This window comes from Rhodococcus sp. 11-3 (assembly GCF_023704055.1).
Lineage (GTDB): Bacteria > Actinomycetota > Actinomycetes > Mycobacteriales > Mycobacteriaceae > Rhodococcus > Rhodococcus aetherivorans.
Window position 1 is genome coordinate 2722212 of record NZ_CP080406.1, and the last position, 113447, is coordinate 2835658.

The window sequence follows — 113447 nt, forward strand, 5'->3', positions numbered from 1 at the left end:
CCGAACTCGAGGGTGCCCGCGGCGCCGACGTGGAGGGGGTGCGGGTGCACTCCGTGCGTCTGGCCGGGCTCGTCGCACACCAGGAGGTGCTGCTCGGCACCCAGGGCGAGACCCTGACCATCCGCCACGACTCGATCGACCGGTCCTCCTTCGCGCCCGGCGTGCTGCTCGGCGTGCGCGAGATCGGGGGCCGGCCCGGCCTCACCGTCGGCATCGACCCCCTCCTCGACCTGTGAGGGGCGACCTGGTCAAGGTCCTCGCGCCGATCGCCTTCATCGTCGTCGCGCTGGGGTTCTACTTCGTGCTGCTCGGCGGGCGCGGGCTCGAACTGGTGCGCTCCGGCAACGCCGCGGCCGTCGGGCTCGGCATCGGCGTGCTGCTGCTGCCGTTGGTGGGCGTGTGGATCGTCTACGCCACCGTGCGGGCCGGTTTCCAGCACCAGCACCTGTCCCGGCGGATCCACGAGGAGGGCCTCGAACTCGACGTGCGCGACCTGCCGCGCCGGCCGTCGGGCCGGATCGACCGCGACGCCGCCGACACCCTGTTCGAGCGGGTCAAGAAGGAGTGGGAGGCCGACCCGGACAACTGGCGCAACTCCTACCGTCTCGCCCGCGCGTACGACTACGCCGGCGACCGCGGCCGGGCCCGGGAGACCATGCGCCGGGCCGTCGCGCTCGAGAAGCTCGAGCGCCCGCAGTCCGCCGATTGATCATGCGCCCCGGCGTCGAGCGAATGTATCGTTCATCTCCTCAGCGGTAGCGGGCGATACATTCGCTCGGTCCACGCCCCGGCCGAAGCCTGATCGCGGTTGCGGTTGTCGTTGCGGGGCAGGGACACCGATCGGTCGGCGACGTACCCTGCAGGGTGTGACCGAGGCCCCCGCCGACGGTGAGCGCACTCTGCTCGTCGTCCACCACACTCCGTCCCCGTCGACCCGCGAACTGCTCGAGGCGGTGCTGGCCGGGGCGCGTGACCCCGACATCGTGGGCGTGCGGGTGCGGACGGTGCCGGCGCTGGGCGCGACCGTGCCGGACGTGCTCGCCGCCGACGGTTACGTGTTCGGCACCACCGCGAACTTCGGATACATGTCGGGGGCACTCAAGCACTTCTTCGACACCGTCTACTACCCGTGCCTCGACGCCGTCGCGGGCCGGCCGTACGGGTTGTGGGTACACGGCAACAACGACACCGCGGGCGCCGTCGCCTCGGTGCGCAAACTCGTCACCGGACTCGCCTTGGCGCAGGTCACGGAGGATCTCGAGATCACCGGGCCGATCGACGCAAAGGTCCGTGAACGCTGCTACGAACTCGGGGCGACCGTCGCGGTGTCCGTGTCGGAGGAGTGCTGACCGACCGGGACGTCGCAGGCACCGGACACCGCGCGGTGCGTCAGAGCTGCTGCTCGACGAACTTCGTCAGGCCCCGCTCGGCGGTCTCCATCGCCATCTTCTGCGCCTTCTTGACCATGAAGCCGGGCAGCGGGATCTTCGGATCGATCGTGAGGGTGAAGTCGACGCGGGTGCCGCTCTCGGTGGCGGTGAGGGTGTAGGTGCCGTCCTGCTGGTGCTGCTGGTGGCTCTCGACCAGGGTCCAGGACATCGATTCGTCGCCGTTCCAGTAGTAGTCCACCACCTGCTCGTCGTGGAGACCGATGATGGAGACGGTCATGCGCACGCGGTGCGGGCGGCCGTCCGGGTGGGTGGTCTCGACGACGACGGTCTTGTGGGGCCCGGACCACTCCGGCAGCCGGTCGACCGCGGCGATTCCCGCCATCACGCGACCCGGGTCGGCCTTGATCTCGAAACTGCTGGAACTGCTGACGGCCATGGGCTCACTTCCTCGTCTTTCGGGTGACGTGCGTCGGCAATGTACCGCACGGCCTCCCGCTCAACCGTCCTCGCGCTCGGACGGTTCCGACGTAGCGGACGGGCCGGGCCCGGTCTCCTCGGCGCGACGCGTCGCGGCGCGCTCGTCGGCGCGGCGCTGATACCGCATCTGCTCGCGCAGCGCCCCCTGGACGGCCTGCGACACCCACGAGTTCAGTGACACGCCGTTCTGGGCCGCCGCCTCCTCGGCGCGTGCCTTGATCTGCTCGACGAGGCGCAGCGTCACCCGGCTGATGTCCCCGGTGACGTCCTCGAAAGTCGTTGCGGTGCCTGTGGTTTCGGTGGGCGCATCCGTGTGCACCTCGAGCACCGCCGCGCTGCCGTCGAGACGCACGGTGACCACCCGGTCGCCGAGCTCCTTCGAGACCTCCGCCGCCATGTCCGACAGTGCCCGCAGCACGGCCAGGCGGGCGGGCGCGGCGACCGCTGTGGCGAGGGCTGCCGCGGTCCGGCGGGTCTGTTCGTCGCCGAGCTCCGCGGCGGCGACGAGGGACTCGGTGATCGCGTCCAGGTACGGGTCCAGGTTCATGACGCCATACTGATGTCAACGATGATGTCAGTCAAGACGTCAACACGCGGCCCGCGTCCGGTGCCGCCCGCGGCGGCGCTACGGTTCGACTGGATCGACAACCTGGAGGAGAACCGATGGCGCCCGAGCCCGTCACGCTGAAGGTCAGGCTGGTGGCCAAGACCGAGTTCGTCCCGCCCGCCGACGTGCCCTGGGAGACCGACGCCGACGGCGGGGAGGCACTCGCCGAGTTCGCCGGCCGGGCCTGCTATCAGAGCTGGTCCAAGCCCAACCCGCGCACGGCCACGAACGCCGGGTACCTACGCCACCTGCTCACCGTCGGGCACCTGTCCGTGCTCGAGCACGGTTCGGTGAGCTTCTACATCACCGGCATCTCCCGGTCGTGCACCCACGAACTCATCCGGCACCGGCACTTCTCCTATTCCCAGCTGTCCCAGCGGTTCGTCCGCGGCAGCGACGCGCCGGTCGTGGTCCCGCCGGCCGTGGCGGGGGATCCGCGGCTCGAGGAACTGTTCCTCGCCGCCGCCGAGTCCAGCCGGGCCGCGTACATCGAACTGCTCGACGCGCTCGACGCGAAACTGTCCCACCTGCCCGAGGGGCCGATCCGCGCGAAACAGGCCCGCGAGGCCGCGCGATCGGTGCTGCCCAACGCCACCGAGACCCGCGTCGTCGTCACCGGCAACTACCGGTCCTGGCGGCACTTCGTGGCCATGCGCGCGACCGAGCACGCCGACGTCGAGATCCGCCGCCTCGCCGTCGAGTGCCTGCGTCAGCTGCAGGACGCCGCGCCGAACATCTTCGGCGACTTCACCATCACCCGCCTGCCCGACGGCTCCGAGGTCGCCGCCAGCGCCTTCGCCGCCGACACCTGACCGGCAGGTGTGTGTGGAACAGCCCCCGTCACGCGGTAGCCTTCTGACCATGACCAACGGTGATTCCGCTTCTGCTGTCGAGCTTCCGTTCGGCACCATCGCCACAGCGATGGTGACCCCGTTCACCGCCGACGGCAAGCTCGACGTGGACGCGGGTGTGCGTCTTGCCGCCTACCTGGTCGACGGCGGCTGCGATGCGCTGGTTCTCGCGGGCACCACCGGCGAATCGCCGACCACCACCGAGAACGAGAAGCTCGAGCTGATGCGCGCCGTGCTCGCCGCGGTGGGGGACCGCGCGAAGATCATCGCCGGCGCCGGCAGCAACGACACCGCCCACAGCGTCGAACTCGCCCGCGACGCCGCGCGGGCCGGCGCCCACGGCCTGCTCGTCGTCACTCCGTACTACTCGCGGCCGCCGCAGGCCGGGCTCTACGCCCACTTCACGGCCGTCGCAAACGCCACCGACCTGCCGGTCATGCTCTACGACATCCCACCGCGCTCGGTCGTGCCGATCGAAACGGAGACGCTGCGCCGGCTCGCGGAGCATCCGCGCATCGTGGCGGTCAAGGACGCCAAGGGCGACCTCAACGCCGGTGCCGAGCTCATCGGCACCACCGACCTGAAGTTCTACTCCGGCGACGACCCGCTGAACCTGCCGTGGCTGTCCGTCGGCGCCGTCGGATTCGTCAGTGTCATCGGGCATCTCGTTCCCGGCCGGCTGCGCGAGCTGTACGACGCCTTCCAGGCCGGCGACCTCGTCCGCGCCCGCGCGGTCAACCTGAGCCTCATGCCGATCCTGCGCGCCGTCTCCCGCCTCGGCGGGGTGAGCGCGTCGAAGGCAGGTCTGCGGTTGATGGGTCTCGACGTCGGCGAGCCGCGCCTGCCCCAGGTGGCGCCGACCTCTGCGCAGATCGACGCGCTCGCCGCGGATCTGCACGCCGCGGGGGTGCTCGCGTGAGCCGCCCGTCGCGCGGCCGGGGCCGCGCCACCCGCAACGCCGGACCGCCCAGCGGCCGGCCCGCGCGCCGGACCGTGCAGACCTCGGCCAACACCCAGCGGCCCGATCCGCGCAAGGTGGCGGACATGTCGGGGCGCCTCGGCACCCCGCCGAAGGCGCCGCCGAAGGGCCTGCGCGTCGTCGCGCTCGGCGGCATCGGCGAGATCGGCCGCAACATGACGGTCTTCGAGCATCAGGGCCGGCTCCTCGTCATCGACTGCGGCGTGCTCTTCCCCGAGGACCAGCAGCCCGGCGTCGACCTGATCCTGCCGGACTTCCGGCACATCGAGGACCGCATGGACGACGTCGAAGCCGTCGTCCTCACCCACGGCCACGAGGATCACATCGGGGCGGTGCCGTTCCTGCTGCGCCTGCGTCCCGACATCCCGGTCGTGGGCTCGAAGTTCACCCTCGCGCTCGTCGCCGCGAAATGCCGCGAGCACCGGCTGCGGCCCAACCTCGTCGAAGTCGTCGAGGGGGACAAGACCACGCACGGCCCGTTCGAGTGCGAGTACTTCGCCGTCAACCACTCGATCCCGGACGCGCTCGCCGTCGCCGTCCGCACCGAGGCCGGGCTCGTGCTGCACACCGGCGACATCAAGCTCGACCAGTTGCCGCTCGACGGCCGCCTCACCGACCTCGCCGGATTCTCCCGGCTCGGCGACGAGGGCGTCGACCTGTTCCTCGTCGACTCCACCAACGCCGAGGTGCCGGGCTTCGTGATGCCCGAACGCGAGATCGGCGGCGTCCTGGACAACGTCATCGGCAAGGCCACCCAGCGCGTGATCGTCGCGTCCTTCGCCAGCCACGTGCACCGCATCCAGCAGGTCGTCGACGTCGCCGGGCGGTACAACCGCCGCATCGCCTTCGTCGGACGGTCGATGGTGCGCAACATGCAGATCGCGCAGGACCTCGGCTACCTGCGGGTGCCGGACGGGCTCGTCGTCGATCTCGACACCGCCGCGACATTGCCCGACAACCGGCTCGTGCTGATCTCCACCGGCTCGCAGGGTGAACCGCTGTCCGCGCTGTCGCGCATGGCGCGCGGCGAGCACCGCCAGATCAACATCAAGGCCGACGATCTCGTCATCCTGGCTTCCTCCCTGATCCCGGGCAACGAGAATTCGGTGTTCGCGGTCGTCAACGGCCTCGCCAAGCGAGGCGCCACCGTCGTCACCCAGCAGAACGCGAAGGTGCACGTCTCCGGCCACGCCTCCGCGGGCGAGCTGCTGTACCTGTACAACGCGGTGCGCCCGACGAATGCGATGCCGGTGCACGGCGAATGGCGGCACCTGCGGGCCAACGCGGCGCTGGCCGAAGCGACCGGGGTGCCGCGGGACCGGATCGTGCTCGCCGAGGACGGCGTGGTCGTCGACCTCGTCGACGGGCTCGCGGAGATCGTCGGACAGGTACCCGTCGGCCACGTCTACGTCGACGGCCTGTCCGTCGGTGACGTCGGCGAATCGACCCTGTCGGACCGGTTGATCCTCGGCGAGGGCGGCTTCATCTCCATCTCCGTCGCCGTGGACGAGAACGGTCGCGCCGTGAGCACCCCGGGGGTGTCCGGCCGCGGCTTCTCCGACGACCCGGGAGCGCTCTCCGAGGCCGCGCAACTCGTGGACAAGGTCCTCAACGAGCTCGCCGCCGAGGGTATCGACGACGCCCACCGCATCGCCCAGGCGATCCGCCGTGTCGTCGGGCGCTGGGTGTCCGACACCTACCGTCGCCGGCCGATGATCGTGCCGACGGTGATCACCGTCCCGGGCCCGGCGTAGCCGCGCCGGCGCAACCGCACCCTGCCGTGCCGGACGGTCCGGCGCTACCGGACCGGTCCGGCACTACAGTGGGCCGCGTGAGCCTCGCCCGTGACGAACGACACGCACTCGTCCGCACCATGACACAGACCGGTCCCGACGCCCCCACCCTGTGCGGGGACTGGACCGCCCGGGACCTCGCCGCCCACCTCGTGGTCCGCGAACGCCGGATCGACACGATGCCGGGCATCGTCCTGCCACCCCTGGCCGGGCACACCGAGCGGGTGCGCGCCGAGGCGGCGGGAGGGTCGTGGGAGCAACTGCTCGCCGACATCGAGTCCGGACCGCCGATCTGGTCGCCGCTGTACCTCGTCGACGGACTCGCCAATGCCGCGGAGATGTTCGTCCACCACGAGGACGTGCGGCGCGCCGCGCCCGGGTGGGAGCCGCGACCGCTCGACCCGTCGACCCAGGACCGCCTGTGGCAGATGGCCCGGCAGGTCGGCCGGCGCGGCTATCGCGGCACCGACGTCACGGTGGTGTTCGAACGCCCCGACGGCACCCGCGCGACGGTCCGGCGTCGCGGGCCGCGCACCGTGGTCCTGCGCGGCGAACCCGCCGAGCTGCTCCTGCATGCGTTCGGCCGCGACGAGGTGCGCGTCGAGACGTCCGGGGAGGCGGCCGACGTCGCGGAGGTCGCCGCATCCGGTCGCGGCATCTGATCCGTCCCGGCGCCGGTGTGACCACCGCGTGCGGCTGATGCCGGTGTTGCGGATGGTTCGGTTGTGGACATTGCGACTAACCTGACGGGTATGGCAGGAAAGTCGGGTGCCCGCGGATCGTCGTCAACGACCTCACGGTCGAGGTCGGGCGCGCGCGGCTCGTCCGCCGCCGCGGGCTCGTCGTCGCGGACGAAGAGCAGCACCCGCAAGCCCGCCCCGACGACCCGCCGGCAACCGGCCGCGCGGCGCCCGGCCCGCGCCACCACCCCCCGGCGCAAGGCGCCCGCCCGCTCGTCGCGGGGCAGCGTCCTGCACACGCTCGGTCGCGGGATCGGGAGCGGCTGGACGATGATCGCCCGCGGTGTGGGCGCCACCACCCGCACGATGGGCAGGGTGACGGAGGTCGAGCACGGCCACCGCCGCGACGGCATCGCCCTCGGGCTCATCGCCGCGAGCGTCGTCGTCGCCGGCACCGTCTGGTTCGCGGTCGGTGGCCCGCTCGGGGGCTGGCTCGAGACCGCAGTCCGCGCGGTCGTCGGCGGCGCCAGCGCGGTGCTGCCGCTGGCCGGCCTCGTGATCGCCGTCGTCCTCATGCGCACCGAGCCGCGGCCGGAGATCCGGCCCCGGCTCGTCCTCGGGTCGATGCTCGTCGCGCTTCCCGCACTCGGCCTGTGGCACATCGCCTCGGGTATGCCGGACGACGGCCCGGGCCGCGAGGGCGGCGCCGGGTTCGTCGGCTACCTGGTGGGCGGACCCCTCACCGACGGTCTGACGGTGTGGCTGTCGGTTCCGTTGCTGCTGATGGCGGCCGGCTTCGGGATCCTGCTGCTCACCGGCACGACGATCCGGGAACTGCCCGGCATGTTCCGCGACTACTTCGGTTTGCACTACCGAGCCGACGACGAGTACGGCGAGTACGACCCGGACCCTGCCGGCGGCTACGACCCGGAGCGCGACCCGACCCTGTTCGACGCCGACGGCTATCCCGTCGAGCGGCGCACCCGGACCCGGCGGCGCACCCCGGTCGAGAACTACCCCACGGACGAGTTCGACGGCGACGCCCGCACCGAGGTGCTGCCCCTGTGGGAGCCGGATCCGGCGCCCGCCACGTCGCCGGCACCCGAACCCGAACCGGCGCCGGAACCGCCGCGGGCCCGCACCCGGCCCAAGGCGGCCCCCGCACCGGTCCCGCCGGCGGAGGAGCCACCCGCCGACGACAAGCTCGAGCCGCTCGTGCCCGATCGGGTGGTCGAGGGCGACTACACCCTGCCGTCGCTCGGGCTGCTGCTCGAGGGCGACCCACCCAAGCAGCACAGTTCGGCGAACGATCAGATGATCGAGGCCATCACCGAGGTGCTCGAGCAGTTCAAGATCGACGCCGCCGTCACCGGCTTCACCCGCGGCCCGACGGTCACGCGGTACGAGGTGGAACTCGGCCCGGGTGTGAAGGTCGAGAAGATCACCGCACTCGCCCGCAACATCGCCTACGCCGTGGCCACCGACAACGTGCGACTGCTCGCGCCGATCCCCGGCAAGTCCGCGGTCGGCATCGAGGTCCCGAACTCGGATCGTGAGCTGGTGCGTCTCGCCGATGTGCTCGCCGCACCGTCGACCCGCAAGGACCACCACCCGCTGGTGATCGGGCTCGGCAAGGACATCGAGGGCGACTTCGTCTGCGCGAACCTGGCGAAGATGCCGCACCTGCTGGTCGCCGGCTCCACCGGCTCCGGCAAGTCGAGCTTCGTCAACTCGATGCTGGTGTCGCTGCTCGTGCGCGCCACGCCGGACGAGGTCCGGATGATCCTCATCGACCCGAAGATGGTCGAGCTCACGCCCTACGAGGGCATCCCGCACCTGATCACGCCCATCATCACCCAGCCGAAGAAGGCGGCCGCCGCCCTCGCGTGGCTGGTGGAGGAGATGGAACAGCGCTACCAGGACATGCAGGCCAACCGGGTGCGGCACATCGACGACTTCAACACCAAGGTCAGGTCCGGCGAGATCACCGCGCCGCTCGGCAGCGAGCGCGTCTACCGGCCCTACCCGTACATCCTGGCGATCGTCGACGAGCTCGCCGACCTGATGATGACGGCCCCGCGCGACGTGGAGGACGCGATCGTGCGGATCACCCAGAAGGCCCGCGCCGCCGGCATCCATCTGGTGCTCGCCACGCAGCGGCCCTCGGTGGACGTCGTGACCGGCCTGATCAAGACGAACGTGCCGTCGCGGCTCGCGTTCGCCACGTCGTCGCTGACCGACTCCCGGGTCATCCTCGACCAGCCCGGTGCCGAGAAGCTCATCGGCATGGGTGACGGCCTGTTCCTGCCGATGGGCGCCGGAAAGCCGATCCGGATGCAGGGCGCGTTCATCACCGACGAGGAGATCGCGGCCGTCGTCGACTTCGCCAAGAACCAGAAGGAACCGGAGTACACCGAGGGCGTCACGACGGCGAAGGCGGGCGAGAAGAAGGACGTCGACCCCGACATCGGCGACGACCTCGACGTTCTCCTGCAGGCGGTCGAGCTGGTGGTGTCGAGCCAGTTCGGTTCGACGTCGATGCTGCAGCGCAAGCTGCGCGTCGGCTTCGCGAAGGCGGGTCGGCTGATGGATCTGATGGAGACCCGCGGCGTCGTCGGTCCCAGCGAGGGGTCCAAGGCGCGGGATGTCCTGGTCAAACCGGAGGAACTCGACGGCCTGCTGTTCTCGATCCGCGGCGGCGGGGACGGGGAGGCGCCGGCGCCGGCGGAGTAGGGCCGGCGGCACGGTTCGATGCCGCGACCCGCGTGTGGTTGAATGGGAGACGTGGAGGGGAGTATCCCCTAACCCGCGGCAGTTCCGTCAACACGTGCGACACCGATGTCGTTCCGGGGCTGCCGACCTCGAAGCCGCACCGTCGAGCTGCGATCCGAGGTGGGAGAGACCTCCGGTGGTTAGCTGTACCTACCGGAGGAATATCTGCCGATGCATGTCACCCCGCTCACCTGGATCGTCACCATCCTGGTGATTCTCGGGCTCTTCGTCTTCGACTTCTACGCCCACGTCCGCAAACCGCACGCGCCGTCGCTGCGCGAGTCAGGCTTCTGGTCGGCGGTGTTCATCGGCCTCGCCGTGGTGTTCGGCGTCGTGGTGTTCGCGATCTGGGGGCCGACGTACGGCGGTGAGTACTTCGCCGGTTACGTCACCGAGAAGGCCCTCAGCGTCGACAACCTGTTCGTGTTCGTCATCATCATGTCGACCTTCGCGGTGCCGCGCGAGTACCAGCAGAAGGTGCTCACGATCGGCATCGTCCTGGCGCTCGTGATGCGCGGGGCGTTCATCGCCGTGGGTGCCGCGGCCATCAACGCCTACAGCTGGGTGTTCTACCTGTTCGGGGCGTTCCTCATCTACACCGCGATCAAGCTGATCCGCGAGCACGGAGACGAGGTCGAGCACGAGAAGGAGCGGGAGAATCGCATCGTCTCGCTGGTCCGCAAGGTGTACCCGACCACCGACGAGTACCACGGCGACAAGCTGTTCACCCGGATCGACGGCAAGCGCTTCGCCACCCCGATGCTGCTCGCCCTCGCCGCCATCGGCTTCACCGACATCCTGTTCGCGCTCGACTCGATCCCGGCGATCTACGGCCTCACCAGCGAGCCCTACCTGGTGTTCACCGCCAACGCGTTCGCCCTGATGGGCCTGCGGCAGCTGTTCTTCCTCATCGGCGGTCTGCTCGAGCGGTTGGTCTACCTGTCCTACGGCCTGTCCGTGATCCTCGCGTTCATCGGCGTCAAGCTGGTGCTGCACGCGCTGCACGAGAACACCCTGTCGTTCGTCAACGGCGGTGAGCACGTCGCGGTGCCGGAGATCTCGACCTGGCTGTCGCTGGGCGTGATCGTCGGCGTGCTGGTGGTGACGACCGTCGCGAGCCTGCTCAAGACGCGCAGCGAGAAGGCCGACCTCACCTGACCTTCCCGCCGCGCCGGTGACGGGCGTCAGTCGTTGAAGACGCCCATCACCGGGAGCCACTGCGTGATCCGGACCTCGTCGAGCAGCCCCTGACGGGCGAACGGATCCTGAGCCATGACCTCCCGCACCGCGGGCTCGTCCGCGGCCTCGACGAGGATCAGTGCGCCGGACCCGTCGGCCCACGGGCCGGTCGCGCGCACCGTCCCGGCCTCGACGAGTTCGCCGAGCCAGCCGCGGTGGGCGGGCCGGTGCTCGTCGCGGCCGCTCGCGGTGGCCTCGGAGTAGGTGTACTCGACGGCGAACATGGGCATGGGTCCTCGCATTCGTGACAGGTGGGCGGAAGGGGGCGGCTCAGAGCGTGAGCAGCATCCGGGTGTTTCCGAGGGTGTTCGGTTTGACGTAGCTCAGATCCAGGAACTCGGCGACACCGGTGTCGTACGAGCGGCACATCTCCGCGTACACCTCGGCGGTGACGGGTGTGCCGTCGATCTCGGTGAATCCGTGCCGGCCGAAGAACTCGACCTCGAACGTGAGCACGAACAGCCGTTCGAGTTCGAGTTCGCGGGCGACGTCGATCAGGCGGGACACCACGAGGTGACCGACCCCGCGACCCTTGACCCGGGGATCCACCGCGACGGTCCGGATCTCGCCCAGGTCGGACCACAGCACGTGCAGGGCCCCGCAGCCGACCACGGTGCCCGCCGTCTCGGCCACCCAGAACTCCTGCACGGCCTCGTACAGCGTGACGAGGTTCTTCTCCAGGAGGATCTTGCCCGAGTAGATGTCGACCAGCCGCTTGATCTCCGGAATGTCGCCGGTTCGCGCACGTCGTACGAGGATGCGGTCGTGAGTCTCCTGGTCCGTCGTCCGCGAAGTCATAGTGGTGAACAGTAGCCGGTCGCTCTACCGATATTGTGTCCGTGTGCCGGTCGGATCCCCATGCTCACGTGTCGCCCCGGCGGACCCGGGTCCGCCTCGTCCTGCGGCGACGTCCGTGGCGCGGAGGCCGGCGTGAGCGCGCCGCATCCGGAGGTGGCCGGAACCGGCGGTGCGGCGGCGGCTCCCGGGCCGCATGCCCCCGCGGCCGCGGAGCCGGTCCCGCTGTGGAACATCGCCAACATCCTCACCATGCTGCGGATCGTTCTGGTGCCGGTCTTCCTTCTGGTGCTGTTCGTCGGCGACGGTCACGACGTCGCGTGGCGCATCGCCGCAACGGGTGTGTTCGCCGTCGCGGCGATCACGGACCGCATCGACGGACAGCTCGCCCGCAAGTACGGACTCGTGACCGATTTCGGCAAGCTCGCCGATCCGATCGCCGACAAGGCGCTCATCGGCGCCGCCCTCGTGGGCCTGTCGCTGCTCGGTGACCTGTCGTGGTGGGTGACCGGCATCATCGCGGCCCGCGAGCTCGGCGTCACGGCGCTGCGCTTCTTCGTGCTGCGGCACGCGGTGATCCCCGCCAGCCGCGGCGGGAAGGCCAAGACCCTGGTCCAGACGCTCGCGATCGTGCTGTACCTGCTGCCGCTGCCGGAGGCGGCGATGCCCTTCGCCGTCGCGCTCATGGGACTCGCCGTGATCCTGACGGTGGGCACCGGCATCGACTACGTGGTCCAGGCGGCGCGACTGCGCGCCGGGGTGCACCGCGTCGAGCAACAGCACGGGGAGTGAGGCGGTGCCCGACCCGCTCGTTCCCGGCACCGCGGCCGCGGAACTGGTCGCGACCCTGGCCGCGCGGCGGCAGACGGTGGCCACGGCCGAATCACTCACGGCCGGGCTGATTGCGGCGACGATCGCCGGGGTACCCGGCGCCAGCGTGGTGCTGCGCGGGGGGCTGATCGTCTACGCCACCGACCTCAAGTCCACCCTGGGCGGCGTGGACCCGGAACGGCTCGTGGCGGACGGGCCGGTCTCCGAGTCCACCGCCGCGGCCCTGGCCGAGGGCGCAGCGGCTCGCTGCGGAGCGACGTGGGGCGTGGGCATCACCGGCGTGGCCGGACCGGACCCGCAGGACGGGCACCCGCCGGGCACGCTGTATCTCGGGATCGCCGGGCCGGGCGGCACGGTGGTCACCCGCCCGCCGGTGCGCGGGGACCGGTGGGACATCCGGGCCGGGGCTGCCCGTGCCGCCGTGTCGGGCCTACTCACCCGCGTGCGCGGCGCCGCGGGGATGTAGTGTCTTGACACCGCGGTACCGGTGGCAGCCGGACCCGTGCGGAGCCGCGCCCGGCAGGGTTTTCGTGCCCGGGCGGGGAGCCGGGAACCCGGCGACGTGCGTCGTGCGTTGACGGGTTGAGCGACGACGGACGAAGGAGGATGGGATGGCGCTGTTGTTGCGTGAGGCAATCGGTGACAGTCTTCGGCGCACCCGCGTTTCGCAGAGCCGCACCCTGCGTGAGGTCTCCAGCAGCGCCCGGGTCAGCCTCGGCTACCTCTCCGAGATCGAACGCGGGCGCAAGGAGGCGTCGAGCGAACTGCTCGCCGCGATCTGCGACGCCCTCGACGTCCCCTTGTCCGACGTGCTCTTCGACGTCAGCGAGTCGCTTGCCGATGCGGTTCCCGCCCGCGGCCGGACCCCGGTCGGGGCGGCGGCAGGTCTCGGGGCCGAGCCGAAGTCCCGGGACTCGGACGCCCGCGCCGCCGAGCACGCGGCGCTCGTGGCGCAGGACACGCGTGTGGTGATCCCGCCGCCGGCGGCACGCGCGCTGGCCGCCGCATAACATGGAGGACGGACCGCGCCGGCCTGGCCGGACGCGGCCGAAAGCGACACAATTCGGGTCACCACCGGGGGGTGGCTCGGGACACACGGCGGCCGGGTACGCGGGGATCACACGGCCGACCGGAAACGGTGCGCGAGGGCCGCGCACCGGGTCGCGTTCGCCGCGGCGTACCAGATGGAGGCAGGATCACTCCCATGGCTAATCCGTTCGTCAAGGGTTGGAAGTACCTGATGGCGCTCTTCAACTCGAAGATCGATGAGAAGGCCGATCCGAAGGTCCAGATTCAGCAGGCGATCGAGGACGCGCAGCGCCAGCACCAGGCACTGTCCCAGCAGGCCGCGTCCGTCATCGGCAATCAGCGTCAGCTCGAGATGAAACTCAACCGTCAGCTCGACGAGGTCGAGAAGCTCAACGCGAGCGCGCGGCAGGCCGTGCTCATGGCGGATCAGGCCAACGCCGCCGGCGACACCGAGAAGGCCATCCAGTACACGAACGCCGCGGAGGCGTTCGCGGCCCAGCTGGTGACCGCCGAGCAGTCCGTCGAGGATCTGAAGGTGCTGCACGATCAGTCCCTGCAGGCCGCGGCGCAGGCGAAGAAGGCCGTCGAGCAGAACGCGATGGCTCTCCAGCAGAAGGTGGCCGAGCGCACCAAGCTGCTCAGCCAGCTCGAGCAGGCCAAGATGCAGGAGCGCGTGAGCGAGTCCCTGCGCTCGATGGACTCGACGCTCGCCGCGCCCGGCACCACGCCGAGTCTCGACGCGGTCCGCGAGAAGATCGAGCGTCGTTACGCCACCGCGCTCGGATCCGCCGAGCTCGCGCAGAACTCGGTGCACGGCCGGATGCTCGAGGTCCAGCAGGCCACCGTCCAGATGGCCGGCCACAGCCGTCTCGAGCAGATCCGGGCCTCCATGAAGGGCGAGGCGCTGCCCGGCGCGGCGGCACCCGCGACCCCCGCGGTCAACCCCACCAAGGAACCGCCGTCGGCGGCGGGAAGCGCCGGCTCGCAGTAGCGCCGGGGTCGATGGCAGACGGCAGAAACGCGGCAACGCAATGAACACACCCGCACGCGGCCGGACCGGACAGTTCCCCGGTCCGGCCGCGGCTGCGCTCCGGGACATGACCGGCAGCGTGGTCGAGGCGGCGCGCCGCTGGAACGACCCCGCGGCCCGGGTGCGCCGCAAGAAGCGCCGCGCCCGCCGGCGTGCCCGCCTGTTCGGCGCAGCCTCCGGAATGAGCGGTGTCGGCACCGCGACGCTGGTGGCCGCGTCGGCCCCCGACTGGACCATCGTCGCCACCGGCGGGACGACCGCCGCGCTCGTCGTGCCCGCCGTGCTGGCGGTGCGTACCTTCCGGCGCCTCGACGCCGTGCCGCTGCCGCCGCCGGCACCCGCCCGCCGGGCCCTGCCGCCGTCGGGTTCCGTCGCGCGGGCCCCGATGGCCCGGCTGGCGAGCGACGAACAGAGCCTCGCCCAGCTGCTGTCGGTGCTGGCTCGTTCCCGCACCGTCGCCGCCGACGACCTCGAGGAGATCGCCGCGGCCGCCCGGGAGGCCTCCGACGCGCTCGAGGCCGTCGCGGTGGATGTGGTCGCGCTCGAATCCGCCGCCCGGGACAGCGCCGCCGCCGGGGCGCACCTCGGGGCGGCCGTCGCGGCCGCCGGACAGCGACTCGACACGGGCGTCGACCAATTCGAGGAACTCGTCGCCGCCGCGGCCCGGCTCGCGTCGGCCCCCGACGGAACCCGTTCGATGGCCCTGCTCGACCGGCAGCGCGCCGAGCTGATCTCGGCCTCGGACCGGCTCGAGAGCTGGGCCCAGTCGTGGCGGGAGATCCGGCAGATCGAGGGCCGCTACCGGTACTGACGTCGCCCCGGTGGCTCAGTCGTCCAGGCCGCGGGCGACGAGGGCCTCGCCCATCGCCTCCGCGGTCAGCAACGCCCCCACGACGACGGGCACCGCCAGGGCCCGCAGCGAGAAGCCGAGCCCGCGGGCCTTGCGTGCCTCGGTCACCTGCGCGACGATCCCGCCGAGCATCGGGACGGCCCGGACGGTCATCACCAGCACGAGGCCGACCCGCTCCGGATCCACGCCGACCCGCCGGAACGGGCCCAGCCCCGCCACGATCGCATCGAGCATGTCGCTCACCCGGGTGGTCAGCGTCACCAGCGCGGCGAGGGCCACGGCAACCAGCAGCTGACCGGACACCACCACCGCCCGCTCCCAGCCGGCGAGCAGCACCTGGAACGCCGCGATCACCACGAGCATCCACAACAGCGGCCGGAGCTGTCGCAGCGCGGGCCGGGGCGGGATCCGCGCCAGCAGGTAGAGCCCGAGCACGACCGCCCCGGCCACCGGCACCTGCCACGGTTGCCGCATCCACACCGTGAGCGCGACGATGAGCACCGCGGTGACCAGCAGCTTCGGGCCCGCGGGCGCCCGGTGCAACGGCGACGCCGCGCGATGGTACAAGCCCAGGGTGCTCACGCGACCAGCCTGCGGTAGTAGTCGATCGCCGGGCCGGGTGTGTCGTCGGCGACGACGCGCCCACCGTCGACGACGAGCACCCGGTCGAAGCCGGTCAGCAGGTCCAGATGGTGGGTGACCACCACCAGTTGCTGCTCGAGGGCGGCGAAGGTCCGCGCGATCAGCCGGGCGTTGCGCAGATCCAGCAGCGTGGTGGGCTCGTCCGCCACCAGCACCTGCGGATCGGTGACCATGATCGCCGCGAGGGCCAGGAGCTGCTTCTGCCCGCCGGAGAGCAGGTGACTCGGGTGGTCGTGGTGCCCGGCCAGCCCGAAGTCGGCGAGTACCCGCCGTACCCGCTCCGCGCGCTCGGCCTTGCTCAGTCCGCTGCGGCGCAGGGAGAAGGCGACGTCTTCCGCGACCGTGGGCATCACGATCTGATGGTCGGGATCGGTGAAGACGAATCCCACGCGCCGGCGCACCTCGCGGGCCTTGCGGGCGGTGTCCAGGCCGTCCACCGTGACCGTGCCGGAGGTCGGGATCACCAGACCGTTGATCATCCGGGCCAGGGTGGACTTGCCGCTGCCGTTGGCGCCGACGATCCCGACGCGGCGCTCGGTGAGGGTCACGTCGATGCCGTCGAGGACGGTGCGCTCACCGTAGGCGTGGCCCACCTGCCGGAAGCGGATCTCGCTCATGCGGTCGTGCCCGGCCCGGCGCTCAGCGCGCGGGGTCGGTGGCCGGGCGTGCCGGTGCGCTCGGGCTGAGCAGGGCCGGGTAGGCGCGGTGCACCTGGGCGGCGACGACCGCCGCGACGACGGCCTTGAGCAGGTCACCGGGCAGGAAGGTGGCGTTCGCGCTCAGCGCCGCCCACAGCGTGAGATCGGTGCGTGCGAGCATGCCGGCGATACCGAAGACGTAGAGCACGACGATGCCACCGAGGACGTTGACGGCGATGCCCGGCAGCACCCGGTAGCGGGGCAGCATGCGCGCCGAGAGCCAGCCGATCACCGCGACGGCGGGAAGCCAGCCGAGCAGGAAGCCGACCGTCGGGCCGGCCAGCGCCGTGAGGGTCGTGCGTCCCCCGGCGAGCACCGGCAGCGCCAGGCCCAGCACGATCACCGTGGCCACCGACAGCACGCCCTTGCGGACGCCGAGCAGCGCCCCGGCGAGCATCACGCCCAGCGTCTGCAGCGTGATCGGCACGCCCGACGAGCCGACGGTGATCTGCCCGGGCAGACCCAGAGCGATGATCAGGGCGGCGAACACGGCGATCTGCGCCAGGTCGCGGGCGGGCGTGCGGCGGGTCGAGGACACGATTCTCAGCCTTCTGACGAGGGGACCGAACCTGTCGAGGGTATGTCGCCGCGGCGTGCTCCTTCTCACCACCCCGCTCCGGGCCGGCCCCCGAACAGGGCCGCACCGGCCTCCGGGTAACCACCCATCTTTCCCTGATCTCTGCGTTGACCTGGTGTTTTTCCGACCGTGGGGTGTCACGATCGACAACGAACGGCAACGACGCAAGGAGAAGACGATGTTCTGGAAGATCGTGGGTGTGGTGGCGCTGGTGTGGATCGCCCTCGTGGTGGTCGGGGCGCTCGCGGAGCACCTGTTCGGGATTCTCGTGGTGAGCGCGCTGATCTTCGGCGGCTACATGCTGTACAAGGCCGTGGCCGGCAGCAAGGACGACCACATCACCCACGTGTGATGTGGTCGCGGCGGCTCAGCGCCGCAGCAACTGTGCGAGCAGCCGGCGACCCTGCCCGAGCGACACGTCGGGCAGATACGCATGACCGACGGCGATGCCGATCGTGGGCAGGGCCGCGGCGTCCGGGAACACCATGTACATGGGCCGGTGCTGCGGCTGGAACTTCGCCTTGAAGGCGAGCAGCGACCGGAAGCCGTAGACCGGCTCGAGGGTGCGGCCCAGCAGGTCGAGCAGCGCGTCGAGCGCGCCGCGGTCGAGCGCGCCGCGGTCGAGGGCGCCGCGGTCGAGGGCGCCGGCCGACGGGTCGGCGCCGGCGAGCGGCGCGCCGGACAGGCTGAGGAACTCGAGGCCCTGTTCCTGCGCGGACATGGCGGCCGAGGCGATGAGGAACTCCATCGCGGGACGGAAGCCGTCGGAGCGGCGGCGCATGAAGTCGAGGGTCAGGCCGACCAGGGCGCCGTCCCGGTAGACCGGCATCCACGACGTCACGGCGTGCACGTGGTCGTCCGCGTCGATCGCCAGGAGCAGCCGCACCTCGGGGTCGCGCAGTTCCTCGAGCCCACCGAGGGTGAAGCCCATCTCGGGGAGGCCCTTGTCGGCGACCCATTCCTCGGAGATCTCGACGATCTGCTCCGTCATCGGCAACGGCGCCTCGGTGAACGTCGTCCACCGCGCCTCCACGCCGTCCTTGGCGGCGCGGTTGAGGGCGGTGCGGACGTCCTGGAACTTCTTGCCCTTGAACGCGAGGCCGGGAAGCGCGACGACCGTCTCCTCGGCCACCCGCAGACAGCTCCAGCCGTGGTCCCGGGCGATCGCGGCGGTGTCCTCCCCGACGGAGTAGAAGCACGGGGTCCAGCCGTTGCCGAGGCAGTACGCGGCGAACTCGTCGATCGCGTTCTCCAGGCCGGCCGGATCACCCACCGGGTCGCCCGTGGTCAGGGCGACACCCGAGTGCACGCGGTAGGCCACGGCGTGCCGGCCGTCCTCGCCGAACCAGTAGTGGTTGCCGGGCCACGTCGTCATCCACGACAGCGAGGTGCCGCCGGGGGAGTGCAGCAGTGCACGCACCCGGTGTTCGTCGCCGGGATCGTGTCCGAGAGCGGGGACCAGGAAGCTCCGGACCATCAACAGGCAGAACGCGGCCCACACCAGCACCCCCACCCACTCGAACAGCAGCGTGGCGGCCGGGGTCAGCGGCAGTACCGGCGGCTCGAACAGCTGCAGATACACGGGTGGGACGAGACGTCGCGGCGCGTCGCGCACCAGCGTGGCGGCGCCGGGGTCGCGGTCGAAGCCGTCGGCGAGCAGCGCCCCCACCACCACGTAGGTGACGAGCGCGGCACCCGCCGCGGCGGCGGTGCCCAGCCACACCCGCGGATACGTCCCGCGCGGGGCGCGCACCCCGAACAGCCGGCGGGTCATCAGCAGCAGCACGAGCACCGCGACGAGGGCCAGCAGCGGAGCGAGTTCCATGTACACCGAGCTGGTGCGGCGGGTGCCGTACAGCAGCGACCGGGTCTCCTCCTGCTCGGTGATCTGCACGACCGCGCTGACGGCGGCCACCGCGATCAGGGCGACGTGCCCCCACACCGAGAGCAGCCACGCGGCGCGGCGGCCCCGGCGCAGTCCCTCCGCTCCCACGAGCAGCACCGCCGACGGCATCAGGTTCATCACCAGCGGTCCGATCCCGGACAGGCGCAGCGCCTGCCGCCCCTTGCGGCACTCGTCGCGCAGGGCCGGGTCGGCGCAGATGTCGACCAGTTCCCGTGCGCTGTACGGGACCTGGTCGAACAACTCCCGCAGCGCCGAGAGCGGCCCGATGGCGTGGGGGGAGAACGCCGCCAGGATCGGGCCGAGGACGCTGGCGGCGACCACCAGCGCCACGAGGGTGCGACGCTCCCGCACGGTGCCGCCGAGCGCCGGGCCCCGGGCCGCGCGGCCGAACAGCACGGGTCCGAGGAACAGGCCTGCCAGCGCCGCGCAGAGCCGCACCACGTCCTGCAGGTGCCCCGCGAACAGGGCGCTCGTCACGAGGAACACCAGCACCAGGGTGCGGATGCGGCGCCGCCACAGCGTGCCCATCGCCGCGGTGGCGGCGAGCAGGGTGCCGAGCACCCACGGCAGGGGATCCTCGGTCAGGTGCCCGTGCAGCTCGAAGCCCCACGAGTTCGGCACGGTCGACGCCAGCAGCGCCACCAGCAGGGCGAGCGCGGCACCCGCACCCTGCGAGAGCGCCGCGGCGAGTGCGAATCTGCGGCTGCCGAGGCGGTTCTCCACCGGCACCGCGACGGCGAGGATCGCCACGCTCGACAGGACGTACTCGCCCAGGCCGGACGCGAAGAGCCCGGACGTCCAGAGCACCCACGGATGCCCCTCGCCGAAGCTACGGGTGCCGAGGGAGACGTCGAGGGCCAGGTCGTGGGACGGCCCGCGCCACACGGACCCGGTGGCGATCGCGAGCACCCACATCGCCGCGAGCAGGGTCAGAGCGACGGGGGCCCGGCGCAGCGCCGCGCCGCTGCGCGCGATCACGGGGCGACGAGGCCGAGTCGGCGGCTGAGCCACGGCAGCTCCTTCTCGAGTCCGGCGGACCACACCGCGAAGCTGTGCGCTCCCGGCAGTTCCGTGAGGTGGACGTCCATGCCGGCGGCCCGGGCCGCCGTCGTGAGTTGTTCGATTCCCGAACGGTATTCGCTGTCGTCGAGGCCCACGACGAACGCCCCTGCCGAGCCGGGGTAGCGGTTGCGGGCCAGCAGGTCGGCAGGGTTGTTCCGCGCGAACGCCTCCGTGTCGCCGCCGAACACCTCGCGGATCGTGCGGTCCCGATCGCCGAGGGTCGGCTCGGCCTGGCCGGAGAAGTCGAGGAACGTGGGGTACACCTCGGGGCGGGCGGTCGCGAGCTGCAACGCGCACGTGCCTCCGTACGAGAGCCCGCCGATCGCCCAGCCCGCCGGATCGTCGTCGACCTGCAGGTGCTCGCGGACCCAGGCGGGCACGTCGAGCGCCAGGTAGGTCGCGGCGTTGCCGAGGCGGGAATCGGCGCACAGCGGGTTGTCGAACTGGCCGCCGGTGCCGTCGGCGAGCACGACGACCGGTGCCAGCCCCTCGTGCCCGGCCGCGAACGCGTCCATGATCTGCGGCAGCCGGCCCCCGATCAGCCAGTCGTCGGTGCTGCCGGGCTGGCCGGCGAGCAGCACCAGCACCGGGAGTTCGGGGCGCGGGTCGGCGAAGTAGGCGGGTGGCAGGTAGATCCGCGCGTCGCGGGCGCGGAATCCCGAGACTGCGCCGGGGATCGGGGTGGTCGTCACCGCGCCGGTCGCGGGCAGATCGGCCGGGGGCGACCAGGTCTCGGACAGCGGCCGCCGAGCGACCGTCGCCGTGGCCGGTGCCAGGGCCGCGTCGAGCGGCACGGTGCGGTAGTCGGTCATGCCGAGGGCGGAACGCACGGTGGGGTAGGCGTCGAACACCGCGTTGATCCGCCCCGCGCCCGCCACCACCACCGCCAGTGCGGCGACGACGAGGCCGGCCGCGACGAGCGGACGCGCCCGGTCCCGGCGGCGGACGAGCCACCGGCCGGCCAGGAGCGCGACGGCGAGGACGGCGACGGCGGTCCACGCGTACACATCCCGAGGCAACCGATCCGGGAACGGTCGCCACACCTGCTCGACGAGCACGGCGGCGAGCACCACCAGCACCAGGGTCAGCGCGACGGCCGTCGGAATCCCCGTCAGGAGCCAGCGGCGGTGCCGTCGCGCGGCCAGGGCGGCCAGGCCCGCGACGGTGAGGACGGTGAACACCACGGCCGCCGCCGTCGTCGTCAACCGCACGTCGAGCGCTGCTTCGACGAGCCCGGACCACGACACGCCGTCCAGTATGCGCGAGGCCCCCACCCCCGCATCGTGATCGGCGATAGTGGACGAATGGAACCGGTACCGGAGGACTGGCAGCGGGCGCTCGTGATCGCCGCGCACCCCGACGACATCGAGTACGGCGCGGCGTCCGCGGTGGCGCGGTGGACCCGACAGGGCAAGGAGGTGCGCTACGTCCTGGCGACCAGCGGCGAGGCCGGCATCGCGGGCCTGCCGCCGGCGGCGTGCGGGCCGCTGCGCGAGCAGGAGGAGCGGGCATCCGCCCGGGTCGTCGGGGTCGAGGTGGTCGAGTTCCTCGGGCATCCCGACGGCCGCCTGGTGGCGGGGCCGGACCTGCGCCGCGATCTTGCGGCGGCGATCCGGCGGCACCGACCCGAGATGGTGGTGACCGGCAATTTCGGGCTCACGTGGTTCCCCGGCGTCCTCAACAGCGCCGACCACCGTGCCCTGGGGCTGAGCGTGCTCGACGCGGTCACCGACGCGGCGAACGAGTGGATCTTCCCGGACCTGGCCGAGCAGGGTCTGCCGCCGTGGCCGGGGGTGCGGTGGGTGGCGGTGAGCACCACGTCTCCCACTCACGGAGTGGACGTCACCGACACCGTCGAGGACGGCGTCGCGTCCCTCGCCGAGCACCGCCGCTATCTCGAGGCACTCGCGCCCACCCCCGTGCTCGACCAGGCCCGGGCGCAGGTGGAGTCGGCCACGGCCGCTCTGCCCGGGTTCGCGGCGGAACGGGCCGCCGGGTTCGAGCTCTACACGTTCGGGGGCTGACCGCCGGGTACGAGGACGACTCCGGCACCGGGCACGGCCTCGACGTCCACGGGCAGCGGTCCGAGCGGTTCGCCGTCCGCGTAGGCGGAGATGCCGGGACACTCGAGCCGCACCCGCCGGGCGCGGTGCACCCTCACCTCGTCCAGGTCGACGTGGGTGCCGCGGTAGACGGTGGGGAACAGGCGCAGCAGGCGGGTCCGGTTGGCCGAGGTCACGATCACGACGTCGAGGAGGCCGTCGTCGAGACGCGCGTCCGGCGCGATGCGCATGCCGCCCCCGTAGGTGGAGGCATTGCCCACGGCCACCATCGTCGCCGCCACGTCGAGGTCGTCGCCGTCCAGCGTGATGCGATACGGCAGCAGGCGGAGATTCGCCAGTTCCGCGACCATCGCGACGTTGTAGCGCAGCCGGCCGCGCGGCCGGCGCATCCGGTTGGCGCGGTCGGTGACCAGGGAGTCGAATCCGCTGGCGAGCACGGTGCCGAACCAGTGGTCCGGCCGCCCGGGCGCCCGGACCCTTCCGAGGTCGATCGTCCGCGTGGCCCCGTCGGCGATCACGTCGGCCGCCGCCACCGGATCCGACGGCACGTGCAGGACGCGGGCGAGGTCGTTGCCGGTCCCGGCCGGGACGATGCCGAGCGGAATCCCGGTCTGCGCGAGCGCCTGCCAGGCGAGCCAGACGAGCCCGTCCCCGCCGACCGCGACGAGTGCCCCGGTTCCCTCGCCGACGGCGTGGCGCACCAGTTCGAGGGAGTGTTCCGGGGTGTCGCCGGCGATCTCGGTGACGCGCAGGCCCCGTTCGCGCAGCCGGGCCGTGGCGGACCTCGTCGCGCGCGCGGTGTGCGGGCCCGCGGCCGGGTTCGTCAGGACGGTGACGGATTCGATCACGGCAGCAGCTTTCCAGGGTTGAGGATGCCGAGCGGGTCGAGTGCGTCCTTGACCGCGCGGAGCAGGCCGGTGCCCAGAGTCCCGATCTCGTCGGCCATCCACGGCCGATGGTCGCGCCCGACCGCGTGGTGGTGGGTGACGGTGCCGCCGGCCGTCATGATCGCGTCCGTGGCGGCGCGCTTGGCCGCCGACCACTGCGTGAGGGGATCGTCCGTCTGCGCGCACACGACGGTGAAGTACAGGGACGCGCCGGTGGGGTAGGTGTGCGAGATGTGGCACAGCACCAGTGGCGGGGTGCCCTGTTCCTGCAGGGAGGCGGTGAGCGCATCGGTCACCGCCGTCCGCAGCCGCGCCAGATTGCTCCACGTGGTGGCGGTTTCGAGGGTCTCGGCGAGTGCCCCGACCCGCAGCAGGGCGTCGCGCAGGTGCGGCGCGTCGAACCGTCCCTGCTCCCAGGCGCGGGCCGGCTCTTCTCCGAGGTCGGTGCCGCCCAGGGTCGAGAGCAGGGCGTCGACCTCCGCGGCGCGGGCTCGTACGTGTTCGGCGGTGCCCTCGACGGTGGTCACGGCCAGGCATCCGGTGGGGGCGGTCGCACCGATGTGTTCGTGCAACGCGAGGTTCGTCGCGGTCTCGGTCTCGTCCGACAGGCGCAGCACGGTGGGGACGGCGCCGGTCTGCACGAGGGTGCGCAGGGCGTCCGCACCCGTGGCGAAGTCGGGAAACGACCAGGCGCGGTGGGCGGTCGCGGCGGGAATCGGGTGAATTCGCACGCCGACCTCGGTGACGATGCCGAACAGGCCCTCGGACCCGAGGAACAGTTGCCGCAGGTCCGGGCCCGCGGCCGAGGCCGGGGCGCGGCCCGCCCGGACGGTACCGCGCGGGGTGGCGACGACGAGGTGCTCGACCATCTCGTCGAACCGGCCGTGGCCCGCGGAGGCCTGGCCGGAGGATCGGGTGACGGCGAACCCGCCCACGGTCGCGTGGCGGAAGCTCTGCGGGAAGTGCCCGAGCGAGAAGCCGTGGGCACCGAGCAGCTCCTCGGCCTGCGGTCCGGTCGCGCCGGCCTGCAGCGTCGCCAGACCGGAGACCGGATCGAGATCGGTGAGCGCGTTCATCCGTTGCAGGTCCACTGCGACGACGGCCTCGAAGCCGTCGCGCACCGGATCCAGCCCGCCGACGACGCTGGTGCCGCCGCCGAACGGCACGACGGCGATCCCCTCGCCCGTGCAGTAGTCGAGTACGGCGAGCACCTCGTCGTGGCTGCCGGGCCGCAGCACCGCGTCGGGACCGTCCTGCGGGCCGGGGTTCTGTCGCCGCAGCAGGTCGAGGGTGCTCTTGCCGCCGGCGTGACGGAGCCGGGCCGCGTCGTCGTCGGCGACGTGTTCCGGACCGACGATGCGCCGCAGGCCCTGGTGGTGCCGGGTGCCCAGCCGGGACGGGGTGAGCCGCACGGCGGTCTCGGGCAGCGAACGGGCGCGCTCGGTGTCCACGCCGAGAGCCTGTCGAAGCAGTGTGCGGACGCCCTCGCCGAGTTCCTTCCGGCGGTCCGCCGTGCCCCACGCGTCCCACTCCATCTCGGCTGCGGCGGTGGGGTGTTGCGGTGTGAACCTCACAGTCATGCGTTACAGTGTTACATACAATGTCTATTCGTAACGATGAGATCCGGTCTTCCGGCCCGCCGGCGGCAACCGTCGAGAACCAGATCCTCGACGCCACCCGCTCGTGCCTGCTCGACTTCGGACTGCGGCGCACCACCCTCGCCGAGGTGGCGCGGCGCGCCGGTGTCAGCCGCCCCACGGTCTATCGTCGCTGGCCCGACACCCGTGCCCTGGTCGCGGACCTTCTCACCCGTGAGATCCGCGCCGTCCTGCCCGATCTCCGCGAAGAGGGGCCCGTCCGGCCGCGCGTCGTGCGGGCCGTCGTGACGGCCGTCGACGAGATCGGCACACATCCGCTGTTCGAGAAGATCCTGCGGTCGGACCCGGACCTGCTCATGACGTACATCGTGGACCGGCTCGGGACCAGCCAGCACGCAGTGCTCGAGGTGCTGACCGGGGCGCTCGTCCTCGGCCAGCGCGACGGCACCGTCCGCGCCGGCGACGTCCGCGCGCTCGCCGCGTTCGTGCTGCTCACCGCCCAGTCCGTGGTGCAGTCCGCCGGGATGGTCACCGAGGTGGTCGACCGGGCGGCCCTGCTGGCCGAGCTGGCGCACGCCGTCGACACCTATCTCGCACCCTCCGGGGAGGATCGCCCGTGACCGGACCCGCCTCCAGTGCCCTCGACGCCGCCCGCCGCCGCCGGGAACTCGACGACCTCGCCGCCCGGCCCACCGTCGACGTGCTCGTCGTCGGCGGCGGTGTCACCGGCGCCGGCGCCGCGCTCGACGCCGCGTCGCGCGGCCTGAGCGTCGTCCTCGTCGAACGGCACGATCTCGCCTTCGGCACCAGCCGGTGGAGTTCGAAGCTCGTCCACGGCGGCCTGCGCTATCTCGCCACCGGGAACATCGGTATCGCCCGCGAAAGTGCCGTCGAGCGGGGAATTCTCATGACCCACACGGCGCCGCACCTGGTGCGCGCGATGCCGCAGCTGGTGCCGCTGCTGCCGTCGGTCGGCCGCGGCGAGGCCGCGCTCGTGCGCACCGGGTTCCTCGCCGGCGACGCCCTGCGGGTCTCCGCGCACACGCCGTCCGCGGTGCTGCCGCGCTCGCGCCGCATCGGCGCGGGGCGCGCCGCCGACCTGGTCCCCGCCGTCCGGCGCGACGGGCTGCGCGGGGGACTGCTCGCCTACGACGGCCAGCTCGTCGACGACGCCCGGCTCGTCGTCGCCCTCGCCCGCACCGCCGCCTCCTACGGCGCCCGCATCCTCACCCGCGTCGACGCCCACTCCGTCACGGCCGACGGCGCCGCCCTGCGCGACACCCTCACAGGCACCGAGGTGCGGGTGACGGCCCGCGCCGTGATCAACGCGGCGGGCGTGTGGGCGGGACAGGTGGATCCGTCGATCCGGCTGCGACCGAGCCGCGGCACCCACCTCGTGCTCGCCGCCGCCGCCCTCGGCAACCCCACGGCCGCGCTCACCGTGCCGATTCCCGGCGCCACCAACCGGTTCGTCTTCGCGCTGCCCGCCCAGCTGGGCCGCATCTATCTGGGACTGACCGACGAGGAGGCGCCCGGCGCGCTGCCCGACGTCCCGCAGGCCACCGACGGTGAGATCGACTTCCTCCTCGACACCGCCAACACCGCCCTCGCCGTGCCCCTGACCCGCAACGACGTCCTCGGCACCTTCGCGGGACTGCGGCCGCTGCTCGACTCCTCCGCGCCGGGTACCGACACCGGCGGCGGCACCGCGGACCTGTCGCGCCGGCACGCGGTCGTGCGCTCCGAGTCCGGTCCGATCGGCATCGTCGGCGGCAAGCTCACCACCTACCGGCGGATGGCGCAGGACGCCGTCGACGCGGCCGTCGAGACGGCCGGACTGCGTGTCGGGCCGTGCCGCACCCAGCGGCTCCCCCTCGTCGGCGCCGCGACTCCTGCCGTGCTGCGCACCGTCGCCGCCCCGGCGAACCTGGTGCGGCGCTACGGCACCGAGGCGGCCCTGCTCGCCGCGGACCCGCGCCGGCTGGAACCGATCGTCCCCGGGCTCGACATTAGCCGCGCCGAACTGGAATTCGCCGTCACCCACGAGGGCGCCCTCGACGTCGACGACATCCTCGACCGCCGCACCCGGATCGGGCTCGTGCCCGGCGACCGGGCCCGGGCGCTCGACGCCGCCGGGGATGTGTCGGCCTGACCGCCCGAGCGTCCGGCCCGGCACTCTTCACGTGCGCGATATTCTGAGACGGCTGTCGGGCGGGCGCCGCGACGGACTCGGGAGTGGACGACACCGTGGGAGAACTGCAGACCGGCTCCGTGTTCGCCGGGTACCGTATCGAACGCCGCCTCGGCACGGGAGGGATGGGCAGCGTCTACCTGGCGCGGCATCCGAACCTGCCGCGTTTCATCGCGCTGAAGCTGCTCGACCCGTCGGCGACCGCGAACCCGGGAAACCGCAGCCGGTTCCTCCGGGAGGCCGACCACGTGGCGCGGCTCGAACATCCCAACATCGTCACCGTGTACGACCGCGGCAATGTCGGCGACCAGTTGTGGATTGCGATGCAGTACGTGGACGGCACCGACGCGGTGGGTGCACTGCGCAGGGGACCGATGCCTCCGGGGCGCGCCGTGCATATCGTGTCCGAGACCGCCCGCGCGCTCGATTACGCGCATGCACACGGGATACTGCACCGCGACGTCAAGCCCGCGAACATCCTGCTCACGCCGAGCGGGGCGAGCGAACCCGAGCGCGTCCTGCTCGCGGACTTCGGGATCGCGAAGAGCCTCGACAGCACGGCGGTCACCGAGACCGGCATGCTCGTCGCCAGCCTGCAGTACGCGTCCCCCGAACAGATCGAGGGGCGGCCCCTCGGCCCCCGGACCGACGTCTACGCCCTCGGGTGCACGCTCTATCAGCTGCTCACGACGCGGCCACCGTATCCGGGGTCCGAGCCGGCCCATCTGGTCCACGCGCATCTGCATCTGCCCCCGCCGCGCCCCACCGCGGCGCGGCCGGACCTGCCGTCCGCGTTCGACGATGTGATCGCCCGCGCGATGGCCAAGCGCCCCGAGGACCGCTTCCCCACGTGCGGTGCGCTGGCCGCGGCCGCGCGTGCCGCTCTCACCGAGCCGGTCACCGAGCCCGTCACCGCGCCGACCCGGGCGTTCACCGCCGCCGAACCCGCCCCCGTGTCCGCCGGTCCGACCGCCCCGCCCGGACACCCGACGTCGCGTTCCCGTCGGCCGCTGCTCGTGCTGCTGGGCGCCGCGATCGTGGGCCTCGCGCTCGTCGGATCGCTGACGTGGATCCTGCCCGGCCGCGGCGAGGCGCCGGAGCCGGATGTGCGGGCCGACACCTCGGCCACCGGGCAGATCGACAGCCCCGGTCCGGTGGTGCCGCCCCCCGCGACGGTCACGGCGGAGGTCACCGACCTCCTCACCACTTCGTCCGCACCGACGACCACGGCCCCGCCGCAGAGCCGCCCGGACCGCATCCCGGTCGCGCAGGCGGACACCCGGGGCTTCGACGACGACATCGGGCCGCGCTGCAACTCGACCGACGAGGCCGTCGCGGTGGCGCGCACGTCGGAGTCGCGGGTCCTGGTGTGCCGCAACGACTTCGATCGCCTCTACTACAAGGGCCTGCGGCTCAGCGACGGTGCCGACATCGAACTGGCCGACGCCGCCCCGGCCGCCGCCGGATTCACCGTCGTGGCCGGACCTGTTCGCTACACGTTCGACGAGGACGAACTGCTGATCATCGACAACGGAACGGTCACCACCCGCGAGCAGGTGCTCCAGTTCTGGTCGGCGTATCCGTGACCGCCGGCGCCGCGGAACGGCCACGCCGTGGGACTGTTGCCGCCGATCTCCGCGCCGATCGGTGGCCGTCCCCGGATTCGGGCCCGTCGCCGCGGCCGTGCCCGCCCCTCCCTGCGATCACCAGTAGCGACTGCCGGGCCCGCCTTTGAAGGGGCCGACCACCCGATCGGTGATCCAGCCGCCGTAGAAGCCCCCCGCCTGGGGACGCACCCGCTCGCCGTCGACGAAACAGCCGTCCATCGGACCCGGCATGACTGCCACATGCCCGACGAGTGCCTCGTATCCGGCAACCGGCCGGGGATAGTGCCACGCCGCACGCTCGGCGACGTGTCCGCCTGCCACGACGTCGAAATAGTCGGCCCGTCCCTTCCACTCGCACACCGTGCTCCCGGGAACCGGCCGCAGGACCCCTTCGGCGAAGCATGTCCGAGCCACACCTCGACCAGCTCGTCGCTCCGTCGGACCACGGGCGGCCGTGGGTAGTCCCACACCGACTCCTGCCCCGGACCGACGGGGTCCGGCACCGGATGGCCGCTCCTCACGGGACACCTGCCGACATCGTCATGCTTCCAGGCTCGCACGTACGACGCGGTGGGCACAGCCCGGGCGAGCCCCACCGCCGAGGCGCTGCAGCGGCGGCCGGTACTCCCGGCGTCGCCTCCACAACCGGGCAGCGCGGAGCGGGTGTGGCAGTCTGAGCCGATGCGAGTGGCGGTGGTGGCCGGGCCCGACGCCGGGCATGCGATCCCGGCGATAGCCCTGAGCCTGCGTCTGGCCGAGGCGGGCGACGAGCCCGTCCTCTTCACCGGCGAGCGGTGGCTCGGCCTCGACCTGGACGGGGTGACGCTCGCGCCACTCGCCGGGCTGGCCCCGCGTCCGGAGGACGACGATGCCGATGCCGGTGCCCGCATCCATGCCCGCGCCGCCCACATCGCGTCCGAGATGCTGCCCGGGCTCAGCGCCTTGCTGCCCGACCTCGTCGTCTCCGACGTGCTCACCGCGGGCGGCGGCATGGCCGCCGAACGCCTCGGTATCCCCTGGGTGGAGCTGTCGCCCCATCCGCTGTATCTGCCCTCGCGGGGGCTGCCCCCCATCGGCAGCGGTCTCGCCGCAGGCACCGGGCTGCGCGGGCGCGCGCGGGACACGGTGCTGCGCGCGGCGACCGCCCGGTCGATCCGGCAGGGGGAACGCGAACGGTCCGCGGCGCGCGTCGGGATCGGCCTGGCCGCCCGGGATCCGGGGCCGGCGGCCCGGCTCGTCGCCACCCTGCCCGCCCTCGAGGTGCCGCGACCGGACTGGCCCGCCGGGGCGCACGTCGTCGGGCCGCTGCTGTGGGAGCCCACCGGCGACGTCCTGGCGCCGCCCTCCGGCGACGGACCGCTGGTGATGGTGGCCCCGTCCACCGCGGCTACCGGCGTGCCCGGCCTGCTCGACGCCGTGTGCACGGGCCTCGGCGGATCCGGGATGCGGATCGTCGTCGCGATGCTCGAGCCGCCCGAGCGGGACTGGCCGGACGGCGTCGTGGCCGGGCACGGCCGGCAGGACCTGCTGCTCGAGCAGGCCGACGTGGTGGTGTGCGGCGGCGGCCACGGGATGCTCGCCAAGGCCCTGCGCGCCGGGGTGCCCGCGGTCGTGGTGCCCGGCGGCGGCGACCAGTGGGAGCTGGCCAATCGGGCCGCCCGGCAGGGCAGCGCGGTGGTCGTGCGGCCACTCGACTCCGACGCGCTGCGGGCGGCCGTGGACACCGTGCTGACCGAGCCACGCTTCACGCGCGCGGCCCGCCTGGCCGCCGCGACGGCAACGCAGGTCGAGGACCCGGTGACCGTCTGCCGCAGCGTCGTGGCGCCGATGCGGTGACGTGCCCCGCGTCCGCGCCACCGGCCGCTGTCGGGGGTCCGGGAAGCGACTACCGTGGCGCAGGTGCGACTGACGGAATTTCACGAGTGTGTCCGCAACGAGTTCGGGCAGCTGCGCGGCGACGCCCTGCTACGTGACCACGTGCTGCTCTCGCTCGGCGGGCGGACCGCCGCCGCGGCCATCGAGGCCGGCCGGGAACCCCGTGAGGTGTGGCGGGCCCTGTGCGAGGAGTTCGACGTCCCGCCCGCGCGCCGGTGAAACCGCCGCGCCCGTTCCGTTCGAACAGTTGTTCGCCTATGCTGGTCCGCGGGTGGTGAAGAAGTAGTCCACAGGCGTCCGATTCATCCACAGATCCGGCCGCTCGCCGGTCGGGACGGCGAACTTGTCGGTGCCGGACTCTAACGTCATCGGCAAGCAAGACGAGACTCGAAAAGGGGACCACGATGGCACCACAGGCACACGATCGCGACAAGGCGCTCGAGCTGGCGCTCGCGCAGATCGACAAGAGCTTCGGCAAGGGCTCGGTGATGCGCCTGGGGGAGGAGTCCCGCCAGCCCATCGCCGTGATCCCGACGGGCTCGATCGCGCTCGACGTCGCGCTCGGCATCGGCGGCCTCCCGCGCGGCCGGGTCGTCGAGATCTACGGCCCGGAATCCTCCGGTAAGACGACGGTCGCGCTGCACGCCGTGGCCAACGCCCAGGCCGCCGGCGGCATCGCCGCCTTCATCGACGCCGAGCACGCGCTCGATCCCGAGTACGCGCGCAAGCTCGGTGTCGACACCGACGCCCTGCTCGTGTCGCAGCCGGATACCGGTGAGCAGGCGCTCGAGATCGCGGACATGCTGATCCGTTCCGGCGCGCTCGACATCATCGTGGTCGACTCGGTGGCGGCCCTGGTGCCGCGCGCCGAGATCGAGGGCGAGATGGGTGACAGCCACGTCGGCCTGCAGGCCCGCCTGATGAGCCAGGCGCTGCGCAAGATGACCGGTGCGCTCAACAACTCGGGCACCACCGCGATCTTCATCAACCAGCTGCGCGAGAAGATCGGTGTGATGTTCGGCTCGCCCGAAACGACCACCGGCGGCAAGGCTTTGAAGTTCTACGCCTCGGTGCGCCTGGACGTGCGCCGTATCGAGACCCTCAAGGACGGCTCCGACGCGGTGGGCAACCGCACCCGCGTCAAGGTCGTCAAGAACAAGGTGTCGCCGCCCTTCAAGCAGGCCGAGTTCGACATCCTCTACGGCCACGGCATCAGCAAGGAGGGCTCGCTCATCGACATGGGGGTCGAGCAGGGCTTCATCCGCAAGTCCGGCTCCTGGTACACCTACGAGGGCGACCAGCTCGGTCAGGGCAAGGAGAACGCCCGCAAGTTCCTGCTGGAGAACACCGACGTCCGGGACGAGATCGAGAAGAAGATCAAGGAGAAGCTCGGCATCGGGGCGGACGTCACCGCCGAGCCCGCCGACGAGCCCGCCGACTTCTGAGTCGAGCGTTGGGCAGCGACTCCCGTCGCGGTGACCGGCGCGGCGGCGACCTGCCCGGCGGCGGAACGGAGGCACAGGCCAAGGACCTGTGCCTCCGTCTGCTGACCGACCGGGCTCGCAGCCGCGCCGAACTCGCCGCGAAACTCGAACAGAAGGGCTTCGCCGCGGACGTCGCCGAGCGGACCCTCGACCGGCTCACCGAGGTGGGCCTCGTCGACGACGCCGAGTTCGCCCAGCAGTGGGTGCGCTCCCGTCATCGGCATGCCGGCCGGGGCAAACGTGCTCTGGCAATGGAACTGCGCCGCAAGGGGATCGGGCAGCACGAGGCGGCTGAGGCGCTGGAGCAGATCGACGGCGACGACGAACGCGCCCGCGCCGCCGAACTGGTGCGCAAGAAGCTGCGCACCCAGCCCCCGCTGCCCACGGAGGGGGATCGGCGCGAGATCGCCGCGGAACGGGACAAGGTGGTGCGACGGCTGGTCGGCATGCTCGCCCGCCGTGGTTACCCGCAGGGCGTGGCCTTCGACGTGGTCCGCGGCGAACTCGCCGGGCTCGATCCCGAGCCCGGCGACGTCGCCACCGACTGACGGGTTACCGGCGCTTGTCGTGATCGCTGGTGATGTCCACCCCCGGGACGGTCATGCCGGAAAGCACGTTGTCGGGGGCGTTCTCGTCGGCCTCCGGCATCGCGGCACGGTTCTTGCGTCCGGTCCGCAGACGCCGCTCGAGCCGCGTCGCGACGACCGTCAACGCGCCGTTGAGCACGATCATGATCGCGGCCACCACGAGCAGCGACGGCAGGTAGTTGCCGAAGAACGCGCCGAGCTGCTGACCGGCGCGCACGACTTCGACGTACCCGATGAGATAGCCGAGCGCGGAGTCCTTCAGGGCCACCACCATCTGCGAGACGATCGCCGGCAACATCGCCGTGGCGGCCTGTGGCAACAGGATCAGACGCATGATCTGGCCCTTGCGCATGCCCAGCGCCGCGGCGGCCTCGGTCTGCCCGCGGGGCAGCGACCGGATGCCGGCGCGGACGATCTCGGCGATCACCGAGCCGTTGTAGAGGGTCAGGCCGGTGACCACCGCCGCCAGCGCCAGGTACTTCGACCGGAAGACCTGGTATTCGGCGAACAGCTGGTAGGCGAAGATCATCAGGATCAGTACCGGGATGGCCCGGAACAGTTCGACGATGAAGCCGCACACCGCGCGCACGGGCCGGTGATCGGAGAGCCGGCCGATGCCCAGCGCGGCCCCGAGGATCAGGGCGAGCACGATGGATACCGCGGCCGCGATGAGGGTGCCCCGGATGCCGGGGATCAGATACGTGGTCCACGAGCTCGATTCCAGGAACGGCTCCCACTTCGCGGTGGTGAGCTGCCCCTTGTCGTCGAGAGCCCGGTAGACGAAATAGCCGACGGCGACGAGCAGCACGGCCACCGCCGCCGAGGCGACGTGGTAGATCGTTCGCGCCCGGGGGCCGGGGGCGTCGTAGAGGACGGTTGCGCGGCCGGTGCTCACCGGGACACCTCGAATCGCGTGCTCAGCCAGCCGAACAGCAGGCCCGTGGGCAGGGTCAGGATCACGAAGCCGAGGGCGAAGATGCCGCCGATGACGAAGATCTGCGCCTCGTTCTCGATCATGGTCTTCATCAGCAGGGAGGCCTCCGAGACGCCGATGACGGACGCGATCGTCGAATTCTTGGTCAGGGCGATCAGCACGCTGCCGAGGGGTGCGATCACCGCGCGGAACGCCTGCGGCAGCACGATCAGGCGCAGATTCTGGCCGAAGGTCAGCCCGAGGGAGCGGCCCGCCTCGGCCTGCCCGACGTTGACGGTGTTGATGCCCGAGCGCAGCGACTCGCAGACGAACGCCGCGGTATAGACGCTCAGGCCCAGCACCGCGAGCCGGAAGTTGTTGTCCACCAGGAACGTCGGCGACGACTGGGGGGCAAGGCTGATGCCCAGCGTCTGTGACAGGCCGAACAGGCAGAAGATGATGATCAGCGTCAGGGGGGTGTTGCGGAAGATCCCCACGTACACGGTGCCGACCGCCCGTGCCACCGGCACCGGGGACACGCGCATGCCGGCGAGGATCGTTCCGAGGATCAGCGCGCCGATCGCCGAGAACACCGTCAACTGCACGGTGGTCCAGAAGGCGTCGATCAACTGATCGCCGTACTTGCTCAACAGATCCACAGGTCAACTCCACCGATCGGGGACTGGGATCCGGCCGGCCCGTGACGAGTCGTCGAACGGGCCGGCCGGACGGCGGGGACGGTCAGTAGCGGTCGACCTGCGGCGGTTCCGGCAGGGGGTATCCGGACGGGCCGACAGTGGATTCGAGGGCGGCCTGCCAGGCCCCGCTCGAGATCATCTCTTCGATCGCGTCGTTGATCTGGTTGCGGGACTCGGTGTCGCCCTTGGCCAGACCGATACCGTAGCGCTCTTCCGTGAACGGCTCGCCCACGACCTTCAACTGGCCCGGGTACTGGGCCGCGTAACCGGCGAGAATGATGTCGTCGGTGGTCACGGCGTCGACCGCACCGTTGCGCAGCGCCTCGACGCAGGCGGAGTAGGTGTCGAACTCCTGCAGCTGCACGTCCTGCGCGTAGGTGTCCTTGACCTTCTGTGCGGGGGTGGAGCCGGCCACCGAGCACAGCCGCTTGCCGCCGTTGAGCGACTCCGGTCCGGTGATGTCGGTGTTGTCGGCACGCACGAGCAACGACTGGCCGGCGACGAAGTACGGCCCGGCGAAGTCGACCTTCTCCTTGCGCGTGTCGGTGATCGAGTAGGTGGCGACGATGTAGTCCACCTCACCGTTCTCGATGAGGGTCTCGCGCTGCGGGGACGGGGCTTCCTTGAACTCGATGTTCTCCGGCGCCACTCCCAGCTGCTGCCCGACGTACTTCGCGACCTCGACGTCGAACCCGCTGAAGGTACCGTCGGGGTTGCGCAACCCGAGCCCGGGCTGGTCGAACTTGATGCCGACGACGAGGGAGCCGCTCTCGGCGGACTGCGACACGCTGCGCTGCTCGTCTCCGCCACACGCGGTGGCGAGCACGGCGACGGCGATCGCGCCGATGCCCAGGCGAACCGAGCGGGTGATTCTCATCGAGTACCTCCGTGTTGTGGGTGATGCCGCCCCGGTTCCGGTGCGGCAGCGACGCCGGATCAGTGACTGAGGATCTTGCCGAGGAAGTCCTGGGCGCGGGCGGACTTGGGTGCGGTGAAGAACGTGTCGGGGTCGGTGTCCTCGATGATCTGCCCGTCCGCCATGAACAGCACGCGGTTGCCGGCCTTGCGGGCGAAGCCCATCTCGTGGGTGACGACGAGCATCGTCATGCCCTCCCGGGCCAGCGACGTCATGACGTCGAGCACCTCCTGGACCATCTCGGGGTCCAGCGCCGAGGTCGGCTCGTCGAACAGCATGACCTTCGGGTTCATCGCCAGTGCCCGCGCGATCGCGACGCGCTGCTGCTGGCCGCCCGAGAGCTGCGCGGGATACTTTTCCGCCTGATTGGCGATGCCGACGCGGTCGAGAAGTTGCAGCGCCTGCTCCTTGGCCTCGGTCCTGCCCTTGCGACGGACCTTTACCGGGGCGAGCATGACGTTCTCGAGGATGGTCTTGTGCGCGAACAGGTTGAACGACTGGAACACCATTCCCACGTCGGCTCGCAGCGCCGCGAGCGCCTTACCTTCTGCGGGAAGCAGCTTGCCGTCCACCCGGATCTCGCCCGAGTCGATCGGCTCGAGCCGGTTGATGGTCCGGCACAGGGTGGACTTGCCGGACCCGGACGGCCCCACCACGATCACGACCTGACCCGCCGATACTTCGAGGTTGATGTCCTGCAGCACGTGCAGGGCTCCGAAGTGCTTCTCCACCGCCGACATCGAGATCATCGGGGGTGCGCCGCCTGCCGAGCCGGAGGGCTTCTCGAATTCGACCGCCGCTGGTGTCATGGACAGAACCCTATGCTGCCCGCGCCGCCGTGCCGCAATTTTCGCAAGCCGAGTTCGGACTGCGTAATGGAAAATTTACGGTCGGCCCCGAAAGGCCGGTTCCGGTTCGCCCCGCCGGGTCGCGCGATGGACTAGTTTGTCTCTCTCGGCCCACTTCAGGAGCGGTCCGGCCCCGTGAGCTAGGCTGGGACGTGTCATCGATGGACCATGAACCCCCCAGCGCCCCGGCCGCCCTCGACGCGACCGCCGAGGTCGGCGCCCGCACCTACGAGGTGCGCACCTATGGCTGCCAGATGAACGTGCACGACTCGGAGCGCCTGTCCGGGCTGCTCGAGGACTCCGGGTTCACCAAGGCAGGGCCGGGTGCGCCCGCCGATCTCGTGGTCTTCAACACCTGCGCGGTGCGGGAGAATGCCGACAACAAGCTCTACGGCAACCTGAGCCATCTGCGGCCCGTCAAGGACGCCAACCCGAACATGCAGATCGCCGTCGGTGGGTGCCTTGCCCAGAAGGACCGCGAGGTCGTCGTGAAGAAGGCGCCGTGGGTCGACGTCGTGTTCGGGACGCACAACATCGGCAACCTGCCGGCGCTGCTCGATCGTGCCCGGCACAACCGCCGCGCCGAGGTCGAGATCCTCGAATCGCTCGAGGCGTTCCCCTCGACCCTGCCCGCCCGGCGCGAGTCCAGCTACGCCGGCTGGGTGTCGATCTCCGTGGGCTGCAACAACACCTGCACCTTCTGCATCGTGCCGTCGCTGCGTGGCAAGGAGGTGGACCGCCGGCCCGGTGACATCCTCGCCGAGGTCCGCGCGCTCGTCGACGAGGGCGTCCTCGAGGTGACCCTGCTCGGGCAGAACGTCAACTCCTACGGCCGCTCCTTCGCCGATCCGGAGCAGCCCCGCGACCGCGGCGCGTTCGCCGCGCTGCTGCGCGCCTGCGGCGGTATCGAGGGTCTCGAACGGGTCCGCTTCACCTCCCCGCACCCCGCGGAGTTCACCGACGACGTCATCGAGGCGATGGCGCAGACCCCGAACGTGTGCCCGCAGCTGCATATGCCGCTGCAGTCCGGCTCGGACCGCGTCCTGCGCGCGATGCGCCGCTCGTACCGCAAGGAGCGGTTCCTCGGGATCATCGAGAAGGTGCGCGCGGCCATGCCGCACGCGGCGATCACCACCGATATCATCGTCGGGTTCCCCGGCGAGACCGAGGAGGACTTCCAGGAGACCCTCGACGTCGTCGAGAAGGCCCGGTTCACCAGCGCCTTCACCTTCCAGTACTCCAGGCGACCCGGCACGCCGGCCGCGGAGATGGACGGCCAGCTGCCCAAGGCGGTGGTGCAGGAACGGTACGAACGGCTCATCGCGCTGCAGGAGCGGATCACCCTCGAGGAGAACCTCGCGCTCGTCGGCAGGGAGGTCGAGTTGCTCGTCGCCGCGGGGGAGGGCCGCAAGGACTCCGAGACCGCCCGGATGAGCGGCCGCGCCCGTGACGGCCGGCTCGTGCACTTCCGGCCCGAGGGCAACATCGACCGTGCGGTTCGCCCGGGCGACGTCGTCACGATCGTGATCAGCGAGGCCGCCCCGCACCATCTGGTCGCGGACACCCCGATCCTGACTCATCGGCGCACCCGCGCCGGCGACCGGTTCGAGCAGGGCCGCACCCCCAAGACGCCCCCCATCGGGGTGGGGCTCGGTCTCCCGCAGATCGGTGTGCCCGAGCCACTTCCGGCACAGACGGGATGTGACGCATGACCGCGAGCGGCCCCGACGAGGGCAGGACGCCCGGCGACGACGCCGGGGACGACGGAAGGGATCCGATGGACGAAGTCCGCGCCGACCTCGAGGCAGCCGAACGCAAGATCGCCGGCGAGATCGACCCCGGAGCCCGCGCGCTCGTCGTCGCGGTCGCGGTGCTCGTGCTGCTCGGCTCGTTCAGCCTGCCCCATGCCGGGGCGGCCAACGGGTGGGAGGTGCTGTCCTTCGCCCCCGACGCGACCGCCGAGTCCATCGCGCTGCCCTCCCGCATCTTCGTGTGGCTCGCTCTGGTGTTCGGCGCGATCTTCTCCATCCTGGCGCTCGTCACCCGCCGGTGGGTGCTGGCGTGGCTGGCGCTGGCCGGCTCCGCGGTGTCGATCGTGTTCGGCATGCTCTCGATCTGGTCGAGGCAGACCCTGCCGGTCGGCGACCCGGGCGCGGGACCGGGCATCGGCCTGATCCTGGGCTGGATCACCGTCATGGTGCTCACCTTCCACTGGGCGAAGGTGGTGTGGACGCGCACCGCGCTTCAGCTCGCCGCCGAGGAGGAACTCCGCAACGCGGCCGCCCAGCAGGAGAACAAGGGCCTGCTCGACGACTGACCGCCCGGGACCGGACGAACGACGGTGCCCCCGGCTCGAACGAGCCGGGGGCACCGTCGTGTCCGGAGGGGCGCTCAGCGCTCCCCGACGGCTCCTTCCGCGGCGTCGGCCCATTCCCGCCACTGCTGCGCCTGCGCGAGCGCACTCTCGGCGTCCTTCGGGCGGCCCGCGGCGGTGGCCTTGGCGGCCTGCTCCTCGAACTGGCGCACGCGCTCCCGGAACTGGGCGGCACGGGCGAGCGCCTCCGGGTCGGTGCGCCGCCATTCGGACTCGGCAGCCTCGCGGACCCGCTTCTCGATCGCCCGCAGACGGCTCTCGAGGTCGTGCATCCGCTCCCGCGGGACCTTGCCGATCTCCTCCCACCTGTCCTGCAGCTCGCGCAGCCGGGCCCGGGCGGCGTCGATGTCCGCCGCCGGATCGATCGACGCCGCCGACTGCAGCAGCGCCTCCTTCGCCTGCGCGTTCTCCTCGAACTCCGCGTCCCGCTCCGAGGCGGCCGCGTTGCGGGCGGCGAAGAACACGTCCTGGGCGCCCTTGAACCGCTTCCACAGCTGATCGTCGGCCTCGCGCGGCGCCCGACCGGCCGCCTTCCACTCGGCGAGAAGTTCCCGGAACGCGGCCGCCGTCGCACCCCAGTCGGTCGAGTCCTGCAGTTCCTCGGCCTGCGCCACGAGATCCTCCTTGCGGGCCCGGGCGGCGGCGCGCTCGCGGTCCAGTTCGGCGAAGTGCGCGCCGCGCCGGCGGTTGAACGCCTCGCGGGCCTTCGAATAGCGCCGCCACAGGGCGTCGTCGACCTTACGGTCCACGCCGCGGATCGTCTTCCACTCCTCGAGGATCTCCCGCAACCGGTCGCCGGCAGCCTTCCACTGGGTCGACTCGGCGCCGATCTGCTCGGCCTCGGCCGCGAGGGCCTCCTTGCGGGCGGTGGCCGCCGCCCGCTGGTGCTCCTTCTCCTGTTTCGCGGCGACCGCCGCCTTCTCCGAGTCCGCGACGATCGCCGCGAGCCGCTCGGCGAGGGTGTCGAGGTCACCGATCACGGCGGCGGTGGGCAAGGACTCCGCGAGCGCCTGGGCGGCCGCCCGGGTCTTCTTCGCGTCCCCGGTGCCCGAGCTCAGCCGCGACTCGAGGATCGCCACCTCGGTCGCGAGGTCGTCGTACCGGCGGCCGAAGTGGGCAAGCCCCTCGGCGGCGTCGCCCGCCTGCCAGGACCCGATGCACCGCTCGCCCTCGGCGGTCTTCACCCACGCCGTGCCGTCCTCGTCGACGCGGCCCCACCGGCTCGGATCGCTGGCCGGGACCGTGGGCTGCGGATGGGGATGGGCGGCCGGGTGCGGCTTGGGTGCCGACGACTCGGGGGCCGGCCGCTGCCGACCCGGTTTGGGAGCGCCCGGCTTCGGAGCGCGGGATTCCTGCGTTGCGTTCGGGTCGGTCATCGGTCCTCATCTCTGCCGCGCGGCACGGCTGCCTGGTCACACTGGTTCGCGTGGTCGGGCCGCGGAGGTCGCTCCGAGACCACGCCCGCCCACTATTGAAACAGGTCGCACGGCCGGGAGGCGGCGGGTCGGGTCGACTACGGTGGCCCGTGTGTTGATCGCCGCGGCGTTCGTGCCGTCCCCACCCCTGCTCGTTCCCGAGTTGACCGGCTCCGCGGCCGCCGAGACCGCCGACCTGCGCGCCGCCGTGCTCGACGTCGGGGCGGAACTGCGCGCCGCGGCGCAGTGGGTCGTCGTCGGTACGGGCACGGAGGCTGCGCACCTCCCGGACACGGCCGTCGGAACGTTCCGCGGCTTCGGTGTCGACCTGGCCGTATCGCTCGGGCCGGCGACCGCGGGGACGCCCGATCCGCAGCTGCCGCTGCCGGCCCTGATCGCGGGCTGGTTGCGCGACCGGACGGCGCCGGTCGTGCGCGCCACCACGCACGTCGTGCCGGCCGACACGACCCCGCAGGACTGCGCCCGCTTCGGGCGGCGGCTGCGCGGCGCCCTGGACGCGGACCGCACCCCGACGGCCCTGCTCGTGGTCGCGGATGGCCCGGCCACGCTCACCGCGAAGGCACCCGGGGCCTACCACCCCGGGGCGCAGGAGGTGGACGAGGCGCTCGGCGCCGCCCTCGCGGTCGGCGACGCCGCCGCGCTCGCCGCGCTCGACCCGGCGCTCTGCACCGAACTGGTCCTCGACGGCCGCGCCGCATGGCAGGTGCTGGCCGCGGTGTTCGGCTCCGACGGACCGGCGGCGGCCGCCACGACCCACAGCAGCGCGCCGTACGGCGTGGGATACCACGTCGGGATGTGGCGACCGTGACCCGTGAGCCCCTCCCTCCGGTGGCCGTCGTCGGCCCGACGGCCACCGGCAAGTCCGATCTGGGTCTCGATCTCGCCGAGGAGCTCGGCGGGGAGATCGTCAACATCGATGCGATGCAGCAGTACCGCGGCATGGACATCGGCACCGCCAAGCTGCCCGTCGACGAGCGGCGCGGCATCACCCACCATCAGCTCGACGTCCTCGATGTCACCGAGACCGCCACGGTCGCCCGCTACCAGCAGGCCGCGACCGCCGACGTCGAGGCGATCCGGGACCGCGGCGCCGTGCCGATCATCGTCGGCGGCTCGATGATGTACGTGCAGGCCCTCCTCGACGAGTGGCAGTTCCCCGCGACGGATCCGCAGGTACGGGCCAAGTGGGAGGCGCTGCTCGCCGACGAGGGGGTGGCCGCGGTGCACGCGGCGCTGCAGCGGGCCGACCCGGTCGCCGCGGCGACGATCCTCCCCACCGACGGCCGCCGCATGGTCCGCGCCCTCGAAGTGGTCGAGCTCACCGGGGCGCCGTTCGCGGCGTCGCAGCCGCAGATCGGCGATCCCAGATGGGGGACCGTCGTGCTGGGGGTGGACCGGGACACCGTGGCCCTCGACGACCGGATCGCTCGGCGCACGGACCTGATGTTCGAGCGCGGACTGGTCGACGAGGTGGCGGCGCTGTGCGAGCAGGGGCTGCACGAGGGGGTAACCGCCCGTCGGGCGATCGGGTACGCGCAGGTGCTCGAGTACCTGGCCGGTGAGTGCGACCTCGCCCACGCCCGCGAGCGCACCTTCATCGGGACGCGGCGCTACGTGCGCCGGCAACGCTCGTGGTTCCGCCGGGATCCGCGGGTGCACTGGCTCGACGGTGCCGATCCGGCGCTGCGGGACACGGCGCTGCGGGTTCTCGCCGATGCGAACCGTCGTTAAGGTGACGGGCATGGACTTCAGCAAGGGCCACGGCACCGAGAACGACTTCGTGATCCTCCCGGATCCCGACGTGCGGATCTCCCTCGAGCCGAAGCGGGTGGCGGCGCTGTGCGACCGCCGTCGCGGCCTCGGGGCGGACGGGGTCCTGCGCGTCGCGCGCGCCGGGGCGCTGGTCGACGCCGGGGTTCTGCCGGCACTGCCCGAGGGGACGGACGCCGACGACTGGTTCATGGACTACCGCAACGCCGACGGCTCGATCGCGGAGATGTGCGGCAACGGGGTGCGGGTGTTCGCGCACTTCGTCACCGCCAGCGGGCTCGAGTCGCGCGGCGAGTTCGTCGTCGGCAGCCGTGCCGGCGGCAAGCCGGTGCAGGTGCACAGCGCCGACGCCACCCACGGCGAGGTCACCGTCGACATGGGTGTGGTGCGGGAGCTGGGGGAGTCGACGGCCACCATCGAGGGCCGGGTGTACCGCGGGCTGGGCATCGACGTCGGCAACCCGCACCTGGCCTGTGTCGATCCGCACCTGACCGCGGCGACCCTGGCCGCCCTCGACCTTTCCGGTCCGGGTTTCGACCCCGGCTTCTTCCCGCAGGGGGTCAACATCGAGTTCCTCACGCCCATCTCCGCGGGCGCGGTGGACATGCGGGTGTACGAGCGGGGCGTGGGGGAGACCCGGTCCTGCGGCACCGGCACGGTCGCGGCCGCCGCCGCGGCGTTGCGTTTCGACGGGTCCGGCTCCGGTACGGTCCAGGTGCACGTCCCCGGCGGGACCGTGCAGGTGCGCCTCGAGGACGGCCGGGCCGCGTTGCGCGGCCCGTCGGTGCTGGTGGCGTCGGGCACGATCGGCGACGACTGGTGGGGCGGCCTGGACTGACTCCCGGCCCGGCGGCGCCGGTGCGCCGCGCGGGTTTCGCCCTGCGCGGACACCCGGAAAGTCGCATGCGTCGGCGCGTCCGACGTGGGACGATGGTCGTGTATGACGAACACACGACGAAACGAATCGGCCACCGACGACGCGGACCGCGTCGCGGGCTGGGCCCCCGCCGACCCGTCGGTCGGCGAGATGCAGCTCGAGGACCGCAGCGCCCTGCGCCGCGTCGCCGGGCTGTCCACCGAACTCGAGGACATCACCGAGGTCGAATACCGGCAGCTCCGCCTCGAGCGGGTCGTGCTGGTCGGGGTGTGGACCGGCGGCACCGCGGCCCAGGCCGAGGCCAGCCTCGCCGAGCTCGCCGCACTGGCCGAGACCGCGGGCTCCGAGGTACTCGAGGGCCTGATCCAGCGCCGGGACCGTCCCGACGCCGCGACCTACATCGGCTCCGGCAAGGCCGAGGAACTGCGCCAGGTGGTGCTGGCCACCGGTGCCGACACCGTCATCTGCGACGGCGAGCTGACCCCCGCGCAGCTGACCGCCCTGGAGAAGATCGTCAAGGTCAAGGTCATCGACCGCACCGCACTGATCCTCGACATCTTCGCCCAGCACGCCACCTCCCGTGAAGGCAAGGCGCAGGTATCGCTCGCGCAGATGGAGTACATGCTGCCGCGACTGCGCGGCTGGGGCGAGTCGATGTCGCGGCAGGCCGGCGGCCGTGCCGGCAGCAACGGCGGCGTGGGCCTGCGCGGTCCCGGCGAGACGAAGATCGAGACGGACCGTCGCCGCATCCGCGAACGGATGGCCAAGCTGCGCCGCGAGATCAAGGCGATGAAGTCCGTTCGCGACACCAAGCGCACCCGGCGCATGCGCAACCGCATCCCGTCGGTCGCGATCGTCGGCTACACCAACGCCGGCAAGTCCAGCCTGCTCAACAAGCTCACCGGTTCCGGTGTGCTGGTGCAGAACGCGTTGTTCGCGACGCTCGACCCGACCACCCGCCGGGCCGAACTGCCGGACGGACGGGAGTACGTGCTCACCGACACCGTCGGCTTCGTGCGGCACCTGCCGACCCAGCTCGTCGAGGCGTTCCGCTCCACCCTCGAGGAGGTCACGGACGCGGACCTGCTGCTGCACGTGGTGGACGGGTCCGATCCGTTGCCGACGGACCAGATCAAGGCCGTGCGCGAGGTGATCACCGACGTGCTGCGCGAGTCCGACGCTCCGCCGCCGCCCGAGCTGATCGTGGTGAACAAGGTCGACGCCGCCGACCCGCTGACCCTCACCGAGCTGCGCGCCCTGCTGCCCGACGCGGTGTTCGTCTCGGCGCGCAGCGGCGAGGGACTCGACGAACTGCGCGAGCACCTCGCCGCGCTGCTCGAGCACCCGGACGTCGAGGTGAAGGTGCTGCTGCCGTACACGCGGGGCGACCTGCTCGCGCGGATCCACTCGGACGGGCAGGTCCTGAACTCCGCGCACGAGGTGGACGGTACGCGCGTGCATGCCCGCGTGCCGCAGGCGCTCGCGTCGGCCCTGGTCGAGTACGCCGCCTAGTGCGCGGGGCCCTCGTCGGCCTGGTGGCCTCGGCGGCCGTCGTGTCGGCGCCGGCCGCCGCGGCGCAGACCTCCACGGTCCCGATCGCCGAGGTCGACGGTGGCGTGCTGTGCACCCCCACCGATCCCGCCCTCGCGGAGCTGTCGGGCCTCGTCGCCTCCGGTGATCGCGTGTTCGCGGTGCCGGACGCCGGGGCCGACGAGGCGGTGTTCGAGCTCGGGGCCGACTGCGCGGTGGTGCGCCGCATCCCGCCGCCCGTCGACCCGTACGACGTGGAGGACCTCGCCGCCGGTCCGGACGGCCGGCTGTGGCTCGGCGACGTCGGCGACAATCGCGCCGCGCGCGACACCGTCGCGCTGATCTCGGTCGACCCGCAGACCGGCGCGGGCAGCCTGCACCGGCTCACCTATCCCGACGGCCCACGCGACGCGGAGACGCTGCTCGTCCCGCGCGACGGGGTGCCGCTGATCGTCTCCAAGCCGCTGTTCGGCAGTGCCGGGATCTACCGGCCGGCGGGCGGGCGGAGCGTGGACGACCTGCCCGACCCGGGGCCGGTCCCGCTCGAACGCGTCGGATCCCTGACCCTCGGCCCCACGGACACCCCCGGCGGACCCGTCGGCGGGGCCTCCTCCGCGCTGGTCACCGGTGGCGCGGTCAGCGCCGACGGCACCGTCGCCGCAGTGCGCACGTACACCGATGTCTACCTCTTCCACGCCCCCGACGGCGACGTCGCGGCGGCGCTCGCGGCGGGCCCGGCCCTGCGGGTGCCGGTGCCCCACGAACCCCAGGGCGAGGCGGTGGCCTTCACCGCGAGCGGGGACCTGCTGACCGCTTCCGAATCCGCCGGCGGCGCCCTGCCGGGAGTGCGGGTGTGGCGCGACGTGGTGGGCCTGTTCCGGCCCACGCCTGCGGAGGAGCCGGCGCAGACCCCGGACGGAGCGATGCCCGCGGCGATCGCCGCGGGCATCGTGGTGATCGCAGCCGCCGCAGGCGGGCTGTGGCGACGGGCCGCGCGCCGCCGCCGGGGCTGACGTCAGGCGTCGAGGTCGGCGGCCACCAGCTCGGCGACCCGGGCGAGCACGTCGGTGTCGTCGCTGGTCACGGTGACCTCGGTGCCCTGGGTGGCGCCGAGCGTCATGATGAGCAGCGCCGAGCCCGCGTCGACGGGTTCGCCGCCGTCCACGGCCAGGGTCACCGGGACTCCGGAGGCGACCACGGCTTCGGCGATGATGCCGGCCGGCCGGGCATGCAGGCCGATGGACGAGCCGACGGTGACGGTGGTGCTGGGCATGGGAACTCCTTCGGGGTAGGGACGGTCGTCGGATCCGATCAGGCGACGGCGGGCTGGGCCGCGGTGTCGCTGCTGCGCAGGTGGGCGGGCCGGTGCACCTCCTTGGCGAGGGTCACGCACAGCGCACCCACGACGGTGCCGGCGGCGAGGGCGACCAGGAACCACAGCAGGTTGCCGATGGCGAAGAACACGAAGATGCCGCCGTGCGGGGCGCTGAGGGTCGTCCCGGTGGCCATCACGATCGCGCCGGTGACGGCGCCGCCGGCCATCATCGACGGGATCACCCGCAGCGGGTCCGCCGCCGCGAACGGGATCGCTCCCTCGGAGATGAACGAGGCACCGAGCAGCCATGCGGCCTTGCCGTTCTCGCGTTCGGCGGTGCTGTAGATGCCCGGCCGCAGCGTCGACGACAGTGCCATCGCCAGCGGCGGCACCATGCCGGCGGCCATCACGGCCGCCATGATCTGCAGCGAGGCGTTGTTCGAGACGTCGAGCCCGGCGACGGCGAAGGCGTAGGCGGCCTTGTTGACCGGGCCGCCGAGGTCGAAGCACATCATCAGGCCGAGGATCACGCCGAGGATGACGACCGAACTCCCGGACAGGCCGTTGAGCCAGTTCGTCAGGCCCGTGGTGATCGCGGCGAGGGGCTTGCCGAGGACGAGGAACATGAGGGCGCCGACGATGAGGGTGGCGAACAGCGGGATGATCACCACCGGCATCAGCCCGCGGGCCCACACCGGGACCGGGATGCGACCCACCCACAGCGCTGCGAAGCCTGCGATGAGGCCGCCGACGAGGCCACCGATGAAGCCGGCCCCGACGAACACGGCCACCGCGCCGGCGGTGAAGCCGGGCGCCAGGCCGGGCCGGTCCGCGATCGCGAAGGCGATGAAGCCCGCCAGGGCGGGCACCAGGAAGGAGAACGCCAGCGAGCCGAGCTGGAACAGAACCGCGCCGAGATAGGTGGTCAGGCCGCCGTCCGGGAGGTCGGTCAGCGAGTTGCCGACCACGATGTCGGCGGCGGGCTCGGTGATCTCGTACCCGCCGAGCAGGAATCCGAGGGCGATGAGCAGGCCGCCCGCGGCGACGAACGGGATCATGTAGCTCACGCCGGTCAGCAGGATCTGACGCAGCCGGGTGCCCCAGCCGACCTCGCCCGCCGAGGGTTCGTCGGCGGCCGCAGCCACGGCGGCCGCGTCGACGGTGCCCGCGGACGGGTCCTTCGCCGCGCGCATCGCCTCGGCGACCATCACGTCGGGCTCGTTGATCGCCCGCTTGACGCCCGAGGCGACCACCGGTTTGCCGGCGAACCGTTCGCGGTTCTTCACGCCGACGTCGGTGGCGAAGATGACGGCGTCGGCGCCGGCGATCACGGACGCCGGCAGGGGGGTGCTGCCGCTCGAACCCTGGGTCTCGACCCGCACCGTGACTCCGGCGCGTTCGCCCGCGGCCTTGAGGGCATCGGCGGCCATGTAGGTGTGGGCGATTCCCGTCGGGCAGGCGGTGACAGCGACGATGGTGCGCTCGGCGGCCGGGGTGGGTTCGGGCGCCGGGGTGGCCGGCGCGGACTCGGCGGCCGGGGCCGCGGTGGTGGCCGGGGCCGGTTTCGGCAGAACCCCCTCGACCAGCGCGATCACGTCCGCGGGTGTGGCCGCGTCGCGCAGTGACCCGACGAAGTCCGGCCGCACGAGTGCCCGGGCGAGCGACGAGAGCAGCTTCATGTGCTCGGCTCCGGCCCCCTCCGGGGCGGCGATGAGGAACACGAGGTCGGCGGGTCCGTCGGGGGCCCCGAAGTCCACCTTGGGGGACAGTCGCGCGAAGCCGAGCGACGCGGTGGCGACGGCGTCGGCGCGGCAGTGCGGGATGGCGATCCCACCGGGCAGGCCGGTGGCCGACTTGGCCTCCCGGTCCAGGGCGGCGGCGGTCAGTGCCGCCGCGTCGGTGGCGCGGCCGGCGGCGGCCAGCCGCGAGGCCAGCGCGGCGATGACCGACTCCTTGTCGGCGCCGAGGTCTGCGTCGAGCGCGATCAGGCCGTCGTCGATGATCGCGGGCCCGGAGGTGGCGCCGGAAGCGATGTCTGGCATGGCGTGTCCTTACTGGTGGTGAGGGAGGGCCGGGGACGGGGTGTCCAGGGGAACGGGGCGGAGCGGAGCGACCTCGACGGCGCCGGTGTCGACGTCGTCGGGTCCGGGAAGCGTGGTGCCGGGAAGTGCCACGGCCGCCGAGCCGTACGCGACGGCGTGGCGGAGGCGCTCGGCGGGGCCGAGCCCGGCCAGCTCCGCGACGAGATAGCCGGCGAGGGAGGAGTCGCCGGCGCCGACGGTGCTGCGCGCGGTCACGGGTCCGGGCACCGCGTGCCAGGCACCCTCGGCGGTGATCAGCACCGCGCCGGCCGCGCCGAGCGTGGCCAGCACCGCCCCGACGCCGCGCTCGACGAGCCGGCGTCCGGCGGCGACGACGGGTCCGGTGTCGCCGGCCGCCGCCGCGGATTCCAGGGCGGCGGCGTCCGCGCCGGTGAGCTGGGCGAGCTCGTCCGAGTTCGGTTTGAGCAGGTCGGGGGCGGCGTCGGGGAACCGGGCCGCGAGCGACAGCAGGGGAGACTCGGAGGTGTCCACCGCGATGCGGCACGCGACGGACCCGTCGACGGCGGCCGCGCGGACGGAGCGGACGAGATCGGCGTACCAGTCGGCGGGCACGCCGGGCGGCAGCGATCCGGACATCACCACCCAGCGGGCGTCGGCGGCGGCATCGACGACGGTCCGGCGCAGCGCATCGAGTGTCCCTTCGGTATACGCCGGGCCGGGCTCGTTGAGCTTGGTGGTGGTGCCGTCGGGCTCGGCGACGGTGATGTTGCTGCGCGCGAAGCCCCCGGTCGGAACGGCGCGGTAGCCGATGCCGTGGTCGTCGAGCGCGGCGAGCAACGGGTCGCCGGTGTTTCCCGGCAGGACGGCCAGGACCGGCCGGCCGGCCGCGCGGAGCACGCGGGCGACGTTGACGCCCTTGCCGCCCGGGTCCACGCGGGTGGCGGCGGCGCGGTGCACGGCGCCGCGGACGAGCGGGCCCGTCAGTGCGACCGTCCGGTCCAGGCTGGGGTTGGCGGTCAGCGTGACGATCATGCCGTCACCACCTCGATTCCGTTGTCGGTGAGCTCTTTGCAGTCGGTGTCGTCGATCTCGGTGTCCGTGACGAGCACGTCCACGGCGTCGACGGGGGCGAAGCTGATCAGGTGCTGTCGGCCGATCTTGGAGGAGTCGGCGACGACGACCACCCGGTCGGCGCATCGGACCATCGCGCGCTTGACGGCGGCCTCGTCCGGGTCGGGAGTGGACAGGCCGTGGCCGACGCTGAGCGCGTTGGTGCCGATGAAGGCGACGTCGACGTGCAGAGCCCGGAGGAATCGCAGCGCGTCCTCGCCCACGCTGGCCTGCGTGATCCCGCGGACCCGGCCGCCGAGCATGTGCAGGCGCACCGATCCGAGGCCGGCGAGCCGCGCGGCGATCGGAACCGAGTTGGTGACCACCTCGAGGTCCACGTCAGCGGGCAGCGCCGCCACCAGCCGGCCGGTGGTGGTGCCGGCGTCGAACACCACACTGCCGCCGGCGGGGGGAAGGTACCGGGCCGCCGCGGCGGCGATCCGGTCTTTCTGTGCGGCGTGGGTGTGCTCGCGCTCGCTCAGCGCGGGTTCGGTCACCGTGAGCGCTGCGGTGGGGATCGCGCCGCCGTGCACCCGGCGCACATGGCCGAGCCGCTCGAGCAGGGCGAGGTCCCGGCGGACGGTCTCGGTGGTGACGCGGAAACGGGTGGCCAGATCGGCGACGGACATCCGTCCCCGTCGGCCGATCAGCTCGGCGATCGCCTGCTGCCGTTCCTCTGCGTACACGCCGGGCTCCTCACCGCCGAAATGTTGGTTTATGTTGTTTTACGCCCGTATGTGTTGACATGTCAATGGTTCGGAGTAATCTCGATCACAGAATTACCCCGGAGGCCCATCCCGACACACCGGGCGGCGAGGAGGAGACATGGAGAAGGTGATTCCCGCAGCGGCGGAGATGTCGATCGTTCGGGGCACGCCCGTCGTGCCCGGGGTTGCCTACGGCCCAGTCGTGCGCCCCGCGCCGCGGCCGCAGATACCCGCCACGTTCGAGAGCATCCCGGACACCGCGCGCGACGCCGAGGCGGAGCGTTTCCGGGCGGCCGCCACCACCGTCGCGGACCGGCTGCGCAGCCGCGCCGGCCAGGCCTCGGGCGCCGCCGCCGAGGTCCTGCTCGCCAACGCCCAGCTCGCCGAGGACCGCGGCTGGCTCGGCGCCGTCGCCGCGAAGATCCGCAGCGGAGCCGGCGCGGTCGAGGCCGCCGTCGGCGCCACCGACCAGTTCGCCGACATGTTCACCAAGCTCGGCGGGCTGATGGCCGAGCGCGTCACCGACCTCCTCGACATCCGCGACCGCGTGCTCGCCGAGCTCAGCGGCCACCCCGAACCCGGTCTCGACCTGCCCGAGGAACCGTCGATTCTCTTCGCGGAGGACCTCGCCCCCGCCGACACCGCCGGCCTCGATCCGACCCGCGTGATCGGGCTCGCCACCACCCTCGGCGGGCCCACCAGCCACACCGCGATCATCGCCCGGCAGCTCGGCATCCCCTGCGTGGTCGCGGCGGCCGACCTGGACACCGTTCCCGCCGGCACCCGCGTCCTCCTCGACGGGGCCGCCGGTGAGATCCGTCTCGACCCCGACCCCGAAGGCGCGGCCGCTGCGGTCGCAACCGACCGCAGCGAGCGTGCGCGCATCGCGTCCTGGGCCGGCCCCGGCACCACCGCGGACGGTCATCGTGTCGAGATCCTCGCGAACGTGCAGGACGGCGCCGGTGCCCGTGCCGCCCGCGAGACCCCGGCCGAGGGGGTCGGCCTGTTTCGGACCGAGCTGTGCTTCCTGGACCGGGAAACCGAGCCGACCGTCGAGGAACAGGCCGCGATCTACGCGGAGGTCTTCACCGCCTTCGCCGGCCGGAAGGTCGTCCTGCGGACCCTCGACGCGGGCTCCGACAAGCCGCTGCGCTTCGTCAACCACCCCGACGAGCACAACCCCGCACTCGGGTTGCGCGGCATCCGGATCGCGACCGCCACCGAAGGACTGCTCGACCGGCAGCTCGACGCCGTCGCCGCCGCGGCCGCCCGCACAGGCGCCGCGCCGTGGGTGATGGCGCCGATGATCGCGACCGTCGCGGAGGCCGCGCACTTCGCCGCCGCCGTCCGCGCCCGCGACCTCGTGCCGGGGGTGATGGTGGAGGTGCCGGCTGCCGCGCTGCTCGCCGAACGCCTCCTCGAACACGTCGACTTCCTGTCGATCGGCACCAACGACCTCGCGCAGTACACGATGGCCGCGGACCGCATGTCGCCGCACCTCGCGGCCCTCACCGACCCGTGGCAGCCGGCCGTGCTGGCCCTGGTCGCCCGCACCGCCGCCGCCGGGCGCGCGGCCGGCAAGCGGGTCGGGGTGTGCGGGGAGGCGGCAGCCGACCCGTTGCTCGGCTGTGTCCTGACCGGCATGGGGGTCACCTCGTTGTCCTGTGCGGCAGCAGCCGTCGCCGGCGTCGGCTCCCGCCTGGCCACGGTCACCCTCGACCGGTGCCGCGAGGCCGCGGACGAAGTGCTCCGCACCGTCGACCCCGGCGAGGCGCGCGAGGCGGCGGCCCGCGTGCTCGCCTGACCGAGGTGATCCGCGTCGGGAGCGACCCCCGCGACCTGCTCCCGGAGCCGGCCGGCGCCTACCATTCCCCGTTGTGAACGAACAACTGAGGACGCGGACGGCCGGGTTCGGCTGGACCCTGCACGGCGACGGACGTCGCGTTGCCGACGGCGAGGTCGTCGCCCCGGACGAACGACTGTCCTGGCCCCGCACCGTGGGCATCGGCATGCAGCACGTGATCGCGATGTTCGGCGCCACGCTGCTCGTGCCGACGATCACAGGCTTCCCGGTCACCACGACGCTGCTCTTCTCCGGTGTCGGCACCGCCCTGTTCCTGCTGATCACCCGCGGCCGGGTGCCCAGCTATCTCGGCTCGTCGTTCGCGTTCATCGCGCCGCTGGCGGCCTCGGCCGGCGAGGGCCCCGCCGCCCAGCTCGGCGGCATCGTCGCCGTAGGAGTCGCCCTCGCGCTCGTCGGTCTCGTCGTCAAGGCGCTGGGGTCCCGCGTCGTCGACGCGCTGATGCCGCCCGTCGTGACCGGCGCGATCGTCGCCCTCATCGGCCTGAACCTCGCGCCGGTCGCGGTCGGATCCTTCGAGGCCCAGCCGCTCGTCGCGGCGATCACGCTGGCCGCGATCCTGCTCGTCACGGTGCTCGGCCCCGGCCTCGTCGGCCGCCTCGGCATTCTCGTCGGCGTGATCGTCGGCTGGCTCTTCGCCGCCGTCTCCGGCGGCCTCGCCGAGGAACGCGTCGCGGCCCTGCGCGACGCCGCGTGGTTCGGCCTGCCCGAACTGCGCGCCCCCGCGTTCGAGCTGTCCGTGGTGCTGATCGCCCTGCCCGTCGTGGTGGTTCTCGTCGCCGAGAACGTCGGCCACGTCAAGGCCGTGGCGGCCATGACCGGCCGCAATCTCGACGACGTCGCCGGCGACGCGCTGCTCGCCGACGGCCTGGCCACGACGCTCGCCGGGGTCGGTGGCGGCTCGGGCACCACCACCTACGCCGAGAACATCGGCGTGATGGCCGCGACGCGGGTGTACTCGACCGCGGCGTACTGGGTGGCCGCCGCGACGGCCGTGGTCCTCGCCTTCTCCCCGAAGTTCGGTGCCCTCGTCTTCACCGTCCCGGACGGCGTGCTCGGCGGCGCCACCCTGGTCCTGTACGGCTTGATCGGCATCCTCGGCGTGCGGATCTGGATGGAGGCGAAGGTCGACTTCACCGATCCGGTCAACCTCACGGTGGCCGCCGCCGCGCTCGTGGCCGGGATCGGCGACCTCACCCTCACTGTGGGTTCCGTCGAACTCGGTGGCATCGCGTGGGGCTCGATCGGCATCCTGATCGCCTACCCGCTCCTGCGGCGATTGGCGGACCTGCGCCGCCGGCCGCCCGGCGTGTCCGGTCACAAATAACGCTCGTTCCTGTCAGCGTCAGACCCGTCCTCCGATGTCTACCGTGAGCGTGACGTACGTCATCGGATACAGGAGCGCACATGGAACGCACCCTCTTCGAGCCCGAGCACGAACTTTTCCGCGAGTCGTACCGGAAGTTCCTCGAGCAGGAGGTGGCTCCCTTCCACGAGCAGTGGGAGCAGGACAAGATCGTCGACCGTGAGGTCTGGAAGAAGGCAGGCGCGCAGGGCTTCCTGGGCATGGCCGTGCCCGAGGAGTACGGCGGCGGCGGTGTCGAGGACTTCCGCTACAACACGATCGTCACCGAGGAGACCACGCGCGGAGGTTTCAGCGGCATCGGTTTCATGCTGCACAACGACGTCGTGGCGCCGTACCTGCTGAAGCTGGCGAACGAGGAGCAGAAGCGGCGCTGGCTGCCGGGATTCTGTTCCGGCGAGATCATCACCGCGATCGCGATGACCGAGCCCGGCACGGGCAGCGACCTGCAGGGCATCAAGACCCGCGCGGTGCGGGACGGCGAGGAGTGGATCCTCAACGGTTCCAAGACCTTCATCACCAACGGCATCAACGCGGACCTGGTGATCGTCGTCGCCTGCACCGACCCGGACAAGGGGGCGCAGGGCTTCTCGCTCCTCGTCGTCGAGCGCGGGATGGCCGGCTTCGAGCGCGGCCGCAATCTCGACAAGATCGGCCTCGCGGCGCAGGACACCGCCGAGCTGCACTTCACCGACGTGCGGGTGCCCGCCGCCAACCTCCTCGGTGAGGAGGGCCTGGGCTTCATCTACCTGATGCAGAACCTGCCGCAGGAGCGCCTGTCGATCGCCGTGGTGGCGGCGGCGGCGATGGAGGCCGTGCTCGAGGACACGATGCAGTACTGCCGCGACCGCAAGGCGTTCGGCAAGTCGATCGGCAGCTTCCAGAACACCCGGTTCGAGCTGGCGGAGCTGGCCACCGAGACCACCCTCGCGCGCGTGTTCGTCGACAGGTGCATCGAGCAGCTCAACGCCGGAACCCTGAGCGTGCAGGAGGCGGCGATGGCCAAGTACTGGACCACCGACAAGCAGGTCGAGCTGATCGACCGGTGCCTGCAGTTGCACGGCGGTTACGGCTACATGCGCGAATACCCGGTCGCGAAGGCGTATCTCGACGCCCGCGTGCAGAAGATCTACGGCGGCACCAACGAGATCATGAAGGACATCATCGGCCGCGGCCTGAATCTCTGACCGGCCCCGGGGCACCGGTCCCGGCCCGGAACGAGCACGGGCGGCGCCGCGATCCGCGGCGCCGCCCGCGCGCGTTCGCGGGGGAGGAGCGAGGTCAGAGCTTGCGGATCACGGTGACGACCTTGCCCAGGATGACGGCGTCGTTGCCCGGAATCGGTTCGAACATCGGGTTGTGCGGCATCAGCCACACGTCCTTCTTCACGCGCTTGAACGTCTTCACGGTCGCTTCGCCGTCGAGCATCGCGGCGACGATATCGCCGTTGTCCGCGACGTTCTGCTGGCGCACCACCACCCAGTCACCGTCGCAGATGGCCGCATCGACCATCGATTCGCCGACCACCTTGAGCAGGAACAGCGAACCCTGCCCCACCAGTTCTCTCGGGAGCGGGAACACGTCCTCGACGGACTCCTCCGCCAGGATCGGACCGCCCGCCGCGATCCTGCCCAGCACGGGAACCATGGCGGCCGGCGTGGCGGACTCGGCGGCGGTGTCGACCCCCTCCGCCGGCTGCGCCTGCGGGGCCGCAGGCTGCGGATCGTCGAGGCCGCGCACGTCCACTGCCCGGGGGCGGTTCGGATCGCGCCGGAGGAAGCCCTTGCGTTCGAGGGTGCGCAACTGGTGCGCCACCGACGAGGTGGAGTTGAGGCCCACCGCGTCGCCGATCTCGCGGATGCTCGGAGGGTAGCCCCGTTCGGTGACCGATTCGCGGATCACCTCGAGGACGCGGCGCTGGCGTTCGGTCAGGCCGGCGGCCGGATCGGCGGTGGTCGTCCGGCTCCGCCCGGCCCGGGGATGGCCGTCCGTCATGATCGTGACCTCCGTGCGTCGTGTGTCGGATGTGCTGGATGTGATGGATCGAATCTAGCTCTCCGATGGCCGGTTATCAAACATCTGTTCGAGATTTTCGGCCGGTAGTGCTGACTTTGTCGGAGCGGCGTGGTACACATCGAACACACGTTCTTTCGAACAGGTGATCGAATTACTCTCGCCGTCGATCGAGCGGTGACCGAAGTTCCGCCGCGGGCCCCGTCCCGCGGACGAGCGACACGGAGGCCTCGATGAGGACATCAGCAGTTCGCCGCACCGAATGGAACGACACCCGGCACCACCCAGACCAGTGCGACGACACCGGGCAGTACGACACGGGACACTACGACGACACCGGGCAGTGCGACACAGGGCCGTGCAACGACACCGGGCAGTTCGAGGACACAGGGCAGTACGACACCGGACGGGACGGCGAGGGCCGGGCACGACGCTCCGCGGCGACGCACCTCGCCCGGCGGCCGCACGAGGCGCCGGACCGGCGGCTGCCGGTCCGCCCGGATCCGGGGGTGGTGGACTACCGGCGCGCTCCGGTCCGGGTCTCGCGCGTCCCGCACCGGCCCGCCGGGACCGCGCAGCCCGGCCTGCGCACCGTACTGGCGACGGCCCTGCTGACCGCGGTCGCGACCGCGGGACTGCTCGGGATTGCCCACCTGCGCACCAGCCAGGTTGCGGCCGGGGCCGCACGTACCGACGTCACCGTCGTGCAGGCGGGGGAGTCGCTCGGCGACGTCGCGGCGCGGGTGACTCCGGGTTTGCCCCGCCCCGAGGCGATCGAGCGGATCCTCGAACTCAATGCCATGTCGGACGGCCGTCTGCGGGACGGCCAGACCCTGCTCGTTCCGGCCTCCGCGCCGCGGTGAACCGGCATGGACGGGCGGGTACCGGATCCGGCCGACGATCCGGGTATGCAGGTATTGTCGACTCTTGTCAGTCACACCACCTCGTGTGGTCGCGCCGAGAGCGATTCGCCTGCCGGTGAGTCCGGTCTCGGGAGGACGGCATCGGTTCGACGCCGACGTCGCGGCCAGCACGGCTACGACGAAGGAATCGACATGTACTGCCCGTATTGCCGGCACCCCGATTCCCGCGTCGTCGATTCCCGCGAAGCCGACGAGGGGGCCGCGATCCGTCGCCGAAGGGCATGCCCCCAGTGCGGCAGGCGTTTCACCACCGTCGAGACGGCGGTGCTGTCGGTCGTCAAGCGCAGCGGCGTCACCGAACCGTTCAGCCGGGAGAAGGTGGTGCGCGGGGTGGCCCGTGCCTGCCAGGGCCGCGACGTCGACAACGACGCCCTCAACCTCCTCGCCCAGCAGGTCGAGGACGCGGTGCGGGCCAAGGGTTCCCCGGAGATTCCGAGCAACGAGGTCGGTCTGGCCATCCTCGGCCCGCTGCGGGACCTGGACGAGGTGGCGTATCTGCGATTCGCCTCCGTCTACCGGTCCTTCAGCTCCGCAGAGGATTTCGAGCGCGAGATCAAGGAACTGCGCGAGCACCAGCACCGACGCGAGACCGAGTCCCCGGACTGAGCGCCGCGCCGTTCGGCGCGCGCCGGGATCCTCGTCGCCGGATCAGCGAATCGCCGCGACGGCCTTGAGGATTCGCGTCTCCGAGATCGGCCCGCGGGTGCCGAGGTGCTGCGCGAACAGGCTGACCCGCAACTCCTCCATCATCCACGAGACCTCCACCACGTCGGCAGCCGTGGCCCGCTCCTCCGGCAGCCGGGCGAGCAGTCGGTCGTACTCGGCGTAGACCCGGTCCAGCACGTCCATGCCCTGCCGGTCGCGAAGCGCGCTCGCCGGCAGCGATTCGAGCCGGTGTGCCGCCGCCGCCAGGTAGCGGGGCAGGTCGGCCAGCCGGGCACTGCCGAGTTCGGCGACGAAACCCCGGAACAGCAGCGAGGTCAGCTGTTCACGCACGTCCTCGGCGGCCTCGCCGCGCACCCGTTCGAGCAGCACCTCCACCTCGTGTGCCCTGGCCAGGGCGGGGACGACGAGCTTCAGCAGCGCCGCCACCCGGCCCGGCAGCTGGGCCCGCACCACCTTCGCCAGCGCGGTGAACTCGTCCGGTGTGCGCACCGGCTTGCCGTGCCGGGCGATCAGCTCGTCCACGGCGCACGCCCGGCAGTCCTCGAGCAGATCCTCGAACGAGCCGTCCGGATTGCGGCCGAGCGCCAGCCGTTCGCCGTTGCTCAGGCCCGACGTCGCGGCGCGCGCCTGCATCGGGACCGCCTCGAGCAGCAGAGCCCGCAGCCCGGTGCGCATCGCGGCCTGCTGCGCGTGCGGGGTGCTGAGCACCCGCACGGCCACGCCACCATCCTCGGCGACCAGCGTCGGATATCCGGTCACCTGCTGGCCGGCGACGGTGCGTGTGACCGTGGGCTCGAGGGTGCCGAGCGTCTCGGCTGTCCATACCAGTGCCGGCGCGCGCTCGGTGCTCGACGCCGCCCGGGAGACCTCGGCCTCGACACGGTTCGCCAGCTGCCTGCGCAGCGCGGTCAGGCTCTTGCTGCGCGCGAGTACGGCGCCGCGTTCGTCGACGGCCGCGAACGTCATCCGCAGGTGGTCCGGCAGGGCGGTCGGGTCGAAGTCGCTCGGCTCGATCCGCGCCGCGCCGAGCCGCGACAGCTCCCGCGCCATCGCGTTGACGAGCGGCTCGGAGCGCGGCTGCACGGACGCGAGGGCTGCCGCAGCGAAGTCCGGTGCCGGAACGACTTGGCGGCGAAGATGCTTGGGAAGCGTCTTGATCAGGGCGGTGACCAGCTCGACCCGCATACCGGGTACCGACCAGTCGAAGCCGACCGGCCGGACCCCGGCCAGCAGCGCGACGGGAATGCGGACGGTGACGCCGTCCTCCTCGGTGCCGGGCTCGAACTGGTAGGTGAGGGGGAACTGCAGATCGCCCTGCCGCCACGCGTCGGGGTAGTCGCCGCCGAGGACGGTGGGCGCCTCCTGGTTGACCACCGTTTCCGGGGTGAAGGTCAACAGGTCGGGATTCTTCTGCCGCTCCTTCTTCCACCACGCGTCGAAGTGCCGCGCCGAGACGACCTCCGGTCCGACGCGCTGGTCGTAGAACTCGAACAGGGTCTCGTCGTCGACGAGGATGTCGCGCCTGCGGGCCCGGTGCTCGAGCGCCTCCACGTCCTCGAGCAACTCACGGTTGGCGTGGAAGAACCTGTGGCGCGTCCGCCATTCGCCCTGGACGAGGGCATGCCGGATGAACAGCTCGCGTGAGGCCTCGCGGTCGATCGGGCCGTACTGCACGGGCCGTTGCGCGACCAGGGGAATGCCGTAGAGCGTGACCCGCTCGTAGGCCATGGCGGCCTCGCGCCTGGTGGACCAGTGCGGTTCGGAGTAGGTGCGCTTGACCAGGTGCGGGGCGAGCTTCTCGGCCCATTCGGGTTCGATCCGCGCGGTGACCCGAGCCCACAGCCGCGACGTCTCGACCAGCTCGGCGGCCATCACCCAGCGCGGCGGCTTCTTGGACAGCGACGAGCCGGGGAAGATCGCGAACCGGGTCCCGCGCGCGCCGAGGAAGTCCCGCTTCTCGCCCTCACGCACGCCGACGTGCGAGAGCAGCCCGGCCAGCAGCGACTGGTGGATCGCGTCGTGGCCGACGTCCTGATGCCGCGTCTCCCACCCGAGGTTGAGGGTGATCTGGCGCAGCTGGCCCTGCAGATCCTGCCATTCCCGGATCCGCAGCCAGTGCAGGAACTCGTCGCGGCACATCTTGCGGAACCGGCTGGACGACAGTTCCTTCCGTTGCTCCTTCAGGTAGTCCCACAGCTTCAGGTACGCAAGGAAGTCCGAGCCCTCGACGGCGAACCGGGCGTGCTTCTCGTCCGCCGCCTGCTGGAACTCGGCCGGCCGTTCGCGCACGTCCTGGATCGACAGCGCCGCAACGATGATCAGGACCTCGCGCAGGCACCCGTTGCGGTGACCCTCCACGATCATCCGCGCCATGCGCGGATCGACCGGCAACAGCGCGAGTTCGCGTCCGGTGCCGGTCAGTTTCGGTGGTTCGTCCTTCGACGGCGGTTCGAGCGCACCGAGTTCCTCGAGCAGCGCGACACCGTCGCGGACGGCCCGCGGGTCGGGGGCCTCGACGAATGGGAACGAGGCGAGGTCGCCGAGCCCGAGCGCCGTCATCTGCAGCACGACCGAGGCGAGGTTGGTGCGCAGGATCTCCGGTTCGGTGAACTCGGGGCGGGCCTCGAAGTCCTCCTCGGAGTACAGCCGGATACAGATGCCGTCGGCGACGCGGCCGCAGCGGCCGGACCGCTGCCGGGCGGAGGCCTGCGAGATCTCCTCGATGGGCAGTCGCTGGACCTTGGTGCGCACCGAGTAGCGGGAGATCCGCGCGGTGCCGGGGTCGACGACGTAGCGGATACCGGGCACGGTGAGCGAGGTTTCGGCGACGTTGGTGGACAGCACCACTCGCCGGCCGGTGTGTGGGGTGAACACCCGGTGCTGCTCGGCGGCGGACAGCCGCGCGTACAGCGGCAGGATCTCGGTGCCCCGTAGCTTGCGGTCGCGCAGCGCGTCGGCGGTGTCGCGGATCTCGCGTTCACCGGAGAGGAACACGAGGATGTCCCCGTCTCCCTCGGCGCAGAGTTCCTCGACCGCCTCACAGACGGCATCCACCGGGTCGCGGTCGACGAGCGCGTCGCCCACCTCGACCGTCAGGGGACGGTACCGGATCTCGACCGGATAGGTGCGGCCGGAGACCTCGACGATGGGCGCGGGCGTGCCGTCGGCCGCTGCGAAGTGGTTCGCGAACCGTTCCGGGTCGATGGTCGCCGAGGTGATGATCACCTTCAGGTCCGGCCGCCGGGGCAGCAGTTCCTTGAGGTAGCCGAGGATGAAGTCGATGTTGAGGCTGCGTTCGTGGGCCTCGTCGATGACGAGGGTGTCGTAACGGCGCAGCAGCCGATCGCGCTGGATCTCGGCGAGGAGGATGCCGTCGGTCATCAGCTTGATCAGCGTCGAGTCCGACACCCGGTCGGTGAACCGGACGGTGTAGCCGACGGTGTCGCCGAGTTCGGAGTCGAGTTCCTCGGCGATGCGCTCGGCGACCGCCCGGGCCGCGATGCGGCGCGGCTGCGTGTGCCCGATCAGGCCGCGGACGCCGCGGCCGAGTTCGAGGCAGATCTTCGGGATCTGCGTGGTCTTGCCGGAGCCGGTCTCGCCGGCGACGATCACCACCTGGTGGTCGCGGATCGCGGCGGCGATGTCGTCCCTGCGCTGCGAGACCGGGAGGTTGTCGGGGTAGGTGACCGTCGGCACGCCGGCCGCCCGCGCCGCGAGCCGCAACCGCGCCTGCTCGATCTCGTCGGCGATCTTCGCCAGCGCCTCGGGTCCGCGGGCGCGGTCGAGCCGCCGGCGGATGCGGTGCTCATCGCGCAGCGATACCTCGGTGAGGCCTGCCTTCAGGTCGCGACGGGTCGCCCCGGGCGGGGCGGGGGAGCGCGGGGTCTCGGGTGAGGTGGACATGCTGAATCAACAGCCTAGCGAAGCGCGGACCGTCGCCGCGCGGCACCCGCGGACCGTCGCCGCATAGGATGGCAATTTCATCGCCGTTCGTGGAACAGGAGCAGATCGTGGGCGCGTTGTGGCACGGGTTCGCAGACATGGGTGTCGTCGAGCGGGACGGTGCGTTCGTCGTCGCGCGCGGAGAGGGCGCCTACATCTGGGATTCCGCCGGCACCCGCTATCTCGACGCGACCGCCGGCCTGTGGTTCGCGAACGTCGGCCACGGCCGCTCCGAGATCGGTGACGCGGTGGCGGCGCAGCTGGCGAAGGTGGCGCACTACTCCAACTTCGGTGACCTCGCCGCGGAGCCGACCGTCGAGCTGGCCGAGCGGCTCGCGACGATCGCTCCCGTTCCCGGCAGCAAGATCTTCTTCACCTCGGGCGGTTCCGATTCGATCGACACCGCGGCCAAGCTGACGCGCCGCTACTGGCAGGAGATGGGCCGGCCGGAGAAGACCCTCGTCGTCAGTCGCGAGAAGGCTTACCACGGCATGCACGTCGGAGGCACGTCGCTCGCCGGGATCCCCGTCAACGCCGAGGGGTACGGGAACCTGTGGGACGACGCCGCGAAGGTGGCCTGGGACGACGCGAAGTCGTTGCTCGCCCTCATCGAGCGGGTCGGCGCGGACCGGATCGCGGCGTTCTTCTGTGAGCCGATCATCGGCGCGGGTGGGGTGTACCTGCCGCCGGAGGGCTATCTCGCCGAGGTCCGCGACATCTGCCGCGAGCACGACGTGCTCTTCGTGGTCGACGAGGTGGTCACCGGCTTCGGCCGCATCGGCGGGTCGTGGTTCGCCTCTGGCCGGTTCGGACTCGAACCCGACCTGATCACCACGGCGAAGGGCCTCACCTCGGGGTACGTGCCGATGGGCGCGGTGTTCGTGGCGCCGAAGGTGGCCGAGCCGTTCTTTGCCGGCGGGGTGTGGTGGCGGCACGGCTACACCTACGGCGGGCACGCCGGTGCCGCCGCGGCTGCCCTGGCGAACCTGGACATCATCGAGCGCGAGAACCTGCTCGACGAGTCGGCGCGGTTGGAGCGGACCCTGCACGAGAAGCTGTCCCCGCTGGCCGAGCACCCGCGCGTCGCGGAGGTCCGCAGTGGTCTCGGCGCCGTCGCCGCAGTGCAGCTCGCCGACCCGGGTGAGGCGCTGGAGTTCGTGAAGGCGCTTCGGCGGCACGGGGTTTCGAGCCGGGCGGCGGGACAGGGTGCGCTGCAGATCTCGCCGTCGTTCGTGATGACGGACGAGCAGGTGCAGGGCCTCGTGGACGGGTTCTCCTCGGCCCTGGGTTGATCGACGATCGAGCGGCGCCGACCGTTCGGCACCGGCACCGCGGGTCGCGTCAGCGGCGGGGGCGGAGCCGTTGCAGCACAGTGCAGATCCGCTCGCGCAGTCCCGTGGGCACGTCGTCCAGCGGTACCGCGCCCTGCGTGTCGTGCGCGGCGGCGACGCGGGCGTAGCGGTCGTGGAGCACCGTGCGTACCTCGTCGGGCGTGTGGGCGCGTCGTCTGCGCTCGTCGCGCGCGACGACTGCGCCCGTCGCCGCGACGCCGACCACACCGGCGAGTCCGACGAGCTTCCACCACTGCCTGCCCTTCAATGCCATGGGCGCGAGCCTAGACGGTAGGGATTGGGCTGGGGCCGCGCTCACCTGGGACCGATGCTCGCCACCGTCGATCGGCGCGATCGCCCGGACGCTCCGGCCGAACAGTGTGCCTCAGGGCCTGTCCGGTACTCCGTTGCGTCCCTGCGCGGCCGTATCCGGCTGCGGGCTTGTCCGGAATTCGAATCGGCTGCCGACGGCATTGGGGTGGAAGGCGTCCGGGAGGGCGGTGAACAGCGCGTGCTGCGCCTTCCACGACGTGCAGTGGGCGGGCACGACCACGGCCGGATCCGCCGCGGCGAGGGCGGTCACCGTCCGGGGGACGATCGGGCCGTCGCGGAGATGGAACCCGCCGAGGACGGCATGGAGCCGGCCGACCCCGGTGAGCCGCTCGGCGTGCTCGAGGATGTTGATCAGCCCGGCGTGCCCGCATCCGGTGAGCACGACGAGTCCCCGGTCGCGTAGGTGCAGGACGACGGCCTGGTCGTCGTGGATGAGCGGGTCGGGCCGCCAGCGGCCGTGCCGGTGGGCTTGATGGCCCGGCATGCCGGTCTCGTACTCGGTGGTCCGGGCGATCCGGCCGGTCACCAGGAGCATTCCGTCCAGCAGGAAGGAGGGGCGCCGGTTGTCGACGACGACGAATCCCGCGCCCTCGATCGCCGCGCGGCTCGGCGTCGGTAACTCGAAGGCGCCGTCGGGACCGACGATGCGCCGCCTCGTCCAGAAGTCGGGGTGCACGAGGATCGGCAGGTGCCGGGAACCGAGCCGGCGGGCGAGGCCCTGCAGACCTATGACGTGGTCGAAGTGGCCGTGGCTGAACACGATCGCCTCGATGCCGTCCGGGGAGATCGCCAGCCGATCGAGATTCGCCATCAGGCCGTCCGGCGTGGCCCCCGCGTCGTAGAGCACGCGGTGCGTGGTTTCGCCGACCCGGACCTCGATCAGTACGGAGAACCCGTGCTCCGCTCGGAGGAGGTCGACAGTCCGGAATCCGACCGCCAGATCGCTGGGGACGATCGGGAGCGGACCTGCCGATCCGGCCGGCCCCCAGCGGCGGACGGGCCCCACGTCGGGCAGCAGCACGTCGGAGGAGTTGTCCACCAGCGTCGTCACATCGACCGCGTCGACCGGCCGGAGCTCCACCCGTACGGGGTCCCGCTCCGGCAGCTGTCCGGCGGATCGTCGATCGCGGGTCTCCGCTCCCGTCCTCACGCCCTCCTCCTTCCGGTGGATACGGTGAAACAGCCTTCGGCCGGCCGGGCCGTCAGTGCTCGGGGCCGAGGTCGGTGAAATCGGGACGGAAGGGCGCCTCGCTGCCCGTCCGCAGATCGAACGTGCTGCGGTTCTGCGTGAGAATGTCCGTGCCGTAGACGTGGATCGAGATCGCATCGGTCCCGTCGAGTGCCTCCACCGAGTGGATCGTTCCGTCGGGAACGACGGTCACCGTGCCCCGCGGGTTCACGAAGGTGTCGGCAACCTGGAGCCGGGCCCTGCCCGGCACACTCCCGTCGTCGAGCCGGCGATACCACGTCTCCCGTTCCCGGCCCCGATACACGCCGACCACGGCCCACGCGCCGTGATTGTGCGCCGGAGTGCTCACTCCGGCCTTGAACACCGCCACCAGGATCGACAGGTGCCCGTCCGAGGCCCGGTAGAGGGGGTACAGCACCCAGTCCCGCGTCTCGGGACGCTCCTGGTACTGCGGGTCCAGCCAGTCGCTGTCGTCGGCGACTGCTGCGGCCAGAACCGCACGGACCGCCTCCGGTCCGTCGCGCAGTGCGGACGCCTGTCGGAGGCGGGGGATCAGATCGTGGATCGACTGCCGGTGGCCGACTTCGGTGTGCCTGTTCATGATGCACCTCCTGCAACCGCTCTCGAAGAGAACGGTATGCGCACAACAGTGATGAATGCATCGGTACCAGTACGGACGTCGCGCGCCGTCCCGGTGGTGCCGGGCGCCGGCTCACAGACCGAATTCGACCGCCCGCCGCACCAACTCCACCCTCGAGTTGATGCCGAGCTTCGCGTAGATGTTGGCGAGGTGGGTCTCCACGGTTCGCTCGCTGATGAACAGGCGCCGGCCGATCTCGGGGGAGCTGAGTCCGGCGACCGCCAGCGCGCCCACCTCCCGTTCGCGGGTGCTCAGGGCCTCCGGCCCCCAGGCCGGGCGGTCCCGGCGGCCCCGCCGTACCCCCGTCAGGAAGGCCTCGATCTCGATCAGCACCGCGTCCATGTCGCCGATCCAGGGCCAGTGATCGATCCCGGGCAGTTCGACGAGTGTCGCGCCCGGAACGCGCGCCGCGACGTAGCGGGAATGCTCGACCGACAGCCACGGATCGTCGACGTGGTGGAGCAGGAGCGTCGGCACCCGAATCTCGTGCAGCCTCGGACGAAGATCGGTCGCGGCGCAGAGCCGGAACAGGTCCCGTGCCTGCGCCGGGCCCGCCGCCGCCCGGGCGTGACGCGCGAACCAGGATCGATACCGCTCGTCCCCGGCCAGGGTCGGATTCATCGACGCGATGCCGGAGCCCGTCGCCCACCCCTCGTCGATGCCGGCCAGGACCGACGAGAAGAACTCCTCGCTCCACCCCGCCGCATACCCGTCGTCCTCCAGGAGCCGGGCATGGGCGTCCCACAGGATCATCGAACGTGTGCGGCCGGGGTACTTCAACGCGAACGAGGTGCAGATCCCGGCGCCGACGGCGACCCCGAACAGGGTCGCCCGCCGGGACCCGGCGGCGTCCATCACGGCGCGGATGTCCTCGACGCAGGCGTCCATGGACACCTCCTCCCGCGGCACGTCCGACAGGCCGGTGCCCCGCTTGTCGAACCAGATCAACCGGGCGAACGACGCCAGGCCGCGCAGGAAACGCGCGAAGAACCGCTCCTCCCAGGCGAGGTCGAGGTGCGAGACGAATCCCGGAACGAAGACGAGGTCGGGTCCCGCCTTGCCCAGCACCTGGTACGCGATGCTGACATCCCCGCTGGCGGCGTACCGGACCTCGTGGTCCATCCCTGCACCGTAGCGCCGTCTGCCGCGCTGTCAACCTCGGGTGAGGCGCAGCGAGGCGGGGCAGCGACGGCGGGCCGGCCACCACCTCCCGTGCTCGGCGGCCGGATCCCGTTACCTCCCCGCGTGAGAGGCTGTCGGTCATGCAGCAGCGGAGCTCAGCGCAGTCCCGGATCACCCTCGACGAGGCGGTGGAACTGACCCGCACCGGCGACCTCTGGATCTTCCGCGGCAGCAGCCACGCCGACCGGGCGATCCAGACGCTGACCAACGCCCCCGTCAACCACGTCGGCATGGCGGTGGTCCTCGCTGATCTGCCACCGCTGATGTGGCATGCCGAGCTGGGCAGGAGCCTGCCGGACATGTGGACCGGCCGGCACCACCGCGGTGTGCAGCTGCACGACCTGCGCGAGGCGGTGCAGGTGTGGAGTGCCCGGTACGGGCAGCGCGGCTGGCTGCGCCAGCTCGGCGTCGAGGTGACGCCGGAGCAGGAGGATCAGCTGCTGCGCACCGTCGCCCGGCTGGACGGCACGCCGTTCCCCTCGACGGGCCGGCTGGCGGGGCGCTGGTTCGCGGGCCGGCTGCCGTGGCGGAAACGCACGTCGGATGCGGGTCTCGAGCGCGCGTACTGCGCCGAGGTGGTGGGCGCGACCCTGGAGGCGATGGGGCTGCTCGAGCAACGCGGGCGCGGCAGCAACTGGTACGACCCCGGACGGTTCTGGAGCGGGGACCGGTTGCCGGCCGCGCCCGGGGTCGCATGGGGGCGCGAGATCGAGGTCGTGCCTCCCGAAAACGGGTGAGGGGCTGGTGCGCTCGGTCGCCCCGCCGGAGGTCCACGCCGCCGGATAGGCCCGTTTGCCGGGCCCGCGCGACGACTTCGCGGGATCATGAGCCCATGTCGCGTCCCGCCATCGCACTGCAGGTCTACGTCCTCGACACGCCGGACCCGTCCGGGCTGGCCTCGTTCTACGCCGTGCTGCTCGGCTGGGACATCGACGACGCCGCCACCGACGACGACTGGGTCCAGTTGCGCGCCCCGGCCGGCGGGGGCCTGGCGTTCCAGCTGGCCCCCGAGTTCACCCCGTCGACGTGGCCGGACGACCGGGTCGGGCTGCAGGCACACCTGGACCTCGAGGTCGACGACCTCGACGCCGCGGAGGAGTGGGTGCTGCGGCACGGCGCAACCCGCGTCGTCGGGCCCAACCCCAGCCCGACCTTCCGCACCTACCGGGATCCGAGCGGCCACCTCTTCTGCCTGGTGCGGTCCGCGTGAGCGGTCCGTGTTCCGGCCCGGGGCCTCCCGGGCGGCTACCGGCGCCGGCGCGCCCGTCCGGCGCTCTTCGGCCGGCCCGCGTTTCCGCGGCGGGTCTTCGGCTTCTTGTCGCCGACCACCTTCTTCGGCTGCGATCCCTGCCGCTCCCCGCGCCGTTTCTGCTTCGGCTGGGACTCGTCCTGCCGGCCGCGGGAGCTGTTGGCGGTGCGGCCGCGCACGATCCCGACGAACTCCTCGACCAGATCGGTGGTCCGCGCCGAAAGCCACACCAGGCCCACCTGCGACTGCGGGGCATCGGTCACCGGCCGGTACGTCAGATCCTTGCGGTGGTACAGCCGGGCCAGCGACTGCGGCACGACCAGCACCCCCACCTCGGAGGCGACGTACGACACGGCCGTCTCCGTCGTGGCCGGGCGCTCGAACGCCGCCTCTCCCGGCAGGCGCGCCCAGTCCAGCACGTCGTCGCGCGGATGCAGCACCGTTTCCTCCGCGAGATCGGCGACGCTCAGTTCGTCGACGGCCGCGACGGCATGCTCCTCGGGTACCACCACCACCGATACCTCGGTGTAGAGATTGATCACCGACAGCCCCTCGCGCGGCAGCGGCAGCCGCAGCACCGCCGCGTCGACCGTGCCGTCGCGCACCGCGGCCTCGCCGTCGGCGGCGTCCACGGGCACCAGCTCGAGGGGGACGTCGGGTATCCGCTCCGCCCACACCCGCACCCATTTCGCGGGGGTGACCCCGGGGACGTAGGCCAGCCGGAACACCGGGGCGGACTCTTCGCTCACCCGCTCAGGCTAGCGGCCCGTGCGTCCAGCGTCCGCCGAGCATCGTGCCCCACACCGGCATCGCGGCCAGCTCCGCACCGGAGCGGGGCAGCGTGTCCGCGTCGAGCACCACCAAATCGGCGACGTCGCCGACGGCGACGCGGGCACGACCACCGGTGGACGCGGCCAGCGCCACCTGCAGGTCCAGTTCGTGCTCGCGGTGCCAGACCCGGCCGTCGGGCAGCGTGCGGTCGATCGCGGCGGCCAGCGTCCGCCACGGATTCAGGGGCGCGACCGGCGCGTCGGAGCCCAGTACCAGCCGCGCCCCGGCCGCGTGCAGCGTCCCGTACGGGAAGGCGCGGTGCGTGCGGCCGGGCCAGTACCGTTCGGCCAGGTCCACGTCGTCGTACACGTGCGCCGGCTGGATGCTCGCCGTCACACCCGACCGGGCGAACCGCGGGAAGTCGCGCTCGGCCACGAACTGGGCGTGCTCGACGCTGCCGCGCGCCCCGGTGGCGGCGAACGCGTCGAGCACGTGCTCGCAGGCGTGGTCACCGATCGCGTGGATCGCGCTCTCGACCCCGTGTTCGTGGGCGTGGCGCATCAGCGGCTCGAGCCGTTCCGGCGGCACCGACAACATCCCGTGCCCGCCGTCGGGATACGGGTCGTGACAGTAGGCGGTGCGGGTGCCGAGCGATCCGTCGACGATCACCTTCAGCGGACCCACCGTCGCCAGCCCCGCGGTGCCGGGTACCACGTCGCCGGTGCGCATGCCCGCCGCGATCGCCGCGTCCAGCCACCGGGGCCAGATCCCGCACCGCACACGCAGGTGCCGCGTCCCGGCGCCGATGCGGCGCCTCCACGCGGCGAGAGTGTCCGCGATCTCGAAGTCGACGACGCCCACCACGCCGCGGGCGGCGGCCGCCCGGGCCGCGGAGTCCACGAGGCGATCGCGCACCTCGTGGTTGACGCGCTGGATCTCGTTCATCAGCGGCATGAACTCGGTTTCCCGCAGCAGCCCCGTGGGGTGTGGATGCAGCGAAAAGCGCTGTAGCGCAGCAGTATTGAACCAGGCGCTGTGCAGGTCTGCGCTGAACGCGACGACCGGCCGGGCGGGGGCGATCGCATCGAGCGCCGCAGCGGTGGGCGTGTCCGGCCACAGCCCGTCGCGGAAACCGTGCGCGACCACGACGGGGGCGTGGTCACCGGCCAGGCGGGCGGCCACCAGCGCGACCGCGTGCGCGGCCGACGTCGCGCCCGACAGGTCGAGCGCGGCCTGCGCGAGGGTCCACTGGTCGAAGTGCACGTGCGCGTCCCACAGGCCCGGCAGCACCAGTCGCCCGCCGGCGTCGACGACCTCGGTGCTGCCCGCGATGTCACCGCCGATGCGGTCGCCGGTGATCGGCAGGTCGACCGGGCCGGCACCGGGCGCCGTGCGGGCGCCACGCAGGACGAGGGACGGCGGCACCGCTCAGCCCTCGACGATCTCGAACTCGTCGAACACCACCTCGCCGGCCGCGTCGGACTCGGCGAGGTTCACCTCGCCGAGCAGCGCCCAGCCGTGGTCCCCGGCGGGGTCGGCGAGGGTCTGCCGGACCCGCCACAGATCCTTCTCCTCGACCACGGTGAACAGCTGCGGGCCCCGCGCGTCGGGGCCGGTGCCGATCTCGTCGTACTCCTCGAAGTACAACTCGAGCAGGTCGGCCCAGTCCTGGGCCTCGAGCCCGTCGCCCAGCTCGGCGAGCTCGTTCCACCGTCGCCGCGACGCCAGTTCCACCCGCTTGAACATCGCATTGCGCACCATCACCTTGAACGCCCGCGTGTTCGCCGAGATCGGTTTGGGCACATCCGCGCCGAATGCCACCTGCTGATCGTCGGATTCGACGCCGGGGTTGGTGAGCGACTCCCACTCGTCGAGCAGGCTCGAATCGACCTGGCGGATCAGCTCGCCCAGCCACTCGGTGAGGTCTTCGAGTTCCTCGGTGCGGGCCGCGTCCGGAACCGTCTGGCGCAGCGCCCGGTAGGCGTCCGCGAGGTAGCGCAGCACCAGTCCCTCCGAACGGGTCAGGCCGTAGTGACCGACCAGTTCGGCGAACGTCATGGCCTTCTCGACCATGTCCCGCACCACCGACTTGGGGGACAGCGGGAACTCCGAGACCCACGGATGCCCGGCGCGGTACGTCTCGAACGCCGGCTCGAGGAGTTCCGCCAGCGGCTTCGGCCAGGTGATCTCCTCGAGCAGCTCCATGCGCTCCTCGTACTCGATGCCGTCGGCCTTCATCTGCTGCACGGCCTCACCGCGCGCGGCGTGCTGCTGCGCCATGAGGATCTGCCGCGGATCGTCGAGCGTGGACTCGATCACCGACACCACGTCCAGCGCATAGGTGGGGGAGTCGATGTCGAGCAGCTCGATCGCGGCGAGCGCGAACGGCGACAGCGGCTGGTTCAGCGCGAAGTCGCGCTGCAGGTCCACGGTCAGCCGCGCCGTCCGGCCGAACTCGTCGGGCTCGTCGAGCTGCTGCACCACCCCGGCCTGCACCAGCCCCCGGTACAGCGAGATCGCCTTGAGGATGTGCCGGCGCTGGGCGGGGCGCGCTTCGTGGTTGTCCTCGAGCAGATGGCGCATCGCCTCGAAACAGCTGCCGGGGCGGGCGATCACGTTCAGCAGCATCGAATTGCTCACGGAGAAGCGCGAAGTGAGCGGCTCGGGGGATGCGGCGACGAGCTTGTCGAACGTGCCCTCGCCCCACGAGACGAATCCCTCGGGCGGCTTCTTGCGCTGCACCTTGCGGCGCTTCTTCGGGTCGTCACCGGCCTTGGCGAGGGCCCGCACGTTCTCGATCTCGTGCTCGGGCGCCTGCACCACGACGGTGCCCATCGTGTCGAATCCGGCACGGCCGGCGCGGCCGGCGATCTGATGGAACTCGCGGGCCTTGAGCTGCCGGGTCCGGGTGCCGTCGAACTTCGTCAGGCCGGTCAGCAGCACCGTCCGGATGGGCACGTTGATGCCCACCCCGAGGGTGTCGGTCCCGCAGATGACCTTCAGCAGCCCGTCCTGGGCCAGCCGCTCGACGAGCCGCCGGTACTTCGGCAGCATCCCGGCGTGGTGCACGCCGATGCCGTGCCGCACCAGCCGCGACAGCGTCTTGCCGAAGCCGGTGGAGAACCGGAACGCGCCGATCGCCTCGGCGATCGCGTCCTTCTCCTCGCGCGAGCACATGCTCACGCTGGTCAGGGCCTGCGCCCGCTCCAGGGCGGCGGCCTGGGTGAAGTGCACGACGTAGACGGGGGCCTGGTGCGTGGTGACCAGTTCCTCGATCTCTTCGCCGATCGGCTTCTGGGAGTAGGTGAACGACAGCGGCACCGGCCGCTCGGAGCCGGACACCTCGGTGGTGGTGCGGCCGGTGCGCCGGGTCAGGTCCTTCTTCAGGAAGGTGACGTCGCCGAGGGTCGCCGACATCAACAGGAACTGCGCGCGGGGCAGTTCCACGAGGGGCACCTGCCAGGCCCACCCGCGGTCCGGCTCCGAGTAGAAGTGGAACTCGTCCATCACCACCTGGCCGATGTCCGAGCCGGCGCCCTCCCGCAGCGCCAGATTGGCGACGATCTCGGCGGTGGCGCAGATGATCGGGGCACCGGGGTTCACCGAGGCGTCGCCGGTCATCATCCCGACCCGATCGGCGCCGAACACCTCGCACAACGCGAAGAACTTCTCGCTGACCAGCGCCTTGATCGGGGCCGTGTAGAAGGTGCGCGTACCGGTGGCCAGGGCGAAGAAGTGCGCGCCGAGCGCCACCATCGACTTGCCCGACCCGGTGGGCGTCGCGAGGATCACGTTCGACCCGGAGACCAGCTCCAGCAGCGCCTCCTCCTGCGCCGGATACAGCGAGAGGCCGCGCCCGGTCGTGAAGGTGGTGAAGGCGTCGAACAGCGAGTCCTCGTCGACGATGTCGGGGGTCAGATCCGGAAGCAGCACCGCTCCAGGCTAGTTGTTGCCGCCGTGACCGCGCCGACGCGCCGTGTGCGGCAGGCCGGCGCGCGGTGGCCGACGGGTCCTGCCGCCCGCGCCGGTCTCGACGGCTGCACCTGCCGGAGCGGGCCGACGGCGACGTGCGACGGCGTTCGAGGACTCGGCGCGGGGCGTCGTGGGCGGCGGGTCGCTCAGGTGGCGCTGCGTTCGTCGGCGCCCATCGCGCCGAGCACGGCCCTGCGGGTGGCCGGACCGCCCGTGATCTGGTTCTCGCTGACGCCGTTGATCAGCAACTCGCGCCAGCGTTGCTCGTCGAACACGAGGGGTGCGGTCGAGTCGAGGAACTCCTCGACGACCCGCAGGAACCGGATGGGGTCGTCCCGGAACGGGAAATGGCCGGCGCCGCGGAAGACGTCGAGCCGGGAGTTGGGCATCGCCGAATGCGCCAGGTAACCGTGACTGACCGGGATCACGCTGTCGTGATCTCCCCAGATCAGCTGCACGGGCAGGTTCTCGGTCAGGTAACAGCGGTCGAGCATCGTCACCACCTGGCCGCGCCAGTCCACGACGGCCCGCAGCGTGCGCAGGAACGCCTCGTACGCGGTGGGATCGGGCAATCCGCTCAGGACCCGGATCAGATCCGAGGTGTCGTGCAGGAAGGGGCCGGGCCGCAGCGGCGTGTCGTGCAACTGTCCGAGCAGGCCGCCGGCGATGCGTACCGCGGGCAGGGCGCCGGGCAGCCGCAGCAGCTTGAGGACCTCGCTCAGGCCGGGCATGGACAGCAGGCGCAGCGCCGGGTGGACGTCCTTGGTGACGCCGCCGGCCGAGACCAGGATGAGCCGGTCGACCATCTGCGGGAACTGGTACGCGAACTGCATCGCGACGCCGCCGCCGAGGGAGTGCCCGACCACGGTGACGTGCTCGATGTCCAGGACCGAGAGCAGGTCGCGGACGCCGTTGGCGTACGCGGCGACCGAGTAGTCGGCGCGCGGCTTGTCGGAGCGGCCGTGGCCGAGCAGGTCCGGTGCGATGACCGTGTACTTGCGGGCCAGGTGCGGGATGACCTCCTGCCAGGTCGAGGAGTTGTCGCCGATCCCGTGGATCAGCAGCAGCGCGGGGCCCTCGCCGGCGAGTCGGAAGGCGCGACGGTAGCCGTGGATGGTGCGGAAGACCATCCGCGTCTCCGCGTCCGGCACCGGCCGGAGCGTGCGTGTGCGCGGTGTACCCATGTGCGTCTCCTGACCGCCGGTTCCTCGTCTACCTGTGGTGTCCGAGGCGCCGGACCGTCTCCGGCCCGACCCTTCAGCTCAACTCGTCGAACTGAGCGTACTGACTGTATGTGACCTGCACAACGCGAAGTGTAACGAGAGAGTAATGATCCGGGGTCGGACAGGCGGCGATTCGAACCCGGTCAGGCGGAGGGGTCCGCGTCGCCGGGCTGTCCGTTCCCGCCGCGATCCTCGTATTCGGCGAGGAACCGCTCGAACTCGGCACCGATCTCCTCGCCGGTCGGCAGGTTCTCGTCCGTCGGCAGCTGGGCGGCCTGCTGCTCCTGGGCCGCCACATAGCTGTCGTACTGCCGCTCGAGTCCGCGGACCACCGCCTGCACCTCCTCGTTCTGGGCGATGTGCTCGTCGATCTGCTCACGCACCCGTGCGGCGGCCTCGCCGAGCGCGGCCAGCGGCAACCCGAGGCCCCCGGCTTCGGCGACGTTCTCGAGCAAGGTCTCGGCAGCGCCCGGGTACTCGGTCTGCGCCAGGTAGTGGGGCACGTGGACCGAGAACCCCACCGACTCGTGCCCGTGCTGCGCCATCCGCAGCTCGAGCAGCGACGACACCCCCGCCGGCACCTGCAGCTCGCCCGTCCAGCGGTGGTGGTCGGCGATCAGGTCCTTGTTCGTCGAGTGCGCCGTCACGCCCAGCGGACGGGTGTGGGGGATCGCCATCGGGATCGCGCTGATCCCGATCGTGCGCCGGACCCCGAACTGCTCGGCGAGCAGGCGCACCGCCGTGATGAACCGCTCCCATTTCAGGTCCGGTTCCGCGCCGGCCAGTAACAGGAAGGGGGTTCCGGCCGTGTCGATCAGGGCGTACAGGTTGAGTTCGGGGGCGGCGTAGTCGGAGAAGTGATCCGCCTTGAACGTCATGGTCGGCCGCCGGGACCGGTAGTCGATCAGCTCGTCCACGGCGAACGACGCCACGAGTTCGCTTTCGAGGCTCTCGCGCAGGTGCGTGGTGGCGAGCCGCACCGCATGCCCGGCGTCGGCGAACCCCTCGAGACCGTGCACCAGCACGGGACCCTCGCCGTCGGCAGACGTCAGCTGCGGAGCGGGGAACTCGAGCTCGTACATGCGGGACTGGTCGTCCATGCGAACATCCTCCGTTCGATCCGGGGCGCCGTGATACCGCCGGGTCACCGGCGTGGCATGGTGGAGTTCGAGTCTAGTTGAACTGGTGATCAGCTTCCGCCGGGGCACGACCCCGGCGGGACGCGACAGCGGAGGTCCGGTGGCAACCCACAGCGCAGGAGACGACGTCCGGACGCCGCGCCGCCCCCGGACCCCGCCGGTGCCCTTCCGCCGGCTGGGCGCGACCGTGATCGGGGGCGCGTTGCTGCTCGCCGCCGGGTGCTCGTCGACCGTCGACGGCACGCCACAGCCCGAGCCGGCCGCACTGGCCACGACGGACGAGGCCGGCACCGCGGGCCGGCCCCTCGCCGAACTGCTGCTGCCGCCCGAGCAGTTCCCCGAGCCGTACGACGCGGTGGTGCTACCGCCGCAGGCGGTCGCCCAGGCCGCTCCCGACCTCACCGGAGTCCCGGAGGGGGCCAAGGTGGATCCACCCGGATGCCTGCCGCCGCCGCAGAACTACGGCCCGGACGGGACTGCGATGGTGGTCGGCACGGACAACGACAGCCGGGCCACGATCTCGGTCGAACTCGTCGCTGTCACCGACGACCTGGCCGCCTACCGCGACCGTCTCGTCGAATGTCCCGTCGTCGCGGCGACCCGCCGGGGCGTCACCGCCACGGTGACGACCACGGTCGACCCGTCGGCGCCGCCGGCCGCCGCGGGGGTGGCGACCCTCGCGTTCACCCGCACCGTCCGCTCGGGCGAGGGCCGGGAGGTGGTCACCCAGTCGATGACCAGCCGGATCGCCCAGGTCGACGACGTGCGGGTGCTGGTGACGTACATGTCCTTCGGTGCGGGGCCCGCCGACACCGCCACCCTGGGCCGGGTGTTCGAGGCGAGCGTGGAGCGCGTGCGCGTCGGCTGACGCGGCACGCTACCAGCCGGAACCGACATCGGGCGGCCGGAACTCCTGCGGCCGCAGTACTTGTCCACAACCGGAGCGCTCGTCCCCAGATTCCGCGGATCCGGGTCGCGCGGCCCCCGAGGGCACCGGTCGTCGGGGACAGTCGGCGCATGACCACATCGACTTCCTCGCCCCGGCCGCTGCGACTCGCCGATCCGGGGGATCTGATCGCCGCCGTGCCGGCCATGCTCGGCTTCCTGCCCGCACGGTCGCTGATCGTGCTGAGCCTCGCGTCCGATGCCGGCGGCGGGCGCGACGGTGCCCGGTCCGCGACCGTCGGCGCCGTCATGCGCCACGACCTGATCCTGCCGCCCGGCGAGGACGATCCGGTGCCGGCTGCGATGCGCGACGTCTTCGACCGATTCGGTGCGCTCTGCGATCGGGAGGGCGCCGACGCCGTGCTCGTCGTCCTCGTCGACGACCGTCTCGACCACCCCGACGCCCCCGCCGTCGCCGCGGCCTGCCGACTGCTCGACGACTTCGCCGTCCGCCTCGACCGGCGCGGGGTTCGCATCGCCGGAGCACACGCCGTTTCCGAGGTCGCTTGCGGCAGAACATGGTTTGCGCTCGTCGGCGGTGCGCGCGGGACGGTCCCGGACCCGCAGGCCTCGCCCGTCGCCGCCGCCCGCGTCTTCGAGGGCGGGGCGATCCGGCGGTCCCGCGCCGAACTCGCCGATCTGCTCACCCCGCTGCCGATGCCCGGGCGCATGCAGGTTGCCGACCACATCGACGAGGCGATCGACGCGCGTGACCTCGCCTACGAACTCGCCGTCCGCGCCGGCGGCCGCGACCGCGCCGACCGTCAGGAACTCGAGGCCGTGCTGGCCCACATCGCCCGGCACGACGACGGCGCCGAGCTGCTCGCCCCCGAGCTTGCCGAACTCGCCGTCCTGCTGTCCAATTCGACCGTGCGCGACGCCGTGATGGCCCTCGCGGCGGGCGCCGAGGCCGACACCGCCGAACGGTTGTGGGTCACGCTCACCCGGCGTCTCCCGGACCCGGAACGAGCCGAGGCCGCCGCCCTCGTCGGCTACAGCGCGTACGTTCGGGGCGACGGACCGCTCGCCGGGGTGGCCCTGGGGGTCGCACTCGAGTCCAACCCGCGGCACCGGCTCGCCGACCTCCTCGACCAGGCCCTGCAGGCCGGGCTGCGGCCGCACACCGTGCGCGGCCTCGCCGACACCGGCTACGAGATCGCCGCGCGGCTCGGGGTGCGAATGCCCCCGCCCGCACCGGCGGCGTGACCGCCGGGACGGCGCCGGCTCAGCGCCGTGCCGCGTGCGACCGGTCGCCGAGTTCCTGCAGGTAGACCCACGCGTCGGCGACGATCTCGTCGAGGCTCGTGTGCTGCGGCTTCCAGCCCAGTTCCTCGACGGCGCGGCGGCTCGACGCGATCAGCACGGCCGGATCCCCGGCGCGCCGGGGTGCATCGACCACCGTGATCGGCAGGCCCGTCACTCGGCGGCACGCCTCGATGACCTCCCGGACGGTGAAACCCTCGCCGCTCCCGAGGTTGTAGACGGCGTGCTCGCCGGGCCGGGCGGCCGCCAGTGCCAGCAGGTGGGCGTCGGCGAGGTCCTTGACATGGATGTAGTCCCGCACCGCCGTGCCGTCCTTGGTCGGCCAGTCGGTGCCGAACACCGAGATGTGCTCGCGCTGGCCGAGAGCCACCTGCAGCACGAGCGGAATCAGGTGCGTCTCGACCACGCGGTTCTCGCCGGCACCGTGGTATGCGCCCGCGACGTTGAAGTAGCGCAGGCTCGTCGCGGCCAGACCGTACGCCTGCGTGTACGACGAGATCGCATGGTCGATGGCGAGTTTCGTGGCGCCGTACGGGTTGGTGGGCCGGGCGGGTGCATCCTCGGTGATCGGTACCCGGTCCGGCTCGCCGTACGTCGCCGCCGTCGACGAGAACACCAGCCGCGGTGTTCCCGAGGCGCGGATCGCGTCCAGCAGGGCGAGGGTCGCGACGACGTTGCCGTGCCAGTACTTGTCCGGATGCTCGACGGACTCGCCGACCAGGGACTGGGCCGCGAAGTGCAGCACCCCGTCGAACCGGGGCTGTGCACCGCCGCCGAGCACCTCCGCGGCCGCGGTCGCGATGTCGCCCTCGACGAACTCCGCGCCGGCCGGGACGGCGTCGGCGTTGCCGGTGGACAGATCGTCGAGGATCACCACCTCGTGACCCTGCTCGAGCAGCACCGTGCTGCAGACGCTGCCCACATAGCCGGCACCGCCGGTAACCAGAAGCCTCACGCTGGGACCCTTCTTCGCCGGCCCGCGCGGGGCCGGCGAAGAAGGGGCCTGTCTCAGACCTGCTTCACCTGCACCGCGTGGGCCATCTCGTCGGAAAGTTCGAAGCCGTCGTGGCCGGGCACGTTGATGACCACCGACCCCGGCTTCGTCTCGACTGTAACGCGTGCGTCGGGGACGATCCCCGCCTCACGCAGCCGCCCGATCACCTCGTGATCGGACTGCACGTACTCCGCCAGCCGGCGCACGACCACGGCGGTCGGCTTGCCCGGCGGGATCTCGGTGAGCCGCACCAGCCGCTCGTCCGCCGCGGCCGGGCGGTCCAGGCCGAGCTGGTCCAGTCCCGGAATCGGATTGCCGTACGGCGAGGTCGTGGGGTTGTGCAGCACCTCGACGAGGCGGCGCTCGACCTCCTCGCTCATCACGTGCTCCCAGCGGCATGCCTCGGCGTGCACGTTCTCCCAGTCGAGACCGATCACATCCACGAGCAGCCGCTCGGCGAGCCGATGCTTGCGCATGACCGACACCGCCAGGTCGCGGCCCTTCTCGGTCAGCTCGAGGTGCCGGTCGCCTGCCACGCGCAGCAGCCCGTCCCGCTCCATCCGGGCGACGGTCTGGCTCACGGTCGGTCCGCTCTGTTCCAGGCGTTCGGCAATGCGCGCACGCAGCGGCACGACGCCCTCTTCCTCCAAGTCGTAGATCGTCCGGAGGTACATCTCCGTGGTATCGACCAGGTCCTTCACTCTCACACCCCTTCGTCTGCGGCCGATTCTAACCGGGCGAAACCCCCGGCGGGCGCACCTCGCGCGGCGCCGCCCGGCGGGGCCTGCGGCAGGCGCGCCGGGGCCCTGCGGCACTCGCATCGCCCCGGACGGCGCAGTAGCTTTGTGGCCATGACCACGACCTCCGCCGCGACGGGCGATCCGACACATCCGAGCGGCGACCGAGTGGTGGTGTGGAGCCCGGACTTCCTCGACTACCGGTGGGGCCCGACTCATCCCATGAATCCCACCCGGCTCGATCTCACGATGGCACTGTCCCGCGGCCTCGGCCTGCTCGAGGGGGTGGAGACCCTGCGTCCGCCGGCCGCGACCGACGCCGAGCTGCTGCGCATCCACACCCCTGCCTACGTCGAGGCCGTCAAGCACGCCGGCAGCCTGCCGCCAGGTTCGACCGCCGGGGCGGAGGCCCCGCACGGTCTCGGCACCGAGGACAATCCGATCTTCCCGCGCATGCACGAGGCCAGTGCCGTCCTCGCAGGCGGCACCCTCGCCGCCGCCCGGGAGATCGCCGCCGGCCGCACCCGGCGGGCGGTGAGCATCGGCGGTGGGATGCACCATGCGATGGCGGACTGGGCCGCCGGATTCTGCGTGTACAACGACGCCGCCATCGCCATCTCGTGGCTCCTGGACAACGGCTTCGACCGGATCGCCTACATCGACGTCGACGCCCACCACGGCGACGGGGTGCAGCACGCCTTCCTGAGCGATCCCCGGGTGCTCACCGTCTCCATCCACCAGCACCCCGCGACGCTGTGGCCGAACACCGGCTGGTCCAGCGAGGTCGGCACCGGCGCCGCCGAGGGGACCGCGATCAACCTGCCGGTCCTGCCCGGCACCGTCGACGCGCTGTGGCTGCGCGCATTCCACGCCGTCGTCCCCGCCGCGGTCGCGACGTTCCGGCCGCAGATCATCATCAGCCAGTGCGGTGCCGACAGCCACCGGGAGGATCCGCTGGCCGACCTCTCGTTGACCGTCGACGGCCAGCGCGCGGCGTATCTCGCCATGCGCGAGCTCGCGGACCGGCACTGCGAGGGCCGGTGGCTCGCGGTGGGCGGAGGCGGCTACGGGCTGGTGCGGGTGGTGCCGAGATCCTGGACCCACCTGATCGCAGCCGTACTCGACCGCGAGATCGACCCCGCCACCCCGATCCCCGACGAGTGGCGCGAGCGGGTCGCCGCGATGGCGCCGGGGGTCGATCTGCCGACCGTGATGGGGGAGGGCGGCGACGTGGCGTATCTGCCGTGGGACGGCCCCGGCGGTACCCCCGAGACCGGCGTCGCATCGTTCGATCGTGCCCTCAGCCGCGTCGACTCGGCCATCGTCGCCACCCGCCGGGCCTGCTTCCCGCTGCTCGGCCTGGACCCGGAGGACCCGCGTGACTGAATCCGAGAACACGGCCCACGGCCCCGCGGTCACCGCGGGGCAGACCCCCGACGGCGACGCCGCCGGCGAGCCGGTCGATGCCGCCGCCGGCGAGCCGGTCGATGCCGCCGCCGGCGAGCCGGTCGATGCCGCCGCCCGCGCACAGGCGGAGAAGGAGGCCGCCCGCGAGCGCGCACTCGCCGTCGCCCGCAACTACCCCAAGCACTGGGTGGCGGACGTCCTCGCCGCCGACGGCAAGGCCGTGCACCTGCGTCCCATCGTCCCCGAGGACGCGGACCTGCTCGTGGACTTCCACAGCAAACTCTCCGAGCGCACCCGCTATCTCCGCTACTTCGGCCCCTACCCGACGATGTCGAAACGGGACCTGTTCAACTTCACCGTCGTCGACCACCACCGGCGGGTCGCGTTCGTGGCCCTGCTCGGCGGGGAGATCATCGCGGTCGGCCGCTACGAGGGTCTGCCCGAGGGCGACGGCCTGTCCGCCGAGGTCGCATTCACCGTCGCCGACGCGCACCAGGGCCGCGGCCTCGGTCCGATCCTGCTCGAGCACCTCGCCGGGGCCGCCGCCGAGAACGGCCTCCACACCTTCGTCGCGGAGGTGCTGGCCGAGAACCGCAACATGGTGACCGTGTTCCGGGAGGCCGGCTACCAGGTCAGCCGCAGTTTCGAGGGCGGCGTGGTGCGACTCGAGTTCGCCATCGACCCCACCGAGGCGCTGGTGTCGGTGCGCAACGCCCGCGAACGCGCCGCCGAGGCCCGCAGCGTTCGCAACCTGCTCAGCCCGGGCAGTGCCGCCGTCATCGGCGCGTCCACCGACAGCCGCAAGGTCGGCAACGCGGTCCTGGTCAACATGCTGCGCAGCGGCTTCACCGGCCCGGTCTATCCGGTCAACGCCGAGCACCGCTCGGTGCGTGGCGTGCGGGCCTATCCGACCGTCCGTGACATCCCCGACGACATCGACCTCGCGATCGCGGCGGTCCCGGCCGACGCCATCGACGCGGTGCTCGACGACTGCCTCGCCAAGGGCGTCAAGGCGTTGCTCGTCGTGTCGTCCGGCTTCGGCGAGACCGGTCCGGAGGGCCGGGTCGCGGAACGCCGCCTCGCCCACGCGGCCCGGGCGCACGGCATGCGGCTGATCGGGCCGAACGCGCTCGGCGTCGCCAACAACGATCCGGAGATCCGCCTCAACGCCACCCTCGCGCCCGTGCTGCCCGCGGCCGGCAACGTCGGCTTCTTCTGCCAGTCCGGCGCGCTGGGCATCGCGATCCTCGACGAGGCGGCCAAGACCGGCGTCGGCCTGTCCTCGTTCGTCTCTGCCGGCAACCGCGCCGACCTGTCGGGCAACGACCTGCTGCAGTACTGGGACACCGATCCGGCCACCGAGGTGGTGCTGCTGTATCTCGAGAGCTTCGGCAATCCGCGCAAGTTCTCGCGTATCGCGCGGCGCGTGGCCCGCAGCAAGCCGATCGTCGCCGTCAAGAGCGGCCGCCACGCCGTGCCCCCGGTCCTCGCGGCCCGCACGGGGGAGATGGACGACACCATCGTGCGGGACCTGTTCGAGCAGGCCGGCGTCGTGCAGGTGGGTTCGATCGCGCAGTTGTTCGACTCCGCCCTGTTGTTCGGCTACCAGCCGCTGCCCGCCGGCCCCCGCGTCGCGGTGGTGGGCAACTCCACGGCCCTCGGCGTGCTCGCCGTCGACGCCGCCCGCAGCGAGGGCCTGCACGTCGGTGAACCCGTCGATCTGGGGGCGGCGGCCTCGCCGGAACAGTTCGCGGCAGCCGTCGCCCACGCGCTCGAGGCGGCCGATGTCGACGCGGTGATCGCGGTGTTCGTGCCCCCGGTCGCCGTGACGGTCGAGCCGTACGCGCAGGCCCTGCGCGACGCCGTCGCCGGCACCGACAAGCCGGTGCTGACGACGTTCCTCGCCACCGAGGGCCTGCCCGACGTGCTCGCCGTGCGCGGACCGGACGGCCACCCCACCCGGGGTTCGGTGCCGTCGTATCCGGGGCCCGAGCGGGCGGCGCTCGCGCTGGCCCGGGCGTGGCGGTACGCCAAGTGGCGCAGCCGTCCGGCGTCCCAGGTCGTCCGTCCGGCGGGCATCGAAGCCGACAAGGCCCGCACCCTGGTCGAAGGGTGGCTGGCGACGTCGCCGGAGGGACGCTGGCTCTCGGACACCGAGGCGGCGCTGCTGCTCGCGTGCTACGGCGTGCACATCGCCGAGTTCCGGGCGGTGACCACGGCCGACGAGGCCGTCGCCGCCGCGGAGGAGATCGGGTTCCCCGTCGCGGTGAAGGCGACCGGCGCCCACTGGCGGCACCGGCCGGACCTGAGCGGGGTGCGGCTGGATCTGCTCGGGCCCGAGGCGGTGCGGATCGCGTACCGTGACCTCGCCGCGGTCTCCGGGGAGCCGTTGCTGCACGTGCAGAAGATGGCCACCAAGGGCATCGGTTGCGTCGTGCAGGTGCAGGACGACCCGTCGTTCGGGTCGCTGATCTCGTTCGGTCTCGCCGGGGTCATCTCCGACCTGCTCGGCGACCGCGCTTTCCGGGTCCTGCCGGTCACCGAGGACGAGGCGGTCGAGCTGATAGACGCACCCAAGGCGGCGCCGCTGCTGTCCGGCTACCGCAACACCGAGCCGGTCAGCAAGGCCGCGCTCGTCGACCTGGTCCAGCGCATCTCCGCTCTCGCCGACGATCTGCCGGAGGTGCGGGAGATCGCGTGCGAACCGGTCCTCGCGTCTCCCACGGGCGCGGAGATCACCGACGCGCACCTGCGGATCGGCCCCGAGCCGCACCCCCTAGACCTCGGCCCCCGCCGGCTGCGCTGACCTCGGCCCCCGCCGGCTGCGCTGACGGCCGCGGCGGTCCGCGGACGCGAAGATCCCCGAGAACCCAGCCCGGTTCTCGGGGATCGTCCGGCCGACTGCCCGGTCAGCTGGCGTAGGCGCGGAGGCGTTCGGCGCGATCGCCCTCGCGGAGCTTGCCCATCACTTCCCGCTCGATCTGGCGGACCCGCTCACGGGAGAGGCCGAACAGCTTGCCGATCTGGTCGAGGGTGCGGGGCTGGCCGTCGTCGAGGCCGTAGCGCAGCCGGATCACCTGCTGCTCGCGCTCGTCCAGGGTGGCCAGGACGCTGCGCACGTCGCTGTGCAGCAACCCGGCGATCACCGCGTTCTCCGCGGACGTCGCCTCGGCATCCTCGATGAAGTCGCCGAGCGGGGCCTCCTCGTCGTTGCCGACCGGCATGTCCAGGCTCACCGGGTCGCGGCTGTGGTCCAGCAGGTCGCCGATCTTCTCGACCGGGATACCGGACTCCGCGGACAGTTCCTCGTCGGTCGCCTCCCGGCCGAGCTGCTGATGCAGTTCCCGCTTGATCCGGGCCAGCTTGTTGACCTGCTCGACGAGGTGGACGGGGAGCCGGATCGTGCGGCTCTGGTCGGCCATGCCGCGGGTGATGGCCTGCCGGATCCACCAGGTGGCGTAGGTCGAGAACTTGAAGCCCTTGGCGTAGTCGAACTTCTCCATGGCGCGGATCAGGCCGAGGTTGCCCTCCTGGATCAGGTCCAGCAGGGGCATGCCGCGGCCGGTGTAGCGCTTGGCCAGGGACACGACCAGACGCAGATTCGCCTCGAGCAGGTGACTGCGGGCGGCCTGACCGTCACGCACGACGATCGCCAGGTCGCGCTTCTTCGCGGCGGTGAGCCGCTTCTTGGTCTCCAGCAGATGCTGGGCGTACAGGCCGGCCTCGATCCGCTTGGCCAGTTCCACCTCGTCCGCAGCGCTCAGCAGGGCCGTGCGGCCGATCCCGTTCAGATAGACGCGGACCAGGTCCGCGGCCGGGCTCTGGCTGTCGAGGTCGGAATCGACGCGGGCGGTGGTATCGGGGCGTGCCATGACGTGCCTCCTCATCGGTGGTGTCTCGATGCGTTCAACGCGCAGGACCCCTGGGAAAGTTCCCGGAGTTCCTCCGTGGGAACCGCCCTGACCTGCGTATATGGCGAACAGGTCCTGAGAAGTTGCTGAGAACACACCACCGGGGGAACCGGCGGGTAACTTTCCGGCCCGCCGGGCCGCCCTACCGGACGGGTTCGACGAGTCCGTGCCGGACGAGCGCCTGCACCAGGGGGACCGCCTGCCCGGCCAGCGCCTGCTCGTCCTCGTCGTGCGCGGCGGCGAGCAGCGCCACCAGCTCCGACAGCGGCAGGCCGTCGGCCCGCATCCCCGCCAGCAGGGCCGCTGCGGGATCGTCCACCTCGTGCTGCCAGTTCGGGCCGCCGCCGCGGTGCACGCGCGTCACCACCTGCCGCCAGCCGTCCGCACCCGGCAGGTACACGCGCTCCAGGGCGGTGTCGGGCCGGACGACGAACCGCGCCTCGAGGACGTCGTGGTCGCGCAACCACGCCAGCCGCTCGAAGTAGCCGACGGCCTCCGCCCCGAGCGGGTCGGTGAAGCCGTGCCGCAGGTCCTCGGCGAGCACGTCGCTGGGCGCGTCGGTGCGCCGCAGGTAGACGAACCCGAAGCCGATGCCCTCGACCCGGTGCCGCTCGAAGTGGTCCAGCCAGGCCTCGGCGCGCGCCGCCACCGCCGGATCCCGCGGGTCGGCGTCGCCGTCACGCAGCCACGTCCCCACGTAGAGGGCCGGGTCGGCGACGTCGCGCTGCACGATCCACGCATCGACCCCGTGGGCGGGCAGCCAGGAGGCGATCCGGCGTCGCCAGTCCTCGTCCTCGACGTGCACCCACGAGGCCAGCATCGCCGCGGTCCCACCCGGGTTCAGGTGCTCGGCGGCGCGGGAGACCATCAGCTCGCTCGCGCCGTCGAGGTCCAGGCCCGAGTCCCGGTAGGTGTGCTCGACCCGTCCGGTGCTCACCACGAACGGCGGGTTCGCGATGATCCGGTCGAAGCGGCGGCCGGCCACCGGCTCGAACCACGATCCCTCGAGCAGTTCGACCTCGACCTCGTTGAGCGCGGCCGTGGCGGCGGCCAGATCCAGTGCCCGCGGGTTGACGTCGGTGGCGGTGACGGTGCCGGCGAAGTCGGTGGCGCGCACGGCCTGTACGCCGCAGCCGGTGCCCAGGTCCAGCACCGAGCCGACCGGGTCGGTGGGCATGGCCTGCAGCAGCGACAGCGAGGCGTGCCCGACCCCGAGCACGTGGTCCTCGCGGGTGGGCCGGGGGCGCATCGCCCCGTCGAGGTCCGACAGCATCCAGCGGGTGCCGGTGCCGGCGTCGAGCGGTCGCAGATCCAGCGCCGCGCGCACGCCGTCGCCGTCGCGTTCGAGCAGCCCGGCCGCGAGCGCCGTCGCCACGTCGACCGGGGCGAGCGCCGCGGCCACCTCCGCAGCAGGCAGCGTGTCGCACACCAGGAACAGGCGCACGAGGGTGCCGAGATCACCACCGCCCGTCGCGGCCCGCCGCACCGGCACGGGCTCGCCCCGGCCGAGCGCGGCGTGCGCGTCGGGGCCGAGCAGCTCGAGCAGCGTGTCGGTGTCGAACCGGGCGCGCGTCAGCGCCGTGCGCAACGGGGGGCAGATCGAAAGCAGCAGGTCGCGGTCCACCCCCGCATTCTGGCAGCACCCCGAGGCCGCGTCGCCGGGGACCGGGGAGCCGGGTCAGCCCTCGATGATGCGGGGCTGCGGGCCCTCCAGGGCGGTGGTCCCGTCCCCGCGGCCGTCCCAGCGGCTGGGCTCGTCCTTCGACCGCGGCGGCCGATCGTTGGCGATGAGCACCGCCACCCACGGCAACGGGACGGACAGGGCGAGGATGCCCACCGAGAGCCAGGGATTGGCGAACGCCGCGTAGGCGAGGGCGGCAAGGATCATGGCGGGGATGCGGAAGGACATGAGCGTGAGGTACTTGCGGACCCGCGCACGGTGCTGGTCCTCCAGCGACAACGCCGCCTCGGTGATCAGAACCGGTTTCTCGGGTGACCCGTCGTCGTAGTCCCCATTGAAACCCGGAGTTCTCGACATCCCTCTACTGTCCCACTCGCGCGCGCGGAATGCACATGCGCATCTGCACCGGGGGTGCGGCATCATGTAACGGTGAGCACCGACATCAAGGAACGGCCGGATACCACCACCGACGAAACCACCGACGACGACACTCCCAAGTTCTTCCACTACGTCAAGAAGGACAAGATCGCCGAGAGCGCGGTCATGGGCACCCACGTCGTCGCGCTGTGCGGCGAGGTCTTCCCGGTGACGCGCTCCCCGAAACCGGGGTCACCGGTGTGCCCGGAGTGCAAGAAGGTCTACGAGGGCCTGCGCAGGGGCGACTGATCGACGGTCTCGTCCGGAGCCGCCGGGGCGTGTTCGCCGGCGGCCTTCTCCGCTGCGCGCGGGTGCGGAGCGTCCACGGGGCACGACTCCGGTTCCCGCTGGTCCGGCCTCATGATGTCCGGTAGCCGGATCGGGATCGGCGCCGTCCCGAGCCGCCGGGTCAGGCCGGTCACTGCCGCCGCCGCCGGCGAGGGCGCCGCGGCGGCCCGTTCGGCCAGCCACCGGCGCATCTGCTCGATGCGGGTCTCGCGGGCGGGCCAGAACTCCTGCACGGTCGCGTTGAACTCGGCACCCAGCACGACGGCGAAGCCGAGGAAGAAGGTGAACAGCAGGAACGCGATCGGGGTGGCGAGCGCGCCGTAGGTGTAGCCGGTCCCGGAGACCCACCGCAGATACCAGCGCAGTCCCGCGCTCGACGCCATGAAGAACGTGCCCGCGAGGATCGCGCCGCCCAGCAGCCGATGCCACGGCAGCGATCTCGGCAGCGCCACCTTGTACAGCGTCGTCAGGCCCACGAGCAGCAGCAGTCCCACGCCGGGGTAGTAGAACGTGTCCAGCAGCCGGGTGCCGAGGTCGTACCACGCCGCTGGCAGCGCGCGTCCGATCATGGTCGGCCCGAGCGCGACGAGTGGCAGCGTGAACACCGCCAGCACGAGGAACACCACGTACAGCAGCAGCGCGAAGAACCGCTGCCAGACGGGATGCCGGTGATCGTGCTGGTCGTGTGCCTCGTCGATCGAGTCCACGAACGTCGAGATCGCCGACGAACCCGCCCAGAGCGACAGCAGGAACCCGAGGGACATCACGTCGGCGCGTCCCCGCAGCAGCACGTCCTGCACCGTGGGCCCGATGATGTCGTCGACGACGCTCTCGCTGAACATCGTGCGGCTGAACGTGACGATCTTGGACTGGATGATCTCCACCGTGTCCGGCCCGAACCACCCGGCCACGTACCCGAGACTGCCCAGCAGGCCCAGCAGCAGCGGGGGCAGCGACAGCGTCTGCCAGAAGGCGGCGGCTGCGGCCTTGCTGAAGATGGAGTCGTCCCACGCCTTGGTCGCCGTGCGGGCGATCACCTGCAGGCCGCGATGCACCGGCCGCCGTCGCGGGCTCGATGCGGCGGTGGATCCGGCCGGTGGGGATATCTCGCTCATGGGTACTTCCAGCATTCCTGACGACACGCCGCGGTGCGCGGCGGCGGGCCGACGGGACCGCGAATTCTGTCATGATCGTCTCCTGTCGCCCGCGTCACGGACGGCGGTTCGGATGCGGGCCGGGCTCGCGGGCCGGGATAGGCTGCTCGACGGCCGTCGCCCGCCCGGCGACCGCACGGCGGTGCCCGTTCGCCGCCCGGCGACGTCGCCGTAGAGCGAAACCACCTGCACGACCGGAGAAGGAGCACGAGTAGCCGGTGAGCACCGAGACCCTCGGAACAGCGTCCTCCGCCCCCGCCGGACAGCTGCGCGCCTGGCAGCGCCGGGCCCTCACGAAGTACCTCGCGACGGGTCCGCGGGATTTCCTCGCCGTCGCGACCCCGGGCGCCGGTAAGACCACGTTCGCGCTGCGCGTCGCGAGCGAGCTGCTGCGCGACCGCACCGTCGACCAGGTGACGGTCGTCGCCCCGACCGAGCACCTCAAACACCAGTGGGCCGCCTCGGCCGCCCGCTCCGGCATCGCGCTGGACTCGAACTTCACCAACTCCACGGGCCAGACGTCGAGCGACTTCCACGGCGTCGTGGTGACCTATGCACAGGTCGCCTCGCATCCGTTCAAGCATCGGGTCCGCACCGAGGCGCGCCGCACCCTGGTGATCCTCGACGAGATCCACCACGGCGGCGACGCCAAGAGCTGGGGCGAGGGCATCCGGGAGGCGTTCGGCGACGCCACCCGCCGCCTCGCCCTGACCGGAACACCGTTCCGCAGCGACGACAGCGCCATCCCGTTCGTGGTGTACGAACCGAACGCCGACGGTCTCATGCAGTCCAGGGCCGACCACGCGTACGGCTACGCCGACGCGCTCGCCGACGGCGTCGTGCGCCCGGTGGTGTTCCTCGCCTACTCCGGTGAAGCCCGGTGGCGCAACAGCGCGGGGGAGGAGTACTCGGCGCGGCTCGGCGAGCCGCTCAGCGCCGAGCAGACCGCCCGGGCGTGGCGGACCGCGCTCGATCCCGCCGGCGACTGGATCCCGGCCGTCCTCACCGCCGCCAACACGCGGCTCGAGCAGCTGCGCCAGGGCGGGATGCCCGACGCGGGCGGATTGGTCATCGCCAGCGACCAGACGGTGGCCCGCGCGTATGCCAGGATCCTCGAGCAGCTCACCGGCGAGGCGCCCGCACTCGTCCTGTCCGACGACCCGACGGCCTCCGGGCGCATCTCGGAGTTCGATGCGAGCACCCAGCGCTGGATGGTGGCGGTGCGAATGGTGTCCGAAGGCGTCGACGTGCCGCGGCTCGCGGTGGGCGTGTACGCCACCAGCGCGTCGACGCCGCTGTTCTTCGCCCAGGCCATCGGCCGGTTCGTGCGATCGCGCCGCAAGGGCGAGACCGCGAGCGTGTTCCTGCCGTCCGTGCCGGTGCTGCTCGATCTCGCCAGCCAGCTCGAGGCCCAACGGGACCACGTGCTCGGCAAGCCCCACCGCGAGAAGGAGGGCTTCGACGACGACCTGCTCGCCGACGCCAACCGGCGCAAGGACGAACCCGGCGAGGAGGAGAAGGCCTTCACCGCGCTCGGCGCCGACGCCGAGCTCGACCAGGTGATCTACGACGGCTCCTCGTTCGGCACGGCGACGTTCGCCGGCAGCGAGGAGGAAGCCGACTACCTGGGGCTTCCCGGGCTGCTCGACGCCGAACAGATGCGGGCGCTGCTGCGCCGCCGCCAGCAGGAGCAGCTGGACAAGCCGGCCTCCCCGCCCACCCCCGTCCCGCCGCCGCAGGTGGCCGAGCGGGTGGCGACCGCCGACTCGCTGGCCCGGCTGCGCAAGGAACTGAACTCGCTCGTCGCCATGCACCACCACCGCACCGGCAAGCCGCACGGGGTCATCCACGGGGAGCTGCGGCGGCAGTGCGGCGGCCCGCCGACCGCGATCGCCACCGCCGAGCAGCTCGGCGACCGCATCGCCCTGCTGCGTCAGTGGTGAGCCGGCCGACGGTGAACCGGCCGACGGCACACTCCCGGAACGGCGAAACGGGCGACCACTCGCGGTGGTCGCCCGTTTCGGGTCGGGTCTCGGAGTCGGTCGGCTCCGGAACGGTGGATCAGACGGCGGCTTCGGCGTCGGACTCGGTCACGATCGTGGCGCCGAGTTCACGCAGCCGGTCGGTGTGCTCCTTGGCGTGGTGGCCGCAGAAGAGCAGCTCGCCACCGGTGGCAAGGACGGCACGGACGCGAGCGGCTGCACTGCACCGATCGCAGCGGTCTGCGGCGGTCAACTTCGGGCTGGTCAACGTTCCGGGCATGACTCCTCCAAACTGGCCACCACTGTCGTCGGTTGCCTGGGGTCTGGTCCGCCGCACCGGGCCGGCGCGGTGGATCTACTGTGTCAGACGATTCCCGTTCATGCGTTGTTCCAATCCTCCGGAAATCGTGTCGCGTTTCACCCCGGAACCGGCCGAATGCCGACGACGTGCGGTTTCGCGGCTGCGGGTGTTCGCTCACAGCGCAGAGCCCTCGGCGCCGTCGCGGGCCCGGAACGGCCGTCGAGAGGGGGCGCGGTGACAGATCGGCTGGTACACATCTGCGCGCGGGCCGACTGGGAGCGGGCGCAGCACAGCGGGGCGTTGACCCCAGAGTCGCTCGCCGCGCAGGGGTTCGTGCACCTGTCGGCCCCGGAACAGGTGCACCTGCCGGCGAACCGGTTGTTCGCCGGCCGCACGGACCTGGTGCTGTTGCACATCGACCCGGCCCGGCTCGTGGACGAGGTGCGGTTCGAGCCGGGGGTGCCGGGCGATCCGGCGGGGATGGCGTTCCCGCACCTCTACGGTCCCCTCCCCGTCGCCGCGGTCACCGCAGTCGTCGACTACCTCCCCGACGAAAACGGACGGTTCGGACATCTCTGACGGTGCGCCGTCACCCGTGTCCGCCGTGAGCCCTACTCTGGCGGCATGAACGTCGAAGTGACGCCGCTTCCCGGGATCGGTGTGCGCAAGGACTTCGAGCTGGCGTCGGGTCGTCGGATCGGGGTCATCACGCATCGGGACGGCCATTCGGACCTGATCATCTCGAAGGCAGACGATCCCGACGCCTGCGCCGCCTCGCTACCGCTGACCGTCGAGGAGGCGGCCACACTGAGCAACCTGCTCGGCGCGCCCCAGCTCGTCGCCCAGCTCCAGGAGGACCACCGGGAGCTGCCCGGGATCATCACCCGGCAGCTGCACATCCACGACGGCTCCCGCTTCGACGGGGCGGTGCTCGGGGACACGGCGATGCGGACCCGCACGGGCGTGTCCGTCGTCGCGGTGATGCGCGCGGGGCAGGTGACGCCGTCACCGGGACCGGACTTCGTGCTCACCGGGGGAGACATCCTCGTCGCCGTCGGCACCGCCGACGGGCTGGACGCCGCGGCCAGGATCCTGCGCAACGGCTGACGGATGAACTCGACCACGCTCGCCCTGATCGAACTGGGGGCGGTGTTCTTCGCCCTGGGGGTGCTCGGACGGGTCGCCGCGCGATTCGCCATGTCGCCGATCCCGTTCTACCTCCTCGGCGGTCTGGCGTTCGGCACCGGCGGCTTCGTCCAGCTCGGCGACATCAGCGAATTCAGTCACGTCGCCAGTGAGATCGGCGTGGTCCTGCTCCTGCTGCTTCTCGGGCTGGAATACACGGCCTCCGAGCTCATGACCGGGCTCAAACGTTCCCGCGCGGCGGGTCTGCTCGATCTCGTGCTCAACGCCGCGCCGGGGGCGGCGATCGCGCTGCTGCTCGGTTGGGGTGCGACGGGGGCGTTCGTCCTCGGGGGCATCACCTACATCTCGTCCTCGGGCATCATCGCCAAGACGCTGACCGACCTCGGCCGTCTGGGTAACCGGGAGACTCCCGTGGTGCTGTCGATCCTCGTCTTCGAGGACCTCGCGATGGCGGTATACCTGCCGATCCTGACCGCGGTGCTCGCCGGGGTCAGCCTGATCGGTGGACTCGAGGCCGTCGCGATCGCCCTGGGCCTGGTCACGATCGTGCTCGTGCTGGTGCTGCGGTACGGGCGTTACGTCTCTGCGGTGCTCGACAGCCCGGACAGCGAGACGCTGCTGCTCAAGCTGCTCGGGGCCGCGCTCCTCGTCGCGGGCGTCAGCTCGGCGATGCAGGTGTCGGCGGCGGTCGGTGCGTTCCTGCTCGGCATCGCGATCTCGGGGTCGACCGCCCACAATGCGGCTCGCGTCCTCGAGCCCCTGCGGGACCTGTTCGCGGCGATCTTCTTCGTGTTCTTCGGCCTCAACACCGATCCGACCGCGATCCCCCCGGTGCTGGGGTGGGCGGTGCTGCTCGCCGTCGTCACCGCGCTGACGAAGATCGCCACCGGCTGGTGGGCGGCCCACCGGCACGGCATCGGCACCATGGGCCGGGCCCGCGCGGGCGCCGCACTCATCGCCCGCGGCGAGTTCTCCATCGTCATCGCCGGACTGGCCGTCACCTCCGGCCAGGTGGATGCCGAGCTCGCCGCCCTCGCCTCGGCGTACGTGCTGATCACGGCGGTGCTCGGACCCGTCGCGGCACGGATCGTCGAGCCCGTCACCCGCACCGTGGTGCCCCGGCTACGCGAACGGCCGTCGGCTGCGGAGCCGACGGCCGATCGCCGTGAAGCGGAAGAGTTCTAGACGTCGATCCTCAGTCGAGGTAGTCGCGCAGCACCTGCGACCGCGACGGGTGCCGCAGCTTCGACATGGTCTTCGACTCGATCTGCCGGATCCGTTCGCGGGTGACCCCGTAGACCTGCCCGATCTCGTCGAGGGTCCGGGGCTGACCGTCGGTCAGGCCGAACCGCAGCCGGACGACGCCGGCCTCGCGCTCGGACAGGGTCTCGAGCACCGACTGCAGTTGGTCCTGCAGCAGCGTGAACGACACCGCGTCGACGGCGACCACGGCCTCGCTGTCCTCGATGAAGTCGCCGAGCTGGCTGTCGCCCTCGTCGCCGATGGTCTGGTCGAGGGAGATCGGCTCACGCGCGTACTGCTGGATCTCCAGCACCTTCTCCGGCGTGATGTCCATCTCCTTGGCCAGTTCCTCCGGGGTGGGCTCGCGCCCGAGGTCCTGGAGCAGCTCGCGCTGGATGCGGCCGAGCTTGTTGATCACCTCGACCATGTGCACCGGGATGCGGATGGTGCGGGCCTGATCGGCCATCGCGCGGGTGATCGCCTGGCGGATCCACCACGTGGCATACGTGGAGAACTTGTAACCCTTCGTGTAGTCGAACTTCTCCACCGCACGGATCAGACCGAGGTTGCCCTCCTGGATCAGATCCAGGAATGCCATGCCACGGCCGGTGTAGCGCTTGGCGAGCGAGACGACGAGACGCAGGTTGGCCTCGAGCAGGTGGTTCTTGGCGCGGTTGCCGTCGCGGCAGATCCAGTTCAGGTCGCGGCGCTGCGCGACCGGCAGCTTCTCGCCCTTGTCGGCGTACTCCTGCAGCCGGTAGGTGGCGTACAGGCCGGCTTCGATGCGCTTGGCGAGCTCGACCTCCTCCTCGGCGTTGAGCAGCGCGACCTTGCCGATCTGCTTGAGGTAGGCGCGCACCGAGTCGGCGGAGGCGGTCAGCTCGGCGTCCTTGCGGGCCTGCCGCAGCGCCTCCGACTCCTCCTCGTCCCAGACGAAGTCGCCCGACGCCTTGTCCTTGTCGCTGGGCTCGTCGTCGGCTTCCGTCACCTCTACGACCACGTCCTCGGCACCTTCGAGGTCGGCCTCGGCGACGTCGAGATCCTCGAGCTCGGCTTCCTCGCCCTCGAACTCGTCGCCGGCAGGCTTGCCCGCCTTCTTGGCGGCGGCCTTCTTCGCCGTGGTCTTCTTGGCGGCGGCCTTCTTGGCCGGGGCCTTCTTGGCGGCCGCCTTCTTCGCCGGGGCCTTCTTGGCCGCGGCCTTCTTCGCCGGCCGCTTCGTGGCGGGTGCGGTACCGGTCGTGGTATCCGCGGCGTCCGCGGAGGCTGCCGATTCGTTCGGGGAATCAGCCGTGTGGATTTCGGTGGCTGCCACGTACGCCCTTTCGTGACGAGGTAGTGCGGCGTCGCGCCAGAGTGGTTCCGGCGGAGAGGTCTGTCGGGATCAGGCCGGTTCGCAGCCGGCTGTGCACCATTGTAACGATCGCCGCCACGCGCGATGTGCAGGACTCAGGGGAGTACACCTGTTTTCGCAGCGTAGGCGGCCCCGATGATGCCGGCCGCGTTGCGCAATGCGGCCGGAACGACGGGTGTGCGGTTGGTCAGCAACGGGATCCACTTCTCGTGCTTGCGGCTGATCCCGCCACCGGCGATGAACAGGTCGGGCCACAACAGGGCCTCGAACCGCGACAGCACCAGCGAGACCTCCTTCGCCCACCGCTTGTACGTCCACTCGTTGTTCTCCTTGACCGACGACGCCGCGCGGTGCTCGGCCTCCATCCCGTCGATCTCCATGTGCCCGAACTCGGTGTTCGGCAGCAGATCGCCATTGTGCAAAACCGCCGAGCCGATCCCGGTCCCGAACGTGAGCAGGATGACCACCCCGGACGCGTCCTTGGCCGCGCCGAAGCGGTCCTCGGCGAGGCCGGCGGCGTCCGCGTCGTTCAGGACACTCACCGGGCGGTCGCCCAGAACCGACGAGAACAACGTCCGGGCGTCGGTGCCGATCCACGCCGGATCGATGTTCGCGGCCGTGCGCGCCACGCCGCCCGTCACCACGCTCGGCAGGGTGACCCCCACCGGTCCCGTCCACTGCGCCTCGTCCACGATCCGGGCGACCGTGTCGGCGACGGCCTGCGGGGTGGACGGCTGCGGGGTCAGGATCTTGATGCGCTCGCCCACCAACCGGCCTGTGGACAGATCGACGACGCCGCCCTTGATGCCGCTGCCGCCGACGTCGACACCGAATCCGAGAAGGTCCGGGTCCGGCGTGGCCGGGTGCATCGTCTGCGTCATCTCGCGCTCCCTCTCGTCACCGGAACAGTCACCGCGGGCGACCGCTGTCGTGACGTCACCCTAATCCGAACGTGGCCGCCGCGCGGGTGGTGCCGTGCCGCACAGTGTGTTCGGATACTCGGGTGCCCGACACCCCGGACTCCCGCCCCTCTACGCTGTCCCCCGACGTCACCACGGACCCGGCCCTGCTGCGCGAGATCGCCGTGTCCGTCGCGGCCGAGGCCGCCGGTCACGTGCGCGCCCGGCGGCCCGACCTGTTCCCACCCGCCGACACGGGTACCGACCGCGTCGGCGCGGTGCGGACGAAGAGCACCGACACCGACCCCGTGACGGTGGCGGACACCGAGACCGAGGACCTGATCCGGCGGCTGCTGACCCGGTTGCGGCCGGGCGACGCGATCCTCGGGGAGGAGGGCGGCGCCCACACCGGGTCGAGCGGCGTCCGCTGGGTCGTCGACCCCATCGACGGCACGGTGAACTTCGTCTACGGCATCCCGGCCTACGCGGTGTCGGTGGCAGCCCAGGTCGGGGGGCGGTCCGTGGCGGGAGCGGTGGTCGACGTCGCCGCCGGGGACGTGTACTCGGCCGCGCGCGGGCGCGGAGCCACCCGCACCGACGTCGGCGGAGCGGTGACGCGCCTGCGCTGCAACCCGGTCGACGACGTCGCCCGCGCCCTCGTCGCGACGGGCTTCTCCTACGCGCCGCACCGTCGCGAACGGCAGGGCGCGCTGGTGGCCGAGCTGTTACCGAGGGTGCGGGACATCCGCCGCATCGGTGCGGCCGCCCTGGATCTGTGCATGGTGGCGTCGGGGCGCGTCGACGCCCACTACGAACACGGCCTGCAACCGTGGGACTGGGCGGCCGGTGCGCTGATCGCCGCGGAGGCGGGCGCGTGGGTGCAACTCCCGGCCGGAGCCGGCGACGCCGGCGAGATCACCGTCGCCGCCGCGCCCGGCATCGCGACACAGCTCGCGGACCTGCTCGCCGCGCTCGGCGCCGACGCGCCGATCCCGGCCTGACGGTCCGCGGCGCGCTCAGCAGCGGGCGTCGCGGGCCGCGGCCAGCAGGTCGATGTCGAGCGGCGCGGCGGCCGCGCCCACCGGCGCCTCCCGCAGCGACTGCAGCACCTCCTCGGCGTCGGCGTTGGGCGCGATCTCCTTGGAGTAGGTGCCCAGGGCCAGGTCGACGGTGTCGTCGGCGCGGTCGTCGCGGACGAGTTCGGCGCACGGCGCGACCAGCCACACCGTGCTCGCCGCCGCGGTCCCGGCCGCCCCGAACCTGATCTGGCCGTGACACTGCATGTTCTGGTCGATGTAGACCGGGTCGTTGCCGGCCTGCACATCCGGTGCGCTCGCGAATCCGTATTCGGCCAGCTGGGTTGCCACGTGGGTGGCCTGGCCACGCTCGCCGTTGGCGTTGAACACCCGCACCCGCGTCGCCGCCAGGGGAGCGGGCTCCACGTCGAGCAGGACGGAACGGTCGACCACCTCGCCGAGGGGGGCCGGCTGGGGTCCGCCGGGCTCCGACGGGACGGTCGGCGGGGCGTTGCACGCCACGGTCCTGGACACCGGGTCCGAGCCGGCGAACACCGATGTCCACACCACGATCCCGATCGTCGCCAGGACCGCGAACAGGGCCGCGGCGGGTACGACGCGGCGCCGTGGGAACGGCCGGCCGCGTTCGTCCCGCGCGCGGCCTTCGGTGATCAGGGAAACCACGGCGCCCTGCCTCTCGCATCTCCAAGGGTTGTGTGCGACCACTGTAGAGGGCCTCCCGGTGGGGTCCGCGAAGGTGGGCGACCGGTGGAATGTCTCGAGTTGCTGTGGTGTTGGTGACAATTGACCGACAATTCCCCGGACCGGGTGTATCGGTTACGGCTTCCGTGGGTACTTCCGCTATTGTTCGGCGGCCCAGGTCGTCGAAAGAGGCGACGGCGAGGCTTTCGACAGCGGAAGGCCCGGGTCGTGTTCGGGACCCGGATACGGCCGGTGGGAACTTCCGGAGACGGTCGGGCGTTGCCCGGGCCGAAGGACATGAACAGTGTCCTTCGGCAGGGCACCTGCACGAGGACTAGAGGTAGAGGAAATGGCGACTGACTACGACGCACCGAGGCGAACCGAAACCGATGATGTGTCGGAGGATTCACTCGAAGAACTGAAGGCGCGACGCAACGAGGCGCAGTCCGCCGTCGTGGACGTCGACGAGTCGGACACCGCGGAGTCCTTCGAGCTGCCCGGGGCGGATCTGTCCGGCGAGGAGCTGTCGGTGCGGGTGGTGCCGAAGCAGGCCGACGAGTTCACCTGCTCGAGCTGCTTCCTGGTGCACCACCGCAGCCGGCTCGCGAGCGACGAGAACGGAGTGATGATCTGCCGGGACTGCGCGGCCTGAGTCCTGGAGGGACGGCGCTGACCGGCCGCCCCCGGTTCAGCGTTCGGTCTTGTCGGCACACCCCAAGGCGGCCAGCAGCTCTGCCGGCCGCCTTGTGCTGATCAGCCAGTAGGGGGTGGGGTCGTCCGGGTCGTCCAGCACGACGAGCACCATCGTCCCGATCCACGGGCGGTGCTGGACGTACGCCGCCGGGTCGAGCTGGCGCCCCAGGGCGGCGCTCTTCGCCGACGCCGGCACCACGACACCGCGGGAGATCACCTCGAGCGGCAGGTGCGCCCGGCCGACGATCAACTCCCCGCCCGTCACCTCCAGCCGCAGCCGGGACAGCCACACGAGCGCCCAGACAGGGAACGGCAACAGCAGCACGTACGGCAGCCAGGCGTACAGGCCGGGCGCCCCCATGTGCAGTTCCGCGGCCAGCAGCGCCGCGACGCCCAGGCCTAGGGGCCACCACCACAGCGGCACCCACATCCGTTCGGAATAGACCGGTGCGCCGGTCGTCTGCTGCGCATCCGCATCGGGTCGAGAGGTTCGAGACACGTTCATCAGAGTAGTCTCGGTGCACGTGACCGATCTTCCAGCCGTCCCCCTGCTCCGCCTGGACCCGGGGATTCCCTTGCCCGCGCGGGCACACGCCGGCGACGCCGGTGTGGACCTGTGCACCACGGTGGACGTGACCATCGAGCCCGGGCGGCGAGCGCTGGTGGGGACCGGCATCGCGGTGGCCCTGCCCGTCGGCACGGTGGGTCTGATCCATCCGCGCTCCGGTCTGGCCGCGAAGTACGGGCTCTCCGTGGTCAACACTCCCGGGACGGTGGATGCGGGCTACCGCGGGGAGATCAAGGTGTGCCTGATCAACCACGACCCCGACCGCGCGGTCGAACTGCGTCGTGGTGACCGCATCGCGCAACTGCTCGTGCAGAGGGTCGAGCTCGTCGACTTCGTCGAGGTCGGTTCCCTCGACGACACCAGCCGCGGCGCCGGAGGATACGGGTCGAGCGGTGGGCACGCCGGTCTGGTGAAGGAAGGTTCCTGACATGTTCGGACGACGCCGGAAGAACCGGGACGCCGAGGCTCCGGGCCTCGCGGACGAGGGCAACTTCGACTCCGCGCCCGTGGACGACGAGGTGCAGGCGCCCGAGGGCGGTCCCTACGACATCGACGACATCGGCGAGGACGCGGTCGGTAGCCGGCTCGACCTCGGGTCGGTGCTCGTCCCGCTGCCACCGGGCGGGCAGATCCAGGTGGAGATGGCACCGAACGGCCAACCGCAGGCCGTGCATCTGGTGACCCAGCACGGCCGGATCACGGTCTCCGCGTACGCGGCACCGAAGTCCCCGGGGCAGTGGCGGGAGGTGGCCGCCGAGCTCGCCGAGTCGCTGCGCCGCGACAACGCGACGGTGAGCATCGAAAGCGGACCGTGGGGCCGGGAGCTGCAGGGCAGCACCCCGAACGCGGACCTGCGCTTCCTCGGTGTCGACGGCTACCGATGGATGATCCGCTGCGTCGTCGCCGGACCGGCAGGTTCGGTGACGGCCGACTCGCCGCTGGTGGAGACGGCCCGTGCCATCGTCGCCGAGACCGTCGTGCGGCGCGGCCAGGATCCGCATCCGGTGCGGACGCCGCTGCCGGTGGTGCTCCCGAAGGCCCTCGCGGAGCAGCTGGCCGCCGCGCAACAGCAGGCGGCGGCCCAGCAGGCGGCCCAGCAGGCGGCGGCCCAGCAGCCCCTGCCGCCGCAGCAGTCCGCGCAACAGCAGCAGCCCGCGTCACCCCAGCAGCCCGCGCCGCCCCAGCAGCCCGCGCCGCCCCGGCCGCGGCACGGCGAGTCGGGTTCGGCGATGCAGCAGCTCGGCTTCTGACGGTCCGGTCCGCCGGGGTCAGTCCCCGACGCGGCGCAGTGCCTCCAGACAGGTGGCTCCGAGCACGGCGGGATCGGCGCCGATCCCGGCGAGGGTGACGGTGCCCAGCGCGGCCCGCCTCAGGTGCGCACACCATTCCTGCGCGACCGCGAGGGGATGGACCGGGTCGTCCACGGCGGCGGCGATGCCGACCGGCACCTCGACGGTCCGCAGCTCGTCCCGGTCCGGCGCCCGGTAGCGGGACGCCTCGTCGAGCGCCGCCGGCAGGCCCGGCCACTGCGACCGCCAGGAGCGGGCCAGTTCGACCCCGAGCCAGGCGGGGCTGGACGCCACCATCGCCGCGGTGACCGCAGCAAGTCCGTGGGCGCGCAGCTCGCCGGCCGTCCAACGGGCGCTCGCCGCCGCCGGCGCGGCCTCCGGCGAGCCCGTCCACGCCGGCAGGGCTGCGAGCACGCCGACGGTGCGCCCCGGGTGCTCGGCCGCCCACCGCAGCGCGACGGCCGCCCCGAGCGACACCCCGCCCACCAGCACGGGACCGTCGGCGGCGGCGCGCTCGAGTGCATCGACGTAGCTGCCGACCACGCGTGCCGGGTCCGGGTCGACCGCGACGGTGCGTATTCCGGCAGCGGCGAGCGGACCGCCGAACGCCCGCTCCACGAAGCGGGCGTCGGAGCCCGTCCCGGGCAGGACGACGGCGACGAAAGTGCTGGCCCCGGCGTGTTCGGGGGACGTGTTCGCGGAGCGCATGGTCTGATCCTGCCGGACCCGTCCGAGCAGGTGGGAACCCGAGTGGTTGCCCTGTGCGGATAGGTCTACAGTGGCCCTCAGGAAAGCCCCATGCGCGGCCCGCGATCCGTGCCGCGCCCTTCTCAGGAGCACGCTATGGCACCCGCCGCAGCCGGTTACTTCCGCCGACTCACCCGTCGGCTCACGGAAGATCTCGAGCAACTCGACGCCGAGGAGATCGCCGAAACCGCCCAGGCGACGGGTGCCCGCCGCGCCTGCGACTGTGCGCGCGGCGAAGAGGTGACCATGTTCGGTCGTCTCCGCAGTGTCGAGGCGTGCCCGAAGGCCGCCAGCGCCGCCGTCGAGGCGGAACTGTTCGACGGCACCGAGGCCGTCAAGCTCGTATGGATCGGACGTCGCCGCATTCCGGGCATCGAGCCGGGCAAGACCCTGCTGGTGCGCGGGCGCGTCGGCGAGCGTGACGGCTCGAAGGTCATCTACAACCCGTATTACGAACTGCGCGAGCGGGCCTGACCCGAGCGCCGGTGCCCCAGCGCCCGGCGCCGCCCGCGCCCGCGTGGGGCTGTGGCACCCTCGTAGGAGTGAGCGACAAGCAGCAGACGGTCCTGGAACAACTCGGTGGACTCAGCGGGTTGGTCTACTCGACCGTGCCCGTGCTGGTGTTCGTTCCGGTCAACAGCATCTGGGGCCTGACCGCCGCGATCTGGGCGGCCCTCGCCGTGGCCACCGTCATCCTCGTGTGGCGGCTCGTCCAGCGCACCCCCGTCCAGCCCGCGGTCTCGGGGCTCCTCGGCGTGGGCGTGTGTGCGTTCATCGCCTACCGCACCGGCGACGCCAAGGGCTACTTCCTCTTCGGCATCTACACCAGCCTGCTCTATGCCGCCGGTTTCGTCCTGTCCATCCTGGTGCGGCGGCCCCTGGTCGGCGTCATCTGGGGCATGCTCAACGGGCAGGGATCGTCCTGGCGGCGGCATCGCGTCGCCGTGCGCGCCTACGACATCGCGACCGCGGCGTGGGCGCTGGTGTTCGCGGCCCGCTACTTCGTGCAACACGAGCTGTACGACGCCGACCGGACCGGCTGGCTCGCCGTGGCCCGGATCGGTATGGGATGGCCGCTGACCGCGGTGGCGTTGCTCGTGACCTTGTGGGCGGTCCGCCGCGCCGATCGGCTGGTCGAGCCGGCGCCCGAGGCTGTCGACGAGCCCGTCGAGACCGGCCCGGGCCGGGCCGCCGAAGCCGGCCCCGACCAGGACGCGCGCTGACCTGCTAGAGGCCGATGGCCGCCCGCAGTTCCTGCTCCACCTCGGCCGCGGCGACGAACAGCAGTTCGTCGCCGCCTTCGAGCGGATCGTCGGGCTGCGGGACGATGACCCGGCCGCCGCGCAGGATCGTCACCAGGGCCGCGTCCCGGGGCAGTTGCAGCTTGCGCACCGGCTTGCCGGCCAGCACGGTGGTGTCCGGCAGCGTGATCTCGACCAGGTTCGCGCCCTTGCGCAGCGTCATCAGCCGCACCAGGTCGCCGACCGAGACGGCCTCCTCGACCAGCGACGCCAGCATGCGCGGCGTGGACACGGCGACGTCGACGCCCCAGGACTCGTCGAACAGCCACTCGTTGCGCGGATCGTTGACGCGGGCGACGACGCGGGCGACGCCGAACTCGGTGGTGGCGAGCAGGCTCAGCACCAGGTTGGCCTTGTCGTCGCCGGTGGCGGCGATCACCACGTCGTACTGCTCGAGCTGTGCGGCCTCGAGCAGGCTCAGCTCGCACGCGTCGGCGTGCACCCACTTGGCGTCGGGCACGGATTCGGGCTCGACGTGCTCGAGCTTGCGTTCGAGCAGCATCACTTCGTGGTTGTTGCGGATCAGTTCGCGCGCGATGGAGCGCCCGACGGCTCCCGCTCCCGCGATGGCCACCTTCATCGGCGTTCCTCTCGGTGATTCCGGGTCGTGTGTTGCGGCTGCGCCCGCGGGCGCGGCACGGTCAGTCGTCGGCCGCGGGGGGCTGTTCGGCGAGGGCGATCGCCTCGGCGACGGTGCCCGAGACAGCCGCGATGTAGACCTGGTCGTCCGCCTGCAGCACGGTCTTGCGGTCGGGTAGGACCCCGGTGCCGAATCGGATGATGAACGCGACCCTCGAGTGGGTCGCGGCCTCGAACTCGGTGACGTTGCGGCCGATCCAGTCCTCGTGCACCGACACCTCCGCGACGGCGACGGTGCCGGTCGGATCCCGCCACTTGGCGGTCTGGCTCTCATGGGTGAGGTTGTGCAGGAACCTGTCGGTCGTCCACGGCACCGTCGCGACGGTCGGGATCCCGAGTCGCTCGTACACCGCGGCGCGCTTGGCATCGTAGATGCGGGCGACGACGCGCTCGACGCCGAAGGTCTCCCGGGCCACACGGGCGGAGATGATGTTCGAGTTGTCCCCGGAGGAGACGGCGGCGAACGCGTCGGCCCGCTCGATGCCGGACCGCACCAGCACGTCCCGGTCGAAGCCCATACCCACGATCGTGTGCCCGGGAAAGTCCGGACCCAGCCGCAGGAACGCGCTCGGGTCGCGGTCGATGACGGCCACCTCGTTGCCCAGCCGGACGAGCGCCGCGGCCAGGGAGGAACCCACCCGGCCACAGCCCATGACCACCACGTACACCGTTCGCTCCGTTCCGCTTCTTTCCGTGTCGCCGCGCGTCCCGATCGCGACGCGCAGAACCGAACCGTACCGCCCGCGCAGGACCGGCGTGCGGTGCCGGCCGAACGGGCTCCCCGCAGAGGTGCATTTCGGACACGGCCACGGGTGCCCGGCGGGTGGCCGGTGGGACGGCTTAGGCTTTGCGAGTGTCCAAGCTCTCGACCGCCACGAAGCGGTTGTTGTTGGGTAGGCCGTTCCGCAGCGACACGCTCGGTCACACGTTGCTACCCAAGCGAATCGCCCTGCCGGTGTTCGCATCCGACGCGTTGTCGTCGGTGGCGTACGCCCCGGAGGAGATCTTCCTCGTCCTGTCCGTCGCGGGTCTGTCGGCGTACGTGTTCACGCCGTGGATCGGCGTCGCGGTGGCGCTCGTCCTCGCCGTCGTCGTCGCCAGCTACCGGCAGAACGTGCACGCGTACCCCTCCGGCGGCGGCGACTACGAGGTTGCCACCGTGAACCTCGGTCCGACCGCGGGATTGACCGTCGGCAGCGCCCTGATGGTCGACTACGTGCTCACCGTCGCGGTGTCGATCTCCTCGGCCGCGGCGAACATCGGATCGGCGGTGCCGTTCGTGGCGCAGCACAAGGTGCTGTTCGCGATCTCCGCGATCGTCGTGCTGACCGCGGTCAACCTGCGTGGCCTGCGGGAAGCCGGCACCGCGTTCGCCGTCCCGACCTACGCCTTCATGATCGGCATGATCGTCATGCTGGGGTGGGGTCTGGTGCGCGTCTTCGTGTTCGGGGACGACGTCAAGGCCGAGTCGGCCGGGTTCGAGTTGGTCGCCGAGCAGTCGGATCTGGCCGGGATCGCGTTCGTGTTCCTGCTGGCCCGTGCGTTCTCGTCCGGGTGTGCCGCGCTGACCGGCGTCGAGGCGATCAGCAACGGGGTGCCCGCGTTCCGCAAGCCGAAGTCCCGCAACGCCGCCACGACCCTGCTCATGCTCGGCGGGATCGCGATCGTCCTGCTCCTCGGCATGATTCTGCTCGCGAACAAGCTGGGGGTGGTCATCGCCGAACATCCCGAGACCCAGTTGCGCGGTGCCCCGGAGGGCTACCAGCAGAAGACGCTCGTGGCGCAACTCGCGCACGCGGTCTTCGACGACTTCCCGCTCGGGTTCCTGCTGATCACCATCGTGACCGCGTTGATCCTGGTGCTGGCCGCCAACACGGCGTTCAACGGCTTCCCGGTGCTGGCCTCGGTGCTGGCGCAGGACCGCTACCTGCCCCGGCAGCTGCACACCCGGGGCGACCGGCTGGCGTTCAGCAACGGCATCCTGTTCCTGTCGGGCGTGGCGATCGTCTTCGTGTGGGCCTTCGATGCCGAGGTCACCAAGCTGATCCAGCTCTACATCGTCGGGGTGTTCGTCTCGTTCACCCTCAGTCAGACCGGCATGATCCGGCACTGGACGCGGCATCTGGCGTCCGAGACCGACCCCGAACAGCGGGCCCGCATGCGACGGTCGCGGATCGTCAACACGATCGGCCTGATCATGACCGCGTCCGTCCTGGTGATCGTGCTGGTGACGAAGTTCGCGGCGGGCGCGTGGATCGCGATCGTGGCGATGGTCGCGATCTTCGGTGTGATGAAGGCCATCCACCGTCACTACGACAGCGTGGCCGAGGAACTGGAGAACACCGAATGGGACGGTGTGCTGCCCAGCCGCACCCATTCGATCGTGCTGGTGTCCAAGCTGCACATGCCGACCCTGCGGGCGCTGGCGTACGCGCGGGCCACCCGGCCGGACACGCTCGAGGCGGTCACCGTCAACGTCGACGAGGCCGACACGCGGATGCTGGTGCGCGAATGGGAACGCAGCGACATCACCGTCCCTCTCAAGGTCGTCGAGTCGCCGTACCGGGAGATCACCCGCCCCGTCCTCGAATACGTCCGGCGGGTGCGACGGGACTCGCCGCGCGACGTGGTGACCGTGTTCATCCCGGAGTACGTGGTGGGTCACTGGTGGGAGCAGATCCTGCACAACCAGAGCGCGCTGCGGCTGAAGAGCCGGCTGCTGTTCCAGCCCGGTGTCATGGTCACCAGCGTCCCGTGGCAGCTGAGCTCGTCGGCCCATGCCCGCGGCGAACGATTGGACTCCGCGCCGGGATCGGTGCGGCGGGGATTCGAGGAGGAGGAGCGGTGAGCATCGACTGGTCCGGCCGTCGGCTCGAGGTGACGCTGGGCAACCCGGCGCACGGGGGCTTCTGCGTCGCCCGGCACGAGGGGCGGGTCGTGTTCGTCCGGCACGGTCTGCCCGGGGAGCGCGTCGTCGCGCTGGTCACGGAGGACCGTGGCGGCTCGTTCTGCCGCGCCGACGCCGTCCACATCCTCGAAGCGTCGCCGGACCGGGTGGAGCGGGTGTGTCCCATCGCCGGTCCCGGCGGATCGGGGTGCTGCGACCTGTCCCACGCGACGGTGCCGGCCCAGCGGGCATTCGGGGCTGCGGTGGTCGCGGAGCAGTTGCGCCGTCTCGGCGGCATCGACCGCGAGGTGGTCGTCGAGGAGGTGCCGGGCGGGGCGGCGAACGGCACCCGCTGGCGCACCCGGGTGCGGCTGGCCGTCGACGCCGCCGGGCGAGCGGGGTATCGGCGCTACCGGAGCCACGAACTGGAGACCGAACTGGCGTGTCCGCAGATCGAGGCGCGCGCCTACGAGGGGCTGGCCGAGCGGGTGTGGCAGCCCGGTTCCGAGGTCCAGGTGGTCCTCGATGCGGACGGGACGCGGCACGTGGTCGAGATCGCACCGCCGCCGGTCTCCCGCACGGGACGTCGCAGTCCGGGCCGGCGGGGAGCGTCCGCCCGCCGCGCGGCGGCCGGTGCGCCCCGCGCCGAGAAGGTGATCGAGGGCTCGGGGCGGGCGGTGGAGCGGGTCGGCGGCCGGGACTGGCACCTGGCCGCGACCGGCTTCTGGCAGGCACACCGCGGCGCGGCGCAGACCTATTCGGACACCGTGGGGGAGTGGGCCGCGGCGTCGCCGGGGGCGACGGCGTGGGACCTCTACGGCGGTGTCGGGGTGTTCGCGGCCGTCCTGGCCGATCAGGTCGGCCACGGTGGCCGGGTCGAGTCGGTGGAACTGTCGCGCCGGGCGGTGCAGGACGGCGCGGAAGCGCTCTCGGATCTCGGGCAGGTGCGGTTCCATGCGGGCCGGGTGGAACGGCTGCTGCCGGATCTCCCCGCCCCGCAGGTCGTGGTGCTCGATCCGCCTCGGGCCGGCGCCGGGCGCGAGGTGGTGGCGGCCGTCGCGGCGGCCGGGCCGGAGCGCGTCGTGCACGTCGGATGCGATCCGGCGTCGTTCGGCCGGGATGTCGGCCTGTACCGGGAGCACGGGTTCGAGCTGGCCGAGCTGCGCGTCTACGCGGCGTTCCCGTCGACGCATCACGTGGAGTGCCTGGCGTTGTTCACCCGCTGAGCAGGCCGATCACGGATTCAGGGCGTCTCGCGCGTCCTCCGCGGTTGCTTGCGGCATGCAACTAAATGTATAGTTGCGTGTCGCAAGCAAATAATTTCGATTCGGAGGTGTTCCGTGGCTGTCCAGCCCGACACCGCGCACGCGCTCGTCGACGCGATCTTCCTGTTCGGTCGCACGCTGCGCACGACCCTGGCCAACTCGACGGGTGACCCGTTGCCCAACGCGCTGACCGGCGTCCTGTTCGTCCTGTGGCGAATGGGGGAGTGCCGCCCCACCGAACTCGCCGCGGAGCTGTGCATGAGTCAGTCCGCGTTGAGCCGGCAGCTGGGGGAGCTCGTCGAACGGGGGATGGTGGACCGCCACCGTGACCCGGACGACAGGCGTGCCCACCGCGTCAGCGTGTCCGAGACCGGGCAGAAAGCCCTGCGCGAGATCCGCGACCGGCGCGCCTCCCGATTGCACGAGCTGCTCGGCGGCTGGGACCAGGCGCAAGCCGAATCCGCCCTCGACGCGCTCGCGCACCTGAACCACACCCTTTCCGTACACGAACCCCCCGGAAGGAACTGCCTGTGAGTGCCGCAGCTGTCAGTCCCCCCTCCTCGGCGAGCGGACCCGGCGCCGCCGAGACCACCATGACGCACCGCGAGATCCTCGAGGCTCTCGCCGGCCTGCTCGCCGCCCTCTTCACGGCGCTGCTCAGCAGCACCATCGTGGCGGTTGCGCTCCCCACGATCATCGCGGACCTGAACGGCACCCAGACCCAGTTCGCGTGGATCATCACCACCGCGCTGCTCGCCAACGCCGCCTCGACGCCGATCTGGGGCAAGCTCGCCGACCTGTTCAACAAGAAGCTGCTGGTGCAGACGGCGATCGTCGTCTTCGTGGCCGGCTCGATCCTCGCCGGCTTCGCCACCAACGTGCCCGTCCTGCTCGCCGCCCGCGTGATCCAGGGCATCGGCATGGGCGGTCTCACCGCGCTCGTCGTCGCGGTCATCGGCAGCATCATCCCGCCCCGCGAACGCGGCCGGTACTCCGGCTACATGGGCGCGGTGATGGCCGTGTCGATGTCGGGCGGACCGATCCTCGGCGGCATCATCGTCGACAGCCCGCTCGGCTGGCGCTGGTGCTTCTTCATCTCGATCCCGATCGCCGTCGCGGCCATGCTGTTGCTGCAGCGCACCCTGCACCTCGTGACCGAACGCAAGCAGAACGTGAGCATCGACTGGCTGGGCGCCACCCTGCTGACCGCCGGTGTCAGCGTCCTGCTGATCTGGGTGTCGTTCGCCGGCAAGGCCGGCTACTACGAGTGGCTGTCGTGGGAGACCCTCGCGTACGTCGGCGCCGGCGTCGGACTGCTCGCCGCCACCGTCGTGGTCGAGTCCAAGGTCGCCGACCCGATCATCCCGCTGAAGATCGTCACCGAACGCACCACTGCGCTCGCGATCATCGCGTCCGTCGCCGTCGGCGTCGGAATGTTCGGTGCCACCGCGTTCCTCGGCCAGTACTTCCAGACGGCCCGCGGCTACAGCCCGACGGCCGCCGGCCTGCTCACCATCCCGATGGTGCTCGGCTCGCTCGTGGCCTCGGTGGTCTCCGGCCAGCTGATCACCCGCTTCGGCCGGTGGAAGCCGTTCCTGGTGCTCGGCGCCGTACTGCAGGTGATCGGTTTCGGGCTGCTCGGGTTCCTCGACCACGCCACCCCGATGTGGCTGATCGGGGTCTACATCGCGATCGTCGGCCTCGGCACCGGCATGCTCATGCAGAACCTGGTGCTCGCCGTGCAGAACACCGTCAGCGTCCGCAACATCGGAGCCGCGAGCAGCTCGGTCGCGTTCTTCCGTACCTTCGGCGGCGCGATCGGAGTGTCCGTGCTCGGATCGATCCTCGCCACACGCGTGACGACGCTGTCCGCGGACGGCTTCGCCGCCCTCGGCATCGACACCGGCTCGGCCGGCGGCGGAGGCAACCTCGACCTCGCGGCCCTGCCCGAACCGGTCGCGGAGATCATCCGCCACGCCTACGGCGACGCCACCGGCCTGCTGTTCCTCGTCGCCGCGATCATCGCGCTGGTCACCGTCGCGGCGGTCGCGTTCATCCCGAACCGCCCGCTGCGCAAGACCATCGACATCGTCACCGAGGAGAAGGTGCCCGCGCCGGCGGAGCACTGATCAGGACCGGCGGTTGTACAACCACATCGTCGCCGGCCCGAACAGCACGATCAGCGCCGCGCACCACGCGAACACGATCGCGAGGTGCGCGGCGTCCGGCGTGCCCGCCGTCAGATCCCGGATGGCGGTGACGAGCCGGCTGATGGGATTGACCGTCACGAAGCCCTGCAGCCAGCTCGGCATCGTCGCGGGGTCGACGAACACGTTCGACGCGAAGGTGAGCGGGAACAGGATGGTCATGGACACACCCATCACCGCCTGCTCGGTGCGCAGCAGCATCGCCAGCATCGTCCAGACCCACGAGAGACTGAACGCGAACAGCAGCACGAGCGCCACCGACCCGATCGTGCCGATCGGGCCGCCCGTGGGCCGGAACCCGAGCATCATCCCGAGGGCCAGCACGATCACCGACGCCAGCGTGTAGCGGGCGAGATCACCGAACAACGCGCCGACGAGGGGAGCGGGCCGCCACACCGGCATCGAGCGGAACCGGTCGAACACGCCCTTCTCGATGTCGCGGTTGAGCGTCATGCCCGTGTACATCGTGATGGTGCACACCGTCTGCACCAGGATGCCGGGGATCAGGAACTGCACGTACGCGGTGGTCGAACCGGCCAGCGCCCCGCCGAACAGGTACGTGAACAGCAGCGTGAACATCAGCGGGAAGACGGTCACGTCGAACAACTGCTCGGGAACGTGCTTGATCCGCAGCAGTGCCCGCCACCCGAACGACAGCGACGCGGCGAACGCGGACGCCGGCGTCGGACGCGGCCCGGGGACATGGAGGACGTCCACGACGGCGGCGGGGGTGCCCGCCCGTCGGTCGGCGGTCGAGGTCACGACGCGATCTCCTCGTCTTCGTCGGGAATTTCCGTGGGATGGCCGGTGAGCGCGAGAAAGACCTCGTCCAGGCTCGGCTGCCCGAGGGCGAACGTCGTGACCGGAATGTCCGCCGCGGCGAGGGCCGTCAGCGCCCCCGCCGCGGCCCGCGGATCGTCCACCCGTGCGGTCAGCGCGGCCGGATCGGACGCGGCCGTCACCGCCACCCCCAGCGCGGCGCCCAGCACCGCCGCCGCCTCGTCCCGGCGCGCGGGATCGACCACCCGCACGTGCAGCGAACCCGACCCGACGGACGCCTTGAGCTCGCCCGGGGTGCCCTCGGCGATCACCCGGCCACGGTCGATGACCGCGACCCGGTCGGCGAGCTGGTCCGCCTCGTCGAGGTACTGCGTCGTCAGCAGCACCGTCGTCCCCGCGGCCACGAGCGCCCGCACGATCTCCCACACCTGGTTGCGGCTGCGCGGGTCGAGCCCCGTCGTCGGCTCGTCCAGGAAGATCAGTTCGGGGGCGACGATGATGCTCGCGGCGATGTCGAGGCGCCGCCGCATGCCCCCCGAGTACAGCTTCACCTGACGGCCCGCGGCCGGCTCCAGATCGAACGCCGCCAGCAGCTGTCCGGCCCGGGACCGGGCACCCGCCCTGGAGAAGCCCAGCAGCCGGGCGAGCAGTACCAGGTTTTCCGCGCCGGTCAGATCCTCGTCGAGCGACGCGAACTGGCCGGTGAGCGAGACCCGGCGCCGCACGAGCTCGGGCTGAAGACGCACGTCGTGCCCGAGTACGGTCGCGGTCCCGCCGTCCGGTGCGAGCAGGGTGGCCAGCATCCGGATCGTGGTCGTCTTCCCGGCGCCGTTCGGGCCGAGGACGCCGTAGACGCCGCCGGCGGGGACGGCGAGGTCGATTCCGGCCACGGCGGTCTCCGCGCCGAATCGCTTGATCAAGCCCGAGGTCTCGATGGCCAGTGCAGGGGGCATGGGTCCAGCCTCGCCCACGGTGCCGGGCCCGGCAATCGGTTTTGTCGGATTCGACCGGCCTGGGGTCGCCCCGCGCAGTGCCCACCCCCGCTCGGCGGGGCCTGGCGTGCCACACCGGCGCCACCGTGGGCGACGTCACATCATCGGCATAATGAGGTGAGGGACACGGTGTGAGACGGGGCGGCGGCACGACGAAGCGAGTCGACCACCTCCGACGCTCCGTAGACTGGGTAGAACCGCTCGCGCGGAGACGCGCGGGTCCGAGCCGGAGGGAGCAATTCCAGTTGGGTGTCCTGTCCCGCATCGAGTCGCCCGAGGACCTGCGTCGGCTCAGCCAGCCGGAGATCAGGGAACTCGCCGGGGAGATCCGGCAGTTCCTGGTCGAGAAGGTGGCGGCGACCGGGGGACACCTCGGCCCCAACCTCGGCGTCGTCGAACTGACCATCGCCATGCACCGGGTCTTCGACTCCCCCCACGACCCGATCATCTTCGACACCGGGCATCAGGCGTACGTCCACAAGATCCTGACCGGTCGTAAGGACGGCTTCGACACGCTGCGCAAGCAGGGCGGCCTGTCGGGCTACCCCTGCCGCGCCGAGAGCGAGCACGACTGGGTCGAGTCCTCGCACGCCTCGGCCGCCCTGTCCTACGCCGACGGCCTCGCCAAGGCCTACGAGCTGTCGGACCAGCAGGACCGGACCGTGGTCGCCGTGGTCGGCGACGGCGCGCTCACCGGCGGGATGTGCTGGGAGGCGCTGAACAACATCGCGGCCGGCAAGGACCGGCGGCTCGTGATCGTCGTCAACGACAACGGCCGCTCCTATGCCCCCACCATCGGCGGACTGGCCGAGCACCTCGCGGCGCTGCGGCTGCAGCCCGGCTACGAGCGTGTCCTCGACAACGGCCGCCGCTTCGTGAAGCGGCTGCCGTGGATCGGTGCGGCCGCGTACTCCGTGCTGCACGGGATGAAGGTCGGCATTAAGGACGCGGTCAGCCCGCAGGTGTTGTTCACCGACCTCGGCCTGAAGTACCTCGGACCGGTCGACGGCCACGACGAGGCCGCTCTCGAGGCCGCCCTCCGCCGCGCCAAGTCGTTCGGCGGACCGGTGATCGTGCACGCCGTCACCCGCAAGGGCGCCGGGTACGCCCCGGCCGAGAACCATGTCGCCGATCAGATGCATGCCACCGGTGTCATCGACCCGGTCACCGGCCGCGCCACCGCGGCGGCGTCGGCTCCGGACTGGACGTCGGTGTTCTCCGACGAACTGCTCGTGCAGGGCGGCCGCCGCAAGGACGTCGTGGCGATCACCGCGGCGATGCCGGGACCGACCGGGCTGTCGGCCTTCGGCGAACGCTACCCCGACCGGATGTTCGACGTCGGCATCGCCGAGCAGCACGCCGTCACCTCCGCCGCCGGCCTCGCGCTCGGCGGAATGCACCCGGTGGTCGCGGTGTACTCGACGTTCCTCAACCGCGCCTTCGACCAGTTGCTGATGGACGTGGCGCTGCTGAGGCTGCCCGTGACCGTGGTGCTCGACCGGGCCGGCATCACCGGCGCCGACGGCGCCAGCCACAACGGTATGTGGGACTTCTCCCTGCTCGGCGTGATCCCGGGGATCCGGGTGGCGTCGCCGCGCGACGGCGCGACCCTGCGCGAGGAGTTCGGCGAGGCGCTCGCCATCGCCGACGGCCCGACCGTACTGCGGTTCCCGAAGGGCGCGGTCGGCCCCGACATCCCTGCGGTGGAGCGCATCGACGGCACCGTCGACGTGCTGCGGATGCCGTCCGAGCGTCGCGGTGACGTGCTGATCGTCGCGGTCGGCGCGTTTGCGGGCCTGGCGCTCGACGCAGCGGAGCGGCTCGAGCAGCACGGCCTCACCGCCGCCGTCGTCGACCCGCGCTGGGTGCTGCCCGTCCCGGCGGCCCTCGCCCGGCTGGCGCGGGACTTCCGGCTCGTCGTCACCGTGGAGGACGGCGGCATGCACGGCGGTGTGGGTTCGGCGGTCTCGTCGGCCCTGCGGGCGGCCGGGGTCGACGTTCCCACCCGTGAACTCGGTGTGCCGCAACGGTTCCTGGATCATGCCTCACGGGAACAGATCCATCGTGAGCTGGGGCTGACCGCGCAGGACGTCGCGCGTCAGGTGACCGGCTGGGTCGTCGGGCTCGGTGCCGCGCAGAAGGCGGAGCAGGCCGTGGACGGGACCGCCGGGGAGGAGTCCGCGGGCGACGTCGTCGTCCGGCGGGACCCCGGCCTCTGACGCTGCGACGACGGGCCGGCCGCACGTGCGGCCGGCCCGTCGGTCGCTCAGCCGGCTTCCTCGAGGGTCCGTCCGCGTGTCTCGGGCACGAACTTGATCACCACCAGCAGAGACAGCGCGGCCATCACCGCGTAGCCGGCATAGGTGAACGACAGGTTCCAGTCCGCCAGCGCCGGGAACGTCGCGGACACGAGGAAGTTCGCGATCCAGTTGGAGGCGGTCGCGATGCCGACGGCGACGGCACGCACCCGGTTCGGGAACATCTCGCTGATGAGGACCCACACCACCGGACCCCACGACAGGGCGAAGAAGAACACGAAGGCGTTGGCCGCGAGCAGGGCGATCATGCCGTAGGTGTCGGACAGCGTCGCGACCTTCTCCCCGTCCTCGTTGACGACGAAGGTCGCCGAGTGGAAGCACACGGCGGCGGTGCCCAGCGACGCCGCCATCCCGACGGATCCGACGAGCAGGAGCGGCTTGCGGCCGATCTTGTCGATCACCGCGATGGCCACGAAGGTACCGACGATGTTGACCAGTGCGCTGACGACGCTGATGAGCAGGGACCGGTCCTCGCCGAATCCGACCGCCTGCCACAGCGTCGACGAGTAGTAGAAGATCACGTTGATGCCCACGAACTGCTGCAGCGCGGCCAGGGCGATGCCCACGTAGATCAGCGCAGCCACGCCCAGCCGCCGGGAGAACACGTCCCGCACACCCGGCCGGGCGGACTCGAGGTGCAGGGTCTCGCGGATCGTGGCGATCCGCTCGGCGACGGCGACCTCGTCGCCGCCCTCGACCGTGGCGATGATGCGGCGCGCGGCGTCCTCCCGGCCGATCCGCACCAGGTACCGCGGCGATTCGGGGATCGGGAAGGTCATGATCAGGTACAGGGTCGCGGGGACCGCGCCGAGTGCGAGCATCCACTGCCAGGCCTCGATGCCGAGCAGCTCTTCGCTGGCCCCGCCGGCGGCCGCGGCGAGGGCGTAGTTGACGAGCTGGGAGACGGCGATGCCGAGGACGATCGCGAGCTGGTACATCGAGCCGAGCCGGCCACGTATGGCGGCGGGCGAGATCTCGGCGATGTAGGCCGGGGCGATGACCGAGGCGAAGCCGACGCCCACGCCACCTATGGAGCGCCAGAACGTCAGGTCGTAGATGCTGAAGGGGAACGCCGACCCGAGTGCGCCGACAAGGAACAGGACCGCGGCGATCTGCATGACCCGGATCCGGCCCAGCCGATCGGCGATGCTGCCGGCGATCCACGCACCGAGCGCCGCGCCGACCAGCGTCAGCGACACGGACAGGCCGATGGCCCCGGCGCCGACCTCGTAGCGCTCGCGGATGGCGCCGACGGCGCCGTTGATGACGGCGGTGTCGTATCCGAACAAGAATCCGCCGAGCGCGGCCACGGCGGCGAACAGCACCGCGCGGGCCACCGTGTGCTGCTGCTCGATCCTCGAATGGGGGAGGTGGGAACTGTCGGTCACAGGCTGGACGGTACGCCTGACACCGCGTCGGGGGGGCCGCTTCGGTGGGCACCGTGGCCGGGGTGATACGCACGGACGCGCCCCAGGGCCCACGACGGTTACGCGGGTCCCGGGGCGCCGTGCGGAGCTACCGGTTCGTCAGACGCCGGCCACGCCGGGGGCGAGGAAGCGTGTGCCGTTGACGGCCTCCGAGGTGCCGGTGCGATCGAGGTACGGCGTGATGCCGCCGTTCCAGAATCCGAAGCCGCCGCCGAGGATCAGGCACAGGTCGATGTCCTCGGGGGCGGCGACGACGCCCTCCTCGAGCATGATCCGGATCTCCTCGGCGAAGGCGCGACGGGTCCGCTCGAGCACCTCCTCGGCGGTGGAGGACTTGTCGCCCTGCGGCCACAGCGCCGCGACCTCCGGGTCGACGACCTGCTTGCCGTCCGCGTACGTCCACACGCCCGGCTTGCGGGCCTCGACGAGCGCCTCGAGTCCGGGGGAGGACACGAAGCGGTCGGGGTAGGCGGCCTGCAGGGTCTCGCCGGTGTGTAGCGCGACGGCCGGGCCGACGAGTGCGAGCAGCGTGAAGGGGCTCATCGGCATGCCCAGCTCGCCGACGGCGTTGTCCGCGACCTCGAACGGGGTGCCCTCGTCCACGGCGGTCATCACCTCGCCGAGGGTGCGGGTGACGAGCCGGTTGAACACGAAGCCCGGCAGGTCCCCGCACAGCACGGCCGACTTCTTCAGCGCCTTGGCGGTGGCGAAGGCCGTCGCGAGGGTCGCGTCGTCCGTCTGCGCGCCCCTGATGATCTCGAGCAACGGGAGCACGGCGACGGGGTTGAAGAAGTGGAAGCCGACGACGCGCTCGGGGTGCTTCAGGTCCGCGGCCATCGTGGTGATCGACAGCGACGACGTGTTGGTCGCCAGGACGGTTTCCGGCGAGACGTACTGCTCGATCTCGGCGAACACCTGCTTCTTGACGTCCATGTTCTCGAACACGGCCTCGATGACGAAGTCGGTGTTCGCGAACGCGGCCTTGTCGAGGGAGCCCGACACGAGCGCCTTGAGGCGGTTCGCGGCGTCGGGCGAGAGCCGGCCCTTGCCCTGCAGCTTGTCGATCTCGGTGTGCACGTAGCCCACACCCTTGTCGATGCGCTCGGAGTCGACGTCGGTGAGGATCACCGGCACCTGCAGCTGGCGCACGAACAGCAGCGCGAGCTGGCTGGCCATCAGGCCCGCCCCGACGATGCCGACGCCGGTGACCTTGCGGGCCAGGGACTTGTCCGGTGCACCGGCGGGACGCTTGGCACGCTTGTTGACCAGGTCGAAGGCGTAGAGCCCGGCCCGCAGCTCGTCGGACATCAGCAGGTCGGCCAGCGCCTCGTCCTCGGCGGCGAAGCCCTTCGACAGCGACTCGGGATCGGCGATGTCGGTGTTACGGGCCAGCTCGAGCAGCTCGACCGCCCGGGCCGCTCCGGGCGCGAAGCCGCGGGTCTTGGCCGCGACGAGCGCCTTCGCGCGGCCGAGCGCCGCGTCCCAGCCGGCGCCGCGGTCGATCTCGGGGCGGGCCGGGGTGATGTCCCCGGCGAGGACCTTCGCTGCCCAGGCGAGGGACTGCTCGAGGAAGTCGGCCGAGCCGAACACCGCGTCGGCCAGGCCGAGTTCGGCGGCCTGCTTCGCGCGGATGACCTTGCCGTTGTTGAGCGGGTTCTCGAGGATCAGCGTCACCGCGTGGTCGGGCCCGATCAGGTTCGGCAGCAGCTGGGTGCCACCCCAGCCGGGGACCAGACCCAGCATCGTCTCGGGCAGGCCGAGCGCCGGCACGTTGTCGGCGTAGGTCCGGTAGTGGCAGTGCAGCCCGACCTCGAGGCCGCCGCCGAGGGCGAGGCCGCCCACGAAGGCGAACGTCGGCGCCTGCGAGTCGCGCAGGCGGCGGAACACGCGGTGGCCGAGGCGGCCCAGCTCGAGCCCCTGCTCGCGGCTGGTGATCGAGGGAACGCCCTTCAGGTCGGCGCCGGCGGCGAAGATGAACGGCTTGCCGGTGACCGCGACAGCAGCGGGGTTCGCGGCGAAGGCCTCGTCGAGGGCCTTGTCGAAGGCCTCGAGGCCGGCGGGGCC

The 113447-nt window shown here is 71.7% G+C and carries 107 protein-coding genes and 1 pseudogene (2 of these 108 cut by a window edge); 58 read left to right on the forward strand and 50 right to left on the reverse strand.

From position 1 onward, the window contains the following. From dapB to KZJ41_RS12990, 3 genes are all read left to right on the forward strand, one after another. Nucleotides 1–236: the 3' portion of a 4-hydroxy-tetrahydrodipicolinate reductase gene (gene dapB / locus KZJ41_RS12980; RefSeq protein ID WP_170914074.1), read on the forward strand. The gene continues 520 nt to the left of window position 1, outside the view; the window shows 236 of its 756 coding nt (coding positions 521–756); its start codon lies beyond the left edge, outside the window; it ends in the stop codon at nt 234–236. Continuing rightward, entirely contained in the window at nt 233–709 is a 477-nt protein-coding gene (locus KZJ41_RS12985; protein ID WP_251550867.1) for a hypothetical protein, read from the forward strand. The genes dapB and KZJ41_RS12985 overlap by 4 nt, the downstream gene beginning before the upstream one ends. Nucleotides 710–866: 157 nt before the next feature. After that, a complete protein-coding gene (locus KZJ41_RS12990) occupies nt 867–1349 on the forward strand; it encodes a flavodoxin family protein (protein WP_006948298.1) in 483 nt (160 codons plus the stop codon). 40 nt (nt 1350–1389) lie between these two features. On the opposite strand, the gene KZJ41_RS12995 is transcribed toward KZJ41_RS12990, so the two are convergent. Both KZJ41_RS12995 and KZJ41_RS13000 read right to left on the reverse strand, forming a co-directional pair. Then, nucleotides 1390–1827 carry an SRPBCC family protein gene (locus KZJ41_RS12995; protein ID WP_006948297.1) on the reverse strand — a complete coding sequence of 146 codons (438 nt, stop codon included), beginning with the start codon at nt 1825–1827 and terminating at the stop codon, nt 1390–1392. Between the two features lie 60 nt (nt 1828–1887). Continuing rightward, nucleotides 1888–2415, reverse strand: coding sequence for a toxin-antitoxin system HicB family antitoxin (locus KZJ41_RS13000; protein WP_006948296.1), 528 nt, complete (start codon nt 2413–2415; stop codon nt 1888–1890). 116 nt (nt 2416–2531) lie between these two features. Here KZJ41_RS13000 and thyX point away from each other — a divergent pair, with 116 nt between their 5' ends. The 6 genes from thyX to KZJ41_RS13030 all read left to right on the forward strand — a co-directional run bounded on the left by thyX (nt 2532) and on the right by KZJ41_RS13030 (nt 10708). Continuing rightward, complete coding sequence (thyX, locus tag KZJ41_RS13005) at nt 2532–3287, forward strand: FAD-dependent thymidylate synthase (protein ID WP_006948294.1); 756 nt, start codon at nt 2532–2534, stop codon at nt 3285–3287. A gap of 49 nt (nt 3288–3336) precedes the next feature. Then, a complete protein-coding gene (dapA, locus tag KZJ41_RS13010) occupies nt 3337–4245 on the forward strand; it encodes a 4-hydroxy-tetrahydrodipicolinate synthase (protein ID WP_006948292.1) in 909 nt (302 codons plus the stop codon). After that, nucleotides 4242–6059, forward strand: a complete 1818-nt coding sequence (locus tag KZJ41_RS13015) for a ribonuclease J (RefSeq protein WP_006948291.1) — start codon at nt 4242–4244, stop codon at nt 6057–6059. Before dapA ends, KZJ41_RS13015 begins: the two co-directional genes overlap by 4 nt. A 77-nt stretch (nt 6060–6136) precedes the next feature. Next, complete coding sequence (locus KZJ41_RS13020; RefSeq protein ID WP_029543318.1) at nt 6137–6760, forward strand: TIGR03085 family metal-binding protein; 624 nt, start codon at nt 6137–6139, stop codon at nt 6758–6760. 90 nt (nt 6761–6850) lie between these two features. Then, complete coding sequence (locus tag KZJ41_RS13025) at nt 6851–9511, forward strand: DNA translocase FtsK (protein WP_251550869.1); 2661 nt, start codon at nt 6851–6853, stop codon at nt 9509–9511. 210 nt (nt 9512–9721) lie between these two features. Beyond that, entirely contained in the window at nt 9722–10708 is a 987-nt protein-coding gene (locus tag KZJ41_RS13030; RefSeq protein WP_006948285.1) for a TerC family protein, read from the forward strand. Between the two features lie 26 nt (nt 10709–10734). Here KZJ41_RS13030 and KZJ41_RS13035 read toward each other — a convergent pair whose 3' ends face one another. Both KZJ41_RS13035 and KZJ41_RS13040 read right to left on the reverse strand, forming a co-directional pair. Further along, the gene (locus tag KZJ41_RS13035; RefSeq protein ID WP_065922634.1) at nt 10735–11019 is read right to left on the reverse strand and encodes a YciI family protein; all 285 of its coding nucleotides are present in this window, start codon (nt 11017–11019) and stop codon (nt 10735–10737) included. 40 nt (nt 11020–11059) lie between these two features. Further along, nucleotides 11060–11587: an amino-acid N-acetyltransferase gene (locus tag KZJ41_RS13040; protein ID WP_170914076.1), complete on the reverse strand. Its 528-nt coding sequence runs from the start codon at nt 11585–11587 to the stop codon at nt 11060–11062. Between the two features lie 132 nt (nt 11588–11719). On the opposite strand from KZJ41_RS13040, the gene pgsA reads away from it, so the two are divergent. The 5 genes from pgsA (at nt 11720) to KZJ41_RS13065 (ending at nt 15285) form a co-directional block, all read left to right on the forward strand. After that, nucleotides 11720–12376 carry a CDP-diacylglycerol--glycerol-3-phosphate 3-phosphatidyltransferase gene (pgsA, locus tag KZJ41_RS13045; protein WP_006948282.1) on the forward strand — a complete coding sequence of 219 codons (657 nt, stop codon included), beginning with the start codon at nt 11720–11722 and terminating at the stop codon, nt 12374–12376. Between the two features lie 4 nt (nt 12377–12380). After that, on the forward strand, nt 12381–12881 hold the full coding sequence (locus KZJ41_RS13050; RefSeq protein WP_050035111.1) for a CinA family protein: 501 nt from the start codon (nt 12381–12383) through the stop codon (nt 12879–12881). Nucleotides 12882–13026: 145 nt separating this feature from the next. Continuing rightward, nucleotides 13027–13425 (forward strand): helix-turn-helix domain-containing protein, encoded by a 399-nt coding sequence (locus KZJ41_RS13055; protein WP_006948280.1) that lies wholly within the window; start codon nt 13027–13029, stop codon nt 13423–13425. Between the two features lie 194 nt (nt 13426–13619). Beyond that, a complete protein-coding gene (locus KZJ41_RS13060; RefSeq protein WP_003935651.1) occupies nt 13620–14435 on the forward strand; it encodes a PspA/IM30 family protein in 816 nt (271 codons plus the stop codon). Nucleotides 14436–14475: 40 nt separating this feature from the next. Beyond that, nucleotides 14476–15285 carry a hypothetical protein gene (locus KZJ41_RS13065; RefSeq protein ID WP_251550871.1) on the forward strand — a complete coding sequence of 270 codons (810 nt, stop codon included), beginning with the start codon at nt 14476–14478 and terminating at the stop codon, nt 15283–15285. A gap of 15 nt (nt 15286–15300) precedes the next feature. On the opposite strand, the gene KZJ41_RS13070 is transcribed toward KZJ41_RS13065, so the two are convergent. From KZJ41_RS13070 to KZJ41_RS13080, 3 genes are read right to left on the reverse strand one after another with little or no spacing between them, the layout of a single operon-like run. Beyond that, on the reverse strand, nt 15301–15906 hold the full coding sequence (locus KZJ41_RS13070; RefSeq protein WP_006948278.1) for an energy-coupling factor transporter transmembrane protein EcfT: 606 nt from the start codon (nt 15904–15906) through the stop codon (nt 15301–15303). Beyond that, nucleotides 15903–16583 carry an energy-coupling factor ABC transporter ATP-binding protein gene (locus KZJ41_RS13075; RefSeq protein WP_029543325.1) on the reverse strand — a complete coding sequence of 227 codons (681 nt, stop codon included), beginning with the start codon at nt 16581–16583 and terminating at the stop codon, nt 15903–15905. The genes KZJ41_RS13070 and KZJ41_RS13075 overlap by 4 nt, the downstream gene beginning before the upstream one ends. Before the next feature lie 22 nt (nt 16584–16605). Beyond that, on the reverse strand, nt 16606–17202 hold the full coding sequence (locus KZJ41_RS13080; RefSeq protein WP_006948276.1) for a biotin transporter BioY: 597 nt from the start codon (nt 17200–17202) through the stop codon (nt 16606–16608). A gap of 217 nt (nt 17203–17419) precedes the next feature. On the opposite strand from KZJ41_RS13080, the gene KZJ41_RS13085 reads away from it, so the two are divergent. After that, nucleotides 17420–17593 carry a hypothetical protein gene (locus tag KZJ41_RS13085; RefSeq protein ID WP_029543328.1) on the forward strand — a complete coding sequence of 58 codons (174 nt, stop codon included), beginning with the start codon at nt 17420–17422 and terminating at the stop codon, nt 17591–17593. A gap of 15 nt (nt 17594–17608) precedes the next feature. Here KZJ41_RS13085 and KZJ41_RS13090 read toward each other — a convergent pair whose 3' ends face one another. Then, on the reverse strand, nt 17609–20125 hold the full coding sequence (locus tag KZJ41_RS13090; RefSeq protein ID WP_185712715.1) for a bifunctional lysylphosphatidylglycerol flippase/synthetase MprF: 2517 nt from the start codon (nt 20123–20125) through the stop codon (nt 17609–17611). Then, nucleotides 20122–21456: an alpha/beta hydrolase family protein gene (locus tag KZJ41_RS13095; protein ID WP_029543331.1), complete on the reverse strand. Its 1335-nt coding sequence runs from the start codon at nt 21454–21456 to the stop codon at nt 20122–20124. The genes KZJ41_RS13090 and KZJ41_RS13095 overlap by 4 nt, the downstream gene beginning before the upstream one ends. Before the next feature lie 57 nt (nt 21457–21513). Here KZJ41_RS13095 and KZJ41_RS13100 point away from each other — a divergent pair, with 57 nt between their 5' ends. Further along, nucleotides 21514–22233 carry a PIG-L deacetylase family protein gene (locus KZJ41_RS13100; RefSeq protein ID WP_006948272.1) on the forward strand — a complete coding sequence of 240 codons (720 nt, stop codon included), beginning with the start codon at nt 21514–21516 and terminating at the stop codon, nt 22231–22233. Here KZJ41_RS13100 and KZJ41_RS13105 read toward each other — a convergent pair. Both KZJ41_RS13105 and KZJ41_RS13110 read right to left on the reverse strand, forming a co-directional pair. After that, nucleotides 22215–23120 carry a diacylglycerol kinase gene (locus KZJ41_RS13105; RefSeq protein ID WP_006948271.1) on the reverse strand — a complete coding sequence of 302 codons (906 nt, stop codon included), beginning with the start codon at nt 23118–23120 and terminating at the stop codon, nt 22215–22217. The genes KZJ41_RS13100 and KZJ41_RS13105 overlap by 19 nt on opposite strands. Further along, nucleotides 23117–24739, reverse strand: a complete 1623-nt coding sequence (locus tag KZJ41_RS13110) for an FAD-binding oxidoreductase (protein ID WP_044476648.1) — start codon at nt 24737–24739, stop codon at nt 23117–23119. Before KZJ41_RS13110 ends, KZJ41_RS13105 begins: the two co-directional genes overlap by 4 nt. A 20-nt stretch (nt 24740–24759) precedes the next feature. On the opposite strand from KZJ41_RS13110, the gene KZJ41_RS13115 reads away from it, so the two are divergent. The 3 genes from KZJ41_RS13115 to KZJ41_RS13125 all read left to right on the forward strand — a co-directional run bounded on the left by KZJ41_RS13115 (nt 24760) and on the right by KZJ41_RS13125 (nt 28534). After that, nucleotides 24760–25377, forward strand: coding sequence for a TetR/AcrR family transcriptional regulator (locus KZJ41_RS13115; RefSeq protein WP_065922631.1), 618 nt, complete (start codon nt 24760–24762; stop codon nt 25375–25377). Then, on the forward strand, nt 25374–26909 hold the full coding sequence (locus tag KZJ41_RS13120) for a glycerol-3-phosphate dehydrogenase/oxidase (RefSeq protein WP_050035117.1): 1536 nt from the start codon (nt 25374–25376) through the stop codon (nt 26907–26909). Before KZJ41_RS13115 ends, KZJ41_RS13120 begins: the two co-directional genes overlap by 4 nt. 83 nt (nt 26910–26992) lie before the next feature. After that, complete coding sequence (locus KZJ41_RS13125; RefSeq protein ID WP_185712716.1) at nt 26993–28534, forward strand: serine/threonine-protein kinase; 1542 nt, start codon at nt 26993–26995, stop codon at nt 28532–28534. Between the two features lie 117 nt (nt 28535–28651). Here the strand turns inward: KZJ41_RS13125 and KZJ41_RS13130 are convergent. Beyond that, a pseudogene (locus KZJ41_RS13130) lies at nt 28652–29058 on the reverse strand (DUF427 domain-containing protein). A gap of 178 nt (nt 29059–29236) precedes the next feature. On the opposite strand from KZJ41_RS13130, the gene KZJ41_RS13135 reads away from it, so the two are divergent. From KZJ41_RS13135 to recX, 4 genes are all read left to right on the forward strand, one after another. Next, nucleotides 29237–30391: a glycosyltransferase gene (locus KZJ41_RS13135; RefSeq protein WP_044476646.1), complete on the forward strand. Its 1155-nt coding sequence runs from the start codon at nt 29237–29239 to the stop codon at nt 30389–30391. A gap of 63 nt (nt 30392–30454) precedes the next feature. Then, nucleotides 30455–30649, forward strand: a complete 195-nt coding sequence (locus KZJ41_RS13140) for a DUF3046 domain-containing protein (RefSeq protein WP_029543347.1) — start codon at nt 30455–30457, stop codon at nt 30647–30649. Nucleotides 30650–30834: 185 nt separating this feature from the next. Beyond that, nucleotides 30835–31875: a recombinase RecA gene (gene recA, locus KZJ41_RS13145; protein ID WP_006948259.1), complete on the forward strand. Its 1041-nt coding sequence runs from the start codon at nt 30835–30837 to the stop codon at nt 31873–31875. A gap of 8 nt (nt 31876–31883) precedes the next feature. Beyond that, nucleotides 31884–32462 carry a recombination regulator RecX gene (recX, locus tag KZJ41_RS13150; protein WP_006948258.1) on the forward strand — a complete coding sequence of 193 codons (579 nt, stop codon included), beginning with the start codon at nt 31884–31886 and terminating at the stop codon, nt 32460–32462. 4 nt (nt 32463–32466) lie between these two features. On the opposite strand, the gene KZJ41_RS13155 is transcribed toward recX, so the two are convergent. From KZJ41_RS13155 to KZJ41_RS13170, 4 genes are all read right to left on the reverse strand, one after another. Next, on the reverse strand, nt 32467–33396 hold the full coding sequence (locus KZJ41_RS13155) for an amino acid ABC transporter permease (RefSeq protein ID WP_251550873.1): 930 nt from the start codon (nt 33394–33396) through the stop codon (nt 32467–32469). Continuing rightward, nucleotides 33393–34073, reverse strand: coding sequence for an amino acid ABC transporter permease (locus KZJ41_RS13160; RefSeq protein WP_006948253.1), 681 nt, complete (start codon nt 34071–34073; stop codon nt 33393–33395). Before KZJ41_RS13160 ends, KZJ41_RS13155 begins: the two co-directional genes overlap by 4 nt. Nucleotides 34074–34155: 82 nt before the next feature. Further along, complete coding sequence (locus tag KZJ41_RS13165) at nt 34156–34989, reverse strand: glutamate ABC transporter substrate-binding protein (RefSeq protein WP_006948252.1); 834 nt, start codon at nt 34987–34989, stop codon at nt 34156–34158. A 59-nt stretch (nt 34990–35048) separates the two neighbouring features. Then, nucleotides 35049–35777 carry an amino acid ABC transporter ATP-binding protein gene (locus KZJ41_RS13170; protein WP_029543348.1) on the reverse strand — a complete coding sequence of 243 codons (729 nt, stop codon included), beginning with the start codon at nt 35775–35777 and terminating at the stop codon, nt 35049–35051. Between the two features lie 260 nt (nt 35778–36037). Between KZJ41_RS13170 and miaB the strand changes: the two genes are divergently transcribed. Beyond that, nucleotides 36038–37588 carry a tRNA (N6-isopentenyl adenosine(37)-C2)-methylthiotransferase MiaB gene (miaB, locus tag KZJ41_RS13175; protein WP_006948250.1) on the forward strand — a complete coding sequence of 517 codons (1551 nt, stop codon included), beginning with the start codon at nt 36038–36040 and terminating at the stop codon, nt 37586–37588. After that, nucleotides 37585–38193, forward strand: a complete 609-nt coding sequence (locus KZJ41_RS13180) for a hypothetical protein (RefSeq protein WP_006948249.1) — start codon at nt 37585–37587, stop codon at nt 38191–38193. The genes miaB and KZJ41_RS13180 overlap by 4 nt, the downstream gene beginning before the upstream one ends. Nucleotides 38194–38267: 74 nt before the next feature. On the opposite strand, the gene KZJ41_RS13185 is transcribed toward KZJ41_RS13180, so the two are convergent. Further along, nucleotides 38268–39626 (reverse strand): DUF349 domain-containing protein, encoded by a 1359-nt coding sequence (locus tag KZJ41_RS13185; RefSeq protein ID WP_072635137.1) that lies wholly within the window; start codon nt 39624–39626, stop codon nt 38268–38270. A gap of 151 nt (nt 39627–39777) precedes the next feature. On the opposite strand from KZJ41_RS13185, the gene KZJ41_RS13190 reads away from it, so the two are divergent. From KZJ41_RS13190 to KZJ41_RS13210, 5 genes are all read left to right on the forward strand, one after another. Next, nucleotides 39778–40494, forward strand: coding sequence for a hypothetical protein (locus KZJ41_RS13190; RefSeq protein ID WP_029543353.1), 717 nt, complete (start codon nt 39778–39780; stop codon nt 40492–40494). Beyond that, nucleotides 40482–41417, forward strand: a complete 936-nt coding sequence (gene miaA / locus KZJ41_RS13195; RefSeq protein ID WP_029543354.1) for a tRNA (adenosine(37)-N6)-dimethylallyltransferase MiaA — start codon at nt 40482–40484, stop codon at nt 41415–41417. The genes KZJ41_RS13190 and miaA overlap by 13 nt, the downstream gene beginning before the upstream one ends. Before the next feature lie 10 nt (nt 41418–41427). Next, the gene (gene dapF / locus KZJ41_RS13200; RefSeq protein ID WP_029543356.1) at nt 41428–42294 is read left to right on the forward strand and encodes a diaminopimelate epimerase; all 867 of its coding nucleotides are present in this window, start codon (nt 41428–41430) and stop codon (nt 42292–42294) included. Nucleotides 42295–42396: 102 nt separating this feature from the next. Next, a complete protein-coding gene (gene hflX, locus KZJ41_RS13205) occupies nt 42397–43845 on the forward strand; it encodes a GTPase HflX (protein ID WP_006935077.1) in 1449 nt (482 codons plus the stop codon). Next, a complete protein-coding gene (locus KZJ41_RS13210) occupies nt 43845–44876 on the forward strand; it encodes a hypothetical protein (RefSeq protein WP_065922627.1) in 1032 nt (343 codons plus the stop codon). The genes hflX and KZJ41_RS13210 overlap by 1 nt, the downstream gene beginning before the upstream one ends. A gap of 2 nt (nt 44877–44878) precedes the next feature. Here KZJ41_RS13210 and KZJ41_RS13215 read toward each other — a convergent pair whose 3' ends face one another. Genes KZJ41_RS13215 through KZJ41_RS13230 form a run of 4 tightly spaced genes read right to left on the reverse strand, consistent with a single transcriptional unit; the run spans nt 44879 to nt 49016 of the window. After that, nucleotides 44879–45136: an HPr family phosphocarrier protein gene (locus KZJ41_RS13215; RefSeq protein ID WP_006935073.1), complete on the reverse strand. Its 258-nt coding sequence runs from the start codon at nt 45134–45136 to the stop codon at nt 44879–44881. Nucleotides 45137–45174: 38 nt separating this feature from the next. Beyond that, on the reverse strand, nt 45175–47220 hold the full coding sequence (locus tag KZJ41_RS13220; protein ID WP_029543363.1) for a fructose-specific PTS transporter subunit EIIC: 2046 nt from the start codon (nt 47218–47220) through the stop codon (nt 45175–45177). A 9-nt stretch (nt 47221–47229) separates the two neighbouring features. Next, a complete protein-coding gene (locus tag KZJ41_RS13225) occupies nt 47230–48252 on the reverse strand; it encodes a 1-phosphofructokinase family hexose kinase (RefSeq protein WP_065922626.1) in 1023 nt (340 codons plus the stop codon). Beyond that, nucleotides 48249–49016, reverse strand: a complete 768-nt coding sequence (locus KZJ41_RS13230) for a DeoR/GlpR family DNA-binding transcription regulator (RefSeq protein ID WP_029543365.1) — start codon at nt 49014–49016, stop codon at nt 48249–48251. Before KZJ41_RS13230 ends, KZJ41_RS13225 begins: the two co-directional genes overlap by 4 nt. Nucleotides 49017–49155: 139 nt before the next feature. Here KZJ41_RS13230 and ptsP point away from each other — a divergent pair, with 139 nt between their 5' ends. The 3 genes from ptsP to KZJ41_RS13245 all read left to right on the forward strand — a co-directional run bounded on the left by ptsP (nt 49156) and on the right by KZJ41_RS13245 (nt 53448). Beyond that, nucleotides 49156–50841: a phosphoenolpyruvate--protein phosphotransferase gene (gene ptsP, locus KZJ41_RS13235; RefSeq protein ID WP_029543367.1), complete on the forward strand. Its 1686-nt coding sequence runs from the start codon at nt 49156–49158 to the stop codon at nt 50839–50841. A gap of 73 nt (nt 50842–50914) precedes the next feature. Beyond that, nucleotides 50915–52225, forward strand: a complete 1311-nt coding sequence (locus tag KZJ41_RS13240; RefSeq protein ID WP_029543368.1) for a uracil-xanthine permease family protein — start codon at nt 50915–50917, stop codon at nt 52223–52225. Between the two features lie 80 nt (nt 52226–52305). Next, complete coding sequence (locus KZJ41_RS13245) at nt 52306–53448, forward strand: acyl-CoA dehydrogenase family protein (RefSeq protein ID WP_006935056.1); 1143 nt, start codon at nt 52306–52308, stop codon at nt 53446–53448. A gap of 94 nt (nt 53449–53542) precedes the next feature. Here KZJ41_RS13245 and lexA read toward each other — a convergent pair whose 3' ends face one another. Next, nucleotides 53543–54256: a transcriptional repressor LexA gene (lexA, locus tag KZJ41_RS13250; RefSeq protein ID WP_006935055.1), complete on the reverse strand. Its 714-nt coding sequence runs from the start codon at nt 54254–54256 to the stop codon at nt 53543–53545. Nucleotides 54257–54507: 251 nt separating this feature from the next. Here lexA and KZJ41_RS13255 point away from each other — a divergent pair, with 251 nt between their 5' ends. Next, complete coding sequence (locus KZJ41_RS13255) at nt 54508–55137, forward strand: LysM peptidoglycan-binding domain-containing protein (RefSeq protein ID WP_251550883.1); 630 nt, start codon at nt 54508–54510, stop codon at nt 55135–55137. A gap of 192 nt (nt 55138–55329) precedes the next feature. Next, entirely contained in the window at nt 55330–55803 is a 474-nt protein-coding gene (gene nrdR / locus KZJ41_RS13260) for a transcriptional regulator NrdR (RefSeq protein WP_029543374.1), read from the forward strand. Nucleotides 55804–55845: 42 nt separating this feature from the next. On the opposite strand, the gene hrpA is transcribed toward nrdR, so the two are convergent. Beyond that, entirely contained in the window at nt 55846–59766 is a 3921-nt protein-coding gene (hrpA, locus tag KZJ41_RS13265; protein WP_029543375.1) for an ATP-dependent RNA helicase HrpA, read from the reverse strand. A gap of 68 nt (nt 59767–59834) precedes the next feature. Between hrpA and KZJ41_RS13270 the strand changes: the two genes are divergently transcribed. Beyond that, a complete protein-coding gene (locus KZJ41_RS13270; RefSeq protein WP_006935041.1) occupies nt 59835–61097 on the forward strand; it encodes an aspartate aminotransferase family protein in 1263 nt (420 codons plus the stop codon). 49 nt (nt 61098–61146) lie between these two features. Here KZJ41_RS13270 and KZJ41_RS13275 read toward each other — a convergent pair whose 3' ends face one another. The 4 genes from KZJ41_RS13275 to KZJ41_RS13290 all read right to left on the reverse strand — a co-directional run bounded on the left by KZJ41_RS13275 (nt 61147) and on the right by KZJ41_RS13290 (nt 64420). After that, nucleotides 61147–61410 carry a hypothetical protein gene (locus KZJ41_RS13275; protein ID WP_006935037.1) on the reverse strand — a complete coding sequence of 88 codons (264 nt, stop codon included), beginning with the start codon at nt 61408–61410 and terminating at the stop codon, nt 61147–61149. Between the two features lie 111 nt (nt 61411–61521). Further along, nucleotides 61522–62619, reverse strand: a complete 1098-nt coding sequence (locus KZJ41_RS13280; RefSeq protein WP_231385898.1) for an MBL fold metallo-hydrolase — start codon at nt 62617–62619, stop codon at nt 61522–61524. Between the two features lie 52 nt (nt 62620–62671). Beyond that, nucleotides 62672–63259: a cysteine dioxygenase family protein gene (locus KZJ41_RS13285; protein ID WP_006935034.1), complete on the reverse strand. Its 588-nt coding sequence runs from the start codon at nt 63257–63259 to the stop codon at nt 62672–62674. 111 nt (nt 63260–63370) lie between these two features. Continuing rightward, nucleotides 63371–64420 (reverse strand): alpha/beta fold hydrolase, encoded by a 1050-nt coding sequence (locus tag KZJ41_RS13290; RefSeq protein ID WP_006935033.1) that lies wholly within the window; start codon nt 64418–64420, stop codon nt 63371–63373. A 140-nt stretch (nt 64421–64560) separates the two neighbouring features. Here KZJ41_RS13290 and KZJ41_RS13295 point away from each other — a divergent pair, with 140 nt between their 5' ends. Both KZJ41_RS13295 and KZJ41_RS13300 read left to right on the forward strand, forming a co-directional pair. Continuing rightward, nucleotides 64561–65217, forward strand: coding sequence for a hypothetical protein (locus tag KZJ41_RS13295; RefSeq protein WP_029543381.1), 657 nt, complete (start codon nt 64561–64563; stop codon nt 65215–65217). 95 nt (nt 65218–65312) lie between these two features. Then, nucleotides 65313–65690 carry a VOC family protein gene (locus tag KZJ41_RS13300; RefSeq protein WP_006935029.1) on the forward strand — a complete coding sequence of 126 codons (378 nt, stop codon included), beginning with the start codon at nt 65313–65315 and terminating at the stop codon, nt 65688–65690. A 35-nt stretch (nt 65691–65725) separates the two neighbouring features. Here the strand turns inward: KZJ41_RS13300 and KZJ41_RS13305 are convergent, their stop codons facing one another. The 5 genes from KZJ41_RS13305 to KZJ41_RS13325 all read right to left on the reverse strand — a co-directional run bounded on the left by KZJ41_RS13305 (nt 65726) and on the right by KZJ41_RS13325 (nt 72795). Further along, nucleotides 65726–66478 carry a LysR substrate-binding domain-containing protein gene (locus KZJ41_RS13305; protein ID WP_006935028.1) on the reverse strand — a complete coding sequence of 251 codons (753 nt, stop codon included), beginning with the start codon at nt 66476–66478 and terminating at the stop codon, nt 65726–65728. A gap of 4 nt (nt 66479–66482) precedes the next feature. Continuing rightward, entirely contained in the window at nt 66483–67925 is a 1443-nt protein-coding gene (locus KZJ41_RS13310; protein WP_029543383.1) for an amidohydrolase, read from the reverse strand. Between the two features lie 3 nt (nt 67926–67928). Then, on the reverse strand, nt 67929–70433 hold the full coding sequence (locus KZJ41_RS13315; RefSeq protein ID WP_029543384.1) for an RNA helicase: 2505 nt from the start codon (nt 70431–70433) through the stop codon (nt 67929–67931). Nucleotides 70434–70618: 185 nt separating this feature from the next. Continuing rightward, nucleotides 70619–71656 (reverse strand): alpha/beta fold hydrolase, encoded by a 1038-nt coding sequence (locus tag KZJ41_RS13320; RefSeq protein WP_006935025.1) that lies wholly within the window; start codon nt 71654–71656, stop codon nt 70619–70621. Between the two features lie 182 nt (nt 71657–71838). Continuing rightward, entirely contained in the window at nt 71839–72795 is a 957-nt protein-coding gene (locus KZJ41_RS13325; protein ID WP_006935021.1) for a proteasome assembly chaperone family protein, read from the reverse strand. A gap of 139 nt (nt 72796–72934) precedes the next feature. Here KZJ41_RS13325 and KZJ41_RS13330 point away from each other — a divergent pair, with 139 nt between their 5' ends. Both KZJ41_RS13330 and KZJ41_RS13335 read left to right on the forward strand, forming a co-directional pair. Then, on the forward strand, nt 72935–73702 hold the full coding sequence (locus KZJ41_RS13330; RefSeq protein WP_065923484.1) for a hypothetical protein: 768 nt from the start codon (nt 72935–72937) through the stop codon (nt 73700–73702). 149 nt (nt 73703–73851) lie between these two features. Continuing rightward, complete coding sequence (locus KZJ41_RS13335) at nt 73852–74985, forward strand: DUF4192 domain-containing protein (protein ID WP_102800590.1); 1134 nt, start codon at nt 73852–73854, stop codon at nt 74983–74985. 19 nt (nt 74986–75004) lie between these two features. Here KZJ41_RS13335 and galE read toward each other — a convergent pair whose 3' ends face one another. Continuing rightward, entirely contained in the window at nt 75005–75997 is a 993-nt protein-coding gene (galE, locus tag KZJ41_RS13340; protein ID WP_251550885.1) for a UDP-glucose 4-epimerase GalE, read from the reverse strand. 53 nt (nt 75998–76050) lie between these two features. Further along, complete coding sequence (locus tag KZJ41_RS13345; RefSeq protein WP_006935008.1) at nt 76051–76737, reverse strand: metal-dependent transcriptional regulator; 687 nt, start codon at nt 76735–76737, stop codon at nt 76051–76053. 150 nt (nt 76738–76887) lie between these two features. Between KZJ41_RS13345 and KZJ41_RS13350 the strand changes: the two genes are divergently transcribed. Then, nucleotides 76888–78159 (forward strand): acetoin utilization protein AcuC, encoded by a 1272-nt coding sequence (locus tag KZJ41_RS13350; protein ID WP_029543391.1) that lies wholly within the window; start codon nt 76888–76890, stop codon nt 78157–78159. A gap of 208 nt (nt 78160–78367) precedes the next feature. After that, the gene (locus tag KZJ41_RS13355) at nt 78368–80986 is read left to right on the forward strand and encodes a bifunctional GNAT family N-acetyltransferase/acetate--CoA ligase family protein (RefSeq protein ID WP_075288601.1); all 2619 of its coding nucleotides are present in this window, start codon (nt 78368–78370) and stop codon (nt 80984–80986) included. Between the two features lie 103 nt (nt 80987–81089). Here KZJ41_RS13355 and KZJ41_RS13360 read toward each other — a convergent pair whose 3' ends face one another. From KZJ41_RS13360 to KZJ41_RS13370, 3 genes are all read right to left on the reverse strand, one after another. Beyond that, entirely contained in the window at nt 81090–82052 is a 963-nt protein-coding gene (locus tag KZJ41_RS13360) for a sigma-70 family RNA polymerase sigma factor (protein WP_006935004.1), read from the reverse strand. 181 nt (nt 82053–82233) lie between these two features. Continuing rightward, a complete protein-coding gene (locus KZJ41_RS13365; protein ID WP_065922620.1) occupies nt 82234–83715 on the reverse strand; it encodes a methyltransferase in 1482 nt (493 codons plus the stop codon). Between the two features lie 54 nt (nt 83716–83769). Beyond that, the gene (locus tag KZJ41_RS13370; protein ID WP_006935000.1) at nt 83770–84129 is read right to left on the reverse strand and encodes a DUF3099 domain-containing protein; all 360 of its coding nucleotides are present in this window, start codon (nt 84127–84129) and stop codon (nt 83770–83772) included. A gap of 72 nt (nt 84130–84201) precedes the next feature. Between KZJ41_RS13370 and KZJ41_RS13375 the strand changes: the two genes are divergently transcribed. Further along, the gene (locus KZJ41_RS13375; RefSeq protein ID WP_029543394.1) at nt 84202–84438 is read left to right on the forward strand and encodes a DUF3039 domain-containing protein; all 237 of its coding nucleotides are present in this window, start codon (nt 84202–84204) and stop codon (nt 84436–84438) included. Here the strand turns inward: KZJ41_RS13375 and KZJ41_RS13380 are convergent. After that, nucleotides 84411–85592: a YihY/virulence factor BrkB family protein gene (locus tag KZJ41_RS13380; protein WP_006934997.1), complete on the reverse strand. Its 1182-nt coding sequence runs from the start codon at nt 85590–85592 to the stop codon at nt 84411–84413. The genes KZJ41_RS13375 and KZJ41_RS13380 overlap by 28 nt on opposite strands. 257 nt (nt 85593–85849) lie before the next feature. On the opposite strand from KZJ41_RS13380, the gene KZJ41_RS13385 reads away from it, so the two are divergent. Beyond that, nucleotides 85850–87574 carry a DEAD/DEAH box helicase gene (locus tag KZJ41_RS13385; RefSeq protein WP_029543398.1) on the forward strand — a complete coding sequence of 575 codons (1725 nt, stop codon included), beginning with the start codon at nt 85850–85852 and terminating at the stop codon, nt 87572–87574. A 118-nt stretch (nt 87575–87692) separates the two neighbouring features. Here the strand turns inward: KZJ41_RS13385 and KZJ41_RS13390 are convergent, their stop codons facing one another. Further along, complete coding sequence (locus KZJ41_RS13390) at nt 87693–87893, reverse strand: hypothetical protein (RefSeq protein WP_003935586.1); 201 nt, start codon at nt 87891–87893, stop codon at nt 87693–87695. Between the two features lie 255 nt (nt 87894–88148). Here KZJ41_RS13390 and KZJ41_RS13395 point away from each other — a divergent pair, with 255 nt between their 5' ends. The 3 genes from KZJ41_RS13395 to KZJ41_RS13405 are packed head-to-tail and all read left to right on the forward strand — an operon-like array spanning nt 88149 to nt 90245. Next, nucleotides 88149–88493: a DUF952 domain-containing protein gene (locus tag KZJ41_RS13395; RefSeq protein WP_006938152.1), complete on the forward strand. Its 345-nt coding sequence runs from the start codon at nt 88149–88151 to the stop codon at nt 88491–88493. Nucleotides 88494–88538: 45 nt separating this feature from the next. Continuing rightward, nucleotides 88539–89021 (forward strand): cation:proton antiporter regulatory subunit, encoded by a 483-nt coding sequence (locus tag KZJ41_RS13400; RefSeq protein ID WP_029543402.1) that lies wholly within the window; start codon nt 88539–88541, stop codon nt 89019–89021. A gap of 3 nt (nt 89022–89024) precedes the next feature. After that, nucleotides 89025–90245: a cation:proton antiporter gene (locus KZJ41_RS13405; RefSeq protein ID WP_006938150.1), complete on the forward strand. Its 1221-nt coding sequence runs from the start codon at nt 89025–89027 to the stop codon at nt 90243–90245. 10 nt (nt 90246–90255) lie between these two features. Here KZJ41_RS13405 and KZJ41_RS13410 read toward each other — a convergent pair whose 3' ends face one another. Next, a complete protein-coding gene (locus KZJ41_RS13410; protein ID WP_006938149.1) occupies nt 90256–91614 on the reverse strand; it encodes an RNA polymerase sigma factor in 1359 nt (452 codons plus the stop codon). Nucleotides 91615–91748: 134 nt separating this feature from the next. Beyond that, nucleotides 91749–92534 (reverse strand): polyphosphate--glucose phosphotransferase, encoded by a 786-nt coding sequence (ppgK, locus tag KZJ41_RS13415; RefSeq protein ID WP_006938148.1) that lies wholly within the window; start codon nt 92532–92534, stop codon nt 91749–91751. A 122-nt stretch (nt 92535–92656) separates the two neighbouring features. Here ppgK and KZJ41_RS13420 point away from each other — a divergent pair, with 122 nt between their 5' ends. Then, nucleotides 92657–93553, forward strand: coding sequence for an inositol monophosphatase family protein (locus KZJ41_RS13420; protein ID WP_006938143.1), 897 nt, complete (start codon nt 92657–92659; stop codon nt 93551–93553). A 15-nt stretch (nt 93554–93568) separates the two neighbouring features. Here the strand turns inward: KZJ41_RS13420 and cei are convergent, their stop codons facing one another. Then, a complete protein-coding gene (gene cei, locus KZJ41_RS13425) occupies nt 93569–94252 on the reverse strand; it encodes an envelope integrity protein Cei (RefSeq protein ID WP_006938142.1) in 684 nt (227 codons plus the stop codon). Nucleotides 94253–94619: 367 nt separating this feature from the next. On the opposite strand from cei, the gene KZJ41_RS13430 reads away from it, so the two are divergent. After that, entirely contained in the window at nt 94620–94922 is a 303-nt protein-coding gene (locus KZJ41_RS13430) for a DUF4193 domain-containing protein (RefSeq protein ID WP_029543409.1), read from the forward strand. A gap of 36 nt (nt 94923–94958) precedes the next feature. Here KZJ41_RS13430 and KZJ41_RS13435 read toward each other — a convergent pair whose 3' ends face one another. After that, a complete protein-coding gene (locus KZJ41_RS13435) occupies nt 94959–95468 on the reverse strand; it encodes a DUF3093 domain-containing protein (RefSeq protein WP_251550887.1) in 510 nt (169 codons plus the stop codon). Nucleotides 95469–95487: 19 nt separating this feature from the next. On the opposite strand from KZJ41_RS13435, the gene dut reads away from it, so the two are divergent. Both dut and KZJ41_RS13445 read left to right on the forward strand, forming a co-directional pair. Next, nucleotides 95488–95958 carry a dUTP diphosphatase gene (gene dut / locus KZJ41_RS13440; protein WP_029543411.1) on the forward strand — a complete coding sequence of 157 codons (471 nt, stop codon included), beginning with the start codon at nt 95488–95490 and terminating at the stop codon, nt 95956–95958. A gap of 1 nt (nt 95959) precedes the next feature. Further along, nucleotides 95960–96781, forward strand: a complete 822-nt coding sequence (locus KZJ41_RS13445; protein ID WP_251550889.1) for a DUF3710 domain-containing protein — start codon at nt 95960–95962, stop codon at nt 96779–96781. A gap of 18 nt (nt 96782–96799) precedes the next feature. On the opposite strand, the gene KZJ41_RS13450 is transcribed toward KZJ41_RS13445, so the two are convergent. Beyond that, a complete protein-coding gene (locus KZJ41_RS13450; RefSeq protein WP_006938136.1) occupies nt 96800–97528 on the reverse strand; it encodes an alpha/beta fold hydrolase in 729 nt (242 codons plus the stop codon). Nucleotides 97529–97663: 135 nt separating this feature from the next. Here KZJ41_RS13450 and KZJ41_RS13455 point away from each other — a divergent pair, with 135 nt between their 5' ends. Further along, on the forward strand, nt 97664–98041 hold the full coding sequence (locus KZJ41_RS13455; RefSeq protein WP_006938133.1) for an OB-fold nucleic acid binding domain-containing protein: 378 nt from the start codon (nt 97664–97666) through the stop codon (nt 98039–98041). A gap of 68 nt (nt 98042–98109) precedes the next feature. Further along, the gene (locus KZJ41_RS13460; protein WP_006938132.1) at nt 98110–98790 is read left to right on the forward strand and encodes a DUF3159 domain-containing protein; all 681 of its coding nucleotides are present in this window, start codon (nt 98110–98112) and stop codon (nt 98788–98790) included. A 4-nt stretch (nt 98791–98794) separates the two neighbouring features. Here KZJ41_RS13460 and KZJ41_RS13465 read toward each other — a convergent pair whose 3' ends face one another. Both KZJ41_RS13465 and KZJ41_RS13470 read right to left on the reverse strand, forming a co-directional pair. After that, complete coding sequence (locus KZJ41_RS13465; RefSeq protein ID WP_006938125.1) at nt 98795–99448, reverse strand: TrkA family potassium uptake protein; 654 nt, start codon at nt 99446–99448, stop codon at nt 98795–98797. A gap of 61 nt (nt 99449–99509) precedes the next feature. Beyond that, nucleotides 99510–100175, reverse strand: a complete 666-nt coding sequence (locus KZJ41_RS13470) for a TrkA family potassium uptake protein (protein ID WP_006938124.1) — start codon at nt 100173–100175, stop codon at nt 99510–99512. Between the two features lie 185 nt (nt 100176–100360). On the opposite strand from KZJ41_RS13470, the gene KZJ41_RS13475 reads away from it, so the two are divergent. From KZJ41_RS13475 to KZJ41_RS13490, 4 genes are all read left to right on the forward strand, one after another. Beyond that, nucleotides 100361–102355, forward strand: a complete 1995-nt coding sequence (locus tag KZJ41_RS13475) for an APC family permease (protein WP_006938123.1) — start codon at nt 100361–100363, stop codon at nt 102353–102355. Beyond that, entirely contained in the window at nt 102352–103620 is a 1269-nt protein-coding gene (locus tag KZJ41_RS13480) for a class I SAM-dependent RNA methyltransferase (protein WP_029543422.1), read from the forward strand. Before KZJ41_RS13475 ends, KZJ41_RS13480 begins: the two co-directional genes overlap by 4 nt. A 114-nt stretch (nt 103621–103734) precedes the next feature. Beyond that, the gene (locus KZJ41_RS13485) at nt 103735–104193 is read left to right on the forward strand and encodes a MarR family winged helix-turn-helix transcriptional regulator (RefSeq protein WP_006938121.1); all 459 of its coding nucleotides are present in this window, start codon (nt 103735–103737) and stop codon (nt 104191–104193) included. 59 nt (nt 104194–104252) lie between these two features. Next, on the forward strand, nt 104253–105788 hold the full coding sequence (locus KZJ41_RS13490; protein ID WP_029543427.1) for an MDR family MFS transporter: 1536 nt from the start codon (nt 104253–104255) through the stop codon (nt 105786–105788). Here the strand turns inward: KZJ41_RS13490 and KZJ41_RS13495 are convergent, their stop codons facing one another. Further along, the gene (locus tag KZJ41_RS13495) at nt 105789–106628 is read right to left on the reverse strand and encodes an ABC transporter permease (protein WP_006938118.1); all 840 of its coding nucleotides are present in this window, start codon (nt 106626–106628) and stop codon (nt 105789–105791) included. Then, nucleotides 106625–107599 (reverse strand): daunorubicin resistance protein DrrA family ABC transporter ATP-binding protein, encoded by a 975-nt coding sequence (locus KZJ41_RS13500; RefSeq protein WP_029543429.1) that lies wholly within the window; start codon nt 107597–107599, stop codon nt 106625–106627. The genes KZJ41_RS13495 and KZJ41_RS13500 overlap by 4 nt, the downstream gene beginning before the upstream one ends. 284 nt (nt 107600–107883) lie before the next feature. Between KZJ41_RS13500 and dxs the strand changes: the two genes are divergently transcribed. Further along, a complete protein-coding gene (dxs, locus tag KZJ41_RS13505) occupies nt 107884–109857 on the forward strand; it encodes a 1-deoxy-D-xylulose-5-phosphate synthase (protein WP_084648637.1) in 1974 nt (657 codons plus the stop codon). 47 nt (nt 109858–109904) lie between these two features. Here dxs and KZJ41_RS13510 read toward each other — a convergent pair whose 3' ends face one another. Together KZJ41_RS13510 and KZJ41_RS13515 are read right to left on the reverse strand one after the other, a co-directional pair. Beyond that, nucleotides 109905–111344 carry a sugar porter family MFS transporter gene (locus KZJ41_RS13510; RefSeq protein ID WP_029543433.1) on the reverse strand — a complete coding sequence of 480 codons (1440 nt, stop codon included), beginning with the start codon at nt 111342–111344 and terminating at the stop codon, nt 109905–109907. 138 nt (nt 111345–111482) lie between these two features. Further along, nucleotides 111483–113447, reverse strand: the 3' portion of a protein-coding gene (locus tag KZJ41_RS13515) for a 3-hydroxyacyl-CoA dehydrogenase NAD-binding domain-containing protein (protein ID WP_251550891.1). 141 nt of this gene lie beyond the right edge of the window; the window shows 1965 of its 2106 coding nt (coding positions 142–2106); its start codon lies beyond the right edge, outside the window; it ends in the stop codon at nt 111483–111485.

Excerpts from the sequence above, each read along its gene's own strand:
- KZJ41_RS12995 (WP_006948297.1), bottom strand. The coding sequence starts at position 1,827 with ATGGCCGTCAGCAGTTCCAGCAGTTTCGAGATCAAGGCCGACCCGGGT.
- KZJ41_RS13000 (WP_006948296.1), bottom strand. The coding sequence starts at position 2,415 with ATGAACCTGGACCCGTACCTGGACGCGATCACCGAGTCCCTCGTCGCC.
- thyX (WP_006948294.1), top strand. The coding sequence starts at position 2,532 with ATGGCGCCCGAGCCCGTCACGCTGAAGGTCAGGCTGGTGGCCAAGACC.
- dapA (WP_006948292.1), top strand. The coding sequence starts at position 3,337 with ATGACCAACGGTGATTCCGCTTCTGCTGTCGAGCTTCCGTTCGGCACC.
- KZJ41_RS13025 (WP_251550869.1), top strand. The coding sequence starts at position 6,851 with ATGGCAGGAAAGTCGGGTGCCCGCGGATCGTCGTCAACGACCTCACGG.
- KZJ41_RS13030 (WP_006948285.1), top strand. The coding sequence starts at position 9,722 with ATGCATGTCACCCCGCTCACCTGGATCGTCACCATCCTGGTGATTCTC.
- KZJ41_RS13035 (WP_065922634.1), bottom strand. The coding sequence starts at position 11,019 with ATGCCCATGTTCGCCGTCGAGTACACCTACTCCGAGGCCACCGCGAGC.
- KZJ41_RS13040 (WP_170914076.1), bottom strand. The coding sequence starts at position 11,587 with ATGACTTCGCGGACGACGGACCAGGAGACTCACGACCGCATCCTCGTA.
- KZJ41_RS13055 (WP_006948280.1), top strand. The coding sequence starts at position 13,027 with ATGGCGCTGTTGTTGCGTGAGGCAATCGGTGACAGTCTTCGGCGCACC.
- KZJ41_RS13060 (WP_003935651.1), top strand. The coding sequence starts at position 13,620 with ATGGCTAATCCGTTCGTCAAGGGTTGGAAGTACCTGATGGCGCTCTTC.
- KZJ41_RS13065 (WP_251550871.1), top strand. The coding sequence starts at position 14,476 with ATGAACACACCCGCACGCGGCCGGACCGGACAGTTCCCCGGTCCGGCC.
- KZJ41_RS13075 (WP_029543325.1), bottom strand. The coding sequence starts at position 16,583 with ATGAGCGAGATCCGCTTCCGGCAGGTGGGCCACGCCTACGGTGAGCGC.
- KZJ41_RS13085 (WP_029543328.1), top strand. The coding sequence starts at position 17,420 with ATGTTCTGGAAGATCGTGGGTGTGGTGGCGCTGGTGTGGATCGCCCTC.
- KZJ41_RS13100 (WP_006948272.1), top strand. The coding sequence starts at position 21,514 with ATGGAACCGGTACCGGAGGACTGGCAGCGGGCGCTCGTGATCGCCGCG.
- KZJ41_RS13110 (WP_044476648.1), bottom strand. The coding sequence starts at position 24,739 with ATGACTGTGAGGTTCACACCGCAACACCCCACCGCCGCAGCCGAGATG.
- KZJ41_RS13115 (WP_065922631.1), top strand. The coding sequence starts at position 24,760 with ATGTCTATTCGTAACGATGAGATCCGGTCTTCCGGCCCGCCGGCGGCA.
- KZJ41_RS13135 (WP_044476646.1), top strand. The coding sequence starts at position 29,237 with ATGCGAGTGGCGGTGGTGGCCGGGCCCGACGCCGGGCATGCGATCCCG.
- recA (WP_006948259.1), top strand. The coding sequence starts at position 30,835 with ATGGCACCACAGGCACACGATCGCGACAAGGCGCTCGAGCTGGCGCTC.
- KZJ41_RS13165 (WP_006948252.1), bottom strand. The coding sequence starts at position 34,989 with ATGAGAATCACCCGCTCGGTTCGCCTGGGCATCGGCGCGATCGCCGTC.
- KZJ41_RS13170 (WP_029543348.1), bottom strand. The coding sequence starts at position 35,777 with ATGATCTCGATGTCGGCGGTGGAGAAGCACTTCGGAGCCCTGCACGTG.
- miaB (WP_006948250.1), top strand. The coding sequence starts at position 36,038 with ATGGACCATGAACCCCCCAGCGCCCCGGCCGCCCTCGACGCGACCGCC.
- KZJ41_RS13180 (WP_006948249.1), top strand. The coding sequence starts at position 37,585 with ATGACCGCGAGCGGCCCCGACGAGGGCAGGACGCCCGGCGACGACGCC.
- KZJ41_RS13185 (WP_072635137.1), bottom strand. The coding sequence starts at position 39,626 with ATGACCGACCCGAACGCAACGCAGGAATCCCGCGCTCCGAAGCCGGGC.
- dapF (WP_029543356.1), top strand. The coding sequence starts at position 41,428 with ATGGACTTCAGCAAGGGCCACGGCACCGAGAACGACTTCGTGATCCTC.
- hflX (WP_006935077.1), top strand. The coding sequence starts at position 42,397 with ATGACGAACACACGACGAAACGAATCGGCCACCGACGACGCGGACCGC.
- KZJ41_RS13215 (WP_006935073.1), bottom strand. The coding sequence starts at position 45,136 with ATGCCCAGCACCACCGTCACCGTCGGCTCGTCCATCGGCCTGCATGCC.
- KZJ41_RS13220 (WP_029543363.1), bottom strand. The coding sequence starts at position 47,220 with ATGCCAGACATCGCTTCCGGCGCCACCTCCGGGCCCGCGATCATCGAC.
- KZJ41_RS13225 (WP_065922626.1), bottom strand. The coding sequence starts at position 48,252 with ATGATCGTCACGCTGACCGCCAACCCCAGCCTGGACCGGACGGTCGCA.
- ptsP (WP_029543367.1), top strand. The coding sequence starts at position 49,156 with ATGGAGAAGGTGATTCCCGCAGCGGCGGAGATGTCGATCGTTCGGGGC.
- KZJ41_RS13245 (WP_006935056.1), top strand. The coding sequence starts at position 52,306 with ATGGAACGCACCCTCTTCGAGCCCGAGCACGAACTTTTCCGCGAGTCG.
- lexA (WP_006935055.1), bottom strand. The coding sequence starts at position 54,256 with ATGACGGACGGCCATCCCCGGGCCGGGCGGAGCCGGACGACCACCGCC.
- KZJ41_RS13255 (WP_251550883.1), top strand. The coding sequence starts at position 54,508 with ATGAGGACATCAGCAGTTCGCCGCACCGAATGGAACGACACCCGGCAC.
- nrdR (WP_029543374.1), top strand. The coding sequence starts at position 55,330 with ATGTACTGCCCGTATTGCCGGCACCCCGATTCCCGCGTCGTCGATTCC.
- hrpA (WP_029543375.1), bottom strand. The coding sequence starts at position 59,766 with ATGTCCACCTCACCCGAGACCCCGCGCTCCCCCGCCCCGCCCGGGGCG.
- KZJ41_RS13270 (WP_006935041.1), top strand. The coding sequence starts at position 59,835 with ATGGCAATTTCATCGCCGTTCGTGGAACAGGAGCAGATCGTGGGCGCG.
- KZJ41_RS13275 (WP_006935037.1), bottom strand. The coding sequence starts at position 61,410 with ATGGCATTGAAGGGCAGGCAGTGGTGGAAGCTCGTCGGACTCGCCGGT.
- KZJ41_RS13285 (WP_006935034.1), bottom strand. The coding sequence starts at position 63,259 with ATGAACAGGCACACCGAAGTCGGCCACCGGCAGTCGATCCACGATCTG.
- KZJ41_RS13290 (WP_006935033.1), bottom strand. The coding sequence starts at position 64,420 with ATGGACCACGAGGTCCGGTACGCCGCCAGCGGGGATGTCAGCATCGCG.
- KZJ41_RS13295 (WP_029543381.1), top strand. The coding sequence starts at position 64,561 with ATGCAGCAGCGGAGCTCAGCGCAGTCCCGGATCACCCTCGACGAGGCG.
- KZJ41_RS13300 (WP_006935029.1), top strand. The coding sequence starts at position 65,313 with ATGTCGCGTCCCGCCATCGCACTGCAGGTCTACGTCCTCGACACGCCG.
- KZJ41_RS13320 (WP_006935025.1), bottom strand. The coding sequence starts at position 71,656 with ATGGGTACACCGCGCACACGCACGCTCCGGCCGGTGCCGGACGCGGAG.
- KZJ41_RS13325 (WP_006935021.1), bottom strand. The coding sequence starts at position 72,795 with ATGGACGACCAGTCCCGCATGTACGAGCTCGAGTTCCCCGCTCCGCAG.
- KZJ41_RS13335 (WP_102800590.1), top strand. The coding sequence starts at position 73,852 with ATGACCACATCGACTTCCTCGCCCCGGCCGCTGCGACTCGCCGATCCG.
- KZJ41_RS13350 (WP_029543391.1), top strand. The coding sequence starts at position 76,888 with ATGACCACGACCTCCGCCGCGACGGGCGATCCGACACATCCGAGCGGC.
- KZJ41_RS13360 (WP_006935004.1), bottom strand. The coding sequence starts at position 82,052 with ATGGCACGCCCCGATACCACCGCCCGCGTCGATTCCGACCTCGACAGC.
- KZJ41_RS13370 (WP_006935000.1), bottom strand. The coding sequence starts at position 84,129 with ATGTCGAGAACTCCGGGTTTCAATGGGGACTACGACGACGGGTCACCC.
- KZJ41_RS13380 (WP_006934997.1), bottom strand. The coding sequence starts at position 85,592 with ATGAGCGAGATATCCCCACCGGCCGGATCCACCGCCGCATCGAGCCCG.
- KZJ41_RS13390 (WP_003935586.1), bottom strand. The coding sequence starts at position 87,893 with ATGCCCGGAACGTTGACCAGCCCGAAGTTGACCGCCGCAGACCGCTGC.
- KZJ41_RS13400 (WP_029543402.1), top strand. The coding sequence starts at position 88,539 with ATGAACGTCGAAGTGACGCCGCTTCCCGGGATCGGTGTGCGCAAGGAC.
- KZJ41_RS13405 (WP_006938150.1), top strand. The coding sequence starts at position 89,025 with ATGAACTCGACCACGCTCGCCCTGATCGAACTGGGGGCGGTGTTCTTC.
- ppgK (WP_006938148.1), bottom strand. The coding sequence starts at position 92,534 with ATGACGCAGACGATGCACCCGGCCACGCCGGACCCGGACCTTCTCGGA.
- KZJ41_RS13430 (WP_029543409.1), top strand. The coding sequence starts at position 94,620 with ATGGCGACTGACTACGACGCACCGAGGCGAACCGAAACCGATGATGTG.
- KZJ41_RS13435 (WP_251550887.1), bottom strand. The coding sequence starts at position 95,468 with ATGAACGTGTCTCGAACCTCTCGACCCGATGCGGATGCGCAGCAGACG.
- KZJ41_RS13445 (WP_251550889.1), top strand. The coding sequence starts at position 95,960 with ATGTTCGGACGACGCCGGAAGAACCGGGACGCCGAGGCTCCGGGCCTC.
- KZJ41_RS13450 (WP_006938136.1), bottom strand. The coding sequence starts at position 97,528 with ATGCGCTCCGCGAACACGTCCCCCGAACACGCCGGGGCCAGCACTTTC.
- KZJ41_RS13455 (WP_006938133.1), top strand. The coding sequence starts at position 97,664 with ATGGCACCCGCCGCAGCCGGTTACTTCCGCCGACTCACCCGTCGGCTC.
- KZJ41_RS13465 (WP_006938125.1), bottom strand. The coding sequence starts at position 99,448 with ATGAAGGTGGCCATCGCGGGAGCGGGAGCCGTCGGGCGCTCCATCGCG.
- KZJ41_RS13490 (WP_029543427.1), top strand. The coding sequence starts at position 104,253 with ATGACGCACCGCGAGATCCTCGAGGCTCTCGCCGGCCTGCTCGCCGCC.
- KZJ41_RS13500 (WP_029543429.1), bottom strand. The coding sequence starts at position 107,599 with ATGCCCCCTGCACTGGCCATCGAGACCTCGGGCTTGATCAAGCGATTC.